General features: G+C 70.4%; 106 protein-coding genes, 1 tRNA gene and 5 pseudogenes (1 of these 112 only partly in view). 62 read left to right on the top strand and 50 right to left on the bottom strand.

What is annotated here, in order from left to right:
- Nucleotides 1–87, top strand: the 3' end of a protein-coding gene (locus KUA19_RS17550) for a WXG100 family type VII secretion target (protein WP_217397083.1). It extends 210 nt beyond the left edge of the window; only the last 87 of its 297 coding nucleotides appear in the window; its start codon lies off the left edge, out of view; the stop codon is at nt 85–87.
- A gap of 94 nt (nt 88–181) precedes the next feature.
- Here the strand turns inward: KUA19_RS17550 and mycP are convergent, their stop codons facing one another.
- Nucleotides 182–1423: a type VII secretion-associated serine protease mycosin gene (gene mycP / locus KUA19_RS17545; protein WP_217397082.1), complete on the bottom strand. Its 1242-nt coding sequence runs from the start codon at nt 1421–1423 to the stop codon at nt 182–184.
- A gap of 162 nt (nt 1424–1585) precedes the next feature.
- Between mycP and KUA19_RS17540 the strand changes: the two genes are divergently transcribed.
- Nucleotides 1586–3388 (top strand): SseB family protein, encoded by a 1803-nt coding sequence (locus tag KUA19_RS17540; RefSeq protein ID WP_254549604.1) that lies wholly within the window; start codon nt 1586–1588, stop codon nt 3386–3388.
- Entirely contained in the window at nt 3385–3750 is a 366-nt protein-coding gene (locus KUA19_RS17535) for a UCP033725 family protein (protein ID WP_217397080.1), read from the top strand. The genes KUA19_RS17540 and KUA19_RS17535 overlap by 4 nt, the downstream gene beginning before the upstream one ends.
- A gap of 7 nt (nt 3751–3757) precedes the next feature.
- On the opposite strand, the gene KUA19_RS17530 is transcribed toward KUA19_RS17535, so the two are convergent.
- Nucleotides 3758–4696 (bottom strand): alpha/beta fold hydrolase, encoded by a 939-nt coding sequence (locus KUA19_RS17530; RefSeq protein WP_217397079.1) that lies wholly within the window; start codon nt 4694–4696, stop codon nt 3758–3760.
- Nucleotides 4697–4705: 9 nt separating this feature from the next.
- Complete coding sequence (gene nhaA, locus KUA19_RS17525; RefSeq protein ID WP_254549602.1) at nt 4706–5953, bottom strand: Na+/H+ antiporter NhaA; 1248 nt, start codon at nt 5951–5953, stop codon at nt 4706–4708.
- A gap of 110 nt (nt 5954–6063) precedes the next feature.
- On the opposite strand from nhaA, the gene KUA19_RS17520 reads away from it, so the two are divergent.
- The 4 genes from KUA19_RS17520 to KUA19_RS17505 all read left to right on the top strand — a co-directional run bounded on the left by KUA19_RS17520 (nt 6064) and on the right by KUA19_RS17505 (nt 11557).
- Nucleotides 6064–7170: a C45 family autoproteolytic acyltransferase/hydrolase gene (locus KUA19_RS17520; RefSeq protein WP_217397078.1), complete on the top strand. Its 1107-nt coding sequence runs from the start codon at nt 6064–6066 to the stop codon at nt 7168–7170.
- A 144-nt stretch (nt 7171–7314) separates the two neighbouring features.
- Nucleotides 7315–9612 carry an immune inhibitor A domain-containing protein gene (locus tag KUA19_RS17515; protein ID WP_217397077.1) on the top strand — a complete coding sequence of 766 codons (2298 nt, stop codon included), beginning with the start codon at nt 7315–7317 and terminating at the stop codon, nt 9610–9612.
- 365 nt (nt 9613–9977) lie between these two features.
- Complete coding sequence (locus tag KUA19_RS17510; RefSeq protein ID WP_217397076.1) at nt 9978–11030, top strand: helix-turn-helix transcriptional regulator; 1053 nt, start codon at nt 9978–9980, stop codon at nt 11028–11030.
- A gap of 8 nt (nt 11031–11038) precedes the next feature.
- Nucleotides 11039–11557 carry a hypothetical protein gene (locus KUA19_RS17505; protein ID WP_217397075.1) on the top strand — a complete coding sequence of 173 codons (519 nt, stop codon included), beginning with the start codon at nt 11039–11041 and terminating at the stop codon, nt 11555–11557.
- Nucleotides 11558–11639: 82 nt separating this feature from the next.
- Here the strand turns inward: KUA19_RS17505 and acs are convergent, their stop codons facing one another.
- Nucleotides 11640–13592 carry an acetate--CoA ligase gene (gene acs, locus KUA19_RS17500; RefSeq protein WP_217397074.1) on the bottom strand — a complete coding sequence of 651 codons (1953 nt, stop codon included), beginning with the start codon at nt 13590–13592 and terminating at the stop codon, nt 11640–11642.
- A gap of 155 nt (nt 13593–13747) precedes the next feature.
- Between acs and KUA19_RS17495 the strand changes: the two genes are divergently transcribed.
- Entirely contained in the window at nt 13748–14476 is a 729-nt protein-coding gene (locus tag KUA19_RS17495) for a Fic family protein (RefSeq protein ID WP_217397073.1), read from the top strand.
- 618 nt (nt 14477–15094) lie between these two features.
- On the opposite strand, the gene KUA19_RS17490 is transcribed toward KUA19_RS17495, so the two are convergent.
- Nucleotides 15095–15907, bottom strand: a complete 813-nt coding sequence (locus tag KUA19_RS17490) for an HAD family hydrolase (RefSeq protein ID WP_217397072.1) — start codon at nt 15905–15907, stop codon at nt 15095–15097.
- 489 nt (nt 15908–16396) lie between these two features.
- Here KUA19_RS17490 and ssd point away from each other — a divergent pair, with 489 nt between their 5' ends.
- The 7 genes and pseudogenes from ssd to KUA19_RS17455 all read left to right on the top strand — a co-directional run bounded on the left by ssd (nt 16397) and on the right by KUA19_RS17455 (nt 21949).
- The gene (ssd, locus tag KUA19_RS17485) at nt 16397–17443 is read left to right on the top strand and encodes a septum site-determining protein Ssd (protein ID WP_217397350.1); all 1047 of its coding nucleotides are present in this window, start codon (nt 16397–16399) and stop codon (nt 17441–17443) included.
- Between the two features lie 41 nt (nt 17444–17484).
- Nucleotides 17485–18489, top strand: a pseudogene (locus KUA19_RS17480) (TadA family conjugal transfer-associated ATPase); the annotation flags it as partial.
- Between the two features lie 671 nt (nt 18490–19160).
- On the top strand, nt 19161–19793 hold the full coding sequence (locus tag KUA19_RS17475; protein WP_372451809.1) for a type II secretion system F family protein: 633 nt from the start codon (nt 19161–19163) through the stop codon (nt 19791–19793).
- Between the two features lie 221 nt (nt 19794–20014).
- Entirely contained in the window at nt 20015–20143 is a 129-nt protein-coding gene (locus KUA19_RS17470; RefSeq protein WP_217397346.1) for a DUF4244 domain-containing protein, read from the top strand.
- Complete coding sequence (locus KUA19_RS45010; RefSeq protein ID WP_217397071.1) at nt 20140–20430, top strand: TadE/TadG family type IV pilus assembly protein; 291 nt, start codon at nt 20140–20142, stop codon at nt 20428–20430. Before KUA19_RS17470 ends, KUA19_RS45010 begins: the two co-directional genes overlap by 4 nt.
- Nucleotides 20427–21011, top strand: coding sequence for an Rv3654c family TadE-like protein (locus tag KUA19_RS17460; RefSeq protein WP_308167485.1), 585 nt, complete (start codon nt 20427–20429; stop codon nt 21009–21011). The genes KUA19_RS45010 and KUA19_RS17460 overlap by 4 nt, the downstream gene beginning before the upstream one ends.
- Nucleotides 21008–21949 (top strand): type IV toxin-antitoxin system AbiEi family antitoxin domain-containing protein, encoded by a 942-nt coding sequence (locus tag KUA19_RS17455; protein ID WP_217397070.1) that lies wholly within the window; start codon nt 21008–21010, stop codon nt 21947–21949. The genes KUA19_RS17460 and KUA19_RS17455 overlap by 4 nt, the downstream gene beginning before the upstream one ends.
- 952 nt (nt 21950–22901) lie before the next feature.
- Here the strand turns inward: KUA19_RS17455 and KUA19_RS17450 are convergent.
- The gene (locus KUA19_RS17450; RefSeq protein WP_372451808.1) at nt 22902–25490 is read right to left on the bottom strand and encodes a DEAD/DEAH box helicase; all 2589 of its coding nucleotides are present in this window, start codon (nt 25488–25490) and stop codon (nt 22902–22904) included.
- A gap of 34 nt (nt 25491–25524) precedes the next feature.
- Here KUA19_RS17450 and KUA19_RS17445 point away from each other — a divergent pair, with 34 nt between their 5' ends.
- The 5 genes from KUA19_RS17445 to KUA19_RS17425 all read left to right on the top strand — a co-directional run bounded on the left by KUA19_RS17445 (nt 25525) and on the right by KUA19_RS17425 (nt 30210).
- Nucleotides 25525–25860: an STAS domain-containing protein gene (locus KUA19_RS17445; RefSeq protein WP_217397068.1), complete on the top strand. Its 336-nt coding sequence runs from the start codon at nt 25525–25527 to the stop codon at nt 25858–25860.
- 8 nt (nt 25861–25868) lie between these two features.
- A complete protein-coding gene (locus tag KUA19_RS17440) occupies nt 25869–26279 on the top strand; it encodes an ATP-binding protein (protein WP_217397067.1) in 411 nt (136 codons plus the stop codon).
- A gap of 216 nt (nt 26280–26495) precedes the next feature.
- Nucleotides 26496–28847, top strand: coding sequence for a sodium-translocating pyrophosphatase (locus tag KUA19_RS17435; protein WP_217397066.1), 2352 nt, complete (start codon nt 26496–26498; stop codon nt 28845–28847).
- 83 nt (nt 28848–28930) lie between these two features.
- Nucleotides 28931–29482 carry a hypothetical protein gene (locus KUA19_RS17430; RefSeq protein WP_254549597.1) on the top strand — a complete coding sequence of 184 codons (552 nt, stop codon included), beginning with the start codon at nt 28931–28933 and terminating at the stop codon, nt 29480–29482.
- Nucleotides 29473–30210 (top strand): hypothetical protein, encoded by a 738-nt coding sequence (locus KUA19_RS17425; protein WP_254549596.1) that lies wholly within the window; start codon nt 29473–29475, stop codon nt 30208–30210. Before KUA19_RS17430 ends, KUA19_RS17425 begins: the two co-directional genes overlap by 10 nt.
- On the opposite strand, the gene KUA19_RS17420 is transcribed toward KUA19_RS17425, so the two are convergent.
- Together KUA19_RS17420 and KUA19_RS17415 are read right to left on the bottom strand one after the other, a co-directional pair.
- Entirely contained in the window at nt 30168–30830 is a 663-nt protein-coding gene (locus KUA19_RS17420) for a M15 family metallopeptidase (RefSeq protein ID WP_254549595.1), read from the bottom strand. The genes KUA19_RS17425 and KUA19_RS17420 overlap by 43 nt on opposite strands.
- Before the next feature lie 176 nt (nt 30831–31006).
- Nucleotides 31007–34051, bottom strand: coding sequence for an AfsR/SARP family transcriptional regulator (locus KUA19_RS17415; protein WP_217397064.1), 3045 nt, complete (start codon nt 34049–34051; stop codon nt 31007–31009).
- A gap of 245 nt (nt 34052–34296) precedes the next feature.
- On the opposite strand from KUA19_RS17415, the gene KUA19_RS17410 reads away from it, so the two are divergent.
- On the top strand, nt 34297–38034 hold the full coding sequence (locus KUA19_RS17410; RefSeq protein ID WP_217397063.1) for a S8 family serine peptidase: 3738 nt from the start codon (nt 34297–34299) through the stop codon (nt 38032–38034).
- Nucleotides 38035–38168: 134 nt separating this feature from the next.
- Nucleotides 38169–39158 (top strand): TrmB family transcriptional regulator, encoded by a 990-nt coding sequence (locus KUA19_RS17405; protein ID WP_217397062.1) that lies wholly within the window; start codon nt 38169–38171, stop codon nt 39156–39158.
- Nucleotides 39159–39175: 17 nt separating this feature from the next.
- Here the strand turns inward: KUA19_RS17405 and KUA19_RS17400 are convergent, their stop codons facing one another.
- The gene (locus KUA19_RS17400; protein WP_217397061.1) at nt 39176–39355 is read right to left on the bottom strand and encodes a hypothetical protein; all 180 of its coding nucleotides are present in this window, start codon (nt 39353–39355) and stop codon (nt 39176–39178) included.
- 77 nt (nt 39356–39432) lie between these two features.
- Between KUA19_RS17400 and KUA19_RS17395 the strand changes: the two genes are divergently transcribed.
- The 9 genes from KUA19_RS17395 (at nt 39433) to KUA19_RS17355 (ending at nt 49212) form a co-directional block, all read left to right on the top strand.
- Nucleotides 39433–39915, top strand: a complete 483-nt coding sequence (locus KUA19_RS17395; protein WP_217397060.1) for a hypothetical protein — start codon at nt 39433–39435, stop codon at nt 39913–39915.
- Entirely contained in the window at nt 39912–40160 is a 249-nt protein-coding gene (locus tag KUA19_RS17390; RefSeq protein WP_254549594.1) for a hypothetical protein, read from the top strand. Before KUA19_RS17395 ends, KUA19_RS17390 begins: the two co-directional genes overlap by 4 nt.
- Before the next feature lie 382 nt (nt 40161–40542).
- Entirely contained in the window at nt 40543–43374 is a 2832-nt protein-coding gene (topA, locus tag KUA19_RS17385) for a type I DNA topoisomerase (protein ID WP_217397059.1), read from the top strand.
- A 101-nt stretch (nt 43375–43475) separates the two neighbouring features.
- Nucleotides 43476–44105, top strand: a complete 630-nt coding sequence (locus tag KUA19_RS17380) for a TetR/AcrR family transcriptional regulator (protein WP_217397058.1) — start codon at nt 43476–43478, stop codon at nt 44103–44105.
- A gap of 275 nt (nt 44106–44380) precedes the next feature.
- The gene (tmk, locus tag KUA19_RS17375) at nt 44381–46468 is read left to right on the top strand and encodes a dTMP kinase (protein WP_372451807.1); all 2088 of its coding nucleotides are present in this window, start codon (nt 44381–44383) and stop codon (nt 46466–46468) included.
- On the top strand, nt 46465–47682 hold the full coding sequence (locus KUA19_RS17370) for a DNA polymerase III subunit delta' (protein ID WP_217397056.1): 1218 nt from the start codon (nt 46465–46467) through the stop codon (nt 47680–47682). Before tmk ends, KUA19_RS17370 begins: the two co-directional genes overlap by 4 nt.
- A gap of 140 nt (nt 47683–47822) precedes the next feature.
- Nucleotides 47823–48152 carry a YbaB/EbfC family nucleoid-associated protein gene (locus KUA19_RS17365; protein WP_217397055.1) on the top strand — a complete coding sequence of 110 codons (330 nt, stop codon included), beginning with the start codon at nt 47823–47825 and terminating at the stop codon, nt 48150–48152.
- A complete protein-coding gene (locus KUA19_RS17360; protein WP_217397054.1) occupies nt 48152–48517 on the top strand; it encodes a hypothetical protein in 366 nt (121 codons plus the stop codon). Before KUA19_RS17365 ends, KUA19_RS17360 begins: the two co-directional genes overlap by 1 nt.
- Nucleotides 48517–49212 carry a hypothetical protein gene (locus KUA19_RS17355; protein ID WP_217397053.1) on the top strand — a complete coding sequence of 232 codons (696 nt, stop codon included), beginning with the start codon at nt 48517–48519 and terminating at the stop codon, nt 49210–49212. The genes KUA19_RS17360 and KUA19_RS17355 overlap by 1 nt, the downstream gene beginning before the upstream one ends.
- Nucleotides 49213–49497: 285 nt before the next feature.
- Here KUA19_RS17355 and KUA19_RS17350 read toward each other — a convergent pair whose 3' ends face one another.
- The gene (locus tag KUA19_RS17350) at nt 49498–51057 is read right to left on the bottom strand and encodes a hypothetical protein (protein WP_217397052.1); all 1560 of its coding nucleotides are present in this window, start codon (nt 51055–51057) and stop codon (nt 49498–49500) included.
- Nucleotides 51058–51317: 260 nt separating this feature from the next.
- Between KUA19_RS17350 and KUA19_RS17345 the strand changes: the two genes are divergently transcribed.
- Nucleotides 51318–52169, top strand: coding sequence for a PSP1 domain-containing protein (locus KUA19_RS17345; protein WP_217397051.1), 852 nt, complete (start codon nt 51318–51320; stop codon nt 52167–52169).
- Here the strand turns inward: KUA19_RS17345 and KUA19_RS17340 are convergent.
- Nucleotides 52157–53884: a metallophosphoesterase family protein gene (locus KUA19_RS17340; protein WP_308167484.1), complete on the bottom strand. Its 1728-nt coding sequence runs from the start codon at nt 53882–53884 to the stop codon at nt 52157–52159. The genes KUA19_RS17345 and KUA19_RS17340 overlap by 13 nt on opposite strands.
- Before the next feature lie 424 nt (nt 53885–54308).
- Here KUA19_RS17340 and KUA19_RS17335 point away from each other — a divergent pair, with 424 nt between their 5' ends.
- Together KUA19_RS17335 and KUA19_RS17330 are read left to right on the top strand one after the other, a co-directional pair.
- The gene (locus KUA19_RS17335) at nt 54309–54602 is read left to right on the top strand and encodes a DUF2218 domain-containing protein (RefSeq protein ID WP_217397050.1); all 294 of its coding nucleotides are present in this window, start codon (nt 54309–54311) and stop codon (nt 54600–54602) included.
- A gap of 63 nt (nt 54603–54665) precedes the next feature.
- Nucleotides 54666–54738: transfer RNA gene (locus tag KUA19_RS17330), tRNA-Thr, on the top strand.
- 46 nt (nt 54739–54784) lie between these two features.
- On the opposite strand, the gene KUA19_RS17325 is transcribed toward KUA19_RS17330, so the two are convergent.
- From KUA19_RS17325 to KUA19_RS17250, 16 genes are all read right to left on the bottom strand, one after another.
- Nucleotides 54785–56059, bottom strand: coding sequence for a tyrosine-type recombinase/integrase (locus KUA19_RS17325; protein WP_254549593.1), 1275 nt, complete (start codon nt 56057–56059; stop codon nt 54785–54787).
- A gap of 55 nt (nt 56060–56114) precedes the next feature.
- Entirely contained in the window at nt 56115–56321 is a 207-nt protein-coding gene (locus KUA19_RS17320; protein WP_217397048.1) for a helix-turn-helix domain-containing protein, read from the bottom strand.
- A 159-nt stretch (nt 56322–56480) separates the two neighbouring features.
- Entirely contained in the window at nt 56481–57704 is a 1224-nt protein-coding gene (locus tag KUA19_RS17315; RefSeq protein WP_217397047.1) for a DUF3631 domain-containing protein, read from the bottom strand.
- The gene (locus tag KUA19_RS17310; RefSeq protein ID WP_254549592.1) at nt 57701–58591 is read right to left on the bottom strand and encodes a bifunctional DNA primase/polymerase; all 891 of its coding nucleotides are present in this window, start codon (nt 58589–58591) and stop codon (nt 57701–57703) included. Before KUA19_RS17310 ends, KUA19_RS17315 begins: the two co-directional genes overlap by 4 nt.
- 125 nt (nt 58592–58716) lie before the next feature.
- Nucleotides 58717–58956, bottom strand: a complete 240-nt coding sequence (locus tag KUA19_RS17305) for a hypothetical protein (protein WP_217397045.1) — start codon at nt 58954–58956, stop codon at nt 58717–58719.
- Nucleotides 58957–58978: 22 nt separating this feature from the next.
- Entirely contained in the window at nt 58979–60490 is a 1512-nt protein-coding gene (locus KUA19_RS17300) for a DNA cytosine methyltransferase (RefSeq protein WP_217397044.1), read from the bottom strand.
- A gap of 21 nt (nt 60491–60511) precedes the next feature.
- The gene (locus tag KUA19_RS17295) at nt 60512–60763 is read right to left on the bottom strand and encodes a hypothetical protein (protein WP_217397043.1); all 252 of its coding nucleotides are present in this window, start codon (nt 60761–60763) and stop codon (nt 60512–60514) included.
- 151 nt (nt 60764–60914) lie between these two features.
- Nucleotides 60915–63104, bottom strand: coding sequence for a cell division protein FtsK (locus KUA19_RS17290; protein WP_217397042.1), 2190 nt, complete (start codon nt 63102–63104; stop codon nt 60915–60917).
- Nucleotides 63105–63181: 77 nt separating this feature from the next.
- Nucleotides 63182–63463: a hypothetical protein gene (locus KUA19_RS17285; RefSeq protein ID WP_217397041.1), complete on the bottom strand. Its 282-nt coding sequence runs from the start codon at nt 63461–63463 to the stop codon at nt 63182–63184.
- 83 nt (nt 63464–63546) lie between these two features.
- Nucleotides 63547–63990: a single-stranded DNA-binding protein gene (gene ssb / locus KUA19_RS17280; protein WP_217397040.1), complete on the bottom strand. Its 444-nt coding sequence runs from the start codon at nt 63988–63990 to the stop codon at nt 63547–63549.
- Between the two features lie 112 nt (nt 63991–64102).
- Nucleotides 64103–64399 (bottom strand): hypothetical protein, encoded by a 297-nt coding sequence (locus KUA19_RS17275; RefSeq protein WP_217397039.1) that lies wholly within the window; start codon nt 64397–64399, stop codon nt 64103–64105.
- Entirely contained in the window at nt 64396–65493 is a 1098-nt protein-coding gene (locus KUA19_RS17270; RefSeq protein WP_217397038.1) for a DUF2637 domain-containing protein, read from the bottom strand. The genes KUA19_RS17275 and KUA19_RS17270 overlap by 4 nt, the downstream gene beginning before the upstream one ends.
- A 15-nt stretch (nt 65494–65508) precedes the next feature.
- Nucleotides 65509–65673, bottom strand: coding sequence for a hypothetical protein (locus KUA19_RS17265; protein WP_217397037.1), 165 nt, complete (start codon nt 65671–65673; stop codon nt 65509–65511).
- Complete coding sequence (locus KUA19_RS17260) at nt 65670–65861, bottom strand: hypothetical protein (protein WP_217397036.1); 192 nt, start codon at nt 65859–65861, stop codon at nt 65670–65672. Before KUA19_RS17260 ends, KUA19_RS17265 begins: the two co-directional genes overlap by 4 nt.
- Nucleotides 65858–66145: a hypothetical protein gene (locus KUA19_RS17255; protein ID WP_217397035.1), complete on the bottom strand. Its 288-nt coding sequence runs from the start codon at nt 66143–66145 to the stop codon at nt 65858–65860. Before KUA19_RS17255 ends, KUA19_RS17260 begins: the two co-directional genes overlap by 4 nt.
- Entirely contained in the window at nt 66142–66588 is a 447-nt protein-coding gene (locus tag KUA19_RS17250; protein ID WP_217397034.1) for a hypothetical protein, read from the bottom strand. Before KUA19_RS17250 ends, KUA19_RS17255 begins: the two co-directional genes overlap by 4 nt.
- A 471-nt stretch (nt 66589–67059) precedes the next feature.
- Here KUA19_RS17250 and KUA19_RS17245 point away from each other — a divergent pair, with 471 nt between their 5' ends.
- From KUA19_RS17245 to KUA19_RS17225, 5 genes and pseudogenes are all read left to right on the top strand, one after another.
- Entirely contained in the window at nt 67060–67926 is an 867-nt protein-coding gene (locus KUA19_RS17245) for a winged helix-turn-helix domain-containing protein (RefSeq protein ID WP_217397033.1), read from the top strand.
- On the top strand, nt 67923–68627 hold the full coding sequence (locus KUA19_RS17240; protein ID WP_217397032.1) for an HAD family hydrolase: 705 nt from the start codon (nt 67923–67925) through the stop codon (nt 68625–68627). The genes KUA19_RS17245 and KUA19_RS17240 overlap by 4 nt, the downstream gene beginning before the upstream one ends.
- Nucleotides 68628–68650: 23 nt before the next feature.
- Nucleotides 68651–69145 carry a hypothetical protein gene (locus KUA19_RS17235; RefSeq protein ID WP_217397031.1) on the top strand — a complete coding sequence of 165 codons (495 nt, stop codon included), beginning with the start codon at nt 68651–68653 and terminating at the stop codon, nt 69143–69145.
- Nucleotides 69146–69160: 15 nt separating this feature from the next.
- Nucleotides 69161–69502 carry a transposase gene (locus tag KUA19_RS17230; protein ID WP_217397030.1) on the top strand — a complete coding sequence of 114 codons (342 nt, stop codon included), beginning with the start codon at nt 69161–69163 and terminating at the stop codon, nt 69500–69502.
- Nucleotides 69499–69972, top strand: a pseudogene (locus tag KUA19_RS17225) (IS3 family transposase); the annotation flags it as partial. The gene KUA19_RS17230 and the pseudogene KUA19_RS17225, both read left to right, overlap by 4 nt.
- An 84-nt stretch (nt 69973–70056) precedes the next feature.
- On the opposite strand, the gene KUA19_RS17220 reads toward KUA19_RS17225, so the two are convergent.
- Complete coding sequence (locus KUA19_RS17220; RefSeq protein WP_217397028.1) at nt 70057–70890, bottom strand: Rv1352/Rv1906c domain-containing protein; 834 nt, start codon at nt 70888–70890, stop codon at nt 70057–70059.
- Nucleotides 70891–71249: 359 nt separating this feature from the next.
- On the opposite strand from KUA19_RS17220, the gene KUA19_RS17215 reads away from it, so the two are divergent.
- The 3 genes from KUA19_RS17215 (at nt 71250) to KUA19_RS17205 (ending at nt 74167) form a co-directional block, all read left to right on the top strand.
- Entirely contained in the window at nt 71250–71741 is a 492-nt protein-coding gene (locus tag KUA19_RS17215; protein WP_217397027.1) for a hypothetical protein, read from the top strand.
- Between the two features lie 133 nt (nt 71742–71874).
- Entirely contained in the window at nt 71875–72996 is a 1122-nt protein-coding gene (locus tag KUA19_RS17210) for an IS630 family transposase (protein WP_217397026.1), read from the top strand.
- Nucleotides 72997–73330: 334 nt separating this feature from the next.
- Nucleotides 73331–74167: a DUF8453 domain-containing protein gene (locus tag KUA19_RS17205; protein ID WP_217397025.1), complete on the top strand. Its 837-nt coding sequence runs from the start codon at nt 73331–73333 to the stop codon at nt 74165–74167.
- A 131-nt stretch (nt 74168–74298) separates the two neighbouring features.
- Here the strand turns inward: KUA19_RS17205 and KUA19_RS17200 are convergent, their stop codons facing one another.
- The 4 genes and pseudogenes from KUA19_RS17200 to KUA19_RS17185 form a co-directional block, all read right to left on the bottom strand.
- Nucleotides 74299–74508 carry a hypothetical protein gene (locus KUA19_RS17200; protein ID WP_217397024.1) on the bottom strand — a complete coding sequence of 70 codons (210 nt, stop codon included), beginning with the start codon at nt 74506–74508 and terminating at the stop codon, nt 74299–74301.
- 98 nt (nt 74509–74606) lie between these two features.
- On the bottom strand, nt 74607–74819 hold the full coding sequence (locus KUA19_RS17195; protein WP_217397023.1) for a hypothetical protein: 213 nt from the start codon (nt 74817–74819) through the stop codon (nt 74607–74609).
- Between the two features lie 105 nt (nt 74820–74924).
- Nucleotides 74925–75293 (bottom strand): annotated as a pseudogene (locus KUA19_RS42875) (S1 RNA-binding domain-containing protein); the annotation flags it as partial.
- Nucleotides 75294–75586: 293 nt separating this feature from the next.
- On the bottom strand, nt 75587–76090 hold the full coding sequence (locus KUA19_RS17185; RefSeq protein ID WP_217397021.1) for a hypothetical protein: 504 nt from the start codon (nt 76088–76090) through the stop codon (nt 75587–75589).
- 268 nt (nt 76091–76358) lie between these two features.
- Between KUA19_RS17185 and KUA19_RS17180 the strand changes: the two are divergent.
- A pseudogene (locus tag KUA19_RS17180) lies at nt 76359–77208 on the top strand (IS5 family transposase).
- Nucleotides 77209–77482: 274 nt separating this feature from the next.
- Here the strand turns inward: KUA19_RS17180 and KUA19_RS17175 are convergent.
- The gene (locus KUA19_RS17175; protein WP_217397020.1) at nt 77483–78571 is read right to left on the bottom strand and encodes a hypothetical protein; all 1089 of its coding nucleotides are present in this window, start codon (nt 78569–78571) and stop codon (nt 77483–77485) included.
- A 155-nt stretch (nt 78572–78726) separates the two neighbouring features.
- Between KUA19_RS17175 and KUA19_RS17170 the strand changes: the two genes are divergently transcribed.
- Together KUA19_RS17170 and KUA19_RS17165 are read left to right on the top strand one after the other, a co-directional pair.
- On the top strand, nt 78727–80067 hold the full coding sequence (locus tag KUA19_RS17170; protein ID WP_217397019.1) for a pentapeptide repeat-containing protein: 1341 nt from the start codon (nt 78727–78729) through the stop codon (nt 80065–80067).
- 71 nt (nt 80068–80138) lie between these two features.
- Nucleotides 80139–80720, top strand: coding sequence for a transposase (locus KUA19_RS17165; protein WP_302499232.1), 582 nt, complete (start codon nt 80139–80141; stop codon nt 80718–80720).
- Nucleotides 80721–80750: 30 nt separating this feature from the next.
- On the opposite strand, the gene KUA19_RS17160 is transcribed toward KUA19_RS17165, so the two are convergent.
- The 3 genes from KUA19_RS17160 to KUA19_RS17150 form a co-directional block, all read right to left on the bottom strand.
- Nucleotides 80751–83246 carry a DEAD/DEAH box helicase family protein gene (locus KUA19_RS17160; RefSeq protein ID WP_217397017.1) on the bottom strand — a complete coding sequence of 832 codons (2496 nt, stop codon included), beginning with the start codon at nt 83244–83246 and terminating at the stop codon, nt 80751–80753.
- A gap of 682 nt (nt 83247–83928) precedes the next feature.
- Nucleotides 83929–85272: an MFS transporter gene (locus KUA19_RS17155; RefSeq protein ID WP_217397016.1), complete on the bottom strand. Its 1344-nt coding sequence runs from the start codon at nt 85270–85272 to the stop codon at nt 83929–83931.
- A 324-nt stretch (nt 85273–85596) separates the two neighbouring features.
- Nucleotides 85597–85785 (bottom strand): hypothetical protein, encoded by a 189-nt coding sequence (locus KUA19_RS17150; protein ID WP_217397015.1) that lies wholly within the window; start codon nt 85783–85785, stop codon nt 85597–85599.
- A gap of 707 nt (nt 85786–86492) precedes the next feature.
- On the opposite strand from KUA19_RS17150, the gene KUA19_RS17145 reads away from it, so the two are divergent.
- The 3 genes from KUA19_RS17145 to KUA19_RS17135 all read left to right on the top strand — a co-directional run bounded on the left by KUA19_RS17145 (nt 86493) and on the right by KUA19_RS17135 (nt 88190).
- Entirely contained in the window at nt 86493–86840 is a 348-nt protein-coding gene (locus tag KUA19_RS17145) for a hypothetical protein (RefSeq protein ID WP_217397014.1), read from the top strand.
- 88 nt (nt 86841–86928) lie between these two features.
- Nucleotides 86929–87138, top strand: coding sequence for a hypothetical protein (locus tag KUA19_RS17140; RefSeq protein WP_217397013.1), 210 nt, complete (start codon nt 86929–86931; stop codon nt 87136–87138).
- Nucleotides 87139–87341: 203 nt separating this feature from the next.
- Nucleotides 87342–88190, top strand: a complete 849-nt coding sequence (locus KUA19_RS17135; RefSeq protein WP_217397012.1) for a pentapeptide repeat-containing protein — start codon at nt 87342–87344, stop codon at nt 88188–88190.
- On the opposite strand, the gene KUA19_RS17130 is transcribed toward KUA19_RS17135, so the two are convergent.
- The 3 genes from KUA19_RS17130 to KUA19_RS17120 all read right to left on the bottom strand — a co-directional run bounded on the left by KUA19_RS17130 (nt 88154) and on the right by KUA19_RS17120 (nt 91081).
- Nucleotides 88154–89119, bottom strand: a complete 966-nt coding sequence (locus KUA19_RS17130) for a class I SAM-dependent methyltransferase (protein ID WP_217397011.1) — start codon at nt 89117–89119, stop codon at nt 88154–88156. The two genes, KUA19_RS17135 and KUA19_RS17130, sit on opposite strands and share 37 nt — an antisense overlap.
- A 102-nt stretch (nt 89120–89221) precedes the next feature.
- On the bottom strand, nt 89222–90523 hold the full coding sequence (locus KUA19_RS17125; RefSeq protein WP_308167483.1) for an MFS transporter: 1302 nt from the start codon (nt 90521–90523) through the stop codon (nt 89222–89224).
- A 60-nt stretch (nt 90524–90583) separates the two neighbouring features.
- Complete coding sequence (locus KUA19_RS17120; RefSeq protein ID WP_254549591.1) at nt 90584–91081, bottom strand: NUDIX domain-containing protein; 498 nt, start codon at nt 91079–91081, stop codon at nt 90584–90586.
- A gap of 77 nt (nt 91082–91158) precedes the next feature.
- Between KUA19_RS17120 and ku the strand changes: the two genes are divergently transcribed.
- The 4 genes from ku to KUA19_RS17100 all read left to right on the top strand — a co-directional run bounded on the left by ku (nt 91159) and on the right by KUA19_RS17100 (nt 94817).
- Nucleotides 91159–92163, top strand: a complete 1005-nt coding sequence (gene ku / locus KUA19_RS17115; RefSeq protein WP_217397010.1) for a non-homologous end joining protein Ku — start codon at nt 91159–91161, stop codon at nt 92161–92163.
- Between the two features lie 11 nt (nt 92164–92174).
- Entirely contained in the window at nt 92175–93002 is an 828-nt protein-coding gene (locus KUA19_RS17110; protein WP_217397009.1) for an ATP-dependent DNA ligase, read from the top strand.
- Nucleotides 92992–93813, top strand: coding sequence for a non-homologous end-joining DNA ligase (ligD, locus tag KUA19_RS17105; protein WP_217397008.1), 822 nt, complete (start codon nt 92992–92994; stop codon nt 93811–93813). Before KUA19_RS17110 ends, ligD begins: the two co-directional genes overlap by 11 nt.
- A gap of 236 nt (nt 93814–94049) precedes the next feature.
- Nucleotides 94050–94817: a helix-turn-helix domain-containing protein gene (locus tag KUA19_RS17100; protein WP_217397007.1), complete on the top strand. Its 768-nt coding sequence runs from the start codon at nt 94050–94052 to the stop codon at nt 94815–94817.
- Here KUA19_RS17100 and KUA19_RS17095 read toward each other — a convergent pair.
- Entirely contained in the window at nt 94760–96436 is a 1677-nt protein-coding gene (locus KUA19_RS17095; protein ID WP_217397006.1) for a DNA repair helicase XPB, read from the bottom strand. The two genes, KUA19_RS17100 and KUA19_RS17095, sit on opposite strands and share 58 nt — an antisense overlap.
- Before the next feature lie 141 nt (nt 96437–96577).
- Here KUA19_RS17095 and KUA19_RS17090 point away from each other — a divergent pair, with 141 nt between their 5' ends.
- Entirely contained in the window at nt 96578–97408 is an 831-nt protein-coding gene (locus KUA19_RS17090) for a L,D-transpeptidase family protein (protein ID WP_308167482.1), read from the top strand.
- Between the two features lie 213 nt (nt 97409–97621).
- Here the strand turns inward: KUA19_RS17090 and KUA19_RS17085 are convergent, their stop codons facing one another.
- From KUA19_RS17085 to KUA19_RS17075, 3 genes are all read right to left on the bottom strand, one after another.
- On the bottom strand, nt 97622–97864 hold the full coding sequence (locus KUA19_RS17085) for a hypothetical protein (protein WP_217397005.1): 243 nt from the start codon (nt 97862–97864) through the stop codon (nt 97622–97624).
- Between the two features lie 91 nt (nt 97865–97955).
- The gene (locus KUA19_RS17080) at nt 97956–98150 is read right to left on the bottom strand and encodes a hypothetical protein (protein ID WP_217397004.1); all 195 of its coding nucleotides are present in this window, start codon (nt 98148–98150) and stop codon (nt 97956–97958) included.
- Nucleotides 98151–98190: 40 nt separating this feature from the next.
- The gene (locus tag KUA19_RS17075; protein ID WP_217397003.1) at nt 98191–100575 is read right to left on the bottom strand and encodes a helicase-associated domain-containing protein; all 2385 of its coding nucleotides are present in this window, start codon (nt 100573–100575) and stop codon (nt 98191–98193) included.
- A 227-nt stretch (nt 100576–100802) separates the two neighbouring features.
- Here KUA19_RS17075 and KUA19_RS43965 point away from each other — a divergent pair, with 227 nt between their 5' ends.
- On the top strand, nt 100803–101189 hold the full coding sequence (locus KUA19_RS43965; RefSeq protein WP_217397002.1) for a cold-shock protein: 387 nt from the start codon (nt 100803–100805) through the stop codon (nt 101187–101189).
- Between the two features lies 1 nt (nt 101190).
- On the opposite strand, the gene KUA19_RS17065 is transcribed toward KUA19_RS43965, so the two are convergent.
- Nucleotides 101191–102006 (bottom strand): 1,4-dihydroxy-6-naphtoate synthase, encoded by an 816-nt coding sequence (locus KUA19_RS17065; RefSeq protein ID WP_217397001.1) that lies wholly within the window; start codon nt 102004–102006, stop codon nt 101191–101193.
- Nucleotides 102003–102227: a DUF2530 domain-containing protein gene (locus tag KUA19_RS17060; RefSeq protein ID WP_217397339.1), complete on the bottom strand. Its 225-nt coding sequence runs from the start codon at nt 102225–102227 to the stop codon at nt 102003–102005. Before KUA19_RS17060 ends, KUA19_RS17065 begins: the two co-directional genes overlap by 4 nt.
- Nucleotides 102228–102266: 39 nt before the next feature.
- Here KUA19_RS17060 and KUA19_RS42865 point away from each other — a divergent pair, with 39 nt between their 5' ends.
- Together KUA19_RS42865 and KUA19_RS42860 are read left to right on the top strand one after the other, a co-directional pair.
- Nucleotides 102267–103106: a hypothetical protein gene (locus KUA19_RS42865; protein ID WP_254549590.1), complete on the top strand. Its 840-nt coding sequence runs from the start codon at nt 102267–102269 to the stop codon at nt 103104–103106.
- Nucleotides 103103–103747: a futalosine hydrolase gene (locus tag KUA19_RS42860; protein ID WP_308167481.1), complete on the top strand. Its 645-nt coding sequence runs from the start codon at nt 103103–103105 to the stop codon at nt 103745–103747. Before KUA19_RS42865 ends, KUA19_RS42860 begins: the two co-directional genes overlap by 4 nt.
- Nucleotides 103748–103840: 93 nt before the next feature.
- On the opposite strand, the gene KUA19_RS17050 is transcribed toward KUA19_RS42860, so the two are convergent.
- Nucleotides 103841–104596: a DUF3027 domain-containing protein gene (locus KUA19_RS17050; RefSeq protein WP_217397000.1), complete on the bottom strand. Its 756-nt coding sequence runs from the start codon at nt 104594–104596 to the stop codon at nt 103841–103843.
- A gap of 85 nt (nt 104597–104681) precedes the next feature.
- On the opposite strand from KUA19_RS17050, the gene KUA19_RS17045 reads away from it, so the two are divergent.
- The 6 genes from KUA19_RS17045 (at nt 104682) to thpR (ending at nt 109976) form a co-directional block, all read left to right on the top strand.
- The gene (locus KUA19_RS17045; protein WP_254549588.1) at nt 104682–106124 is read left to right on the top strand and encodes an NCS2 family permease; all 1443 of its coding nucleotides are present in this window, start codon (nt 104682–104684) and stop codon (nt 106122–106124) included.
- A 103-nt stretch (nt 106125–106227) separates the two neighbouring features.
- Nucleotides 106228–106677 carry a MarR family winged helix-turn-helix transcriptional regulator gene (locus tag KUA19_RS17040; RefSeq protein ID WP_372451804.1) on the top strand — a complete coding sequence of 150 codons (450 nt, stop codon included), beginning with the start codon at nt 106228–106230 and terminating at the stop codon, nt 106675–106677.
- Between the two features lie 81 nt (nt 106678–106758).
- Nucleotides 106759–108048 (top strand): MFS transporter, encoded by a 1290-nt coding sequence (locus KUA19_RS17035; protein ID WP_217396998.1) that lies wholly within the window; start codon nt 106759–106761, stop codon nt 108046–108048.
- A gap of 13 nt (nt 108049–108061) precedes the next feature.
- On the top strand, nt 108062–108802 hold the full coding sequence (locus KUA19_RS17030; protein ID WP_217396997.1) for a maleylpyruvate isomerase family mycothiol-dependent enzyme: 741 nt from the start codon (nt 108062–108064) through the stop codon (nt 108800–108802).
- 68 nt (nt 108803–108870) lie between these two features.
- Complete coding sequence (locus KUA19_RS17025; protein ID WP_217396996.1) at nt 108871–109425, top strand: hypothetical protein; 555 nt, start codon at nt 108871–108873, stop codon at nt 109423–109425.
- Nucleotides 109425–109976: an RNA 2',3'-cyclic phosphodiesterase gene (gene thpR / locus KUA19_RS17020; protein WP_217396995.1), complete on the top strand. Its 552-nt coding sequence runs from the start codon at nt 109425–109427 to the stop codon at nt 109974–109976. The genes KUA19_RS17025 and thpR overlap by 1 nt, the downstream gene beginning before the upstream one ends.
- A 63-nt stretch (nt 109977–110039) precedes the next feature.
- Here thpR and KUA19_RS17015 read toward each other — a convergent pair whose 3' ends face one another.
- The 4 genes and pseudogenes from KUA19_RS17015 to KUA19_RS42855 all read right to left on the bottom strand — a co-directional run.
- Nucleotides 110040–111026 (bottom strand): aldo/keto reductase, encoded by a 987-nt coding sequence (locus KUA19_RS17015; protein WP_217396994.1) that lies wholly within the window; start codon nt 111024–111026, stop codon nt 110040–110042.
- Between the two features lie 123 nt (nt 111027–111149).
- Nucleotides 111150–112166 carry a septation protein SepH gene (gene sepH / locus KUA19_RS17010; protein WP_217396993.1) on the bottom strand — a complete coding sequence of 339 codons (1017 nt, stop codon included), beginning with the start codon at nt 112164–112166 and terminating at the stop codon, nt 111150–111152.
- 182 nt (nt 112167–112348) lie between these two features.
- On the bottom strand, nt 112349–113437 hold the full coding sequence (locus KUA19_RS17005; protein ID WP_308167480.1) for an acyltransferase family protein: 1089 nt from the start codon (nt 113435–113437) through the stop codon (nt 112349–112351).
- 64 nt (nt 113438–113501) lie between these two features.
- Nucleotides 113502–113709: pseudogene (locus tag KUA19_RS42855) on the bottom strand (hypothetical protein); the annotation flags it as partial.

Below are 113709 nucleotides of genomic sequence, written 5' to 3'. Positions count from 1 at the left end.
CGCGACATCAAGGGCGCCGTCGACGAGGCCGCGGTGCAGTTCAAGGACGCCGAGGACCGCAACACCCGGCTGTTCCTCAATCACTGAACCGCCCGTACAGCTCCGCACGCCCGGACCCCGGGTGCCGCATGGCACCTCTGGGATCCGGGCGTTCGCGTATTCGGAGCGGGCCTGCGCCTGGTCAGCCGGTCGGGGCGTCCGGGGCACCCGCGGGCCGCCAGCGGCGACGCATGCCGCTGGGCAGCGCCAGGGCCAGGCCCAGCACCAGCACGGCCAGTCCGATGCCGATGCCCGCCAGCCACAGCGAACGGTCGCGCAGCCGGTCGGCGTCGGCGGCGGCAGCCTCGGCGGCCGGGTCGGCCTTCGGCGGCACCAGCGCGGCCGGGGTGGCGCGGACGCCGTCGTCGAGGACGTCGGTCACGGCCCGGACCGGATCGACCACGCCGGCGCCGTACTCCTCGCTGCCCAGGCCGCCCGGTGCCGGGTCGGCGGTGGCGAGCAGGCGGCGCACCACCTGTTCGCGGTCGAGGTGCGGGAACCACTGGCGCACCAGCGCGGCGGCGCCCGCCACCATCGGGGCGGCGTAGCTGGTGCCGCTGAGGTTCGCCAACTGCCCGCCGCCGGGCCAGGCGCCGGTGACGTTCTCACCCGGGGCGACGATGTCGACGTACGGCCCGGTCTGCGACTGGGCCTGCCGCTGACCGTCGGCGCTGATCGCGCCGACGCCGAGCACGCCCGGCCAGGCGGCCGGGTAGGGCGTCTTGTTGCCGGCGGACTTGCCGTTGCCCGCCGCGGCGACCACGACCACGTCCTTGGCGAGCGCGTAGTCGACCGCCGCACGGATCTCCGGCAGGCCGTCCGGACCGGCGTCGGTATAGCTGAGCGACAGGTTCATCACCTTCGCGCCGTGGTCGACGGCCCAGCGGATCGCCTTGGCCATGTCGGGGTCGAGGGCGCGCCGGGCCTCGTCCTCCTTCTCCTTGCCGCCGACCTTCTCGCTGACCCGGATCGGGAGGATGCGGGCGGCCGGCGCGATGCCCCGGAACTCGCCGCCGGGCACGGGCTTGGCGGCGATGATGCTGGCCACTCCGGTGCCGTGGCCGACGCAGTCCTGCCGCCCGTCGGTGCCACCCTGGGGCAGCGCGTCGAATCCGGGCAGCACCCGGCCCGCGAGCTGCTGATGCTCGGCGACGCCGGAGTCGACGACCGCCACGATCACGTCGTGCCCGTCCGCGCCCGGGGGCAGCCGGCTGAGGTCCCACAGCTGCTGAGGCCAGGGCTTGGCGGTCACCCGGGGGGCGGGTGTGGGGGCGCCGCTGGGGCATGGCGCGGCCAGGGCGGGGGCTGTCGTCAATCCGACGAGCGCCGCGGTGCAGGCCAGGATGGTCGCCGTCGCGGCGGAGAGGGTGCGGCTGAGATGCAAGGTCGTGCTCCCGGCGGACCAAGGGGTGATTGGGTGACGCGAGCGTTCTCAGCCGCCGATCGTACTTGAGAGGGCCGACCTAGACTGCTGGTTGCGGCGCGCCTACTCGGCGCAAGGTAAGTTGTGTGACGTACTCTCCCGGCGGCAGGAGGTGAGCGCGTGATGGGTTGGCAACCGGCCAACGACATTGAGATCGCGCTGCTCGAGGCGTTGCACGCCGGCGATCAGGAACAGTATTTCCGTGTGCTGAGCCGCTGCGAGCTGATCCTGCCGGTGGCGGCGGAGAACCGTCCCGGCGCTGCTCCGGGCTGGGGCACCTGGGTGGCTGAGGGCCGCACGCACGTGCTGTCGTTCACCTCGGCGTCCTCGATGCGGACCTGTCTGGCCGAGCACGCGGGACCGGCGCGCCGGATCGCGTTCCAGGAGCTCGCGGCCGCCTGGCCGAACCACGAGTGGTGGCTGGCGGTCAATCCCGGCCTGCCGATCGAGGGTTATCTGCCCGCCTGGTTCGTGACCCAGATGGTGCGCGGCGACGTGCGTATCGCGGGTGCGCCCGCCGAGGCACGTGGGCGGCTGGAGCGCCTGGAGGCGCTGGAACGGGCCAAGGCCGCCCGCTCCGCCATGCCCCCGCCGCAGCGCCCGGTGCATCCGCCCGCTCCGGTCGGCGACCCGACCATCGTCGATGCGGAAGTGATCGAAGTCTCAGATCATCCGCCCGCGATCGCGGCCCGCCGTACCTACGAGCCCCCGCCGCTGCCCGCGGCGCCGCCGCCGCCCCTGCCGCCGTACGAGCCGATCCCGTCCGTGCCCGCGCCCGCTCCCGTGCCGCCGAGCGTGGACATGTGGTCCGGGCCCACGACGCAGCCCGTGGCCCCGCCGGTCGCCCCCGTGCCGCTGCCCGATCCGGCCCCCTCGGTCGACCGGGAGCCGCAGACCGACCCCGAGCCGAGCGGCGGCCGGTACGGACAGGCGCCGCGCCGCGAGGTGCCCGCCGGGTCGCCGCGGCACGTGCTGCCCACCGACGAGCCCGACTTCACCCCGTCCAACAGCGTCGAGGAGCAGCTGCTCGACGCGGCCGAGGCGGGCAACACCGACGCGTTCCTGTCGACGCTGCTGCTGGCCACGGTGCTGGTGCCGACCGCCGGGCCGGGCAGCCCGCAGCCGGGCGAGGAGGGTTTCGCCTGGCAGCCCACCGACATCGACGGCGAGCCGCACATCGTCAGCTTCACCTCCGCGCAGTGCATGCCCGCGCCCGGTGACGTGATTCCGGTCCGGTTCATCAAGCTGATCAAGACCTGGCCCGACCCGGCCTGGTCGTTCGCGGTGAACCCGGGCACGCCGATCGGTGCCTCGCTGCCCGGCGACCAGTTGCTGGAGCTGGCGCGTTGGGCGGGCGAGATGGGCCTGGGCGGCGAGGAGCGCGAGGCGGTCATGCCCGCGCCCACCGCGGGTGCGGCCCCGCCGCCGACCAAGCGCGACGAGGTCACCGAGATGCAGAAGGTGATCGCGGGCAGTCAGGTCGGCTACTACCTCGAGCGCGGCTACGACCGGGTGTCCGGGTTCGTGCACCGGGCGCGCGAGGTCGGCCATCTGCGCGGCCCGCAGGCGCTGCGCGGCGCGCTGGGCCTGACCTGGGCCGGGTCGCCGTTCAAGGCGGAGGACACCGAGATCTTCGTGCTGCGCTGGCCGGCGTACCGGCCGAGCCTGTACCGGATTCCGTACGGCGGGCAGCACGAGGCGGCGATGCGGGCGATGGAGGGCTGGGTCATCGAGCGGGCCCCGTTCCGCGGCAACGGCTTCGCCCCGGGCGACAGCACCGAGATCATCGCCGAGTTCAAGGTGGACAGCATCCGCCTGCCCCACGGTGCGCGCCTGCTGCGCGTGGACGCCGAGGGCAAGGAGGAGATGGTCGCCGTGCTGGACGCCGACGGTCCCCGCTGGCTGCGGACGGACGGAGGCGAGTGATGCGCGACGGCTTCATCGCGTCGTACCTGGGCCGGGAGTACGAGGCCAGCCCCGACGGCGACAGCGTGCGCCTCTACCGCCCCGAGGGCGCCGACGGCTTCGAGGAGGTGCGCCCCGGGCGGTATGTCCGGGTGGTGCCCGTCGTCGAGGTCGACGAGCTGGCGTACGTGCGAACCGTGTGCAACTGGCGCGGGCAGCCGTTCGTGGTGCTCGCCGAGCACGACGGCTGGCTGCGCGTGGAGTACACCGGGGGTAAGGCGCCGGTCGCGGCCGAGCTGGGCTTGGAGGAGTTCGACTACGGCGTCTACCAGGGCTGGGCCCCGCGCGCCGAGGTCGTCGACCTGCGCGAGACCCGGGCCTGAGCCAGGGTCACTTCGCCCAGCGGATGATCTCCCCGGCGACGAGGTCGGGCCGTTCCACGTGCAGGAAGTGGCCCGCGTCCTCGATCAGGTGCCATTCGTAGTCGGCCAGCACGTACCGGCCGGAGCCCTGCGCGGTGGCGGTGAGCGTGATCGGGTCCAGCGCACCCTGCAACTGCAGCGTCGGGGTGATGATCGGCTGGCGCACCGCCCGGATGAACCGGTAGCCGTGCAGGCGCAGCGTCGACCGGAACGCCCAGCGGTAGGCCTCCATCGCGCAGAAGGCGGCCTGCGGGATGCGCAGCGCCTCCCGGCAGCGCGCCTCGTACTCCTCGTACGCCGGGGTCTGTCGGAAGCTCGGGCCGGTCCACGAGCGCATCAGGTCGCCCGCGAGCTCGGCGCCGTCGCGGGTGAGCACGTGCTCGTAGCGCGGCAGCTGGAAGCGCAGCAGCGCCCGTCCGGCCCGGCGCTGGGCGGCGTCGGCGACCAGGGCCGTACGCAGTCGCAGCGGATGCGCCGCGCCCAGCACCACCAGGCGGTTGACCAGCTTCGGGTGCAGCGCCGCCGCCGACCAGGCGATCAGGCCGCCCGCCCCGGCCCCGACGACCGTGGCGCTGCGCTCACCGAGGGCGCGGATCAGGCCGACGACGTCGGCGGCGAGGGTGAAGCCGTCATACCCCCGCGGGGGTTTGTCGGTGGCGCCGTAGCCGCGCAGGTCGACCGCGACCGCGCGGAAGCCCGCGTCGGCCAGCAGCGGCAGCTGCTCGTGCCAGGCCCACCAGAACTCGGGGAAGCCGTGCAGCAGCACCACCAGCGGCCCGCTGCCCAGTTCGGCGACGTGGAAGCGGCTGCCGTTGGCGCTGACGAAGCGGTGCGTCCAGGGACCGTCGGTCAGTACGCACGCCTCGTCCACCGGAGCGTTCAAGCCTCGGTCGCTGCGCTCAGTCATAGGTGCAGGCTAGCGTGCCCGCGCGCGGACCTGTCTGCGCAGCAGGGCCGCCGCCAGCAGCGACGCGATCAAGGACCCCACCAGCACCGCTTCCTTGATCAGGATCTGCTGCTCGCCCTGGGGGAAGGCCAGCTCCGCGATGAGCAGGCTCACCGTGAAGCCGCACCCGGTGACGACCGCCACCGCGAGCAGGTCGCGCCAGGTCAGGCCCTCCGGCAGCTGAGCGAGGCGCGACTTCACCGCCACCGCCGCCCCGCCGAGCACCCCGACGGTCTTGCCGACCACGAGGCCGACCAGCACACCCAGCGCCGCCCGGTCGGTGAACAGCGCGGCCAGGGTGCTCATGCTCACGGCGATGCCCGCCGAGAAGAAGGCGAACAGCGGCACGCACACTCCCGCCGAGATCGGCTGCAGGGTGTGCTCCAACTGCTCGGCCGGTGCCTCGTGCTCGCCCGCGTCGGGCTTGACCCGGGTGAGCAGGCCGACCGCGACGCCCGCGATGGTGGCGTGCACTCCAGATGCGTGCACCAGCGCCCACGCGGCCACCGCCAGTGGCAGATACAGCCACCAGCCCCGGATGCGGAACTGCTGGAGCAGGAAGTAGACCAGCAGCACCGCGGCGGCGCCGAGCAGTGGCAGGAAGGCCACGTGGGCGGTGAACAGGATGGCGATCAGCAGGATCGCGCCCAGGTCGTCCACGATCGCCAGGGACAGCAGGAAGACGCGCAGGCCCGGCGGCAGATCGCGGGCGCAGATGGCCAGCACGGCCAGGGCGAAGGCGATGTCGGTGGCGACCGGGACGGCCCAGGCGTCGGCGCCGCCGGGTGCGCCGTACGCGATGAGGAAGCAGGTCAGCGCCGGGATCAGCATGCCGCCGATCGCCCCGGCGATGGGCAGCGCCGCTTGGCGCAGGTCGCGCAGCTCCCCCACGACCAGCTCGCGTTTCAGTTCCAGGCCCGCGACCACGAAGAACACCGTGAGCAGGCCGTCCTGTGCCCAGGCGGAAACCGACAGGTTCAGGTGCAGCGCCTCGGGCCCGAACGTGTAGTCGCTGAGTCGCTGGTACGCCCCGGCTAGCGGTGAGTTGGCGATGATCAGGGCGAGCGCGGTCGCGCCCAGCAGCACCAGGCCGCCGATCTGCTCGGTACGCAGGAACCGTACGACCTCGGCGGCGGCGGAGCGGGCCGCCTGGGCCCGGCGCCGCTTGATCCGCTTCATCCGCGGGCTCGGCGCAGGCCTGGTCCGGCTGTGTCCCATGATTCGGATCCTACGGTTCGGACCAGCGGATTTCGGGCGCCTGGCGCAACTGGCCGGGGCGCTCATATCCCCTGGCGCACCCGCGGCGGGGTGCGGCAGAGTTCCCGGACATGACCACCCCCCTGCGCGTCGTGGACGTGAGCGGCTCCCCCGAGCAGATGGGCGAGGCGTACGGCGCCGCCGCCGCCGACCTCATCCAGGCCAACGTCGCGACCTACCTCACCCGCTTCGCCCGCTCGGCCGGGCTGGACCGGCAGACCGTCCTCACCCGGGGCGCCGCCTTCCGGGACACCACCCGGGAGCTGGCTCCCCGGCTGGCCCGGATGCTCGACGCCACGGCGGGCGGCGCCGGACTCGCGCCGGAGCTGATCTACGCGGTCAACGCGCGGTCGGAGCTGCTCTACGGCGACCCGTCCTGCGGTTCGCCCGGGGGCGCGGAGCCGGGCGAGTGCACCAGCATCGGGGTGCTGGACTCGCGCACCGCCGACGGCCACACGGTGCTCGCCCAGAACTGGGACTGGCACCCCGAGCACCGCGACACCAACCTGCTGCTGGTGACCCGGGACGAGCGTGGGCACGTGGTGGCCGCGCTGACCGAGGCGGGCATGCTGGCCAAGACGGGCCTGAACAGCGCGGGCGTGGGTGTCTGCGTCAACCTGCTGGGCTGCGACCGCGACGGGCGGCCCGGTGGATTGCCGTACCACGTGCTGCTGCGCTCGGTGCTGGAAGGCGACTCGCTGTCCTGGGCGATCCGCAACGCGGTGCGGGCGCCCCGCTCGGCATCCATCAACCTCCTCATCGGACAGGCTGATCCGTCAGGTGGTGAAATCATCGACCTGGAGTTGGCCCCGGGGGAGGCCGGTTGGCTGCATCCGGTGGACGGCCTGCTGGTGCACGCAAACCACTTCGAGGCGCCGCTGCCGGTCTACGACACGATCAAGGATTGGGGCGGGTCGTCGCTGTTCCGATCGGCGCGCGCCCGACGGCTGCTGGCCGCGGCGGGCGACAGACTGCGACCGGAGGACGTCCTCGGGGTGCTGCGCGACCACCACAGCCATCCGGTGTCGCTTTGCCGCCATGTCGATCCACGGGACGCGGAGGCCGACCGATCCGAGACGATTTGGACCGTTTTTCTTGACCTAGATGCCCGATCTATGCAGCTGATTCCCGGGCCGCCCTGTATCGGTGGGCAAGGTATGACATTCACCGTCCACTAAGGACTATGAAAAATCTGGGAACGTTCCAACTGATGACAGCGACGGTCAGTTATGCAAGGCTGCTTTCACAATCGACGACGCGGCCCGGCCGATAACCCTGCCGTGCTCTGACCGCGTCGTCACCGCCAAGGGAGGGAGGACCCTTTGCGAATCCGCAAAATTGGCAGCGCAGTCGGGATCACCGCCGCTCTGGTCGCTGCCAGCCTGACGGGTGCCCCCGCGGATGGCGCGCCACAGCCGGTGGAGGTCAAGGAGCCGTCGCTGGCTCACCGCGACGACAACCTGCCCAACAAGCTGGGTGACGCGAAGAGCGAAGCGACCAAGCAAGCCATCTCCGACGTCATCTCGGGCAAGGCCAAGCCGGTCGAGAAGAACGGTTCGACCGTCGTCAAGGTCGGCAAGAAGTGGGTCGAGCTGAAGAAGAAGGCCGACAAGGTCGACCCGATCTTCGCTGTGCTCGCGCAGTTCGGCACCGGGGTCGACCCGTTGACCAGCGGCGAGGCGGGCCCCCAGCACAACCAGATCGTCGGGCCGGACCGCACCCAGAACAACTCGACGTACTGGGAGTCGGACTTCAACCAGGCGCACTTCGACCAGGTCTACAACGGGTCGGACCAGTCTGTCGCCGACTTCTACTACGACCAGTCCGGCGGCAAGTACTCGGTCAAGGCCACGGTCTCCGACTGGGTGCAGCTGCAGTACAACGAGGCGCGTTACGGCCACAACTTCGCCGTGGGCGACGTTGACGGCAATGGCGAGCAGCTGGACGACCGGTACACCGCCTGGGCGTTCATCAAGGACAGCGGCAACGCGTGGTACAACGCGCAGCTCGCGGCGGGCAAGACCCCGGCCGAGATCGCGACGTACCTCAAGCAGTTCGACGTGTACGACCGGTACGACGCCGACGGTGACGGCAACTTCAACGAGCCGGACGGGTACATCGACCACTTCCAGGCGATCCACGCCGGCGAGGGTGAAGAGGCCGGTGGCGGCCCGCAGGGCGAGGACGCCATCTGGTCGCACCGCTGGTACGCGTACTCGACCGACTTCGGTGTGTCCGGGCCGGGCACGAACAAGCTGGGCGGCACCCAGATCGGCAACTCGGGCATCTGGATCGGTGACTACACCATCCAGCCCGAGAACGGCGGTCTCGGCGTGTTCGCGCACGAGTTCGGCCACGACCTCGGTCTGCCGGACCTGTACGACACCCAGGGCGGCGACAACAGCACGGCCTTCTGGACGATCATGTCCGGTGGTTCGTGGATGAGCCACGACCCGCAGAACATCGGCACCTCGCCGACGTTCATGGGCCCGTGGGAGAAGCTGCAGCTGGGCTGGCTCGACTACACCGTGGTGGAGTCCGGCCAGAGCAAGATGGTCTCGCTCGGTTCCGCGGCGACGCCGAAGGGCCTGCCGCAGGCCATCCTGGTCAACCTGCCCCTGCACGAGCACGTCGACGTGTACAACACGCCGGCTTCGGGCTCGTACGAGTGGTGGGGCGGCTCCGCCGACGGCCTCAACACGACGCTGACCCGGACGGTCGACCTGACCGGCGCGACCACCTCGGCCTCGCTGTCCAGCAAGGCGTGGCACGAGATCGAGAAGGGGTACGACTTCCTGTACCTCGAGGTCAACGACGGCAGCGGCTGGAAGCAGGTCGGCACCCCGCTGACCGCCAACTCCGGCGGCGGCGACGACCCCGCGTGGGTCAACCTGTCGTACGACCTGAGCGGTTACGTCGGCAAGTCGGTTCAGGTGCGGTTCCGCTACATGACCGACGGCGGCGTGCACAAGAAGGGTCCGTTCCTGGACGACATCGTCATCGCCGCGGACGGTGCCACCGTCCTCAGCGACGATGTGGAGTCCGGCGACAACGGCTGGACCGCCAACGGCTTCAGCCGCATGGGCGGCACCATCTCCGGCATGTACCCGCACTACTACCTGGCGGAGTACCGGTCCTACACCGGCTACGACAAGAACCTCAAGACCGGACCGTACAACTTCGGCTTCCTCAACACCCAGCCCAACTGGGTCGAGAAGTTCCCGTACCAGGACGGTCTGCTGGTGTGGTACTCGGACGGTTACTACACCGACAACAACACCATCGATCACCCCGGTGGCGGCCTGGCCCTGCCGATCGACGCTCGGCCCGCGCCGATCCTGTTCCCGGGCGGCTACAAGCTGGGCAACCGGCGGCAGCCGTTCGACGCGACCTTCGGTCTGCAGTCGACGGACGCGGTCACGTTCCACCGTAACGGCGTTGCGGTCACGGTTCCGTCGCAGCCGGGTATCCCGACCTTCGACGACACGAACCCGCTCGCCTACTGGTCGGCGGCGAACCCGCTGAGCTCGGCCATCGTGGCCGGTCACGGTACGAAGATCTCGGTCTGGCTGGAGATCCCCGGCACGCTGCCGGTGGTCCTGGTCCAGGTCAAGAACTGAGTTAGCCGGTAAACGAAAAGGGCCTGTCCTTCGGGACAGGCCCTTTTCCATGCCATCACCGTGCCGGGGCCGATCGTGCCGGTCCGAGCACTTCCAAAACCGACTCGGGAAGGGGCTCCCCCGTGGAGCCCCTTCCGCTGTCGTCCGGCGGCGGCTCCGAAGGGCCGGGAGATCTTGCCGCCGTATGGGATGTTCATGCAGTGGCGGTCCGACCGCCAGCTTTCCGCGCACCATTGCGGGATCCCGCAACGCCTCCGCTGCTCGGCGCCGTTGCGGGATCCCGCAATCGCCGGTCTCGGTTTGATCACAACAGGAGACGGCCCGGTGCGCCGGATGATTTCCTCTTGCCGTCAAGGAGGTCGAGTATGACGACGTCGAGCATCCCCCTCGGGGCACCGATGCCGCTGCTGACGAGGTGGGGCCTCACCCCGGATGCGGACCTGGTGTTCCGCACGCTGGCCACCTGTGGGCCCGACACCGCGGGCAACCTTGCCAAGTCTCTCGGCATGGCGCGCAAACGCGTCGACGACGCGCTGGAGGACCTCTACGGCGCGGAGTCGGTCGTTCCCTCGCGGCAGGCGGGGCTGCGCGGTGAGACCGTCTGGGGCGCCAGGCCTGCGGACAGCGTGGTCCACCAGCTGCGGCGGCGCCAGCACCGGGCAGCTGTCAGCCACGGGACGCGCTGTTCCGTGCCGCGCGCGGACACGGTCGAGCTCGGGCCTGAGATGAGACATCTGACGAGCAGGGACAAGGCCCGCAAGCGGATGGCGGTGCTCCTCTCGCACGCCCATCAGGAGAGGTTGACGCTCAACCCGGAACAGGCCTTCGAGGCGACGTCCCTGCGGGCTGCCGCACAGACGGACCGGCAGCTCAGCGGACGTCTCATTCCGAGCCGAGTCGTCGGCGTGCTTCCACCTGACCCAGATCGGATGGTGCCTTTCGGCGGTGAGTCCACCAGGTCGAGTGTGGCCTACCGGGCAATGCCGGAAGTCCCCATGAAACTCATCGTCCTCGACCGCAAGGTCGCCTTCTTCCCAGTCGATCCACGCAACTACGAACGGGGCTACCTCGAAGTGGCCCAGGCGTCGCTCGTCGCTTCGCTGGTGGAAACGTTCGAACGTTGCTGGTCTGCTGCTCGGTCTCCGCAGGAGGTCACTGTGCCCGCGTTCGCGCTCACACCGCGTGAGGAAGCGCTTGTCAATCTGCTGGTGCAGGGGCTCACCGATGCCGGCGCCGCGCAGCAGTTGCAGATCAGCGAGCGGACCGTATCCAACCTGCTGCGCAGTCTCATGGACCGGCTCGGTGTGGAGAACCGCTTCCAACTCGGCGTCGCGCTCGGTTCGTTGCGCGTCGCGCAGTACCCCACGGGCTCCACCGCGCAGCCGGCGAGCCAACCCAATGAAGAACACGACAGTTGAGGGAACCGATGATCCGCCGCATTCTCGGAGTGCTCGTCACGGCAGTCGCCGTGGTGGCATTCACGTCACCCGCCCAGGCCGCGACCACCTGGAACGGGGTCCCGTCCGTTGCTTGCGCCACGGGCGCGGTCACCTCGTTCGAGCTGGTCACCGACGCGCAGGGGTACCACTGGTTCCAGCTGGCCGGATGGTCCAAGCCCTGCACGCCGCTGACCGCGACCGGACCTCAGTTCGGCATCGTGCTCTATGACCCGATCAACGGCTACGGCCGACCCACGCAGACCTACCTCACCGGGGACACGCCGACTCAGTTCAGCGGCTTGCTCGGGGCGCTGGAGTGGGAATTCGTCGGTGGATTCTGCCTGGCTTCCGGAACCTCGTTGAGTCAGCGGCTGGACTGCTTCGGCGTCACGGTGCAGGACGGCGTCCCGACCCTGACCCGGGTTCCGCTGACCGACCCTCGGGTCAGCAAGTCCTACATGAAGTCCCACGGCGTTGGGCCCGAGTGCCCCGGCTGTCTATGGTGACCTGACCGCAGGCCAGTGGTCTGCGGTGCCGAACCGCGGCACGGAGGGCGCCCCCCGGGGGGCGCCCTCCGTGTTTCGTCTGTCAGTCCTCGTTCGAGGAGCCGGAGTTCATACCGGCGGCGATGAGGTTCATGACCGCCGAGTCTTGCAGGGTCGTCACGTCGCCCAGGGACCGCTTCTCCGCCACGTCGCGCAGCAGACGTCGCATGATCTTGCCGGAGCGGGTCTTCGGCAGCTCCGTGACCAGCATGATCTGGCGCGGCTTGCAGATCGGGCCGAGGGTCTTGGAGACGTGCTCACGCAGCTCCGCCACGCCCACCTCGGCCCCGCCGCGCAGGATCACGAACGCGACGATGGCCTGGCCGGTGGTCGGGTCGGTGGCGCCGACGACCGCCGCCTCCGCCACGGCCGGGTGGGCGACCAGCGCCGACTCGACCTCGGTGGTGGAGATGTTGTGGCCGGACACCAGCATCACGTCGTCGACCCGGCCGAGCAGCCAGATGGCGCCGTCCTCGTCGCGCTTGGCGCCGTCACCGGCGAAGTAGAAGCCCTGCTCGGCGAAGCGCGACCAGTACGTCTCGATGAACCGCTTGTCGTCGCCCCAGATGGTGCGCAGCATCGACGGCCACGGACCGGTCAGCGCCAGGTAACCGCCGCCGCCGTTGCCCACGATCGAGCCGTCGTCGGCCACCACCTCGGCCTTGATGCCGGGCAGCGGACCCATCGCGGAACCGGGCTTGCAGCTGGTCACGCCAGGCAGCGGCGAGATCATGATGGCGCCGGTCTCGGTCTGCCACCACGTGTCCACGATCGGGCAGCGGTTGCCGCCGATGTGCTCGCGGTACCACATCCACGCCTCGGGGTTGATCGGCTCGCCGACCGAACCGAGCAGGCGCAGCGAGCTCAGGTCGAACTGGGCCGGGATGTCGTCGCCCCACTTGGCGAAGGTGCGAATCGCCGTCGGTGCGGTGTAGAGGATCGTGACGCGGTACTTCTCGACGATCTCCCAGAACCGGCCGCGGTGCGGGGTGTCCGGCGTGCCCTCGTACATGACCTGGGTGGCGCCGTTGGACAGCGGGCCGTACACGATGTAGCTGTGGCCGGTGACCCAGCCGATGTCGGCGGTGCACCAGTAGACGTCGGTCTCCGGCTTGAGGTCGAAGACCGCGTGATGGGTGTACGAGGCCTGGGTCAGGTACCCGCCGGTGGTGTGCAGGATGCCCTTCGGCCGGGCTGTGGTGCCCGAGGTGTACAGGATGAACAGCGGGTGCTCGGCGTCGAAGGCCTGCGCCTCATGCTCCGCCGACGCGCCGCCCACCGCGTCGTGCCACCACACGTCGCGGCTGTCGTCCCACGCCACGTCCTGCCCGGTACGCCGCACGACCAGCACCTTCTCGACGGTCGGGCACTCGGCCACGGACTCGTCGACGGTCGGCTTCAGCGCGCTCGGCGCCCCCCGGCGGTAGCCCCCGTCCGCGGTGATGACGACCTTCGCGCTGGCGTCCTGGATCCGTCCGGCCAGCGCGTCCTTGCTGAACCCACCGAACACGACGGAGTGGGTGGCGCCGACGCGGGCACAGGCCAGCATCGCCACCGCCGCTTCCGGGATCATCGGCAGGTAGATGGCGACCCGGTCGCCCGCGCTCACGCCCAGCGTGGTCAGCGCGTTCGCGGCCCGGCACACCTCAGCGTGCAGGTCGGCGTAGGTGATGGTGCGGGTGTCGCCCGGCTCGCCCTCCCAGTGGATGGCGACGCGGTCACCCAGGCCGTTGGCCAGGTGCCGGTCCAGGCAGTTGTACGCGATGTTGAGCTTGCCGCCGACGAACCACTTCGCGAACGGCGGGTTCGACCAGTCCAGCACCTGGTCCCACGGCTGGGCCCAGTCCAGTCGGCGGGCCTGGGTCTCCCAGAAGGCGAGCCGGTCGGCGTCGGCCTCCGCATACGCCTCAGCGGTGACGTTGGCCTGCGCCGCGAGTTCCGCCGGCGGATCGAACCGCCGCGACTCGTGCAGCAGGTTCTCCAGGGTCTCGCTCACTGCCGCGCCTCCTTGGGGGGTCAAATTATGCCTGTGACGTCGGTCTCGGGGCTGATGTTACGTCGCCGTGACGGCTGTTTACAGTTAGGGTCCCTAACAATTTCCGGCGAAGTGCCGAGCCGGGGTGCTGCCGGTCCGGCGGTTAGTCTCCGGGCATGACTATGGACCCCCTGGCCCCGCTGCTGGAGCTGGCTGATGTCGAATCTGCGGTGAACGGTGCCCGCGCTGCGGTGGATGGCGCGTACAAGCACCGGGCCCTGCGGCGTCAGGGCGGGGCGGTCGCGGCCGAGATCAGCCTGCGCTGCGCCGTGGCCAGCGCCGCACTTGAGGGCCACCGGTACGAGCTCAGCGACGTACGTGGCGGCACCGTGCTGGACGCGGTGCTACAGGGCGCGCTGCGGGTGGCCGAGGCCGTGCCGACCCTGCACGAGCGCTGGCACAAGTCCCCGCGCCAGGTCCTGGCCCGACTGCACCTGCTCGCGGGCACCGGCGTGCTCCCGGAGCACGACCTCGGAAAGCCCCTGCCCGAAGCCGCCGCCCGATTGGACACGCTGCTGGAGCTGGTCGCGACGGAGGCCGGTGATCCGCTGGTGCGGGCGGCGGTCGTACACGGCGAACTGCTCTCACTGAAGGCGTTCCCCGGCGTGAACGGCATCGTGGCCCGTGCCGCCGCGCGGCTCACCCTGGTCGGCAGCGGCTTCGACCCGCGCGGCCTGGTCCCGGTCGAGGTCGCCCACCTGGACCGCGAGCCCGAATACATCGGCGCCGCCAACGCCTTCGCCACCGGCACCCCCGACGGCCTCCGCTCCTGGCTCCGCCACTACACCACCGCGATCACCCAGGCCTGCGCCGAAATCCCCGCGCTAGCCGACCCGTTCCGCTGACCCACCGTCCAAACAAGCCCACGGCGACACGTCTCGCCCGGCGGCACCGTGCAGTCGCGGGGAAACCGCACGAATCTTGGGCTGGGATTCCGGCAGTTTCCCCAAAACTGCCCCAACTCCCAGCGCGACCGCAGCAGCATGCGTGCATACCCGAGTGCCTGCGCTTGAAAACCCCGACCACCAACCGCGTGCTCGCCGGCGGCGTCTGGACTGAGGAGCGTGCCCGAGCCGAAGGCTCGGCAGCGACGAGGGAAGACGCCGCCTGAAAGGCGAGCACGCCGCGCCTGCGGAGGCAGGCGCCAAAATTATGGATGGCGCCGCATGTTCGCGACGCCATCGCGCACGTCCGCCCGGGTTACCAGGCGTGCACCTCTGGCTAACTGCCCTCGGCGGACCCGAGGGTCTCGCCGGGACTTTGCCTTCACGACGGCTAGATCGCGCGTGGGTGCCCGGTGGCCGTGCTCGAAAGCTGGCTTCTGCCAGCTACTTTCGGCTGCAGAACGCTTCCGTACTCACTTTTCTACGCCCGTTTCGCCCCGATGGCCAGCCCTCGCCGGGAATGTGTGACAGATGGGGCTGTTGTGGCACTCGGGCCACTCTCCGGAGTGGTTTGCGCGCTCAGAGTGCCGCGGCTGCGGCCGCGGCGCGGGCGCGGCGGCGTCGGCCGTACCAGGCGATGCCGATCGCGACGCCCACACCGAGGCCGAGCGCGGCGGCAGCCACCGGAACGGCCGGTCGGTTGCGCAGTCGCTTGGCCAGCGGCACGGGGTGGCGGAATTCCAGCACCGGCCACCGGCGCTCGATCGCCTCGCGGCGCAGCGCCTTGTCGGGGTTCACGGCGCTGGGGTGCCCGACGGCGGCCAGCAGCGGCACGTCGGAGACCGAGTCGGAGTAGGCGTAGCACTCGGCTAGGTCGTAGCCGCGCTCGTCGGCGATACGCCGCACCGCCTCGACCTTGGCCGGGCCCGCGGCGTAGAAGTCGATCTCACCGGTGTAGCGCCCGTCGGCGACCTTCATCCGCGTGGCGATGACGTCGGAGATCCCCAGCTGTGCGCCGATCGGCGCGACCATCTCCTCGCCGGAGGCCGACACCAGGATGATGTCGCGCCCCGCCGCCTGGTGCTCCTCGATCAGGATGGCGGCTTCGGCGTAGATGTACGGATCGATCAGCTCGTGCAGGGTCTCGCCGACGATCTGGCGCACCTGATCTACCTTCCAGCCCTTGCAAAGCTCGGCCATGTAGTCGCGGGTGCGGACCATCGACTGGTCGTCAGCGCCACCGCGCTTGAACATGAACTGCGCGTACGCCGTCTTAACGACGTCACGCTTAGTGATCAGGCCGTCTCGATAGAACGGTCTGCCGAACGCCAACGCGCTCGACGTCGCGATGACGGTCTTGTCCAGGTCGAAAAACGCGGCGCTACGGCCCACGGCGAGAAAGTGTAGCCGGGATGTTTCGTTCGCGGCGTCCGGCAGGCGTCAATCGTTCGCAAGACCCTGGTAACTGAGCGGCGAATCAGTGATTGCGCAGCGTAGGATCTTGGCTTCATCTACGGCGTGTCGGGGCGTGTCGGGACAGAAGCCTCTCGACGGCGCCCCGTCGAGTGGGGCATGCTTTCGCACACAAGCCCTCAGCGGTTGCCACCCCCCCCGCAGCCGCTGGGCGGGTTCCGGCCCACATCCCCCCTTGGCCGGACCCCAGGACGGCCCCCGTCTCCCCGGACGGGGGTCGTCGTCTTCCCGGGCACCTACCTTCCCGCGGCATAGCAGATCCACGGCCGGTTCGGCGCGCCGTCCACAAGCGACCCGTCGTCCACAGGGCGGCCGTGGCGGCGGTGGAGTCGGGACAGGACTGCGGCGCACAGTGCCCGCATGAGCCGTACCCCCAACCGATCCGGCGACACCGCTCGCGCGCTGGTGGTGACCGCCGACCCCGACCTGCTCGACCACGTCCTGCGCATCGCCGCGGCCGCGGGTGTCGAGATCGAGGTCGCGCACGACCCCGGCGCGGCCCGCCTGCGGTATGGCCGCCCGCCACTGATCCTGCTCGGCGGAGACCAGGTCGACGCGTGCGTCCGCGCCCGCCTGCCACGCCGCCCCGGCGTGGTCATCGCCTGCCGCGACGGCCGCGACTCCCGTCCCTGGGACGACGCCCACCTGCTCGGTGCCGAACACGTGGTGCTGCTGCCCGCCGCCGAGCCCTGGTTGCACGAACGGTTCGCGAGCACTCGTGCCGTGGCGCGGGGCGGCCGGGTCCTGGCGGTGCTCGGTGGCCGGGGCGGCGCCGGAGCCAGTGTGCTGGCGGCCGGACTGGCCGTCACCGCCTGCCGGGAACGGCTGCGCACCCTGCTCGTCGACGCCGACCCGCTCGGCGGCGGCGCCGATCTGCTGCTCGGCTGGGAGGAGATGCGCGGGCTGCGCTGGCCGCAACTGGCCCGCGCCAGCGGCCCGGTCGATCCCGCCGCGCTGGTCGAGGCGCTGCCCAGCCGCGGCGACCTGGTGGTGCTGTCCTGCGCCCGGGACGTGCCCGACGAGGAGTCGCCGGTCATGCCCGCGCTGCCCGCCGACGCCATGGCCGCGGCCCTCGACGCCGGACGGCGCGGGCGCGACCTGGTGGTCGTGGACGTGCCGCGCCGGTTGGACGAGGCCGCGGCGGTAGTGCTGCAGGCAGCGGACCGGGCCCTGCTGGTGGTCCCAGCCGAGCTGCGAGCCGCCGCCGCGGCGGCACGGATCGTCGACCTGGTGCTGGCCCAGCGCCGTGAGCTGTCCGTGGTGGTACGCGGTCCGGGGCCGGGCCGCCTCGGCGCCACGGAGATGGCGCAGGCCCTGGGCCTGCCGCTGGCCGGGGTGCTGCGCCCGGAACCACGGCTGGCCGCCGCCCTCGAACGCGGCGAGCCGCCCGCCTCCGCGCCGCGGGGACCACTCGCGCTGCTCTGCGCCCGGCTCATTCGCGAGGTGACGGCGTGAGCGACCTGGCCACCATCCGCAGAACCAGCCCGGGTGCCGAGCGCGACCTCGTCGGCGCTGGGCCGCTCGCTCCGCTGCTGGCCGACCCCGAAGTCACCGACGTGCTGGTCAACGGAGTGCAGGTGTGGACCGACCGGGGCCAGGGTCTGGTCCGGGAGCAGCTGACCATGCCGTCGGCCGATGCCGTACGGCGACTCGCGCAGCGGCTCGCGGCGGCGGCCGGACGCCGCCTCGACGACGGGACCCCGTTCGTCGACGCGCGGCTGGCCGACGGCACCCGGCTGCACGCGGTGCTGCCGCCGGTGGCCACCGGCGGGCCGTACCTGTCGCTGCGTACGTTCCGGCAGCGCACGCTGTCGCTGGCCGAACTGGTGCCGCCACGCCTGGCCGAGCTGCTGCACGCCGTGGTGACCGCCCGACTGACCCTGCTGATCTCCGGCGGGACCGGTTCGGGCAAGACCACGCTGCTCAACGCGCTGCTGGCGCAGGTTCCCGCCCGCGAGCGGATCGTCGTCGTGGAGGACTCCGCCGAGCTGCGGCCGGTGCACCCGCACGCGATCGGGCTGCAGGCGCGTACCGCCAACGTGGAGGGGGTCGGCGGCGTCGGCCTCACCGAACTGGTCCGGCAGGCGCTGCGGATGCGACCGGATCGGCTGGTGGTCGGCGAATGCCGGGGCGCTGAGGTTGTGGACCTGCTGGCCGCGCTGAACACCGGGCACGAGGGCAGCGCGGGCACCCTGCACGCCAACGCCGCCGGGGACGTGCCCGCCCGGCTGGAGGCCCTCGGCCTGCTCGGCGGGCTGCCCCGGGCCGCACTGCACGCCCAGGTCGCGGCGGCGGTGCGAGTGCTGCTGCATCTGCGGCGTACGCCGAGCGGCCGCGTGCTCGAAGCCGTCTGCCTGCTGGCGGCCGACGGCCCGGACCGGCTGGTCACCGCCCACCCCGCCTGGACCGCCGCCGCCGGACCCGGCCCCGCCGCCGGCGGCCTGTGCCGTCTGCTGCGCGAACGCGACGTCACACCGCCGACCTGGCTGGTCGGCCGATGAGATACGTGCCGTCGCGGCGCGCCCGCAGGCTGCTCGGACTCGACCACGACCGGCCGTTCCAGCCGCCCAGGCGGACGCTGACCGCCGCCGCCGTGACAGCGGCCGCGGGCGGAGTGGCGCTGCTGCTCGGGTCGATCGCCGCCGGTGCCATCGTCGCCTGCTACACCGTGCTCGGCCTGCGGATGCGCCGCCGCGCTCGGGCCGACCGGCAGCGGGGCCGCCTGCGCGCCGACGCACTGGACCTGCTGGCGGCAGCCGCGGCCGAGCTGCGTGCCGGCGCCCCGAGCCGGACCCTGCTGCTGCCCGACGAGGAGATCGACCGCCAGGTCCACGCCGCCCGACGGCTGGCCGACGGGACCGGCGCGCCCCTGGCCGACCTGCTGGAACGGCTCGAGGCGCAGTGCCGGGCCGCCGACCGCGCCGACGCGACGGCCACCGCCCAGGCGGCGGGCACGCAGCTCACCGCGATCCTGCTCGCCGGACTGCCGGTCGGCGGGATCGGGCTCGGCTACCTCATCGGGGTCGACCCGCTGGCGATCCTGCTGCACACCCCGCTCGGCGTCGGCTGCGCGCTCGCGGCGGTGCTGCTGCAGACCGCGGGTCTGGCGTGGGCACAGCGGCTCGCAAAGGGTGCGGGCGCCCCCGCACCCGGTCGGGCCGCCCGGCGCAGGCTGCGACGCCTGCGGCTGCGGCGGCGGCAGCAGCCCGCGTCGACCCGTACCCGGTGGCTGCTGGCGCTCGCCGCCGGGGCCGGGACCTGCCTGATCATTGCGCGGCCCGCCGGGCTGGGCGTGGGGGCGCTCGCCGCCACCGGCACCTGGCTGCTGCTGGGTCGGCAGGAGCCGACCGCGGTCCGGCTCGAACGTGAGCAGGCGGTCGGTGAGCTGCCCTGGGCCGCCGACCTGGTCGCGGCGGCGCTGCGCGCGGGCGTACCGCTCGACGCGGCAGTGCTCGCCGTCGCGGCGGCGCTGCCCGGACCGCTGGCCACCCGGCTGCGCCGGATCGGTCGCAGCCTTCGGCTGGGCGCCACCCCCGTCGAGGCGTGGCAGCACCTGTCCGACCTGCCGATGGCCGCACGCCTCACCGCCGCGGTCGAGCGCAGCTCCGCCAGCGGTACGGCGCTGGCCGGAGCGCTGCACCGGTGCGCCGACGACCTGCGCGCCGACGCGGGGTTCCGGCGGCAGGCCACCGCACAGCGCAACGCCGTGCTCGTCGTGCTTCCGCTCGGGCTGTGCTTCCTGCCCGCCTTCGTGCTCGCCGGCCTGGTGCCGGTGGTCCTCGCCGTCCTCGGCGAGGTGCTTTGAGAACCGTTACCGAAAGGAGTTCGCCCATGCGGCGACGACCGTCCATCACCGAGACCCCGACCGAACCCGACCTGCTGCCGCCCGTCGCACCCGAGCTCGACGAGGCCGACCCGGCCGAGCTCGCCGACCCGACCGACTACCTCTACCAGCCGGTCGACCCGGGTCAGCCGACCCGGCGCGGCACCGCGCCGCGCCGCCGGGTCACCACGCCCGACGCGGGCATGAACACCGCCGAGTACGCCGTCGGCACGCTCGCGGCGGTCGCTTTCGCGGGCATCCTGCTCAAGGTGCTGACCAGCGAAAGCGTGCAGGCGGCGCTGGCCGGCGTGGTCCAGCGGGCGCTCGGGTGATCCGACGAGACCGGGGTAGCGCGACCGCCGAACTGGCGGTGGCGCTACCCGCCGTCGTCCTGCTGCTCGTCGCCGGGCTGGGCGCGGTCGCGGCGGTCACCACCAAACTGGGCTGCACGGCCGCGGCCCGCGACGCCGCGCTCGCGGCAGCCAGGGGCGACACCGTGCCGAGCGGAGTCGGCGTCGAGTCCACCCGCGACACGGTCACCGCGACGGTCCATCGGTCGATCAAAGTCACGGTGCTCACCTGCTCGGCCACGGCGGCCCGGGAACCGGGGGCGCCGTGAGCACGCTGACCGCGCTCGCGGTCGGGCTGGTGTTCGTGCTGGCCGGGACGTCACTCGCGGCGACCGGCGCGCGGCTCGTCGCCCGGGAGCAGGCGCATACCGCGGCTGACCTGGGCGCACTGGCCGGTGCGGCGCGCGCGGCCGAGGGCGCCGACGCGGCCTGTTCCCGGGCGGCGCAACTGGTGGCCGCCAACGGCGGCACGGTGACCAGCTGTGAGCTGGACGGGCTCGACCTGACGGTCGAGGTGCAAGTGGTGACCGCCGCGGGTGGCGCCAGCGCCACCGCTGTGGCCGGCCCGGTCCGCGTCACCGATCCGTCCTCGGTCGACCGCCCGCACCCGGCGGACCGGCCGGCGGAATCGGCGATGTCGGAAGCGGCGGAACCGGCGCCGCCGGAGACAGACACGGCGACAGGCACGGCGACAGGCACGGCGACAGGCACGGCGGCGGCCGCGGCGGGCGGCCGCGACGCGGGTGCGCGGCGGCCCGCGGACGCCGGTCCTCGGGCGATGGCGGGTGCCGCAGGCTCCGCCGCGATCGCGGACTTCCGTCACCAACCGACGAGGGAGCCGGTGCCGTGACCCGAAGCGGCGATCACCAGCGACTGGACCGGATCTCGGCGGAGCAGTCGGGACTGTTCACCCGGAGGCAGGTTCGAGACTGCGGGTTCTCCGACGAGCAGATTCGGCGACGGGTGCGGATCGGCGACTGGCAGGTGGTGCTGGGGAAAGTCCTGGTCCGAGGCGGGCGGGTGGTGACCGCCCGGCTGCTGGACCGGGCAGCCCAACTCGCGGTGCCCGGCGCGGTGCTGTGCGGCCCGTCGGCGGCACGGCGGTACGGGCTCGACCCGCTGGACGGCCGGACCTGGCTCACGGTGGCCGCAGACCGCCGAGTCCGGCTGGACGGCGTGGAGGTGCGCCGAGCCGCCCTGCGGGACGACGAGGTGACCATGGTCGACGGGCTCCTGCTGACCCGTCCCGCCGGGACCGTCGTCGACTGCGTACGCCTGCTGCCACCCGACGCGGCCGACGTGCTCCTCGACCGGGCGATCCAGCAACGGCTGATCACGTTCGACGAGTTCGTGAGCAGGGTCGGGGGCGAGGTGGGGCGTCCCGGGGTGCGAGCCCTGGTCGGCGCGGTACGGCGGCACGCCCTCGGTGCCCGGTCCACGGCCGAGCGGCTGCTGGTCGGCGAACTGCGGCGACGCCGGGTCAGGGGTTGGCGGGCCAACCTGTCGGTCTTCGATGCCGACGGCCTCATCGGGGAGGTCGACCTCGGGTTCGAGGAGGTGAAACTGGCGGTGGAAGTCGACGGCCGGGCGTGGCACAGCTCGGGCGACCGCTTCCAACACGACCGTACGCGGCAGAACCGGCTGGTTCGGGCCGGTTGGACGGTACTGCGCTTCACCTGGCACGACCTGCGGGACATGGACCGGGTGACCGAAATGATCACTGACATGGTCCACCGGCTACGGCGCGACCAGCCGGGCTCGCGGCGCGCGCCGCGAGCTTACGACTGAACCGCCCGGTTCCGGGCCGAACTCACCCCTCGGCCCGGAATCCCGACCCGGGATCTCGGCTCATGCTCCCGGTCCGGGCTCCGGGCTCGGGGTCTCGGTCCGGGCTCCGGGCTCGGGGTCTCGGTCCAGGCTCCGGGCTCGGGGTCTCGGCCCGGGCTCCCGGCCCGGGGTCTCGGCCCAGAAACCACCACCCGGGAACTCGGCCGGACCCCGGCTCGAGGTCTCGGCCGGACCCCGGCTCGAGGTCTCGGCCGGACCCCGGCTCGAGGTCTCGGCCGGACCCCGGCTCGAGGTCTCGGCCGGACCCCGGCTCGAGGTCTCGGCCGGAGCCCTGGCTCCAGGTCTCGGCCCGGAGCCCTGGCTCGGAACATCGACGCTGACCCTCGTTACGGACGCCGGACCGAGTTCTGGCCGGACCTGTGCCTCGCGGCTTGGCACCGCAACGAGAGGTCGTGGAGCTCGCACTTACGCCGACCTCGGCCTTGGCGCTGGGTTGATCGCTGTCAGCGGTCAGAACAGCAAGGTCTGGGCCATGTTTTGACCGCTGGCAGCGATCATCGGGGCACAGGCGCCCGAAGATCGCGTTCTCCGGTCAGTTTCCGGGAGTTGCCCTCGGCCGAATCCGAGATTCCGACCGCCAACGGCGATCATGCCGAGGGCGAACGCTGCAAGATCGCTGTCAGCGGTCACTCTCCGGGCGATTGGGCGACATCGATGTATTCGTCATGGCGGCGCGCGGCGGTCGCCTACAGCGTGGAGTGATCGCTTTACAGCTTGGAGCCATCGTGCACGCACGGAGCGATCGTGAACCGCACGGAGCGATCGCGACTGTTAGGAGCGATCCAGGCAGCAGCGAGCGTGACGGCGATCGAGACTGCGGGGCCCTCCTCCACCCCGTGGTCCTGCTGGGCCTGCTGATCGTGCCCGCGCTGGCCTGCTTCGCCACCGGCGGTTATCCGGCTGTTGGCGCTGGCGCTGTCTCTGGCCCTGTCTCTGGCGCTGGTGTTCCCGGAGGGTCGGCTGGTGGGAGGTTGGTGAGGATGGTGTCGAGGATTCGGACGGCGCCCGCCTTGTGCAGGGGGTTGTTGCCGTTGCCGCACTTCGGGGACTGGATGCAGCTCGGGCAGCCGCGCTCGCACGAGCAGTCGGCCACGGCGGTACGCGTGGCGCCCAGCCAGTGCGCGACCATCCCGTACGCCCGCTCGGCGAATCCGGCCCCGCCGGGGTGACCGTCGTACACGAAGATCGTTGGCGCGTCGGTGTCGGCGTGCCGGGCGGTGGACAGGCCGCCGATGTCCCATCGGTCGCAGCTGGCCACCAGCGGCAGCAGCCCGATCGCGGCGTGTTCGGCGGCGTGCAGCGCCCCGGGCAGGTCCTCGACCCCGGGGACGGCGGTCTCGGCGATGGTGGCCCAGACCGCGACGGTGCGCAGCGTACGGGTGGGCAACTCCAGCGGCCAGGTGCCCAGCACCTCTCCGCTGTCCATCCGCCGCCGCTGGAATGACACGACCTGGCTGGTCACCTCGACCTCGCCGAGGAACAGCCCGACCGGCCCGCAGTCGAGGTACGACCGCACCTCCAGCACGGTCAGCGCGATGGTGTCGCGGGCGTGCGTGGAGAACGGCGGGTTCTCCGCCTCGACGAGGGCGACCCCGTCGGCGAGGTCGAGCGCCTGCACCACGTAGGTGCGGCCCTGGTGGGTGTAGACGGCGCCGGGGTGCAGGTGGTGGTGAGCGGCGCCGGAGTCGGCGGTGCCGATGAGGCGGCCGGTCGAGGCCTCGATGACCGCGACGGGCGGGCCGCCGGTGCCGCGCAGGTCGATGTCGGGGCGCTGCGGGTGGGTCCAGTACCAGCCGGTGGGGCGGCGGCGCAGGGCCCCGGTGGCGACGAGGTCGTTCAGTAGGGCCTCGTCGGCGCCGAACAGGGGGAGGTCGGCCTCGGTCAGGGGGCGCTCGGCGGCGGCGGTGCACAGGTGCGGCGCGAGCACGTACGGGTTGGCGGGGTCGAAGACGGTCGCCTCGACCGGGGTGCCGAACAGCGCATGCGGATGGTGGATCAGGTAGGTGTCCAGCGGATCGTCGCGGGCGACGAGCACGCACAGCGCGTCGCGCCCGTTGCGTCCGGCCCGCCCGGCCCGCTGCCACATCGCGGCCCGGGTGCCGGGGTATCCGGCGAGCAGCACCGCGTCCAGCCCGGTGACGTCGATGCCGAGTTCGAGGGCGTTGGTGGTGGCCACGCCGGTGAGCCTGCCGTCGGCCAGCGACCGTTCCAGGGCGCGCCGCTCCTCGGCCAGGTAACCGGCCCGGTAGGCGGCGACCTGGCGGCCCAGCCCCGGCTGCGCCTCCTCGAGGGCGACCTTGGCCTGCGCGGCGACTACTTCGGCGCCACGGCGGGAGGGGACGAAGGCCAGCGTGCGTACCCCCTGGACGACCGCGTCGGCGAGCAGGTCGGACGTCTCGCGCAGGGCGGAGCGGCGTACCGGCGTCGCGTCGCCGTCGGCGGCGACACCGGGCAGCTCCGGTGGCTCCCAGAGCGCGAACGTGGTCGATCCGCGTGGCGCGGCGTCCTCGGTGACCGCCACGACCGGCCGCCCGATGAGCCTGCTCGCGCTGCCTACCGGATCGCCCGAGGTGGCCGAGGCGAGCAGGAAGACCGGCCCGCCGCCGTTCCGCTTCGCGGCTGAGTTCCCAGCGGCTGAGTCCCCAGCGGCGGAGTCGCCAACCGCGGGCCCTCCGACCGCAGAGTTCGGGGCGGGGTTAAGAAGGGGCCCTTCACCTACGGAAAGCGATAAGAAGGGGCCCTTCCTTTCCTCGGGGCGAGGGGTGGCGGGGGCGGGGGTGGTGGGGGTGGTGAGGCGGCGGAGGCGGCGCAGGACGTGGGCGACGTGGGCGCCGAAGACGCCGCGGTAGCTGTGGCTCTCGTCGACGATGACGTAGCGCAGGTTGCGCAGCACACCGGACCAGCGGGTGTGCTGCGGCAGGATGCTGTGGTGCAGCAGGTCGGGGTTGGTGAGGATGATGTTGGCGTGCTGCCGGATCCAGTCGCGTTCCTCGCGGGGGGTGTCGCCGTCGCAGACGGCCGCGCGCACGCCGGACAGGCCGAGCGCGGCCAGGGTCCGGAACTGGTCGGCGGCCAGCGCCTTGGTCGGGGCGAGGTAGAGCACCCGGGCGCGCGGGTCGGTGAGCACCGCCGACAGGGCCGGGAGCTGGTAGGCCAGGGACTTGCCGGAGCCGGTGCCGGTCGAGATGACGACATCGGCGCCGCGGTGCGCGAGCTCGGCGGCTTCGGCCTGGTGCTGCCAGGGTGCGCTGATCCCGGCTCGGCCCAGGGCCTCGACCAGTGGCGCGGGCACCCAGTCCGGCCAGGTCGCGCGCTGTCCGGCGCGGGCGGGCAGCCGTTCGACGTGCGTGATCTGGTCTCGGTTGAGCCAGTCCGGCAGCAGGTCCACCCCAGCACTCTGCCACCGCACCGCCCGGCGCGGCCAGCCCGACGTACGCGTAGCCGCCGGGCGTGGGCGATGGTTAGATGCACTGAGACACAGTCAGGCCGGGGTCCGGCGTCGTGAGGAGGTGCCGATGGAGCTGTCGCTGGCGACCCGTGTGGTCGCCGCGCACACGGTGCTCGAGGTCGGCGGCGAGGTTGACGTCTACACGGCGCCCAAGCTGCGCGAGCGGATCACGGAGCTGCTGGACAGCGGCGTGACCGCGGTCGTGGTCGACCTCGGCCGGGTCGAGTTCATGGACTCGACCGGTCTGGGTGTGCTGGTCGGTGGGCTGCGCCGGGCGCGTACCGCGGGGGCGACGTTCGGCGTCGTGTGCGCCCGCGAGTCGCTGCTGAAGATCTTCCGTATCACCGCGCTGGACCAGGTGCTGCCGCTGTTCCCGTCGGTCGACGCGGCCACGGCGGGCTGAGCCGGACGATGGCGACGGTACGCCTCGAATTCACCCCCGAACCCGCGCACGTGCGTACGGCGCGGTTGGTCGGCGTGGCCGTGGCCCGGCGGGCCGGGGTTCCGGACGACCAGCTCGACGAGGTGCGGCTGGCGATCGGTGAGGCGTGCGCGCGGGCGGTGGCCCGGCACCAGCGGGTGGGGATGCGCAACCCGGTGTCGGTGGCGTTCACCGACGGCGACCGGTTCGTCGTGCAGGTGTGGGACCACGCGAGCGACGACGCGCCGATCGAGGACGAGGAGCAGATCACCTTCGACGTCAGCGCGAGCCTGCTGCAGGGGATTGTGAAAGATCTGCAGGTCCGCCCGTTGGAGTCCGGACCGGGTTCCGAGGTGCAGATGGAGTGGCCCGTTCGGCGCGCCTCGCGCTTGGGGCGTTGAAACCACGCTCGGCGGGCATAGAGTCGCTGAGCGTACCGCACAAACCCCCGTGGGCGCAGCAAGAAAGATCACCGCGACACGGAAGGTCCTGGGTGTGACCCGGACCACGTGCCCGGTTTACAGTTCACGGGTTGTTTCTGCGTCGTAACCGCCGCCATGGATGCGTCGGGCCTCGATCGCGCGTTCTAGTTGATCATGATCCTCGGGAGGACAAAGATGTCCGGGACCACACCTGTCGCCAGTGGCGACGGGCTGTCCCTTACCGGCACGAACGTGTCGTACGTAGTTGTCGCGGCAGTGATCGCGTTGGTGGCGTTGGGTTTCGCCGCCGCGTTGGTCAAGTCGGTGCTGGCAACCGGTAAGGGCACCAACAAGATGCAGGAGATCGCCGCCGCCGTCCAGGAGGGCGCGTCGGCATACCTGTTCCGCCAGTTCAAGACGCTCGGCATTTTCGTCGTGCTCGCGGTCATCCTGCTCTTCCTGCTGCCGGTCCACGGCAGCGGCGACAATGACACCGCCCTGAAGATCGGCCGCTCGGCCTTCTTCGTGGTGGGCGCGCTGTTCAGCGCCTTCATCGGCGGTGCCGGTATGGCTCTGGCGACCCGGGCGAACCTGCGCGTCGCCGCCGCCGCCCGCGAGGCGGAGGGTGGCCGCGAGACGGCCATGGCGATCGCGTTCCGCACCGGTGGCGTGGTCGGCTTCCTCACCGTCGGCCTCGGCCTGTTCGGCGCCGCCCTGGTGGTGCTGCTCTACAAGACCGACGCGGCGACCGTGCTGGAGGGCTTCGGCTTCGGTGCCGCGCTGCTCGCGATGTTCATGCGGGTCGGCGGCGGCATCTTCACCAAGGCCGCCGACGTCGGCGCGGACCTGGTCGGCAAGGTCGAGCAGAACATTCCCGAGGACGACCCGCGCAACGCGGCGACCATCGCCGACAACGTCGGCGACAACGTCGGCGACTGCGCCGGTATGGCGGCCGACCTGTTCGAGTCGTACGCGGTGACCCTGGTCGCGGCCCTGATCCTGGGCAAGGCGGCGTTCGGCGTGGACGGCCTGGTCTTCCCGCTGATCGTCTCCACCATCGGCGTGCTGATCGCGATCGTCGGCGTGTTCCTGACCCGCCTGCGCAAGTCCGACAAGAACGGCCTGCAGGCGATCAACCGCGCCTTCTACATCTCGGCCGCACTGTCGGCGGTCGTGGTCGCGGGCGCCTCGCTGTGGTACCTGCCGAAGACGTTCGCCGAGCTGGGCAAGCCGGAGTTCTCCGGAAACCCGCAGATCGTCGCCATCGGCGCGGTCATCATCGGTATCGTGCTGGCCGCCGCCATCCAGGCGCTGACCGGTTACTTCACCGAGACCGACCGCCGCCCGGTGCAGGACATCGGCAAGACCTCCGAGACCGGTGCGGCCACCGTGGTGCTCGCCGGCATCAGCGTCGGCCTGGAGTCGGCGGTCTACTCGGCGCTGCTCATCGGCGGCGGCGTCTACGGCGCCTACCTGCTGGGCGGGGGCGACCTGGTGGTCTCGCTGTTCGCGATCGCGCTCGCGGGCTGCGGCCTGCTGACCACCGTCGGCGTCATCGTCGCGATGGACACCTTCGGTCCGATCTCGGACAACGCGCAGGGCATCGCCGAGATGTCCGGCGACATCGACGAGAAGGGTGCGCGCACGCTCACCGAGCTCGACGCGGTCGGCAACACCACCAAGGCGATCACCAAGGGCATCGCGATCGCGACGGCCGTGCTGGCCGCGACCGCGCTGTTCGGGTCGTACACGGACACGCTTGGTGTGTCGCTGACCGAGGCGGGTAAGACCGCCGGTGACGTCATCGACGAGATGCTGAACGTGGCCAACCCGGCCAACCTGGTCGGCCTGCTCATCGGCGTCTCGGTCGTGTTCCTGTTCTCGGGTCTGGCCATCAACGCGGTGTCGCGTTCGGCCGGTGCCGTGGTGCACGAGGTGCGCCGCCAGTTCCGCGAGCTGCCGGGCATCATGGACGGCACCCAGCGGCCCGAGTACGGCAAGGTCGTCGACATCTGCACCCGGGACGCGCAGCGCGAGCTGATCACCCCCGGTCTGCTGGCGGTCCTCGCCCCGATCGCGGTCGGCTTCGGTCTCGGCGCGGGTGCGCTGGCGTCGTACCTGGCCGGTGCCATCGGCGCGGGCACGCTGATGGCGGTGTTCCTGGCCAACTCCGGTGGCGCCTGGGACAACGCGAAGAAGATGGTCGAGGACGGCGCGCACGGCGGCAAGGGTTCGCCCGCGCACGCCGCGACCGTCATCGGTGACACCGTCGGTGACCCGTTCAAGGACACCGCCGGCCCGGCCATCAACCCGCTGATCAAGGTGATGAACCTGGTGTCGCTGCTGATCGCCCCCGCCGTGGTGGCGCTGTGGTACGGCGACAGCGCGAGCGCCGGTGCCCGCACCGCGATCGCGCTGGTCTGCGCGGGAATCATCGTGGTCGCGGTGTTCATCAACAAGCGCAAGCCGATCGCGGTGGGCGCCGGCGACGACGAGGGAAAAGCTGATGCTGCGTCCCCGTCGCAGCGCGAGAAGGTCAACGCCTGAGCGCCAGCGGGGCCTGATCTGAGAGATCAATGAAAATCGTGGGGGCTGCCGAGAGGCGGCCCCCACGGCATAGGGTGCGGAGTATGCGTTCGAAATCCGGTGCCGTGCCGGCGCTGCCGCTGGCCGTGCTGGTCGGGCTGGTGGGGCTGGTCGGGCTCGGTGGCTGCGTCGCGTCCGGACCCCCGCCCCGGGTGTGGGCGGCCTCGGTCTGCTCGGCCCTCACGCCGTGGCGCGATGAGATCTCCACCCTCACCACCCGGGCACAGCAGCAGACCCCCGCCTCGACCACGCCCGAGCAGGCCAAGGAGAACCTGGTCCGGATGCTGCAGGGGGCCCGTGACGCCAGCGAGCGCGCCCGTGGCAAGGTCGTCGCCGCCGGGGTGCCCGAGGTGGACGGCGGCCCGGCGATCGCCGACGGGGTGGCCGGTTCCCTGACCAAGGTGCGCGACGCGTACGGCAAGGCCGGCGACGCGGTCCGTGACCTGTCCACCGAGGACCCGACCGCCTTCTACGACCACGTCTCGGGCGTGATGGTCACCCTGCAGCAGGAGTACTCCGCCAGCGCGCTGGACACGAGCTCGCTGCACTCCGCCGAGCTGCAGCAGGCGTTCGCAGAGGTACCGGAGTGTCTCTGAACCGGCAGTTGGCGATGTTCTCCGCCGAGTCGGCACGGCCCTCGCCGTACGACCTGTCGGGGCTGCTCATCGGGCCCGGTCAGGTGACCCGGATGGGCGGCACGGCGCGGGTGTCGGTGGTGGTGGACGCGGCCTGGCGGGTGCACGCGCTGGCCGCCGAGTTCACCGCGCGCGGCCTGGAGACGAGCTGGGAAGAGGCGGCGATCGAGGGCCACTTCGGGGTGCGTACGTCCTACACGGGGATCCTGGCACCGCTGGGCGAGGCCTGGCTGCGTGGCTCCGGCAAGCGCCCACCGGCGGGGTTCGCCCTGGACGGTGCCCGGCTGCGGCTGTGGTTCGCGGCGGCGGGCTCGGTCGAACCCGAGGGCGACGGCGCGACGCTGCGGTTGGGCGCCAGCGACGAGCACTGCGGGGCCGTGGCGCTGCGCGCGTTCACCGCGCTGGCCAGCGCCGCCGAGCTGGCGAAGGGCCCGGCGCTGCGGATCAACGGAAGGCGGCGGGTGGCCCGGCTGCGGGAACTGATCGGCGAGCGCCCCCACGTGGCGCCGCCGGGCACCTGGCCCGGCGACGCCACGTTCGCCGCGGACTCCGACGAGACGCCGGCGCGGCGACCCACTCCGGCTCCGAAGTCGCCCCCCGCGACTGTGCTCGAAGCCCCGAGTGCCGAGGAATGGCTGCTGTTGGATCAGCGCCCGGCGGGCACCGGAACCGACTCGACCGGGCCGTAGCGGGCCGAGGCCGCGCCGGTGACGTGTGCCCAGTAGCGGTCGCCGTAGGACCAGTGCCACCACTCGGTCGGGTAGTTGACCATGCCCACCGAGGTCAGCGCGTCGCCGAGGATCCGGCGGTGCCGGGCGGCCTCGGCCGAGACGTTCGCCGAGTCGGTGTGGCAGGCCTCGCTGTCGGTGTCGTTGACCTGGGTCCCCATCCAGATCTCGGTCCCGTCGGCGGTGCACAGGGTGAGGTCGACCGCGGCACCGGCCACGTGCGGGGCGACCTCCGGCGGCGATATGTAGCGGCTCGCCCGTCGGTGGTACCAGTCATCGTCGCGGCCGGGCTGGATCGTGCGCAGCCGCTCCTTGTGCGCGTCGAAGTACTGTCGCTGCAGGCACATCGGCCGGTAGCACTCGACGATGAGCAGCCGCAGCCCCGAGGGCAGCAGGGTCTGGGCGGTGACCAGCCGGTCCACGACGCTCAGGCGGACGTGCGCGTACGCGCCGTCCGGGTCGGCCAGGCGGTCGTCGAGCCGCAGTACCCCCACGGTCCGCAGGTCGATCAACGCCTCCTGGCAGTCGGTCACCGGGGTCTCCACGACCGCGGCATCCGACAGCAGCACCATCTCCGCCATGTCACTTCCCCCTTCCCCCCGTGCGCAGGCGTATGTGTGCCGGATACGGGTGGCTGGCCCCGTGCCCAGCCACCCGTATCTCCGACGGGTGTCATCTTTCCGGCAGGCGCTCTAACTTTTCTGTAATTGACCAGGTCGGATGGCCTGCGAAGCGGTGCGGGGCGCGATTGCGACGGTCAGTGGTCGGCTGCGGACTCCACGTACTCGCGGGCGCCGTGGTCGTGGAACACCTTGCGGGCGCGCTCGAGCATCTCGGCGGCCGCGTCGGGCTCGCCCCGGGCGGTCAGCAGCGCCGCCCGGTCCCGGTCGAGCCGCGCCCGCCACACCGGCACGTCCATGGTCTGCCAGATGCCCAGCGCCGCGTCCAGGCAGGCCTCGGCCAGGTCCAGCCGGCCGCACGCCAGATGCAACTGTCCGAGTACGCGCAGCGTGGCCGCCTGCCCCCAGCGGTCGCCCATGGTGTGGCTGACCGACAGCGCCCACTCCAGCCGGGGCAGCGCCTCGTCGGGGAAGCCCTGCCGTAGCCGGGTCTTGGCCAGCGCGCGCACCGCGTACGCCTCCATCAGTTCGTCGCGCTGCTCCCGGAAGATCTCGACCGACTGTTCGCACAGCTCCCGCGCCCGGTCCCACTCGTCCCGGGCCCGGTGGTAGAGCCCCAGCGTGCGCAGCGTGTGACCTTCCCCCAGCCGACTGCCCACCCGCCGGTACGCCGCCAGCGACTCGAACAGGTCGTCCCACGCGCCGGGGTAGTCGCCGAGCTCCAGCCGGATCGACCCGGCCAGCCGCCGCGCGTACCCGATGCCGGTGTCGTCGCCCGCCTCGTGCAGCAACGCCACCGCCTGGTCCAGGAAGTGGATGCCCTCGGCCAGGCGGCCCGGTTCGCGGCAGGCGATGCCCAGCCCGGCCAGCGCCGCGGCCTGCCCAGGCTGGTCGTCCAAGTCGCGGAACAGGCTCAGCGAGGCCCGGAAGTGGCGCCGGGCGTCGGCGTAGTGGTCCTGGTCGTAGCGCAGCTGGCCCAGCTCGGTGAGGATCACCGCCTCGTCGTGCGGCTGGCCGGCCTTGCGGGCCGCGCTCAGGGCGGCCTCGACCACGCGGCTGCGCGCCTCGAACCGGTTGGTGCCCATGAACGCCGACGCGTTGCGGGCCGAGGCGAACTCGCAGACCAGGTCGTACATGCCCAGCGCGCCCGCGCGTTCGACCCCGGCGGCCAGCGCCGACTGCTCGGCCTCGAACCAGTCCCACGGGTCGGCGATGACCAGCGCGGTCACCTCGTCGTCGACCGGGAAGAAGTTCGAGGGGGCGCGGCGCCAGCGCATCTCCGCCGGGGGCGACTCGGCCGCGGCCCGGTTGATCAGCGCCAGCCAGCCGTGCAGCGCCCGCGCCACCGCGTCGGTCAGCTCCGACGTGGGTTCCTCGATCACCGCGCACTCGCGGGCGTAGAGCCGGATCAGATCGTGCAGCCGGTAGCGCATGCCGCCCATCCGGTCCACCCCGACGAACTCCACCAGGTGCTCGTCGACCAGCCGCTCCACCAGTTCCTCGGCGTCGGTCAGCGACGACTCGGCCAGCCAGGACACCACCCAGGGCGAGAAGTCGGGCACCCCGAAGTAGCCCAGGCGCCGCAGCACCGAACGCGCGTCAGCCTCCAGCGTGCGGTAGCTGACCTCGATGGTGCTGCGTACGCCGACGTCGCCGACGGACAGGTGGTTGAGCCGCCGGCTCTCGTCGGCGAGCTTGTCGGCCAGCAGCCGCAGCGGCAGCGCCCGGCGTCCCGCGAGCCGGGCACTGACGATGCGCAGCGCCAGCGGCAGCCCGTCGCAGTACTCGATGATCCGGGCCGCGGCGCCGAGGTCGGCGTCGATGCGTTCCGTCCCGGCCAGCCGTCGCAGCAGCTGCAGGGCCTCACCCGGGTCGAGCATCGGCAGCTCGGTCAGCACCGCCCCGGCCAGGCCGGGCAGCCGGTCCCGGCTGGTCACCAGGACGGCGCTGCCGGTGACTCCGGGCAGCAGCGGACGCACCTGTGCCTCGGATCCGGCATCGTCGAGCACGATCAGCATCCGGCGCTGCGCGAGCAGGCTGCGGTACAGATCGGAACGCTCGCCCGCGCCGTCGGGCAGCTGTGACTGGTCGACACCGAGCGCGCGCAGGAACCGGGCCAGCACCTCGGTCGGCTCGGCCGGAGCGTCGGACATGCCGTGTAGCTCGGCGTAGAGCTGCCCGTCCGGAAAGTCGGCGGCGAGCTGGTGGGCCACCCGCGCGGCCAGGGTCGACTTGCCGGTGCCGCCGGGACCGGCGATCACCTGTACGGCGGGCAGCACCTCCTCGCCCGGCCGCAACGCCGTGACCAGCTGATCCACATGTTCGGCCCGGCCGGTGAAGTCGGCGGGCACCGGCGGCAGCTGCGCCGGCACCGGATGCACCGCACCCGAGGCGGCCTGCTCCGGCGAGCTCGACGTGGCCGCCAGCAGTTCGGTCTCGCCGCGCAGGATGGCGTGGTGCAGCGCGGTCAGCTCCGGGCCAGGCTCGACGCCCAGCTCGTCGATGAGCACCTCGCGGGCGTCGCGGAAGCAGGCCAGCGCGTCGGCCTGGCGGCCCAGCCGGTAGTAGACCGTCATCAGCTGGCAGCGCAGCCGCTCGTTGGTCGGGTTACGGCCGACCAGCACGGTCAGCTCGCCCACCAGCTCGTTCCACTGGCCCTGCGCGATCTCGGCGGCGATGCGTTCCTCGGCGGCCGCGACCCGCATCTCGTCCAGGCGCGCGGCGTCGGTGGCCAGGCCCGTCTCGGCCAGCCCGGCCAGCGCGGAACCCGCCCACAGCGACTCGGCCCGGCGCAGCAGGTTGGCGGCGTGCGGGTGGTCGCCGTTGGCGGCGGCGGTCCGGGCCTGGGCGACCAGGTCGGCGAACAGGTCGCGGTCCAGCGAGTCCGCCGGGATGCGCACCGTGTACCCCGGCGCGGTGGTCGCGATGACGTCCTCGATGCCACGGGCCGCGAAGGCCCGGCGGAGGCTGGAGACGTACGTCTGGATCAGGGCGCGGGCGCTGTCGGGCGGGTCGACACCCCACAGGATGTCCACCAGGCGCTCGGTCGGTACGACCCGGCCGTGCTCGAGCAGTAGCGCGGCGAACAGCGCTTTGGGCTTGGTCCCGCCCAGCGGCACAGACTCCCCGGCGACTGTGGCGCCGACGGGTCCGAGCAGCCGGAACTCCACTTCGCACCTCACCGTCACACCTCAGCGGCGCCCAGTGTAGCGGCCCAGTGACCAGGGCAAAGCTTCTCCTTCCTGGTCACCAGGCCGTCGGGCCGCGCCGGTACGGATCCTCGCGCAGAACGGTCCCGGTGGCCAGGGTCGAAACTTCAGCTGTGGGTAACCACGTCGCCACCTGCGAGTTGGCGGGTTTTCGCCATGACGGAACCCCGCCAACCGCGCCTATTCACCTGAGGGTCGCGGACCGGTAGACCCTTGTCATGTTCTCCCCCTCACAGCCTTCCGGCTTCCGGCGCAGGCGCTGGCAGCTGATCTCGGCGGCCGCCGCGGTGCCGCTGCTGGCGGCGGGTTTCGCCGTCGTGCAGGCGCCCGCGCTGGCCGCGCCGAGCAAGCCCATCATCCCCGCCAAGCCCGCGGCGACCCACAAGGTCACCCTGGTCACCGGCGACGTCGTCACCGTCACCACGATGTCCGACGGCAAGCAGATCGCCGACGTTGACCGGCCGGACAACGCCGTCGGCGGCGTGAAGATCCAGGAGATCAAGGGCGACCTGTACGTCATCCCGGACGAGGCCGCCTCGCTGCTGTACGCCAACAAGCTGGACCGGCGGCTGTTCGACGTCACGGACCTGATCGAGATGGGCTACGACGACGCCAAGTCGACCCAGGTGCCGCTGATCGCCACGTACACCCCGCCCAAGGCCAAGACGAAGGCCGCCGACCCGGCGGCCCCGCGCGGCAGCAAGCTGGTCCGCAGGCTGAACGGCATCCACGGTGCCGCGCTGTCGGCCGACAAGCGGCAGACCCGCTCGTTCTGGACCACCGTCGCCCCGCAGGGCAGCACGGCACTGGGCTCGGGCGTGGCCAAGCTGTGGCTCGACGGCCAGGTCAAGGTCGACCTCAAGGAGAGCGTGCCGCTGATCGGCGCGCCCGAGGCGTGGGCGGCCGGGTACGACGGCCACGGCGTCAAGGTCGCCGTGCTCGACACCGGCATCGACACCACCCACCCCGACCTGGCCACCCAGATCGACGGCACCGCCAGCTTCGTGCCCGGCGAGTCCGTCATCGACATCCACGGCCACGGCACCCACGTCGCCTCGACGATCGTGGGCACCGGCGCCGCCTCCGGCGGCGACTACAAGGGCGTCGCGCCCGGCGCCGACCTGATCGTCGGCAAGGTGCTCGGCGGCGTCGACGGAAACGGCGCCGACTCGTGGGTCCTCGCGGGCATGGAGTGGGCCGCCCAGCAGGGCGCCGACATCGTGAGCATGAGCCTCGGCGACAGCTTCCCGTCGGACGGCACCGACCCGATGTCGATGGCGGTCGACCAGCTGTCGGCGCAGTACGGCACGCTGTTCGTCATCGCCGCCGGCAACGCGGGCCCGCAGAGCATCTCCGCGCCCGGCGCGGCCGCCTCGGCGCTCACCGTCGCCGCGACCGACAAGCAGGACGGGCTGGCCTACTTCTCCAGCACCGGCCCGCTGACCAACGGCGCCATGAAGCCGGACATCTCCGCGCCGGGCGTCGACATCACCGCCGCCCGGTCGCAGCAGCAGGTCAACCCGGCCAACGACGGCATGTACTGGACCATCAGCGGCACCTCGATGGCCACCCCGCACGTGTCGGGCGCGGCCGCGATCCTGAAGCAGCGGCACCCCGATTGGAAGGGCCAGCAGCTCAAGGATGCGCTGATGAGCAGCTCCAAGGGCCTGGCCGACTGGTACAGCCCGTACGAGGTCGGCACCGGCCGCCTCGACGTGGCCGCCGCGATCCGCAACACGGTCCGCAGCAGCGGCACGCTGTTCTTCGGCAACTACACGTGGCCGTACCAGCCGAGCGACACCGCCGTCACGAAGGACCTGACCTTCACCAACAGCGGCGCCGCCGACGTCACGCTGAACCTGGCGCTGACCAACACCCAGGGCGCGTTCACGCTGGGCGCGAACACGGTCACCGTCCCGGCCGGCGGCACCGCCGCCGTCCAGGTCACCGGCGACCCGCAGGCCGCCCCCACCGGCCGCAGCACCGGCTACGTGATCGGCACCGACGCGGCCACCGGGCAGGCGGTGACCCGCACCTCGGTCGGGCTCCTCAAGGAGGACGAGGCCTACGACCTGAACATCAAGCTGGTCGGCCGCGACGGCAAGCCCGCCGAGGGCTACGTCGGCATCAACCAGTCCGGCAGCGAGTGGCCGTGGTCGATCTACGTCGTAGGTTCGGCGACCCTGCGCATGCCTCCCGGCATCTACTCCCTGTCGAGCTTCATCGACGTGGCGGGCGCCAAGGCGGACCGGAGCGGTCTGGCCGTGCTGGTAGAACCGGAGGTCGTGCTCGGCAGCGGCCCGGCCGATGTCGTCCTCGACGCGAGCAAGGCGCGCCTGCTGGAGACCGAGGCGCCGCAGCGCGCCGAGAACCGCCAGGTCATCGTCAACTACAACGTCCACTTCAACGGCACGGACCCCTGGTTCGACGTCCGCGGCGGCTACGAGGTCCCGCCGATGTACGACGACGTCTACGTGTCGCCGACGAAGAAGATGACGCAGGGCGACTTCATCTTCACCACCCGCTGGCGCAAGGGCGAGGAACTGCTCAGCGTGAGCGCGGTGGCCGGACTGCTCCACTTCGAGACGCTGGTGCAGGCGGGCAGCACCCTGGGCACCACCTCGGACAACATGCTCGCCGTCTACGCCGGCAAGGGCGCGGCGGCCGACTACAAGAAGATCAAGGCCAAGGGCAAGCTCGTCGTCGTGGAGCGCAGCGACGAGGTCACGCCGGACGAGCGCACCGCCGCCGCGAACGCGGCCGGGGCGAAGGCTCTGATCGTGGTCAACAACGAGCCCGGCGGCCTGATGGAGTACGTCGGCGAGTCGGCGATCCCGGTGGCCACCGTGCACCGCGACGCCGGCAAGCTGCTCATCGCGATGGCCAAGCTGGGCTTCGTCAACCTGCGGGTGAAGCAGACGGAGTTCACCCCGTTCGTCTACGACCTGGCCCGCAACTACCCGGGACAGGTGCCGGACAAGCCGCTGGTGTACAAGCCGAGCCAGCGTGACCTCGCGAAGATCGACGCTCGCTACTACAACTCGGGCGAGCCGGCCGACGGCTCCGGGTTCCGCCTCGACGTGACCATCAGCCCGGCACTCGGCTTCCCCGAGCGGGAGTGGCACCCGGGCACCCGGGTCGAGTGGGTCACTCCGGATCAGGTCTGGGTCGAGGCGCACCAGCAGGACAGCAACAGCGAGCTGCCGTGGGTTCTGGTGTCGGGCGAGAACACGTACGCCAAGGGCAGCACGACTCGCCTGGACTGGTTCGCCCCGGCGACCCGCCCCGGCATGAGCGACTCCTTCGGGGTGCAGAACTCCCGCGCGCAGAACTACATGACCTGGAACGTCCTGGCCTGGGGCTCGTCCAGCGACAAGATGCGGCTCGGCGGCTACCTGCCGTGGGGTGCGACGCCGGAGCACCTGCAGGTGTTCCAGGGCGACACGCTGATCAGCGACAACGACATGAGCGGGGACATGCAGTGGCAGGAGGTCCCGGCGGAGAACCTGCCCTACCGCGCCGTCCTGGACGCGGAGCGGCCCGGTGACCAGTTCCGGCTGTCGACCCGCACCCACAGCGAGTGGACCTTCATGTCCGGCTTCGTGGACTCGGACTACTTCGAGCCCTTCTCGGTGCTGAACCTGGACTACGCGCTGGAGTCCGACCTGCACGGCGACGTGAAGGCCAACGCGACCCAGCAGATCACGCTGCACCCGGTCTCGATGGACCACGGCACCGTGCCCGGCAAGGTCACCAAGGTGACCCTGGACGTCTCCTACGACGACGGCGCCACCTGGCAGAAGGTGACCCTGACCAAGGGCGCCGACGGCTACTGGAAGGGTTCGTTCAAGACCGCGAACAAGGCCGGCGGCTTCATCTCGGTGCGCGCCAGCGCCGAGGCGGACAGCGGCTACAGCGTCAAGAACGAGATCATCCGGGCGTACGGCCTGCGATGAGTCACCACGGTGGGCCCCGGGGAGGCGACTTCCCGGGGCCCGTCCCGTCTGACAGCCCGTCAACAGGGACTATTCAAGTTTCCGCGCCATGGCGCATACTCTCCCCGCAGTCATTGCCAGTGGGGAGGGTGCCGATGCTGGGAGCGTTGGGGCTCGACCCCGCCGAGGAGCGGGTCTACCGGGCCCTGCTCGGCCGTCCCAGCGCCACCGCGATGCTGCTGGCCGACGTGCTGGAGACGCCCGAGTCGGAGGTGGACCGGGCGCTGGTGCGGCTGGTCGACTGCGGACTGGCCCTGCCCTCCGGCGGCGAGGCTTACGTCGCCGCGCCGCCCGCGATGGCGCTCGGCGCCATGATCACCGAACGGCGGGACGGGCTGCGCGTCGCGGAACAAGCCCTGGTCACGCTGGCCGAGGAGCACCGCGCGGCGGTGGCCGGGCGCAGCATCGGCGAGCTGATCGAGGTGCTGTCCGGCGTCGACGCCATCCGCCACCGGTTCCAGCAGGTGCAGCAGGCGGCCCGCAAGGAGATCCGCCACTTCGTCACCGCGCCGTACATCGCGGTGCCGCCGGGCTCGAACGCCCAGGAGGACGCCGCCGCCGAACGCGGCGTGCGGTTCCGGGTGGTGCTGGAGCGGCCGGTGCTGGCCGAGCCCGGCATCGTGGCCGAGATCGTGGACTCGCTGCAGCGCGGCCTCGAACTGCGCGTGGCGGACTCGCTGCCGATGAAGCTCATCCTGGCCGACGAGGACCTGGCCCTGGTCCCGATCGCGGTGTCGTTCCTGCCCGGCAGCGAACCCGGCGCCGTGCTGCTGCACCGCAGCGGGCTGCTGGCCGCGCTGGAGGCGCTGTTCGAGATCGTCTGGCAACGGGCCTTCCCGCTGGAGCTCACGACGTTCGCGTCGGGCGAGCTGTCGTACACGGAACTCGCGACCGACGGCCCGACCGAGCTGGACCGGCGGATCCTGGCCCTGCTGCTGTCGGGCCTGACCGACCAGGCCGTGGCCACCCAGCTCGACCTGTCCCTGCGCACGCTCCAGCGCCGCCTGCGCCACCTGATGGATCTGGCCGCAGTCGAAACCCGCATGCAACTCGGCTGGCACGCCGCCCGCCACGGCTGGGCCTGATCCCGCCGCGTGGGGTGTCACCGCCGAGCTCGGCCCATCACCCGTTGATCGTCGATGTCTGGGCCGATGCCAAGCTGCTCGATGCGTGGGCGCAGCAAGGTGACGGATTCCGACGCGGTGTTGACCAGGTCCTTCGCCGAGGCGGCTTCTGGTTTTCCGAGGGTCGGCTCTGATGTTTGGTCGTCGATGTTGACCACTGTACGCATCCAGTGGCCGCACAGTGCTGTACGCATCCAGTGGCCGCACAGTGCGCCCGATGGATATCCACGGTAGTGTGGATGTCGTGGTGGTCGCATACGAAGATCTGCCGTTCAGTGAGTTTCTGCATCGGCCCGGAGCCGCCGCGAAGCGGCTGAACGTCGTGCGGGCGCTCCGCCTGCGGCGCCGCGACGACGTCGACCTCGCGCTGATGCGCGTCGACCAGATGGAACGGGATGGGGTCGTCGTCGACTTCACCGCGCGCCTTTTGGCCAGCCTGGTCCGCTCCCAGCCGCTGGACGTGGTGCGTCTCGCCCTTGGCGAGGCGCTGCCGTGGACGACGTTCCTGCCCGAGGTGGATCTGGATCAGTTGTTGGCCGAACTGGTATCGGTGACCCAGGGCGCCGCGTCGCTGGGGAACCTGTCACCGGTGGCGGTGCTGCTGGAGCAGTGGCGCCACACGGCCGAGGTCTATGCCGATCCCGTGCTGCTGGAGATCATTCAGCGAGAACCGGACGGCGACCTCGGGCAGGTGCCTGCTCCGGCCGGTGAACTTTGAGCCCCAAGCGTGGGGACCGCGCCACGCCGCCGCCGATCGACGGCGAATACGACCTGAGGTTCGCCAACTCCGCCGCCGCCGATGGGTGGGAGCATCTGTCCCGCCAGGCGTCCGCGAACTTGCGGCGCGCGTACGACACCATCCGGGCGAATCCGCGCGGTCATGCGGCGCCGGAGCGCCACCACCGGTTGAAAGGCTCGCTGGCCACCGGCGTATGGAAGGGCCAGGAGCATGAGCGCTGGTAGTACGAAGTCACCGGCGGCGGGCGAATCTGGTACCTGATCGACGACGAGCGCCGTACCGCGTGGATTACCTACGCGGGGACGGGGCACCCTCAGGAGACCGACTGAGGCGCCTCACCGTTCTTCCGATCTTGGTGGAGTGCGACGGGTGGAATCCCTCTTGTCCGGTTTATGGCGCGGAGTATCGTGTCTCCGGTCACAAGAATGTGCCCGTACGTCGATGGGGCGTGTAACCCTCGGCGCACACTGAGCGTTACCTTGGACATCCGCGGCACGGTTGTCCCCTTCCCGGGGGCGGCAGTCCGCCGCTCGCCCGCTGCGTAACCTCAGACCGAGCCGCCCTTGTAGCGGCTACAGCCACCCGGACCACCGCGGAGAGAGAAACGTGCCGACAGCTTCCAGGAACCGACTGGTGATCGTCGAGTCCCCGGCGAAGGCGAAGACGATCTCGGGCTATCTCGGCCCCGGATACGTCGTCGAGGCAAGCCTCGGGCACATCCGCGACCTCCCGGCGGGGTCCAAGCAGATGCCCGAGAAGTACAAGAAGGAGCCGTGGGCCTACCTCGGCGTCGACGTCGACAACGGCTTCGCCCCGGTATATATCGTCAACCCGGACCGGGCCAAGCACGTGAGCAAGCTCAAGGAGCTGCTCAAGAGCGCCGACGAGGTCTTCCTCGCCACAGATGAGGACCGCGAGGGCGAGGCCATCGCCTGGCACCTGGTGGAGACGCTCAAGCCCAAGGTGCCGGTCAAGCGGATGGTCTTCCACGAGATCACCAAGCCGGCCATCCAGGCGGCCGTGGCCAACCCGCGTGAGATCGACCGCGACCTGGTCGACGCGCAGGAGACCCGCCGCATCCTGGACCGCCTCTACGGCTACGACGTGTCGGCGGTGCTGTGGAAGAAAGTCCAGCGCGGCCTTTCCGCAGGTCGCGTGCAGTCGGTGGCGACCCGGATCGTGGTCGAGCGGGAGAAGCAGCGGATGGCGTTCCGCGCCGCCGACTACTGGGACATCACCGCGACGCTCGCGGTCGACAAGCCTGGCGACGGGCCGCGCACCTTCACGGCGACCCTGATCGCGCTCGACGGCGACCGCATCGCTTCCGGCAAGGACTTCGAGCCGACCACCGGCAGGCTCAAGCCGGGTGCGGGCGTGGTGCAGCTCGACGGCGACGGCGCCCGGGGGCTGGCGGCGCGGCTGGACGGGCGGCCGTTCACGGTCACCCGGGTCGAGGAGAAGCCGTACCGGCGCAAGCCGTACCCCCCGTTCATCACCTCGACGCTGCAGCAGGAGGCGGCGCGCAAGCTGCGCTTCTCCTCGGCGGCGACGATGCGCACCGCGCAGAAGCTGTACGAGAACGGCTACATCACCTATATGCGTACCGACTCGGTGAACCTCTCCGAGTCGGCCCTGGCCGCCGCCCGGACGCAGATCGCCGAGCTCTACGGCTCGGGCGCCGTCCCGCCGCAGCCGCGCCGCTACTCCGGCAAGGTCAAGAACGCGCAGGAGGCGCACGAGGCGATCCGTCCCGCCGGTGACAACTTCCGCACCCCGGGCTCGGTCCGCAACGAGCTGTCGACCGAGGAGTACAAGCTCTACGAGCTGATCTGGCAGCGCACCATCGCCTCGCAGATGTCCGACGCGGTCGGCATGAGCGTCAGCGTGCGGATCCGGGCGACGACCGCCGCGAACGAGGACGCCGACTTCGGCGCCAGCGGCCGGACCATCACCGACCCCGGCTTCCTGCGCGCCTACGTGGAGTCCTCCGACGACGACTCCGCCGAGGCCGACGACGCCGAGCGCAAGCTGCCGGTGCTGGTCAAGGACCAGAAGCTCACGGAAGAGGGGCTGGAAGCGGTCGGGCACACCACCCAGCCGCCCGCCCGCTACACCGAGGCCTCGCTGGTCAAGGCGCTGGAGGAGCTGGGCATCGGCCGCCCGTCGACGTACGCGTCGATCATGCAGACGATCCAGGACCGGGGCTACGTCACCAAGCGCGGCCAGGCGCTGATCCCGACCTTCGTCGCGTTCGCGGTGATCGGGCTGCTGGAGCAGCACTACCCGCGGCTGGTCGACTACGGCTTCACCGCCGCGATGGAGGACCAGCTCGACCAGATCGCCGGCGGCGACGCCACCGCGCTGGAGTTCCTGACCTCCTTCTACTTCGGCTCGCCGAGCGCGGCCGAGGGTTCGGTGGCGCAGGCCGGAGGTCTGAAGAAGCTGGTCACCGAGCACCTGGGCGAGATCGACGCGCGCAGCATCAACTCGATCAAGCTGTTCACCGACGAGCAGGGCCGCAACGTGGTGGTCCGGGTCGGCAAGTACGGCCCGTACCTGCAGCGCGGAGCGAACGGCAACGGCCACGCCCCCGGCACGGACATCGACCCCGACGCGGAGACCGCGAGCGAGGGCGACCGCGTGTCGGTCCCGGACGGGATCGCCCCCGACGAGCTCACCCCGGAGAAGGTCGAGGAGCTGTTCCTCGGCGGCGGCGGCGAGCGCAGGCTGGGCGACCACCCGGAGACGGGCGAGCCGGTGGTGCTCAAGTCCGGCCGGTACGGCCCGTACGTCTCCAGCGGCGAAATCAACTCCTCGCTGCTCAAGACGCATACCCCGGACACGCTGACCCTGGCCGAGGCGCTGCGGCTGCTGTCGCTGCCCCGTCTGGTCGGCAAGGACGCGGACGGCACCGAGATCTTCGCCAAGAACGGCCGGTACGGCCCGTACATCGAGCGGGCCGGTGACTCGCGCTCGCTGGAGAACGAGGAGCAGCTGTTCACGGTCACCCTCGACCAGGCGCTCACGCTGCTGGCCGCCCCGAAGCAGCGGGGACGCCGGGCGGCGCAGCCGCCGCTGCGGGAGATGGGTGTCGACCCGCTCACGGACAAGCCCCTGGTCATCAAGGACGGCCGGTTCGGACCGTACGTCACCGACGGCGAGAGCAACGCCTCGCTACGGCGCGGGCAGACCCCGGAGAGCCTGACCATCGAGCAGGCCAGCGAAATGCTGTCGGAGAAGCGGGCGAAGGGGCCCGCGCCGAAGAAGACGGCGGCCAAGAAGGCACCGGCGAAGAAGGCAGCCGCCACGACCAGCAAGACTGTCGCGGCGAAGAAGACGACGGCCAAGAAGGCGACCGCCGCGAAGGCCGTCAAGAAGGCCGCCGAGCCCGCCAAGAGTGTGCCGAAGAAGGCTGCCGCGAAGAAGACAGCAAGCTGACCGCTTACCGACCCTGCCCAGGGTCGTTGACCCTGGGTAGGGTGTCGATGCGAGCGTCGCGTCCGGGTCCCGGAACGCACGCCGCGGTGAGGAGCGGATAAGTGTCCACACCAGCAGTCAGTACCGGCCCGCTGCGTCGCGTGCCGGTGCAGGGCCGCAGTGTCGCGCGGGTGCAGCGCATGCTCGACGCGTGCGCGGAGTTGATCGACGAGGTCGGATACGACGGCCTCAGCACGACGCTGCTCGCGGAGCGGGCCGGGGTCGCGATCGGCTCGGTGTACCAGTTCTTCCCGGACAAGCGCGCCATCGTGCAGGCGCTGACGCTACGCAACGTCGAGGCGTACATGGAGCGCCTGGCCGAGCGGATCCCCGCGGGTGAGCTGGCCCACTGGTGGGACGGCGTCGACGGGGCCATCGAGGAGTACATCGAGCTGCACCGCAGCGTGCCCGGCTTCCGTACGCTGCACTTCGGCGACGTGGTGGACGTGCACCTGATCGACCCGGAGCGTGACAACAACGCGGTCATCGCCGACCACCTCGCCGATCTGCTGGTCCGGTTCCACAACGCGCCGGACGGCCCGGAGCTTCGCTTCGCGCTCACCGTCTCGGTCGAGGCCGCCGACGCGCTGATCAAGTTGGCGTTCCGGCGCCACCCGGACGGCGACGCTCAGGTGCTGGCCGAATCCAAGCGCCTGGTTCGCGGGTACCTGCAGACATTTGCACTGGCCTGACGGTTTCCGGCCGTACCACTCCCGCGTTTTTGCGGCAAGTCTTCAGGGTTGGATCCGGGTCGGCCCCCGTTGGGGCAGGGCTAGAGTGAAGCCGCAGGAACGCCCGGCTGACGATCATGCTCTGGGCAGCGACGCGGGAGGGTACGGCCATCAGCACGCCAGCGCAGGCACCCGAGGGTGAGCCGTTCCCGGCTGCCGTCGCCCAGGCCGATTTGAACGGCGGCGCGGAACTGCGCGCCATCCTGCGGATCCGACCGTTCCGGCGGCTGTGGCTGGTGCTCAGCGTCGCCTCGCTGGGTGACTGGCTGGGCCTGCTGGCCACCGCCACCTTCGCCTCGGCGCAGGTCAGCGGGGACGCGGCCAAGGGTTTCGCGTTCGGCGGCGTGATCGCGATCCGGCTGCTGCCCGCGCTGCTGCTCGGGCCGCTGGCCGGAGTGATGGCAGACCGGTTCGACCGCCGCTACACCATGGTCATCTGTGACCTGCTGCGGTTCGTGCTGTTCGCCACGATCCCGACGGTCGCGCTGTACTCCACCGACGCGAAGATCACAGTCGGCTGGGCGGCGGTGGCGACCTTCATCATCGAGGCGATCACGCTGATCTGGATCCCGGCCAAGGAGGCCGCGGTCCCCAACCTGATCCCGCGCGCCCGGCTCGAGGCCGCCAACCAGCTCACCCTCATCTCGACGTACGGCATCACGCCGGTGCTGGCCGCCGCCGTGCTGGCCGCGCTGAACCAGTTCTACGCCTGGCTGGAGCAGAGCGGCACCCACGTCGCGTCCTGGGCCGACCCGTCCAGCCTCGCGCTGTACTTCAACGCGTTCTCGCGGCTGGCCACCGCCCTGGTGGTGCTGTTCGGCATCCGCGAGATCTCCGGCCACAACGGCCAGCGCCAGCGCAGCGAGAGCATGCTGCGCCAGTTCGTCGACGGTTGGCGCTTCATCGGCAAGACGCCGATGGTGCGCGGCCTGGTCTTCGGCATCCTCGGCGCGTTCGCCGCCGGTGGTGTGGTCATCGGCACGGCGCAGTTCTTCGCCAAGTCGCTGGGCGGTGGCGACTCCACCTTCGCCATCCTGTTCGCGGTGATCTTCATCGGCCTCGGGCTTGGCATCGCCCTGGGGCCGCGCCTGATCGGCGCGCTGTCGCGCAAGCGCTGGTTCTGCCTGAGCATCATGCTCGCGGGCGCGTCCGTGGCGCTGCTGTCGCTGGCCCCGCACCTGTCGCTGGCGGTCATCGGCGCGCTGCTGGTCGGCTCCGGCGCGGGCATGGCCTTCCTGTCCGGCACCACCCTGCTCGGCGGTGAGGTCGGCGACGAGGTGCGCGGCCGGGTCTTCGCCACCGTGCAGATCGGCACCCGGGTGGTGCTGATGCTGGCGATCTCGCTGTCGGGCGTACTGGTCGGCGTCGGCGGCTCGCACGACGTCGGCGGTACCGGCGTGCCCATCTCCTCCACCCGTGTCCTGCTCGGGGTGGCGGGCGTGCTCGGCGTGCTGGCCGGGTTCTGGGCCCTGCGCCAGATGGACGACAAGCCGGGCGTGCCGCTGTTCGCCGACCTGTTCAGCTCGGTGCGCGGCCGCCCGCTCAGCGCCGCCGAGCCCAGCCCCCGCCAGGGCCTGTTCGTGGTGTTCGAGGGCGGCGAGGGCGCCGGCAAGTCCACCCAGATCACACTGCTCGCCCAGCGGCTGCGGGCCGAGGGCCGGGACGTGGTGGTCACCCGCGAGCCCGGCGCCACCGAGATCGGCGCCCGCATCCGCAAGATGGTGCTGGAGACCAACACCGCCCCGACCGACCCGGCGGCCGCCGCCCCGCTCGCCCCGCGCGCCGAGGCGCTGCTGTATGCCGCCGACCGGGCCCACCACGTGACCACGGTGGTCCGCCCGGCGCTGGCGCGCGGCGCCGTCGTCATCTCCGACCGGTACGTCGACAGCTCGCTGGCCTACCAGGGCGCGGGCCGCACCCTGCCGGTCGACGAGATCTCCTGGCTGTCCACCTGGGCCACCGGCGGACTGCGGCCCGAACTGGTCGTGCTGCTCGACGTCGACCCCAAGGTCGGGCTGGCCCGGGTCGACCGCCGTGGCAGCGCGGACCGGCTGGAGAGCGAGTCGCTGGCCTTCCATGAGCGCGTCCGATACGGCTTCCTCGACCTGGCCGCCAAGGACCCCGATCGCTACCTGGTGCTCGACGCCACCCGCGCCGAGGACGACCTCGCCGACTCGGTCGCGTCCCGGCTGGCGAAGCTGCTGCCGCCCGCGCCCCGCGACACCGACCCGACCGCCCCGGACGAGCAGGGACGCCACCCCGGGGTGACCGAGCCCCGGACCCCGGGCGAGTCCTCCGCCGAGTTACGGACCAGCCGGGCATGAACGACGTCTTCGCCCAGCTCGTCGGCCAGCCCGAGGCCGTACGCACGCTGCGTGCCGCATCCCGGGCCGCCGCCGCGGTGCTGCGTGGCGAAGCCGTCGGCGCGGGTGCGATGACCCACGCCTGGCTGTTCACCGGCCCACCCGGCTCGGGCCGCTCGGTCGCCGCCCGCGCCTTCGCCGCAGCCCTCCAGTGCACCACCCCCACCGAGTTTCCTGACGGCGAAGCCGGACCTGGCTGCGGTGTGTGCAACGGCTGTCATACCGCGCTCGGCGGGACCCACCCCGACGTGCGGCTGGTCGTGCCGGACGGGCTGAGCATCCCGGTGGCGCAGATGCGCGACCTGGTGCTGCGCTCGGCCACCACTCCGGCCAACGGCCGCTGGCAGGTGCTGCTCATCGAGGACGCCGACCGGCTCACCGAGGCGGCGGGCAACGCGCTGCTCAAGGCCGTCGAGGAACCGCCGGACCGGACGATCTTCCTGCTCTGTGCCCCGTCGGACCATCCGGACGACATCTCCGTCACCATCCGCTCGCGCTGCCGGGTCGTGCCGCTGCGCCAGCCTGGCGCCGAAGCGGTCAGCGCGCTGCTGGTCGAGCGCGACGGCATCGACCCGGCCACCGCGGCCTGGGTCGCCGTCGCGGCGCAGGGACACGTCGGCCGGGCCCGTCGACTGGCCGGGGACCGGGAGGCACGGGAGCGCCGGGCGGCCGTGCTCGCTGTGCCACGCCAGCTCACCGGGGTCGGGGCCTGCTTCGACGCGGCCGCAGCGCTGATCGAGGCGGCCGAGGCGGAGGCGGCGGCCGCGGTCGCCGAGGCCGACGCGGCCGAGCGGGCGGCGCTGGAGACCGCGCTGGGCGCCGGTGGCACCGGCAAGGGCGCGGCCGGGGCCGCACGCGGCATCGCCGGTCAGCTCAAGGACCTGGAGAAGCGGCAGAAGTCCCGGGCCACCCGGGCCCAGCGCGACGCCCTCGACCGGGCGCTGCTGGACCTGGCCGGGTTCTACCGGGACGTGCTCAACGCCCGCTGGGGCAGCGCGGTGGCGCCGGTGCACGCCGACACGGCCCCGCTGGCCGAGGCGGCCGCGCAGCGGTGGACGGCGGAGAGCACGCTGCGGCGGTTGGAGGCCGTGCTCGCGTGCCGTACCGCGATCGACGCGAACGTCAAGCCGCGCATCGCGGTGGAGGCGATGATGCTGGAGCTGTGGCAGGGCTGATGCCCGTTCTGATCCACAGTGGATTATCCACAGGGGCTGCCGCGCAGATGGTCAAGCCGGTACGGTGAGCGCATTGTCGCCGCGTCGACGGGCACTGCCGTGACCGCTGGCGGGCACCGCAGTCCACTGAGGAGCGACGCATGCCCCGGGAGATCGACGACGCCTGGATCGAGGAGGCGATCGCGTCATACCGGCGCATCGAGGAGCGGCAGGAGGCGCTGACCCGGGCCCTGGCCGGGATCGAGGTGGCGGTCCGTTCCCCCGACGACCTGGTCGAGGTTGTCGCCGATGCCGACGGCGCGGTGCGCCGGGTGGTGGTCACCGGATCCATCGAGGGCCGCACCGCCGTCGAACTGACCCGCGCCATCCAGCAGGCGATCACCGCCGCGACCGATGCGGCGGGCTGGGCCAGACGCAAGGTGTACGAGGAGACGTTCGGCGGCTACGCCGACCTGGGAGGTGCCCGGTGATGGACCGTCTCGCCGCGCGGATGGACTCCGCCGCGCAGGAGCTGGCGCAGGTGCGCGCCGAACTCGGCCGGGCCCGCCCCGGCACGGCCTGGCTCGACGCGATGTGGCCACAGACCGCGTTCGACGTCGACCATCCCGCCCCCGGCAACCGGCCTGCCGCCCCGGGCCGCCCCGACTCGATCGAGCTGCCGGGCCGCCTCGGCCGCCTGGCCGGCACCGCCCAGGCGCAGCTCGACACCGCCTGGTCGGCCCGCCAGGACGGCGCCCACCGCAGCGAACGTGAACTCGTCGAGCTCGCCGCCGCTGTCCGTGCCGCCGCCGCGGGCTACCGTGCCGCCGACGAAACGACCGGGCCGGTGGCGTGATGGACGCGCTGGCTCGTCTGCACTCCCACACGGCCGGGCTGCTCGGCCAGGTCGACGACCTGCTCGCCCGCTGCGGCGCCCCCGCCGACCACCCCATCTGGCCGCTGCTACGGCGCACCGGCGCCCTGCCCGGCGATCTCGTCGGCGGCCTCGCCGCCTGGAGCCCCGGCCCGTGGCTGGAGCAGGCCGAGGTGCTGCGCCGCGCCGCCCGGGACGCCGACGACCTGGTCGCCGACCTGCCGGTGGAGCGGGCCGGGACATACGGCTGGAGCGGCCCGGCCGCGGACGCCTTCGCGGTGCGCGCCGGTGCCGTACGCGGGCAGGTGCGCGACTGGAGTGAGCAGGTCCGAGCCGACGCGGAGCGCCTGGGCGAGCTCGCCCACTGGCTGCAGGACGCCCGGCAGCGGGCCGCGCGAGTGCTGGCCCGGGTCGCGAGCAGCGCCCAGGCGGTGGCCCTGGTCACCGGAGTCGCGCCGGGGGCGCCGTCGGTGCGGGCCGAGGTGGACGGCGGCGACCGGGTGCTGCGGGTGCGGGCCGCCGCTGCGGCGGAGATCGGGGCGACGCTGCTGGTCGAGTTCGACCGGCTGCTCGGGGAGGGCGAGGAGCTGGTCGCGCGGGCGCCGGTGGTACGCGAGAGCGCCGAGCTGACCGTGGACCTCGGTCCGTCGGCCGCGACTCTGCGCGTGGATCTCTGACCGTCCGCTTGCGGGTCGACCGCTGAACGGAGCTCGGCGCGCCAGCCCTCGTCGATGTCGACGCGAGGGGCTGGCGCTGGGCGCGGACGACTGGGCGCAGAAGGCTGGCGCTGGGCGCGGAAGGGTGGGCGCGGATGCCTGAGCGCGGATGCCTGAGCGCGGAAGGCTGAGTGCGGAAGGCTGAGCGCGGAAGGCTGAGCGAGCGTTGATCGCCGTCTCGGGTCAGAGACCGCGCGGTGAGCGTGGTTCGTGACCCGAGACGGCGATCATGTCGCCGGGTGCCCGTCAGCCGAGCAGGTCGGTGGGGCCTTCGGTGGCGCGGCGGCGGGCCAGCAGGAGCAGGAACCGTCCCGCGACGAAGAGCAGCACACCCGCGCCGGCGATCAGGGCGATGTTCGTGCCCGTACGCGGAAGGCGGCAGCCGGGGGTGTCGCAGTCACCGGTGTCCGCGACCGGCGACTGATCCGGGTTGCTGCCACCGCCGCCACCTGGCCGCGCCGACGGGGAGCTGTTGCCGCCGGGAGCACCGGCCGTGGCGCTGGGCTGCGGATTGCCGCCGCCGGTACGCTTCGGCGCCGCCGCGGCCGCGTGCAGCAGGCCGACGCCGAGGTCGAGCACGGCAGCGCGCCGGCCGCGGTCGTTCCCGAGTGCCAGCACCTCGATCCGCAGGCTCGCGGCCTGCGCGGTCACGCCGCGGTCGGAGATGCGCTGCTCGACCTTGCCGATCGAGATCTTCACGACGGCCAGCTGGCACACGCCGTCGAGGCCGCCGAGCCGGGCGCCGCCGAGCAGGTCGCCCAGCTGCGGCAGGCCGCCGAGTTCGGGCAGCTCGGGCAGCAGGGAGCCGCCACCGGCCGCGCCGGTGAGCCGGTTGGCGACCGGGGTGAGGTTGCCGACCGGGAGCCCGTTCAGCAGCCCGCCCAGCGTGTTGCCCTCCACCAGGGGCAGGCCCTCGGCCTGGGCGCGCTGGCGCAGGGCGGGCAGGTTCAGGGCGCCGAGCAGGCCACCGGTGGCCGGGAACGGCACCGCGACCTCGAATGTCCGGTGCAGGCTGTCCAGCCTGCGAGTGCCGACGCCGGGTGCGGTGATCTCCAGCAGCGGCGCCTGGTAGTCGACGGCCGAGGTGGCAGCGTCGCCGGTGGCCAGCACCTTCAGGCGCGGCGGCTTGAGCACGTCGACCTTGACCGTGCCGCCGATCAGTTCGAGACCGGTCAGGTCGATCTCGGCGCCCGCGGCGGACGCGGCCCGGCCGTGCTGGATCAGGGTGCCGGTCATGGCCTTGCTGGCGGCGTTGCTTTCGGCGCGGACCAGTGCGCCCCGACTGCCGGGCAGCACCGAAGCGTCGACCAGGGCGGACGAGGAGTCGCCCGCGGGGCCGTGCGCGGTGCCGCAGCCCATGGCGTCGTCCCACCTCGCGCTGGCGACCAGTTCGCCGGTGCCCGCCTTGACCAGGCCGAAGTCGACCGTGGTCGCCGTGTTGCGGACCGGATCCTGGTGCGCCGGGGGCGCCTGCTGGTAGACCCGACCGTCCAGCGGCCCGGTGGGCAGCTTGAGCCCGAGCAGCCGCGCGTCGGCGTACCGGGCCGCGCCGCTGCTGCGGACGGCGCTGGTGGCCGACATGTTCGCGCTGGCGGAGCCGATGGTCAGGTTCGCGACGGCGGGCAGCGGCAGACCCAGCGGACGCAGGTCGAGCGCGCCGACCTTCAGCAGGTCGGCGCCTGCCCCGGCGGCGTACCCGCCGGGGTGGTCGCAGCCGTTCGCGGCCCGCGACGGCGTGGAGACGAGCGCGAGTGAGCTGAGCGAGACGAGCGCGACGGTGCCGGCAGCGGCGAGATGGCGACGCATGCTTCCTCCGGGGGCGAACCGGGCACGTCCCGGACGGCCGCACAGCGGCGTCGGCGGAACGGGCCTGATTCATAGGCGGGGGCGCGCGGGGGTGCGCGCCCTACGCCGTGGCCCAACGAAGGCTCACCGGCCGGGTTACGGCGGTCTGCGTACACGTATCCAGAAGAGCTAACGACGAATCAACCGAAAAGGTACGCAGACTATGACTTCCGTCCGAGCGCGCTCACCGCTTTCGCCGATTCGCGAAGTAAGGTGTGCCGATGGGCATGCTCTGCGCGGTCACGTTCAACCGGTACGGGCGTCTTTACTATCTCGATCCCGGTGACTTCCGTCCTCGCGTCGGCGACAAGGTGCTCGTCGCCACCGACGAAGGCCCCGAGGTGGCCGACTGTGTCTGGGCCACCGAATGGGTCGACGAGGACACCTCCGGCTTTCCGAAGGTCATCGGCATCGCCGGTGACGAGGACGCCCGCCGTGACGAGCTGATCCGCCAGCGCAAGGCCGAGGCCCGGGTCGCCGCCAACCGGCTCATCCGCGAACACGAGCTGCCGATGAAGGTCATCGCCGTCGACCACGTGCCGGGCGGGGCGCCCGCCGACGAGGTCGGGGCCGGTCCGCGTACCACCGTGTACTTCACGGCGCCGCACCGCGTCGACTTCCGGGCGCTGGTCCGCGACCTTGGCGCGACCCTGCGCTGCCGGGTCGAGCTGCGCCAGCTGTCGGCCCGCGACTCGGCCAAGGTGCAGGGCGGCATCGGCTCCTGCGGGCGCGACCTGTGCTGCTCGACCTTCCTGACCGAGTTCGAGCCGGTCAGCATCCGGATGGCCAAGGAGCAGGACCTGCCGCTCAACCCGATGCGGATCTCGGGGGCGTGCGGGCGCCTGATGTGCTGCCTGAAGTATGAACATCCGCTGTATGTCGACTACCACTCCACCGCGCCGGCCATCGGTGAGCAGGTCAGCACCCCTGATGGCGACGGCCGGGTGGTCGGGCACTCGGTGCCGCGCGATGCGGTGGTGGTCCGGCTGAACGCCGACGGCTCCCGCAACGTCTGCCCGAAGGCGTCGGTGTGCGGGAGCCGCAAGTCGTACGAGGACCGCTACGCGGTCTGAGCGATCGTGCTCGCGTCGATCGTGTCCGACGGGATCTCGGCCGGCGGCGCGGCGTGCCGTGCCGCCGGAGCCAGCGTGATGATGTCGTCGATCAGGCGCGGCCGCAGCGGCCTGCTCGGGCGGAACCACGACCCGGTCGGCTGGGCGATCCACCGGCGACCCACCCGGTCGATCCCGATCGGGTAGATCGTCAGCGCGCCGTCCGGGGTGAAGTGCATCCGCAGGAAGCACTTGAAGTCCTCGATGCCCTGACCGGCGAACAGCTCGTTCACGTTGACCCGGAACCGGGCCGCGACCAGCAGATACAGCGAGACCAGCAGCGCCGCCACGACACCGGCCGGGATCAGGTAGGTCGCGACCGCCATGGTGCTGATCTGCCACGGCTTCCAGTCGTCGAACGGCAGCGTCCGCCACAGCAGCATGCCGCCCACGCCCAGCGCGATGTGCGCTATGCCGTGCAAGCCGCCCAGCACCACCGCCGATGTTCGCGTCTGACCCTCGGTGAGGCCCACGGCGAAGAACACCGTCGCGGCCATCACGATCGCCGTCATCAGGAAGATCGGCACCGTGATGATCCGCCCCGCGGCGTTGTTCAGCGCCAGCATGAGCATGGTGTGCAGGATGCCGAGCATGGTGGCGAAGCCCGGGTTGCGCCACGGCAGCCGGGCGAAGACCCCGGTGCCGAGCCAGCGCGAACGCATCTTCGTCGGGTACGTCTGCTTCAGCTCGTACGGCTGGCCGGTGCTCTGGCGGCGCACCTGCGAGTGCTTCGGCGGCACCGTGATCTGCTCGGGCAGGTTGTCGGTGGCCGCGGTGTAGGCGCCGCCGCCGCCGCATGTGATGAGCTGACGGCCGTCGTCGCTCTGGGCGTACCGGGCGTAGTGGTGCAGGTCGCCGCTGAGCATCATCGCCACGTCCGCGCCGCTGGGGTCGATGACCGCGCGCAGGAAGTAGTCGATCGTGTCGTAGTACAGCGGGTGCTGCTCCGACTGGACCCAGGCGGGCTGCGGCGTGAGCAGGATGATCCGGTCGCCGGGCTCGAACGTCGCCGCGACACCCCGGAAGTACTCCAACTGCGGGTCGTCCATGTATGCCGCACCCTGCACATCCAGGGCCAGCAGCCACCAGCGGTTCGGCAGCTTCAGCGCGAAGTAGCTGCGCGTCTGCCGGGTGCGCCAGCCGCCGATGCGAGCGCCCTCACGGCGGGCGAACAGGCGCAGGAAGGCGGTCAGGCCGTCGTACCAGTCGTGGTTGCCGGGCAGGGCGTAGACCGCCGGCGGCGGCGTGCTGGGCGCCTGCGGCAGCGCGGCACGGTACGGGCCCTCGAAGCGGTCCTCGTACGCCTTGCCGCTCGCCGTCGGGTACACCTGGTCCCCGCCCAGCACCAGAATCTCGGCGCGCGGCAGCTTGTTCCCGTTGACGTCCAGATCGTCCTGAGCCACCAGATAGGCCATCGAGTACGTGGCATTGAACCCGTCACCGAGGTCGGCGACATAGTCCAGCCACAGGTCCTCGCACTCGGCGTGCTCGTCGTGGACCTTCGTGGGGAACGCGTTCTGCAGCTCGCGCTTGTCCAGATAGGCGCCGAACTGGGCGGCGAACGCCACGCGCGCGCCCGTGGCGGCCAGCTGCAACGGGCTCAGCCAGGCCACCGGCCGCTGTGGAGTGAAGCCGAGCTGTGCCGGTTCGAGCTTGCTCGGACGGGGTTTTGCCACGCCCACCGGCGTGGGATCAGAGGGGCTGCGCGGAGGGTTGACGGTCACAGCAGCGGAGCCTAGTCCGAGGTGGATCGCTAGTCAGCAGCCCGAACGGGCAATACGAGTCAGTTACGGCTTTCGGACAGAACCCCCGGTTTCAGCGGGGCCTGACCTGCCTCGGGGCGGCCCGTCCCGCCTACGGGCGGCGTCGTGCGGGCGGGCGCTCGGCGGTGGCGTCCGTGCAGTTTCCGGGAAGCTGCACGAATCATGGCCGCCTTTCACGCAGTTTCCCTGAAACTGCTGGACCGCTCGCTGCTGGACCGCTCGCTGCTGGACCGCTCGCTGCTGGATCGCTCGCTGCTGGATCGCTCGCCAGGGGTGGGCAGGTGGGGTCGCGGAAGGGGGTGGTCGGGCGGGGGTTGGTAAGGGTAGCCTAAGCGGCATGATGATCACTGAAGGAAAAGCCCCCACCGACCGTGCCGCTCGCTACCTCAAGCAGGTGCTGTCGCACTTCAGCCACAAGATCACCGTTGAGCAGGCCGAGGACCACGGCAGCGCGACGTTCGGCGCGGGCAAGGCTTACCTGACGGCGACGGCCGACGCGCTCGTCGTCCGGGTGGAGGCCGCCGACGCCGAGCAGGCCGCGACGGTGCAGCGTGTCATCGTCAGCCACGCCGAGCGGTTCGGGGAGAAGGACCAGCTCAAGTTCGGTGAGTTCGCGCCAGTGGCGGCTTGAGTGTGACCCGCCGCCTACCCGGTGGGCGCAGCCGCCCTCGATCGCGTATAGTGATGCGACGTTGCCGCCTTAGCTCAGTCGGTAGAGCGTGTTACTCGTAATAACAAGGTCGACGGTTCGATTCCGTCAGGCGGCTCGGTAGAAAACCGCCCTCCACGCACGTGGAGGGCGGTTTTTTGTGGCTAGATGGCGCCTGAGCTAGGCGTATCTGATCTTGCGGTCTCAGTTTCGGTCTCAGTTGACCCGCTGGTCGGCCCCTCTGGGCTGTCCGGCGGCCCCGACCACAGCAGCCCACCGACCTGGTCGGCGATCCCCCGCAGAACCTCTGCGGGCACGTGCTGGTAGCGCGCGGCGATGCTGGCCTGAGACCAGCCCATCACATCCATTACAGCTCGCGTCGGCACGTTCAGCACCAGTAGCATCGTCGCGGCGGTGTGCCGAGCGTCATGCAGGCGGGCCGGGCGGACCTTCGCCGCCTTAAGCAGTTCCTTCCACTCCTTGTAGTCCGCACGGGGGTCGGTCGGCTTGCCGGTCGCCTGGGCGAACATCCAGCCGCCTTCCTGCCACAGGTCGCAGGCGATCTCCCTCTCCTTGGCTTGTGCCGCCTGGTGCTCCAGCAGCGCGGCCAGCAGCGGGCCAGGTAGCCCGACAGTCCGCCGCCCCTTGCGGGACTTGGTGTCGGTGACGACCAGGCCGCCGCCGTGCCGGCGCGGGCAGTCGGCGCCGCGTCTCTCGCCGCACTTGCCTGCGCATCCGTGCCGCCAGACCTGCCGCTGGATCGCTCGCCGAACGGTGAGCGTGCCTGCCGTGGCGTCGAGGTCGCACCACTGAAGGCCGAGCGCTTCGCCCTGGCGCAGCCCCAGCGCCAGCGCCAGGGCGAAGCGGACGCCGTTGCGCCGGGTCGCCGCCTCAGCCATGACCCGCCGTGCCTCCTCGGTGGTTAACGGTTCGATCTCGTCTTCGACCAGTCGGGGCGCCTTGGCCATGAGGACGGGGTTATTGATGATCTGACCGCGCCGAACCGCCTCATTGAGCGCCACCCGGAAGATCCGGTGCACCTGGTAGATAGTGCTCGGCTTCAGCTTCGCGGCCCGCAGCTTGGCGTACATCTTCTCGATGTGCTCCGGCTGTAGCCGGTCGGTGCGGTGCGCGCCGAGACTGGGGATCAGGTGGCGGTGCACGGCGCTCTCGTAGCTGGCCAGGGTACTCGGGCGGATGTTGGGTGCTGCGATGTTCTCCAGCCAGTGCAGTAGCCACTGCTCGACGGTCCCCGCCCGGCCGGGCCGCTTCGTCCGGCCCGCGTCGCGGTCCCTCTCCAGGGCGCGAACCTTCTGGATGACCTCGGCTTCGGTCTTCGCGCCGACGTGGCGGCGGTCGGGCTTGCCGTTGTCGAGGGTGCCCATGGTGACCCGGCCGTGCCAGCGACCGTCGTTGCCCTGGTAGATCGTTGCGGCCATGTTCGGGGCGCGAGTGCCCTCGGCGCGCTTCTTGCGAGGCATCGTGTTCCCCTAGTCAGTTGTTGTTGGCGTCGGCGAGCTGGTCGGCGTACACGCGGAGGTCGGCTGGGCGGAAGCGGCGCAGACGGCCGATCTGCACCGATCGGACCTTGCCGGTTCGCACCAGGTCGTAGAGCAGGGTGCGGCCGATCCCGAGGACGGCGGCGGCCTCGTCAGCGGTCAGCAGCAACTTGGATTGCGTTGAGGTGGCGGCGACGGACATGACTTCGCTTCTCCTTAGTGACAACGGCTCTGAGAGCCCCGCTGAGCCAAGATCTGGGGGATCGTTGTGGACTAAAGGTTTTGCAGATGTTCATCACGTTCGTGGTGGTATGTGATCCGGGGATGCGCCCGCGTCGGCAAGTCGCGGGCGCAACGGTCGTCACTTGTTGTGGACCAGGCGTAGCGGGCGGGGGGTACCCGTCCCACCGGTCCCACCCGTCCCAAGGCTGCTCATCCCCGGGACGGGATCTTGACTGGGACGGGTTGAACCGTCCCACTCGCCGCTGTCGTCACTGTCGGTGGTGACGGGGCAGTAGCGGGACCAGGCGTCGGCGAAGTCGGCGCGGCGGTAGCCCTTCTGCTGGCCGACCGCGCCCCCGAACCGGATGTTGCTGCTGCGGATGTCGTACTCACGCAGCAGCGACGCCAGCCGGATCGGGGTCAGCCCGGTCTTGTCCCAGCTCGCCCAGGGCGCCTCGTCGTCGGCCCGCAGGCGGGCCAGCAGCATCCCGGTCGGCAGGGCGTCGTCGGTGGCGAACGCGGTGCGGATGTCGACCAGCAGCCGCGTTGAATCGGACGTGACCGCCACCCGGTCGGCTTCCCCGCTCAGCGCCACGGCGGCAGCACGGGCGCGGTCGGGCCAGTCGCCGCCGGCGAAGTCGGCGATGACGATGAGCGGTTCCCAGGTGTCGGCGGCGCGGTCCTCCAGCGGCATTGCTGGCTGGGCGGCTTCCAGGGTGGGGATGTTGGGCGTGAGCCAGGCGCGCAGCTCGGCGCCGAGCTGCACCATGACGGGCCGGTCGCGCTTGATGCGCCAGGGGTCGACGCGCTCGCCGGGGGCGCGGCGGCGCATCTTGACGATGACGGCTCGGTCCTCGATGGTGTCGGGCGCGAACCCGATCCCGGCGAGGGCGGCCATGCAGAACGTCTCGATGCTCTCCACGCGCTGGGCGTTGGCGTCGTATCGGATCGTCGGGCGCCCGCGCTGGTGACCGGCGTTGAGCAGCCCGCGCAGGTCCTCGTCGCCGGACGCCTTCGGCCCGAAGATGGTGTCGAACTCGTCGATCAGCAGCGTCAGGGCGTCACCGGCGCCGACCGATCGGTAGACGGCGGCGGTGCTGGCGTTGACGGTCATCAGCGGGTTGAAGCTGGCGCCCTCCACCAGGTCGAGAAGCCTGCTCTTGCCGCAGCGGCGCTGCGGGGCGCGGATGACCAGGCGGGGCGCGTACGCCCATGCCTCCTGGGCGTGGGTGGCGGCGATCCACAGCGTGACCGCGTCGACCGCTTCGGGGCTGGGTAGCACGCAGTACCGCACGATCGCGGCGTGCACGCGGTTGAGCAGGTCGGCGCCGTCAACGGCGGGGCGTTTGGATCGTGCGGTCACAGGGTCACTCCTTCTGCGGCGAAGCCTTCGGCGATGGCGTTGGGGGTGGTCTTGGCCCAGGGCCAGCCTGCGGCGTCGCAGGCGGCTACGAGCTGGTCGTAGGCGTCGATGCTGGTCATCTGGCCTGCGGCGACCATGCGGGCGGCACCGCGGGCGCAGCCGAACAGGGTGACGCGGCGCTTGCCCTGTGGGGCCTGGCTGATCCGGGCGGCGAGCGTGGCCATGAGTCGGTCTGGGTAGGAGGCGGCCCCCCCGCTGCGCGGGGGCACGGGGTGGCCGGCGGGGCGGACGGGCGCGGGCCGCCGGTCGTCGGCGACACAGGCGGACACCAGCGCGGGGGCCGCCTCCTTCATTGGCGTGCCCTGGTCGGCCCACAGGTACGGGCGGCCGGTGTCGGGATGGCGTGAAGGCGGTGCGACGACGTAGCCGCCGTCTGCCTTCACGTCGATGCCGGGGCCGAGCCGGATGCCCTTGTCGCAGGGGATCGCGATGCCGCCGGGGTGGCGGTAGTACAGGTGCAGTCCGCCCGCGCCGGTGCGCACGTACCGGGTGGGCGGGGTGAACCCGCGTGCGATCAGGGCATGCAGCGACGCCGTGCCGCCGTTGCGGGGGTCCACGTCGATGACGACCAGGCCGGAGGCCAGGCCGGTGCGGATGGCCAGCAGGCCGCGCGGCACGGCCCGCAGCATCGCGGCGATGCGCTGCGGGTCGGTGGTGGCGGCGTAGAAGCCGTGGCAGGTCAGGCACGGGCACCCCTGCGGGTCGTGAGTGGCCCGCTCGCGCCTGGCGGTCTCGCAGCCCGCGCAGAGCGCCACGGGCCGTTTGGACCGGCCCAGTAGAAAGACGGGCCAGCCGTTGGCGGCGTAGCGCAGCGCAGCCGCCAACAAGGGGTGAGCCGCCGCAGGCGGCCTTTCAGGGGTTCGGGTTGTAGCGGTCACCGGGTTGTCTCCTCCAATGGACCGGCCCGCCTCGGCAGGTGCCGAGGGCGGGCCGGAGTCGGCGGTGCGGGTGGTCAGGCGACCAGGTCGAATGCTTCGAAGATCTCGACGCGCTCGATGTCGGTGCGGGCGATGCTCATGGCCTGGCCGTAGGCGGCGGCCTGCGCGGGTGTCATGGCCATCAGGTCGTCGTCGGACAGCCAGGACAGTTCCTTGGCGTAGCGGGTCGCCACGGTGGGGCCGAACTCGGCGGTGGCGCTGCGGCCGGTGGTCCAGGGGGTGCCGGTGACGGCCTGGTACAGGTGCTTGATCACGGCGTGCTCCTTTGCTGGCTGGTCAGGCGGGGGTGCGGCTGTCAAGTGCGGCCATGACGCGGGTGCCGAGCCACTGGGCGACGTTGGCGGACACGGCGTTTCCGGCCTGCATGGTCTGCTCGGAGACGTTTCCGCGTACCTGGTAGGTGTCGGGGAACCGCTGGGCGCGCAGCTGCTCGCGGGGCTTGAGCATGCGGAAGTAGCAGTCCTCCACCGCGACGGCCGGGCGGACCAGGGCGCCGCTGTCGTGGGTGGCCATGGTGTGCAGCGGGGAGTCGGTGCAGGTGGGCTGGTTCCCCTTGCGGTACGGGATGACCAGGGCGTGATGCCCGCCCCCGGCGGCCATGGTCTGGAACGGGCGGGCGACGCTGTGGGCGGTCCCGTGGTTGCGCAGCACCGCCACGAACGGCTCGGCGGTGACCAGGGCTTCGGACTCGCGGGCGGTGCGGGTCCGCATCGGCCCGCCGACCTGGTAGGGCTCGGTGTTCCAGGACCCGCCCGCAGGAACCAGCATCGGCGGGGTGGTGAACCCTTCGCCGATCTTCAGGGTGCGGGTGGGCAGCGGCCCGCCATCGAGGGGGACGGCGCGGCTGTGGCTGTCGCCGTGGTTGACGGTGATGAGGGTCTGCCGGTCGGCGAACCTGTCCAGGCCGTGCCGGATGCGGTCCATGGTCGCCGGTGCGAGGGGTTTGGCCTTGTCGCCGATGCGCTCGCCGATGTCGGTCCAGTCGATGGCCGCGCGGGCGGGCATGACGTACGGCTCGACCCGCGCCTGTCCGCAGGCGGTGTTGGGGCACACGTACACGTACTGGTCGCGGTAGGCGCCCAGCCTGCCGAACTGGCGGACCTTGGGCGTGTTCTTCCAGACCTGGACGGCGTGCACGTCGGCGCCGCAGGGCTCGCACCACGCCAGGGGCCGGGGCGCCACGTCGGGGGCCGGGATGCCGGTGCGGGTGAACACCAGGTACAGCCGGTCGCGCCACTGCGGCGCGTGCGGGTTGCCGTCCCCGCCGACGTGCGCCGACGACACTGACACGGTCTGCTGCTGGTACCCCAGCAGCCGCATGCCGGAGCACCACCACTCGAACAGCTCCCACTTCCACGCGACCTCGGGCACGTTCTCGACCAGCACGGCGGCGTAGCGGTGGACCTCGGTGGCGCGGATGACGTCATGGAACGTCGCCCTGGTGCGCTCGAAACCGGCCTGGGCGACGTGCCCGCCCTGCTCGAACAGGTCGAGCTGCCCGCGCGGGCGCCGCTTGGCCTGCTTGGGCCGCTTGGGCGACGAGCCGCCGGCCGGGCTCGCCTCGGTGCAGATCGGCGACGCCCACAGCACATCGGTGGTGGGCAGGGCGCGCATGTCGTAGTTGTTCACGTCGGCGCACAGGTGCTCGGCGTGGGGGAAGTTCGCGGCGTGGGTGTCGATCGCGGTAGGCCAGTGGTTGGCGGCCAGCTTGAGATCGAACCCGGCGCCGGTCAGCCCGATCGAGCTGCCGCCAGCGCCGCAGAAGATGTCGGTGAAGGTCAGAGACATGACGGTGGTCTCCTTGTCTGTTCAGCGGGTGCCGTTGCGGCGCATGCGGGTGAGGTGGTTGTGGAGCTTGCGGCCGGTGCGCAGCCGCCGTCCGGTGCCCTTGCAGCGGGTGCAGTCGCGAAACGCGCGGCCGAACGGGGCGCGGCGCTTGCCGGTGCCGTCGCAGGTGCGGCAGGGTCCGAACGGCCAGAGCACACACGTGAGCAGGTAACCGAGCGTGACGACGGTGAGGAGTGGGCAGAGGATCACTAGCGGGGCGGTGAACGAGTCCACCGGGTGCCTCCAGGGCGGTTTCGGGGTGCGCGGGGCCAGGGCCGCTAGAGAGTTAGCGTCCTGGCAGGGGTTCGGTTCGGGGGCTAGCGGAGGGGATAGGTCTATCGGGTCGCCCGGATAGGTCTATCCCCTCCGGGGCCGCCCGCCGGGGTTATCCGGCGCGCCTACGGCGGTCACGTTCGGTGATGGCGGCGGTGATGTCGGCGCGGTGGACGCCCTTGCGGTTGCCCTTGTCGCCGGTGTCGGGGTCGGTGCCCCAGACCTGCCGCCCGCCCGCGATGCCGTACGGCTTGAGCGCGGCGGCGACCTGTTCGGCCTCCCAGCCGCCGTACACGTCGGGGCGCAGCTCGGCCAGCCGGGCGGCCAGAACCGCGCTCCACAGCTTCGGCTCACCCCCGAACACCGTCAGCAGGTCGTCCAGCAGCGTGTCGGCCGCGCGGGCGACGGCTTCGGGCTGGTGGCCTGCGGCGTGGCCGGTGATGGTCCCGGCCTGCTCCCGCAGGACGCGGGCGCGGGCCACGACGGTGTCTGCGGCGTGCTTGTCGGCGAAGTAGGTCCGCACGGTGACGGCCTCCTCCACGGCGCCGGAGTCGTCGGCGCCGAGCAGGATGCCCACGCCCTTGTGGGAGCGCTGGAACCGGGAGGAGTCGTATCCGGCGGGGTAGGAGCCCGCGCCGAGTACCGCTTCGGAGGACTGCCAGGTCATGGTCTTGAGCGCGAACCGGGTGCCGATGTTGTCGCGCAGGTCGGTCGGCACGGCCTTGCCGTCGGGCTTCTGGGTGGCCAGGATCAGCATGATCCCGACCGCCGGGCCGACCTTGCACAGCTCAGCGCACAAGGCGACGATCTCCTTGCCGTGCTCGGGGTGCTGGGAGTAGCGCTGGAACTCGTCGCAGACCAGCAGGATCGGCCACAGCTTCAACGACCGCTTGTCGGCGATCTGCCTGGTGACCTTGCCCTCGGGGCAGATGTCGGCGGGCAGGGTGCCGATGGTGTCGTAGCGGTCGTTCATCGTGGCGACCAGTCCGCGCAGGTCGTCCACGAACGCCGTCACCACGTCGTCGCGCACGCCCCAGCCGACCCGGTGGGCGATCGGTTCGAACACCGACCAGTCCACCGGCCCCTTGCCGTTGTACAGGTGCAGTTCCACGGACGGGTCCAGGGCTGCGGCCAGCACGGGCAGGCGGGCGGCGAACGTCTTGCCCATGCGCGGGATCGCGCCGACCAGCAGCGAGGTGAACATGAGCTGCAGCAGCACCTCACGGCCGCGCTGGTCCTGCCCGAACGGGAACGTGGCGAACACGTCCACGCTGCCCCGGTCGGTCAGCGGCCATGCTCCGCTGCTGGTGGCGTAGGGGTCCTCGTCGGCGACCCACAGCACCAGGCGGCGCGCCGACCCGGATGAGCCGCGTACCCGGTCCATCCACACCTGCACCTCGTCCAGGTCCAGCCCGGCGGCGATCTGGTCGCGGCGCTTGATGGCCTGGTTGGCGGTGGTCGAGTACGGCAGGTCGACCACCGCCCGCCAGCCCGCACCGTCGCGGGCGATGGGCTGCGGGAACGACACCATGTCGTCGGCCTTGCACAGCCCGGCGGCCAAAAACGCCCGCTCCACCACATCGGCGGTCAGGCGCCGCACGCGCGGCTTGACGACCGCGGTGTCCAGCAGCGGCACGTCCTTGGGCCTGCCCAGCGCACCGAACAGCAGCACCGCAGCCGCGAGGGCCAGCCAGCGCTGCCAGGAACCGGCCAGCACCAGCAGCACCGTCGCCGCAGGCACCCCGAGGGCGAGGAGCACCGTCAGGACGGTGGAGCGCCACCGCACCCGCGCGTCACGGCGGTCGGCCAGCTTGATGTACAGCTCAGCGTTCGGGCTGGTCGTCACGGCCTGACGCACCGGACGCCCCTCGGCGTCCGACACCCACCGCCACACCGCGCCCAGCACCCGCGCCACCCCGAACGGCGCACGCCAGGCCAGCCGGAGCCCGTACTTCGGTGAGCGGGACAGGTGGTAGAGGCTGACGTGGGTGTAGTGCCCGAACGCCCACCGGGCCGCCGCGCGCAGCTGCGCGCGTGAGCGCAGCCACGGCGGCACGATCTCCCGCCGGTCCGCGCTGGTGGCCGGGGCCGCGAACGCGCTGGCCGGGTTGACGGCGGGCAGGTCGTCGGTGTCGAACTGGTCGCGTTCGTCGTCGATCAGCTCGGCCTCGTAGGCGTCCCAGTCGATGGGGCTGGTCGCGCCGCGTCGGGCGCGGGCGGTGTCCAGGTCGAACACCTCGGCGTCGGTGTACTCGTCGCCGTTCGGGTCGTCGTCGGGATGGTTGCCAGGTCGGATCGTCATGATGAACGCAGCTCCTTGGTGAGAATGGGTGGCGGGACACGGCTGCCCTGGCAGGGCGGGCCGTGTCCCGCACGGCCTCACTTGCCGGTGTCGTCCGTGCCGGCCGGGTCGAAGAACTCCTCCACCCGCGCCACGTCGGCCATGTAGAGCCGGTGCAGGATCGCGGCGGCCAGAATGCCCGGCGCCGCGACGGCGGCCAGGCCCGCCAGCAGCCACCAGGGCGCACCGCCCAGCCAGCAGCCCAGCTCAGCCCCGGTCGTCACGACGGCGATGAACATCGCCACGTGCCAGCGCCGGGCCGAGCGGTCCGCCCGGATCATCAGCACCTGGCCGGGGGTCGGGTCGTCGATGTGCAGCACTGTTCCTCCCTCTGCCGCCCGAGTGGCGGCCACCGCGACGGGCCGGGCCGCAGCCCGGCCCGCGCGGAAGCGGCCACGACCGGTCAGAACGGCGGCTCAGGGTCGGCCCCGCTGGTCTCCCACGGGCTGTCACCGCTCGCGGCGGCCTGCCCGCCCCCGGTGCGCACGAGCTTCTTGACCTCGGCGCGGACGTAGCGCAGCGACGCCCCGATGTCCTCCACGTCCAGCTGGAACCCGCTGCGCTTCTCGCCCTCCGGGGTGGTCCACTGGTTGAGCCGCAGCCGCCCGGTCACCACGACACGGGCGCCCTTACGCAGCGACTCGGCCACGTTCTCGGCCATGTCGCGCCAGATCATGCAGTTCATGAACAGCGGGTCTCCGTCGCGCCACTCGCTCTTGGCGCTGTCGAACACGCGCGGAGTGCTGGCCACGGAGAACTTGCACAGCGCGACACCGGCCGGGGTGTAGCGCAGGTCAGGGTCAGCGGTCAGGTTGCCGACCAGGGTCAGGGTGGTCTCGTTCGCCATGGTGGCGGACTCCTTCGGTCCAGGTGGCGGGCGCGGGTTGCGCCCTGGTCGCCGGTCTGGCGGCCACCGCTCCCGGCCAGGGGTGATGAGCCCTGGCCAGGACGGTTGGCGGTCAGCGTCGGGGGAACGCCGGGATCGGGAGCGTGCCGACACCGGCACCGGGTGCGTTCGGTTCGGTGCGGTCGACGGGCAGCAGCGGTATGAGGCGCTGTCGGCTGATCTGCTCGGCCCGGTATGCCAGCCACTGGACGTAGTCCAGCGCCCGTTCAAGGGCCATCTGCCGGTCGGCGTACTCGTCGTCCAGGCGTCCGTCAATCCACGCGGCCAGCGCCGACAACTGGTAGGACAGGTTGTCGTCGGCGCGCATGTCCGGGTAGGTGTCGTCCGGGTGCTGGTACTCGGCCATCACGCCGCCACCTCCACAGCAGCGCCGGGCATGTAGCGGCGGACGGTGCGCTCAGACAGGCGCAGCTTCGCGGCGATCTGTGCGGGCTTCCAGTCCGGGTGAGCTGCCGCCACCTTGGCCACGTCCTTGGCGGCGTTGGCGCGGCCACCGGGCAGCGGCGGCGCCGACACCGGACGCGGGTCCGGCTCGCTGATGCCGTCGCCGTTGGCGGCAGTCGTGCGGACCTTGACGGGCTTGGCTGGCGGCGTGTTGGCGGCAATGGTCTTGGCGTTCATGCCGGTCGCCTTGGCTGCCGCCCGGTCGGTCCAGTACGCCGTAGCCGCCTGCCACGCCGCCTCGACGGTGGCGTGCCCGTCACGGATGGCCAGCCGCCGCGCCATCCACGTGATCGCGGGAAAGTTGGTCCAGCGGGCCAGCCCGAAACGCGGCAGCGGCGCCGGGCGCAGGCCGGTGTCGCGCAGGTGCTTGCGGTGCCGGTACAGCGACAGCAGCTCCCACAGCGCGATGCCCGTCAAGCTCATGAGCCCGTAGGCGACAGCGGCGCCGGTCGGTGCCATGCCGGGGCCTGCGGCATGGGCGTAGTTCATCGCGGCAGCGATCAGCGCGAACAACCACGTAGCCGCCCGGAACACCGTGCCGGAGTCGCCGTCGTGCCGGGCGAGGAAATCCAGCCGGGCGACATAGGCGGTGGTCAGCTCGAACGCGGCGGCGAACACCAGCGCCGCCCACACGGGCCAGCCCAGCACGCCCATCGCGAACTGCACCTGACCGACCCACGCCACGGCCATCGGCGCCAGGATCGGGCCGATCCACAGCGCCCCCTCACCCACCTTGCGGGCGGTGGCGACGCGCACCTGCCAGGCAGCGGCCTGGCGGGTCTTGCCCGCAGCCTTGCGGGCCGCCTTGGCCGCGTCCTGCTCGGCACGGGCCTGCTCCGCAGCGACCCGGTCCTGCCGCGCCGACTCGCGCTTGGCGGCCTCGACCTCCAGGGCGAGTTGCGCCGCGCGGGCCTGGCGCTCGACCTCGGCGTCGGCGTCCAGGCGGCGCTGCTCGGCGGCCTCGGTGCGGGCCGCCGTGACGGTACTGATCAGACTCATCGGGGGCTCCTCAGGTCAGCGGCGACGGGCGCGGGCGTCGGCGGCCAGCACCTCGTAGCGGTCTTCGGGGGTCATGTCTGCCAGCACCTCGCGGGCGCGGCCGGTGTTGACCAGGTGGCGCAGCAGCGCGGAGGTGGCCGCGTCGGCGACCTGGTCCGCGGTCGGGGTCTTGTCGCTCATCGCGCGCCCCCGGTCAGCGGGTAGCGGCGGCTGACGGTCGCGGTGACCCGCACGTCATAGGCGCCGGACGGGATCGGGTCAGACACGTCCGATAGAGCAGTGACCTGCTCCAGCACCCGCAGCAGGCCAGCCACGTCGTGGCGGGCGCCGGTCAGCACCACGGCGACCGGCCCGGACTGCGGCGTCACCGCTCCCACTCCTGCCGGTCCAGTTCATGCGGCTTGCACAGATGTGTCTTGGTCGTGAACGTCTCGCGGACGCTGGTCGCCCGGCGCCGCAATGGCACCGGGACGCCCGCGGCTATCGCCGCGCTCTGCGCCGACCAGCAGTCATCGCAGTCACGCTGGCCGCCGAACGACCGGTAGCGAACCTCGCCCAGCGCCAACTCCGGCAGCGCCCGGCGCACGACAGGCGCGGGCTGCGGCGCCTGGACGACCGGGGCACCAGTGAACAGGTCAAGCTGACTGGTCATCGCCCGGCCTCCCGACGTGCCGCAGCTGCGCGGGAGCACACGAACCGGTAGCGGCGGTTGCGGCGCTGCCGGATGCTGGCCAGCCGCTGGCGAACCTCGGCACGCTCGCCGGTCGTCAGCTCGACATGGGCGTACGCGGCCTCGTCGTCGGCGCTGGTCTCCAGCGCCAGACGCACAGCCCGGTCGACCGCGACCTCATCGATGTACTCGGGGTCTACCTCGATGTCCCAGGGCAACCCGTTCTCGATCGCGAACACCAGGTCAGCGACCACGACATCGGCCCAGCAGCCGCCGCATGCAACGCCAGCGACCAGCGCGGGCAGCAGGTGAGGCAGGTGGGAGTTCTGGCACTTGCGGGCGGCCACAGCCGCCAGGGGGTGATCGGCGGTCAGCAGACCAGCCGGTTCGTCGGCAGCAGCCGACACGATAGCCTGGACAGGCATCGCTAGTCCCTTCTGAGCAGGAGAGATGAGATGCAAGCCCTGGCGGGGGTGGAGCCCCGCCAGGGCATTTCTCGTTCAGCCGTCATGTGGCGGCTTCCGCGCGGGCTGGGACTGGCAGCACCCAGCCCGACGGAAATCGCCATTTACGTGCGGCAATGCCAGCGCCCGAGACCCGTCCTACTCGTCTCCCGCCGCTCCCAGGACCTACTGGGCGCTACCACCAGGTGGCTTCATGCAGGGCTCTCGGGACGACCCCCGAGCGCTGTCTTCCTGTCGCTGTGAAGTTCTCAAGGAGCAAGCGGACATCGGCAGGACTGGACACCGGAGTGCCTCGGCCCGCCAAGCCTTCGAAAGTTGGCCGGTTTGGCTAGCCAACTTGGCGATGTCATGAAAGTAGGACAGCTTGGCTAGCCAAGTCAAGTGCCAATCCGAAACTTCTCTAGCTTGGCTAGTCAGGTGTAGGCTTCGCGCATGAGTAGCCAGCTAGAAGCGCTGGGGCAGTTAGACCCCGACGATGAGCGCCCGCCGTTTCAGCAGGTGGCGAACGTGCTACGCGCTGCGATCCGCACGGGTGTATTCGGACCTGGTGAACGCCTCCCGACTCAGTCGGACCTGGCTGACCGGTTCGGCGTGGCCCGTGAGACGGTCAAAAGCGCCCTACGAGTGCTCAGGGATGAACGCCTGATCGTGAGCAGACAGGGAAGTGGCGCCTTCGTGCGCGCTCAGACCGAGCGCCCGGTGGGCCTTCGGCCGCACGTCGAGGACTTGTTTGGCCGGGATCGGGTGACGCTCGACTTCGCAGGCTTCGGCGCCGAGACGCTGCACGGGGTCTTGGCGGAGCCGCTGGACAAGATTCGGGCTGGTCAGCTAACCCCAAAGTCGCTGGTAATTCGCATCTTGCTGCCGGATATGCAGCAACCAGCGGCGTTGCCAAGCCTCGCTGGCGGTGGTGATGACGACCCCCGTGTTCGGGAGCGCATGCATCGGATCGTCCGGCGCCACACGGAGGCGATCACCGACACGGTGTCGGAGCTGGCCGATCTCGGGCTGCTCCAGGGGGCGCGCGCCGAGGTGCGGGTGCACCGTGCCGGGCCGCTGTTCAAGCTCTACATCCTGAACCGAGAGGAGGCGTTCTTCGGGTTCTACCCCGTGGCCGAGCACACGGTTTCGATCAAGGGAGAGCCCGTGGCGATCTTTGACGCTATGGGAAAGGACGCCACCCTGCTGCACTTCGTGCCGACCGATGACCCGACGGCGACTGACCCTCGGTTCATCGAGCAGGCACAACTGTGGTTCGACTCGGTATGGGACACCATCGCGTACGAGGTGCACGAGTGAGTGACCTCGAAGACGTACGGCCTCTCTTGGCTAACGCCGACACTGTGCTTCTCGACTTCGACGGCCCGGTGTGCTCCGTCTTTTCTGGCATCACGGACTTCGATGTTGCGAGCCAGTTGCGCCAGGTGCTGCGTGACCATGGTGTCGCCATGCCGGTAGCAATCGAGCGGCACAACGACCCGTTGGAGGTCCTGCGCTTCGCGGCAGCCTCAGAGCGACAGGTGCTCGTGGAGGTGGAGGAGCGCTTTGTGAACGCCGAGGTCGCTGCTGTCAAGGTTGCCGAACCTGCGCCGTACGCGCACGACTTCATACGCGCCGTCTGGCGTGCGGGGAAGGCGCTTGCGGTCGTGAGTAACAACTCGGAGCCAGCAATCAGGGCATACCTGAAAATCCATGGCGTCGACGAGTATGTCGGCAGGGTAGTTGGCCGAGCATACGCAGACCCAGCGCGGATGAAGCCTCACCCACACTCCGTGTTGCGAGCCCTCTCTGAGCTGGACACTGTGCCGCACGCGGCAGTGCTTGTCGGTGACTCCGTGACCGACGTGCAGGTGTCCGTCGCAGTTGGCGTTCCATGTATCGGCTTTGCGAACAAGCCTGGCAAAGAGCAGCGCCTTGCTGACGCTGGCGCCGCTGCGGTGGCTACCGGAGCGGATGGCATGGGTCTTCTTGTCGCAGCATTGGGCACTGAAACGGCTTGATCGATTGATCTACGCTCGCCTGCATGGAGATCAACAAAACTTCAAAGCCGCGCGTCGGGGCCGCCACTGGCGGCCTCTTCGTGTCTCTGCTGGCAGCCTGCCTCGGCGGCCTGTTCGGCGGCGTCGCCGGCCTTTTCCACATGTTCGGCGAGACCCAGCTCGACAATGTGGCCACGTTCGCGGCCTGCTCGGCAGCGGTCGTCGGCACTCACGCCGTCGCCTGCTGGTGGTCGTTGGTGGCGCAACCGGACCGCGTGCGCCTGGTCGTCGTGCACACGCCGTGGCTGCTGACGTACCTTGCGTTCGCCGTACGGTGGCCGGACCCCTGGTGGCCGCTGGGCTATCTCGGCTGGGCATGGGCGGCTCTTGCAGCTGCGGGCGTGGTGACGGCGCGGTGGCTCGGCGGCTCTCGCGGGAGGGGCCGCCGTTCCCTGGTCTACCTACTCGTCATGCTGGCGCTGGTCGGCACCAACGGGGCGGCTCTGGGCTGGCACGTGTGGACTAGGACCAGAGGCTGAGCTTCCACCCTGGGGGTGGACACCCTGAAACTGGATGTTGATCCAGGGAAGGGAGTGTCCCCGTTGGGGCGTCCATCGAAGTACACCGACGAGTTCCGGCGTGATGCGGTCGGGCTGGTCCAATCGTCGGGCCGTCCGATCAACGAGGTGGCCCGCGACCTGGGCGTTAGTCACGAGACGCTGCGCGGGTGGGTGCGAAAGGCCGAGGCCCCCGCGCGGCCGGCCTCTCCAGGTGAGCTGTCCGCCGATGAGCGCGACGAGCTGCGCCGGCTGCGTAGACGGGTCGCCGACCTGGAGACTGAGAAGGAGATCCTGCGCAAGGCAGCCGCCTATTTTGCGAAAGAGATGGGTCGATGACCTGCCGCTACCGGTTCATCTCTGAGCACCGCGCCTACGGTGTGAAGCGGCTGTGCCGGGTCCTGGGCGTGGGCCGCTCCGGGTTCTACGCGTGGGAAGCCGCCACGCCTGCGCGGGCCCTGCGGAAGGCCGCCGAGGACGACCTGGCCCGCGAGATCAGCACGATCCATGCCGAGAACCGGGGCGCGTACGGGTCCAAGCGGATCACCGCCGAACTGCGCAGACGTGGCCGACCGGTCAACCGCAAGAAGGTCGAGCGGATCATGCGACAACGGCGCATCGTCGGGATCACCCGCCGCCGTCGCAGGAGCCTGACGCGGCAGGACCCGACCGGTGCGCCCGCAGCGGACCTGCTCGGGCGTGACTTCACCGCCGTCGCGCCTGGGCAGCGGTTCGTCGGCGACATCACCTACCTGCCTACCGAACAGGGCTGGCTCTACCTGGCGACCGTCATCGACCTGTACTCCCGTTAGGTGCGCCGCCGGATGTGAACGCCAGCTTTAGTTGGCCACCTGCCACAGCTACTTGGCAAGTTCTCCCGAGGCTGGACCGCGTTACGCAGGGCTCCACTCGCCGCAGCCATCTGAATGAAAGGCATAGTCCGACGACCTGATCGTGACTTGAACTCGTCGGGCGGCCAGAATGAAATTGTTTGCGATGATTTTCCCGTTGCGATCCTGGCGCTCCCAATAGCAACTAGTCACGTCGCCAGTAATCGCATACGTACCAGGTTTGATCTCTTTGCCAACCAGGTAGGTTCCCGATCCGAAGACCCGCCCCTGCTGTTCCAGGCCGGCTCTGATTCTTCCCCGAGCGATGGACTTCTTCCATGCGGCCGCGTGGGGATGCGTCGGGCACAGTACGAGCGCTCCGCTGATCTCAGGAATTTGACTTGATGACGCCGCAAAGTCCCTGCCCGCGTAGACATCCTCTTTCTGGACCTCGGCACAGATTTCATACAGGTACTTGAGGTCCTCAACCTCATATTTCGCAGTCTCAAGCGCGGTGACTTCGATAGGCGTCGGCGGCGTACCTCCGCGTATTACGTCACACGACTCAGGCGTTTCTGCCCACGCCTCAGTGAAGATCGGTCGTCGATTCACATCGACGCTGATAACGTAATGGCCTTTAGCTCCAAAGTCGGGATCAAGGTAACAGTCCGCTGTCACTACCGGATTCGGTGTATTGGTCGGATCGTCTGGATAGAGATCCGCGGAATCCAGAAACCCATCGCCGTCCCGGTCGGTCAAAGGCGCTGGTGGCGAGCTGCTGGCTGTCGGGGGTGCCGCCACGGCGCCAGATGGCGCCTTCGCATTGCACGCTGAGACGCATAGGCCAGCGACAACAGCTGTGAGTACGGCGATCGGCATGCGGTTGCGAACGGTCACAGCGTGTGACATTAGAGGTAGAGAACTGGCCAAGCCAATCCACTGTTCGTCTGTTGCCGATTACGCAGCTCCATCACTTGGCTTGGCCAACTAGTGCTCTGGCCACAAACGTTCACGGTGTTGGGTGTCGCTAGCCCCGACATCGTGACTGGGGATGGTGCCAGTCCTGCGTTGCCAGACCGCGTGCGTGGTCGCGATCTTTCAGCAGCAGGTTCGTGCGGTGCGCGGCAACTCAAGCTGCGGCGATGAGACGAGGACCGCCCCAGATGGTGCTGTCCTCGCCGCGACCCAGGGCTGTGCCTCTTCGGGCAGGCAGAGTTGACTCGACGCCCAGGCTCGGTCGGGTCAGACTCGATGCCATGGAGATCATTGCGTTGTCCGACGGCGACCTGGGCTGGGTGTTTCCTGGCCTGCATGATGCCGGTGAAGTGTCGGACCTGCTGCGGCAAGCCGACGCCCAGATTCGATTGCTCGCCGACCATCTGGGCGTTCGGCCGAGTTGGACTGGCAGCGGGATCGAGTTCCACCGTCTGCCGCAGGGCCAGACGGATTTGTTCGGCTGCGCTGAGAAGGACGACGTTTCGTTCACAGTGGGTCTCGGAAGTTTTAATCGGGGCGGCTCGTCCGGTGTGGGACCACCCTGGGACATCGACAGTTCGATCGAGGTGCGGTGCGACGGTCGTGTCGACTGTGGGATGCATTCAATCGAGGAGGCTTCTGAACGTCAGGTCGATTCGCCGTTGGAGGCGGCACGGGCGCTGCTTGAGGCGGTGATCTGGTTGCGGAACCGGGCGGTGGCCGAGCCGCTCGAGTCCTGGCGGCAGCGCGATGTCCTCAGCGGTCACCATTGAGATGGGGATTGGTGAGCGGTGGCGGGCATCAGTCACTGGCCTCGCCTGCGCGCTCTGACCGGGGAGGTTTTTCGGACTGACGGATGTCGCGATTGGATGTAGCACGACATCCGATCCGACCGCTGGAGGCAAGGTGGCCGAGCCTGTCCGTGTGCGCAGGTTGACCGACCAGGAAGGGCAGAAGCTGCAGCAGATCGTGCGCCGGGGCAGCACCAGCTCGGTGCGCTACCGGCGCGCGATGATGCTGCTGGCCTCCGCTGGCGGCAACCGCGTCCCGGTGATCGCCCAACTGGTCCAGGGCGACGAGGACACCGTCCGTGACGTGATCCACCGCTTCAACGAGATCGGCCTTGCCTGCCTGGACCCTAAGTGGGCGGGAGGCCGTCCCCGCCTGCTCAGTGCTGACGACGAGGACTTCGTCGTCACGACGGCCACCACCCGACCGGCCAAGCTCGGCCAGCCCTTCACCCGCTGGTCGCTGCGCAAACTCGCCGCCTACCTGCGCCGCGTCCACGGCAGGGTCATCCGCGTCGGCCGCGAGGCCCTGCGCCGCCTGCTGGCCCGCCGCGGTGTGACGTTCCAGCGGACCAAGACGTGGAAGGAGTCCCCGGACCCCGACCGCGACGCCAAGCTTGACCGGATCGAGGAGGTCCTGGACCGCTTCCCGCAACGGGTCTTCGCGTTCGACGAGTTCGGGCCCCTCGGGATCCGCCCCACCGCCGGAGCCGGCTGGGCAGAGCAGGGACGCCCCCAGCGGCTGCCGGCGACCTACCGCCGCACCCACGGCGTCCGCTACTTCCACGGCTGCTACTCGGTCGGCGAGGACAGGCTGTGGGGCGTCAACCGCCGCAGGAAGGGCACCGCCAACACCCTGGCCGCGCTGAAGTCGATCCGCGCCGCCCGCCCCGACGGCGCCCCGATCTACGTGATCATGGACAACCTGTCCGCGCACAAGGGCGACACGATCCGCCACTGGGCCAGGAAGCACCGCGTCGAGCTGTGCTTCACCCCGACCTACGCGTCCTGGGCCAACCCGATCGAGGCCCACTTCGGCCCGCTGCGGCAGTTCACCGTCGCGAACTCCCAGCACCGCAATCACACCGCTCAGACCCGGGCACTGCACGCCTACTTGCGCTGGCGCAACGCCAACGCCCGCCACCCCGACGTGCTGGCAGCCCAACGCCGCGAACGAGCCCGCGTCCGCAGCGAGAAAGGCATCCGCTGGGGCGGACGCCCACTCACCGCAGCGGCCTGACCAACCCGGCGAACGTATGCGGCCAGAGCACTAGGTGTGGAAGAAGTGACCAATTGGCTGTATCAGTTCGACAAGGTGTCCTGGGTCGGGCTCGTCGTGGTGACCAGCTAAGCGTGGGAATCACGCCGGAGATGATCTTCGGGACGGTTTAACCCGTCCCAACCAAAAACCCGTCCCGGGGTTGAGCTGTGATGGGACGGGAGGGGGCGGGTTACCCCCTCCCCACGGGACATTACAGGTCCGTGAGAGGTGTTGACCTGCAGAAAGATTGGCCAAAGGTGGTTCCGTTTCCGGCACCGAACGTGATCTGGAACTACCTTCATACACTGGCCGCATGAGCGGAGCTTCTGACTTCCTTCACTGGTTCAACGCCGAGCGCATTTCGGTGGTGATCTCCCTGGCGGCTCTGGCAGGGGTGTTCTATGCGGCGCTGTCGGCCCGGTCGGCGAAGGCTCAGGCGGCGTCTTCGGACAGGGCCGCTACTGCTGCACAGGAGCAGGCAGAAACGGCGCGGCAGCAGGCTCAGATTGCGCGGGATCAGGTTGACCTCGGGCGGAAGCAGATTGATCTGCTGCTTCGGCAGATCGACCAGGCGGAGCAGGCCGAGGCGGCCAACCGACAAGCGCGGCGCGAAGCGCTCGAGCCAATGGTGGTGGTGGACATTGCGCCAGGTGCGAACGATCCGGGTGTCTTTGTGCTGACCATTGCCAACATCGGCCCGTCGGTCGCCAGGAATGTGCGGATTGTGGCGCCTGACGAGATGCTTCGCTCGGATGGCACCAAGATGCATGAGTGGGCGATCTTCACTGAGGGAATCAAGACGATGCCACCTGGCCACAAGATGCAGTTCTTCTTCGACGTCGGATTTCAGCCGTTCAAGGGAAACTCCCCACTCAAGTGCACGTTCACCGTCGACTGCGAAGGCCCGTTCGGGCCGGCACCACAGGCGACCTATCTCGTTGACCTCACCCCATATGAGGGCGCCTGGGCCGCGCCGACCACGCTCAACTCCGTGGTTAAGCAGCTAGAGCAGGTTGCCGAGGGAATCAGCGCGCTCGGAGCGACCATCCAGCGATCTCAGCAAGAACGGCGGAGTGGCAGTCTGGAGAAGTCTTTGATCGAGACGACCAAAGTTGGCGATGATTGGGAGACATGGAAAGCGGTGGACTGAACCAGACCGAAGCGATCGGTGGGACGGCTTAACCCGTCCCACCAAAAAACCCGTCCCAGGGTTGAGCTGCGATGGGACAGGTGGGACGGGTGGGACGGGTTTACCCCCTCCCCGGCGGCATTTTCGGCTCGCTAGAGGTCCTGAGCTGCGCGAAGTGCCGCCGAAACGTTGTCCAGCGTCCCAGCATCGACGCTGTCGATGTGTTCGCTCAGACGGGACCGCATGACGGGCTCGATGGTGAGCGCCGTTGCCCACCCGTGCGGCGGCACGGCGACCGCGAGCAAGCCCCCAGGGTCGGTATCAACGATGTGCACGGCGAGCACCACGGGCAGCTCTTCCACGCGATTGATGCCGTCGCTACTAACGATCAGCCGTAGCGTCGACTGACCGGGGCGCGGTACGGCGGGGGTGTATCGCCAGACCTCGCCACGGACCGGGGTCACGCGGCGTACCGCTCAGCCTCGGCCGTGTCGGCGTAGCCGGGACGGTTTGTGAACCAGGCGGCGTGCAGCTTGGCGGACTCGGCAACGGCGGCGGCCTGGACGACGCGCTCCAGGAGAGCCGAGACATTGCCGCCCGTCTCGGCTTCTGCTCGACGGGCGAGGTAGTTGAGCGTGCTCTCTTCGAGTGAGAGCGTCACACGGGACTTCATACGTTCTATCATACAACTGATGTGAAACTTAGGCACTAGCCCCCGCCAAGATCAAACTCACCGTGCGTGGTCCAAATCACGCCACCCTGGAACATTCATGCATGGTCATGTGGACCCGCGTTGATCAGTTTCGTCTGCATCGCGGCCGGTGCCAGCGGCTGAACGCGGTCCACGGTCCGCGCGCCGACGGCTGGCGGGTCGGTCAGGGGCTTCCGGGCGACCGGGTGCTGAACGCTCGTCGTCAGAGAGCACCTTGTCCAGATAGATTTTGCCGCGAGAGTCGACGTCGGCGATTTCGACCTCGATCTCGTCACCGAGATTGAGGAAGTCCTCAACCCGCAGGACGCGCTTGCCCCCGCCCACCTTAGAGATGTGCAGGATACCTATCCGCCCAGGCAGCAGCTCGATCAAGGCGCCGGACTCGGTAATCCATACCACGGTGCCCACATACCTATCGCCCCTCTTAGGCAGGGAACGAGCCGCTTCGGCTTTGGTCAAGTCCCAAAGGTAAGGCCAACCACTATGAACTGCACGCGCGGTGTCCACCGCATCAGTGCCAGGAATGTAAAAGTTCACGTTGGTTCCAGCCGAGTCCGTAACCGAGATGGATAGCTCATCTTTGTGCTGTTCAAGAGGCGCATCCAGATGCGCGACCCGGTGTCGTTTTTCCAGCCAGTTTTGGAAAGTTTTCGATACGACGGAGGCGAGGACCACCGCTGCACCGATCGCACTTGTCGCTACCATCACTGTCGATGCGAGGAATTCGGTCATCTCGCTGCCATCCCAACGCAGACTCCGCTAGCCAGCAATGACGGAAGGAAGAAGCACGTTGACAAGGCCACAACCAAAGAAGGTCGCGCATTGCTGACTTGCATATACGCCATAGTGTTGCCCGCAAAACCTGCGAGACAAAAGAAGACGGCAAAAATTGATTTAACGCCGGGATTTCCTTTAAAGGCAGAGGCGACCCAGTCGCCCATAGCACCCGCTGCCAGAACGGCGGCCACCACGAACAACTCTCCCGTGCCTAAAACGCGGTTGATATGGAATCCGCTTTCTGAAAAGAGTTCCTTAATGACCAGCGCAAACAGTGGCAACAGACCAAAGAATACGCCGAATGCCGCCCACACGCTAAGTCGAAGTACGACTCGTTGGCGCTCGGTTTGAACCTCGACGTTCTCTTCGGTGGTATCGGTATAGGTGTCAGTACCGGCATCGGTATCGGCATCGGTAGCAACTGCTTTCGGCTTCGCCGCCCTACTTGGCCTCATAGACACCCTCCTGGACCCAATACCCGACACCATGATCCTTTATGTACAAGGTTACGGTCCGATGCGGCCTGGTCTGGAGAATATCGCCTCAAACCGGCTACTTTCGTGGAATCGCTTCCCTTGGTTGGTCCGCGTAGCGGCTGCAGTGGATTGTTAGAGCGACCGGCAGTGGGTAGCGATTCGGACAGACGACTGGTCGGGGGTAGCAAACAGGCACGGGACCGATCGATCATGGAGTTCTCTACGCTCAGTGATCGACAGGAGTCCCGTGCCTGCCCTGCCATCATCGCTGTTGAACCCCGTCTGGGTCGAATTCGCCGCGCTGCTGCCGCAGCGGCCGGAGTTCGACCCCACCCACCCGTTGGGCTGCCACCGCCGCCGCGTCCCCGACCGCGTCGTGTTCGAGCACGTCATCGACGCACTGGTCCACGGGTCGGGCTACGAACGCATCGCGACCATCCGATGTTCGGACCGCACGATCCGCCGGGGCTCAAGATTTGGGCGGCGGCCGGGATCGGTCAGAAGCTCCACGCCCTGGCCCTGGCCGCCTACGACCATATGATCGGCCTGTCGTTGCAGGACCCTGCCGTGGACGGGCGATCACCAAGGCGCCCTGCGGCGGCGAACGGGCCGGACGCTCACCGGTCGATCGTGGCAAAGGCGGCTTGAAGCGCTCCACGCAGGTCGAAGGCGACGGCATACCCCTGGGCGTGGTGTCCGCACCGGCCAACCGGCACGACAGCCCACTGCTGGAACCCACGATCACAGCCGCGGCCGTCCAGGTCGGTCCGATGCCCGCCGGCGCGGCCATGCACCTGGACCGCGCCTACGACAACAAACCGACCCGCGAACTACTCGACGAGCGGGAACTGCATGGCGAGATCGCCCGCAAGGGCGTGCCCGCACCGATCCAGGTCGGTAAACGCTGGGTGGTGGAACGCACGAACTCGTGGATGGACGGCTACGGCCAGATCCGCCGCTGCACCGACCGCGACGCGAAGATCGTGGACTTCTACCTGTACCTGGCAGCCGCCTTCGCCACCGTACGTCAACTCATCCGCCGCACCCGAACCCTCTACCGCTGGGACACCCGCCCCACCACCCGACGCCTGAAGTAGCACCTACTGCCGGTCGCTCTTAGGTCTTGAAGACCGCTATGGCACCCAGGCCGCCATGATCATGCCTCACGGCGCAGCTTAGCGAGGTGCGGTCTACGACGGGATCCGCCCTATTCACCGCCTCGGCCACCGGCGGCCAACGGCGGAATGCCAACCCAGCAGGAAACGGCCGACAACGGCGCGCCGTCTGATGACGCAGGTCAAGGCCATGATCGAAGCACGACGGGAACCCGTACGGAACGCCGGCGTTTGAGATGAGACTTGCTGTGTTCGTTCATGGTCGGGTCCAGACTGCCATCATGTGACGGCGGGCGGCATCGGGTGCGCCGATGGTGCCGAAGGAGCCGTCCTCTTGCAGGTAAATGCAGTCGATGCCGTAGCGGTGGAGCAGCTGAACGCTGTGGCCTTGGGGCTGGCCGGGAAAGAGCGCCCCCAGCTTGGCTACGGGCGCAGGACTGTGCAAGACGTAGTCGAGCAGCTGAGCTAGTGCCTGACGGACATGGTGGTGGCTATTGCGACTCTTCGCTTCCACGATCTCGGCGCCCTCAGGTCCAGCCTCATAGAAGTCGGCCACGCCGTAGGGGATACGCAGTGTCGTCCGAGAGCTGCTCGGCAGGCTAGCCCGATAGAGCTCCAGCAGTAGCGCCTCGGCGCGATTTACCAGGGCCGTGCCTGCCTGGCGGTTGTAGCTTGTGCTCTTGGTCTTGACGGCCTCCGCGGCCACCACCCGACCCAAACGCTCGGTGAGCCGTTCCACGAGTCTTTGTTCGTCTGCGGCCTCGGCTTGCGCCGCCGTCACGGTGCGGATGTTTAACCCCTCAAGGACCATCTCCCCCGCGTCGGGCTTCAGGAAGCGCAAACCCATGAAATTGTCACCCTCGTTAAACCCAGGCAGCTTCCAGACTTCCTGGTACCCCACACCGATCAGCTGCTGGAATGACAGAAGGCTGTAGATGTTGTTGTAACTGCCGTTGATCGGATGCCGACTCCACATGCTGTCGCCGAAGACCGCGTTCTGGAGACTTACGCCCACCTCGCCGACAGCTCGGATGAGCTTCCCTCCGGTGAAGAGGACGACGTCACCAGTCGCCAACGAGCGCATCCGTTTGTCATGGTTTCGGGTGGCACCCCAGAAGCGCGCGGTGCCACCGGGATGCATCTCCATCAACGCATCCAAATGTTCCCGGCTCAGGGCATCGACGTAAGGGGACACCGTGAACGGCACTTCCTTGTCGAGCGTGTCCCTCCAATGTTTCTTCGCCGCATCCTTACCGAAAGACGGCTGGATTATTACTTGAGGCATGGAAGCCACCTCTTCTCGACGGTGATCGGCATACGATAATGCGGACCAGGTGCCGGACACAGACCTCCTGGGTTCAGAGCCGCTGCGCCATTGCTTGTCGGGGCGCCGCCACGACCGGTCGTCCTCAACCTCCTGATGCCTCGGGCGACGTGGCTCATCATGGCCCATCCCACTGACAAGAACACCGTCGTGGCCGATCCGGCAGGGTGTTCAGCTTGGCTACAAAGGATGACGTGTTTCCTCGATGGTTGAAGAGCCGTGACACGGACAGGGCCGCAGACTTGGTCCGGTTTCCGATCGCCCTCGCCGCAGTGATCATGTCTGCGTTCATCGTGCTCAGTGGTGCCGGATTGCTCCTTTGGCTCGGGCTGGGATCACCACCGATCGGTGCGGCCGCCCCGCCCGCCTCCATGGGCTCCGGAAGTCCTGGGCCAGTGTCAACGGCTCAGCTGACTACGCAGGACCAACTGAACCTGGTGCAGATCGCTCTTATCATCACCGGCGGGCTCGGCGGTGTTGTCGCCCTGGTCGTTGCCTACCGCAAGCAGCGAATCGCGGAGGACGCGCACCGCTGGGCAGACGAAGCCAACCGGCGAGCGGTCGAAGCCAGCAAGCGGGATGACACAAGGTTGTTCAACGAGCGGTTCACCACCGCTAGCGCTCAGTTAGGTCACGAATCAGCCGCAGTCCGCCTGGCTGGCGTCTATGCAATCGCTGGCCTCGCCGATGACTGGGAAGCGGGACGGCAGACCTGCATTGACGTCTTGTGTGCCTACTTGCGCATGCCCTACCAACCCGACGCAGAGGCGACCGTCGGCCCAACTTGGAAAGAGGGTGAACGCGAGGTCCGGTGGTCCATCATCAGCATCATCAGTGACCGTCTACGGGACTACCCAGAAGACATCGATCGACAGAACCGAACCTGGCAGGGCCATAACCTCGACTTCACCGGGGCAGTCTTCGACGGGGGCGACTTCTCTCGGGCGAACTTCACAGGCTTGACCAAGTTCAATCATGCGACGTTCATGGACGGCATAGTCGGTTTCACATCTGCGACGTTCTCCACCGGCACAGTCATGTTCGATGGCTCCACGTTCTCGGGCGGCATGGTTACGTTCGAGGGGGCGAAGTTCAGCGGTGGCAGGGTGGTCTTCACATTAGCCACGTTCTCTGGAGGGATTGTCAGGCTCGACAGGGCAAAGTTCTCCGATGGCGTCGTGGGGTTCACGGCGGCGAAGTTTTCCGGTGCCGACGTCACATTTAGTAAGGCACGGTTTCACGGCAGCAAGGTCGGGTTCCTGATGGCGAAGTTTTCCGGTGGCCGGGTGGGGTTCGACCGAGCATCGTTCTCCGGCGGAACGGTTCAGTTTTCCGAGGTGACGTTCGACGGAGGCACGCTCGATCTATCGAACGTCGGCGAGTACGGGACTCCAGCGATCTTCGACAAATGGTCGACTCCACCGCAGGGTTTGATCCTCCCGCCTGCCGCAAACGCTAAGGCCGCCGGTAACCGGCAAAAGCAGAAAGATGCTGCGGCGGACCGAGTGACGAACTGAGTGACTACCTCTCCGCACGGCGGCGGACAACTACGTACACCCACAGACTATTAAGGCAGGTAAGACCGCGCATGACAGGAGATCAAGAACCTCTGAAGCTGCTTGACACGGAAGTGCTCCATGCCGGCTGGGCCGAACAAGGCCGCCCGCAGCGGCTGCCGGCCACCTACCGCCGCACCCACGGTGTGCGGTTCTTCCACGGCTGCTACTCGGTCGGCGACGACAGGCTGTGGGGCGTCAACCGCCGGAGCAAGGGCACCGCGAACATTCTGGCCGCGCTGAGGTCGATCCGCGCCGCGCGGTCCGACGGCGCGCCGATCTACGTGATCCTGGACAACCTGTCCGCGCACAAGGGCGAGAGCATCCGCCACTGGGCGAGGAAGAAACGGGTCGAGCTGTGCTTCACCCCGACCTACGCCTCCTGGGCGAACCCGATCAAGGCCCACTTCGGCCCGCTGCGCCAGTTCACAATCGCGAGCTCCGACCACAGCAACCACACCGCCCAGACCCGGGCATTGCACGCCTACCTGCGCTGGCGCAACGCCAACGCCCGCCATCCCGACGTCCTGGCAGCCCAACGCCGTGAACGCGCCCGCGTCCGCGGGGAGGAGGGCGTCCGCTGGGGCGGACGCCCACTCACCGCAGCGGCCTGACCAACCCGGCAAACGTATGCGGCCAAGACACTAGCTGGCCCTCGTGATTGCACTCCACCGCGGTGCGAAGGCGGGACCGTTAAGCCCGTGAGCGTTGAGTTGCGCAGTCAGGCGGGCCGGGTCGTGAAGGGCGCCATCAGCGGCAATTGCGGATGCGAATGTGCGAACGGCATCGCGTAGAGCGGCGAGCTTATCGAAGGTGATCACCCTTGTGCCTTGCCGCGCCGTCGCCGTGGAGTGCAGGACGTTCGTCTTGTGGACCATCACTGGTATGGGCGAACACGTCGGATCGTACTTGTGGATGAACCAGTCGATCGCATGCGAGAGCTGCGCCGCGTCAGACTTGGCAATGAAGTTTGTCTCGACGCCGCTCTTGCATTCGATCACCAGGAAGTTGAGTCCGCCTAGAAGCCAAAGGACATCGGGGCCTTCTCCAAGGTCGCGTTCTGGACGCTGAGCCAGGAAGCCAAGGTGCAGGCCTAGGTCAAACATGGCCTGTTCGAAGCGGTTCACGGACGTGGCATCGGTGTGTGGGACCAAGTCGTCGAGGATGGCGGCGAATCCGACCTGCATCGCTACGGCGTTGGCGTAGCGGCGGCTCAACTCGTCAGCGAGGTGCTGCCCTTGCTCAGTACTGGTGCGTAGACGGATGTATTCAATGCCATCGCGCGGTTTGAGCAGGGCCCTGTTGTCCGCTTGCGCGGAGACCTGGCGTGACTGAGCCGTCGCGGGGTCCGCGAGGTGCAGGTAAGCGGCTGACTGCTGCTTGAGCCAACCGCGCTGCTTGAGGTCGGTAGTCGTGTCGGCCACGGCCTGGAGAATCTGAGCTGCCTCCCGCGGGCGACCGAGTTCGGCTGCTTGGAACGCCTTGCGCTGGGCGATGGCCTGCGGCGTAATGCGGTCGCCAGAGGGGTAGGCGATGCCATCCAGAACGTCACGGCTAGCGATGATCCAGTCTCGGTCCCGGTTGAGGCACTGGTCGGCGACGGCGGCCATGCTTGAGAACGGCTTGCCGTGAAGCATTTCGGCTACGCCATCCGAGAGTTCAAGTTGGGCTCTCGTTGCGGGGCTAAACTTGGCGAGGCCTGATGCAGTGCGGATGCGCTGTGTCAGCCTTGAGCCGAGCAGGACCACGACGCAGTAGTCATCGTTGGCGCGCACGCCACGGCCCATGCCCTGTTCGATGCGCTGTATCTGCCGTGTCACCATAGCGTCGCTGTCGTCGAGAGTGCGGTATTCCAGGCGGTCGAGAGCACCGTATGCCTCGGGCAAGCCATCGAGCACAAGAATCCGGCAGGCGTCATAAGGCAGATCGATACCGTCATACTTGTTGATGATCAAGGCCAGGCCCACGTGGCCGTTGCGAAGGCTCTTGACGCCTTCCTGGATCGTGTCTTTGTCGTAGATCGCGTCGGCGACGTCATTCCACTGCTCGGCGACCCGCCAGGACGGCACGATAACGACGACGTTGTGACGGCTGGATTGTTCCTTGAGGTAAGTGCGGATGGCGCTCTCGTTTGTTCCCGGAAAAGTCTCGAGCGGAGTGAAGATCATCCTGTCGCCGAGGTCGTCGGCGGTTTTCGGCGTGATCGGTCTGTTTAGGCTGTCGGGCCCAGCGCCGAAGTGTGTCACGAGCACGCCATCGTCTGCCAATGTGGCGGTCAAGTAGATTCGGCGACCAGCGTTAGCAAAGCTTGGGATCTGGTGGATAGGCGGGCAAGGCGGCTGAATCTCGATTGCGGCAGCGGAGATGGCGGCGTTGCAAATGTGGAGGCAATCGGCGAGCAGAGGCCATGAGAATCGGAACTTCTCATCTGTGCGGTGCGGGTGGAGGATCTCAAGGACACGGTCCCGGCGGTCGGCCCAGGCCCAGTATGGAACGGGCAGCGCGACGCTGGGGTCGGCTGCCAGCAGGTCGCGTAGCCCAGGTGCTGACTGGCGTCGCAGGTCGTCTTTGAATAGGTCCAGTAGTTGGTCGTAGGTGGGATGCGCTCGCGGGATTGTCAATGTGAACTGGCTGTCCACCGTCGCCAGACATGCATGGGCGTCGTCGACCAGGATTGCCCCGACTTCGATAATGGGCCGCGTGCTGCCGGCAATACCGAACACTGACATGCCGTTGATGAGTCGATAGACGTTGGTGACCAGTATGGCCTTGCCAGACCGGAAGCGTCCTGAGCCGGGATCATCTGTGGTCTCAATCCCCAGAGCCTGTGCCTCGGCGCGTACCTGGTCGGCTAGAAAATTGTCAGGCGTCAGGTAGACGGCCGGGCCTGCCATTTCGTTAAGGCAGCTCTTGAGCATGAGAAGACCGACCACGGTCTTGCCGCCACCGGTGTTCATCTTGATGACAATGTCTTGGTCGGTCCGGCGCGCGTGCCACTGCTCCCAGACTTCGGTCTGGACATCGCGCGGGTATGTGTACTTCGGGTCCTTGTCCGGCAGCGCCGTGAAGATCCGGCGTGGTTCGGTTGCTGTGTTGGAGGCAGAGCCACGAGCGAGTCTCGTGAAGTCCAGACCGGTCATGATCATCTCCGTGGCGGCTCGGGCAGGGGTGCCTAGGCTGGGATATTAGAGGCCCGAGCGTGATTCACGCTTCGTGGCAGCCTTGGCCCGCACAAATCATGCTCAAGGTTATGACAGGCCCGCTAACTGGCGTGGTGATTGACCCATCTTCCACGCGACTTCGGACCTTCGTCGATGGCGCTGGCCCCGGCACCAGCGAGGGTCGCATCGAGAACGCCGCGCGATCATGTGAGTGGCCCGTACATCGATGCATGACCGCGAACCGAAACCGGGCCACACAGTGGTCTCATTTCCGGTCTCATTCGCCAGCGTATGAGGTCGTTCGCCACGTAACGTGGAGCGCGCGTGGCACTGGCTTTGCACCGCGGGGTTTGTCGGCGGACGAGCGTCCAGGGGGCTCGTAATAACAAGGTCGACGGTTCGATTCCGTCAGGCGGCTCGGTGACGAAAGCCCCAGGTCAGAACTCTGACCTGGGGCTTTCTGCTGTGCTATGGCCCCGCCCTATCGGCGGTCCCGCACTCTCGGCAGGCCCGCACTCTGGGCGGGCCCCCTCGCTCTATGCGGCCCAAGATCGCTGTCTCAGGTCAGAAGGTCCGGTTCGAGCGCACATTCTGACCTGAGACGGTGATCAACCACGGCGTGACGGCGGGCTGCCGTGGTCAAGAGCCGGGCTGGACCGGGTCAGGCGCCGAGGTCGAGTTCGGCGCGCCGGCCCGGTGGATCGGCTGCGGGACGACGGCGCAGGTCGGCCAGGGCGAAGATCGCGGCAGCCGGGAGCAGGAGCAGACCGCTGGCCGAGATTCCGGCGGGCAGCGAGCCGCGCCCCAGTGCTCCGACCGGCGGCCCGCCCGCGATCTGCCCCAGCGCGTCCACCTGGGCCTGCATCGAGATCACCGTGGCCCGGGTGGCCGACTCGGTCTCCGCGACCAGCAGCGCCGTCAGCAGCGGCCCCACCGCCGTACGCAGCAGCCCCGCCACCAGGTACGCGGCGACCGCCGCCCAAAAGCTCCCGGCCAGCGCGAACGCCACGACCGCCAGCGCGGCCCCGGCCTCCAGCCAGGCGAGCAGTCGCCCGATCGGCCGGGCCCGGGTGAGGTCCACCCGTCGCCGGATCACCTCGGTCACCGCGACCGAGCCGAGCATCGCCGCCACCGTGCCCAGCCCGAGCCATACCAGCGGCGACAACGCGGTGGGAAAGCGCAGGTCGGCCAGGAAGTGCGGCTGCGACAGCCGGTCGAACCCCTCGCTGCTCATGGCGAGGAACAGTGTCGCGCCGACCAGACTCAGCAGTGCCGGACTGCGTCGAATGACCTTGAACCCGGCCCGGACCTGCCCGCCCATCGACCTGACCGCGGCACCCATCGCCGAGGCGGCCTCGGTCGACCCGACATGACCGGCTGCTTCGTCGTCCCTGGTCCTCGTATCGATGGGAGAAGTGCCGTCCGTGGGGTGGGGCGAAAGGGCGGCGCGGGCAGGGGTGAAGTGCTGTTCGGGCATGGTCAGGGCGAGTAGGACGCCCAGGGCCAGGGTCACCCCGGCGCCGACGACGATGGGCAGCGCCAGGTCGAGTGAGGCCAGGGCGACGGCCGCGCCGATGCCAAGCACCCCGCCGAGCTGGGCGAGCTGGCCGCCCCGGGCGAACGCGGGCCCGGCCCGGTCGGCGCCGAGTTCGTCACCGGCCCAGGCTTCGAGGGCGCCGTCGACGCAGACCGCGCCGATGGCCCAGACGACGTTGGCGGCGAGGATCGCGGCGTACGTGGGGACCAGGCCCCACAGCAGCAGTCCCGCGCCCATGAGCAGGTAACCGATGATCACTGAAAGCCGCCTGCTGTACAGGTCGGCGATGACGCCCGTGGGCACCTGGGCGGCGAAGCAGACCGCCTCCATCAGGGTGCCGACGAGGATGAGCTGCAACGGGTCGAGTCCGATCACCTGCACCTGGTAGACCAGGTTCAGGGTCCACGCGGTGTGGCCCGCGAACGAGCCGACGGCGCTGAGCAGCAGAAAGATGCGGTACGCGGACATGCGTCTCCGAAGGTGGTCGGGATGGGGAATCCCGGTGCCGGAGACGGCGAACAGGCGGAGAGGTCAGCAGACCCGAGCGGTCGCCACGGCACCGGTGGACGCGGTGGTGCGGGCGAACCTCATCGGGGGCTCCTCTCGGTGGTCCGGCCTCTGACCGTAGCGGCGTGGGTCGGCTCGGTAAAGCGGTATCAGGCCGAGGATCGTGCCGGACTCGTGCGTTCCCGGCCGCGGCGTCGGTTCGGCCGCGACCGTCGGCTGCCCGCCACCGGGCAGGCGATGTGTCGGTGGGTCAGCCCTTCGTTCGGTCGGTCAAGCGAGACAGCGTCAGAGGAAACGGATCTTCTGCTGCTGCCCGTCCGGTCCGATGACGGTCAGGGTGTCGTCGACGCTCAGGTCGAGAAAGGCCTTGTAGACCTGGACCGCCCGGTTCAGCGCGTCGGTGCGGGAGTCGCCGGTCCGTTGGGTGATCTCTTCGAGGGCGGCGATGGCGCGTGGCACCAGGTTCGCGGTCACGCGGGTGAGTCCACCGGCAGGGGCAGACTGGTCGCCCGACGCCTTGCCATCTCGGGTCTCGGGATGTGGAGTGTCGGAATTCTGCATGGCGGTGCCTTCCTGTATCGGAGAGGACACCCTCTGTAGCAGACTCATCGGGTCCATCTCCTTGCCGTCGCGGGTTCGGGGGTGGCCGGAGCGGCGTCCTTCGCGGGGCGCCGCTTTTCGTGCTGGCTCACTGATCGTGCTCGGGCACTGTCTAAGTGTACATGATCGACAACTTCTGTGTGACTGTCTGCTGCCTCATGGGGACACGTTGTGCACCGTAGCCGTCAGCGTGTCGCACATTATGTGCGACATTCACGTATCAGACTAGCCGCAAACAGCCCGTGCGGTCTACCGCTCTTGATCGGCAACCAGCCCACTGACGCTGCCGTCTCATCGGGACGGCTGGTGGCGTTGTCCGACTGGCCTGCGCGTTCGAACGTGCGTGCATCGACGCGCTATCGTTCGGGCGATGGGGTGAGGGGCACACATCCCCGTCACGTGGCACAAACGAGATGTGCGTGAAGCACAAATAAAACGCTCATCTTGTTGACGTAAAATGTGCTCATCTGTTGTAGGCTACTCAGCGTGACATCGACCTAATGCCTCCAAGATCGATACATCACGACGAGTAGCGGCGGCTCGGCCGCATGGGTGCGAAAACTAGGAAGGATCTGCTGGGCATGGCAGATGCAGAGCACGGCCAGCCACAACAGGACGGCGGGGAGCTGGACCTGGGGCACGAGACCCCATCCCCGCGTGCCGAGGTCCATGAAGTACGGGACGAACTGCAGCTCGCAGTACCCGGCGGGCGCTTCGACCTCAAGCTCAAGGGAGGGCTGCTTCCCGCGATCGAGTTCGCGCTCATCTGCGGCGTGGCCTACTGGTTCGCCGCCACGACCGTGTCGCTCTGTCGCGAGAACCAGGCCCCCGGCTGGGTCGTCACGGTGGCGGCGCCCGCCGTCCTGATCGGCGTCATCGGCGCCGGGCTGGCCTGGCTGAAGTACCGCCTGAACAACCGCGCCAAGTGAGAGTGGACCGGGTCGGCCTCCCCCGACCCGGTACCTCGGCCGGCCCCGGCCGAAACCATCAGCCCGCCGACAGCGGAGGAGACAGTCAATGCTCCACAAGGTTTTCATCGAGACCATGCCCGTGCAGCGCTGGATCCTGCGCGTCGTGCGCGGGGCATACTGCGGGGACTATCCGGTCGAAGGCTGGGAGGAGCTCCAGCGGACGCTGGACCTGCTGCGTACCGACCCGGACGCGGCCTTCAGCCTCGACTGGCTCCCGAGCCGCGACCGAGGCGCCGAGTCGGCGGCGGTGCGGTGATGCCCGCGCCCCGCGGCGGCGCGCTGGTCGACCTGCTGCGACGGCCCGCGTTGGTCGTCGGTCTCAGGCTGCTCGGTGACCACCTCGCCGACCTCCGCCGGGCCTGGTCCCGCCGCGGGGAACGGACACTCTCCGCGACCGGGGCGGCACTGGCTCCTCGCTCATTTGACTACTCTCGGCAACACTTCCATGACCGTCATGCGATGGCGGCGGAGCTGTTGCACGGCACCGACTACGTCCGGGCCATGGTGGGGTTGCACGAGATGGCCCGGCTCGCCGACGAGTGGCCCGACGGGCGGCAGGCGTGCGTGGACGAGATCTGCGCGCACCTGCGCCGACCCGCGCGGTCCTGGTCGGCCGCCGACCGGGTGCTGCGCAGGCAGGCTGTGGCCCTGCTCGCCGCCCGGCTGCGGCCGCAGGCCAAGATCTCCTGGCAGGGTTGCGACCTCGACCTGCAGGGAGCGGTCCTCGACGGGTGCAGCTTCGTGGGCGCCCGCTTCTCGGCTGGGCGCGTCGACTTCGGCGGCGCCGAGTTCAGCGGCGACCCGGTGTACTTCACCGACGTCGAGTTCGCCGGGGCCGTGGTCAGCTTCGTCGGCGCCCGCTTCGCGAGCCGGGTGGAGTTCACCGGGGCGGTCTTCGGCGGCGGCGTGGTCGACTTCGGCGGCGCGAAGTTCGCCGACGGCACGACCGACCTGTCGTTCACCATCTTCCGACGCGGCATCGTCGAGTTCACGGGGGCGGTCTTCGGCGGTGCTCGGGTCGACTTCTTCGGCGCCCGGTTCTGCGGTGCGCAGGTGGTCTTCCAGCAGGCCCGCTTCGCCGCGGGTGCGGTCCGGTTCACCGGGGTGCGGCTGTCCGGCGGTCGGCTGTCCTTTCGGGGCATGTCGTTGACCGCCTGCGCGGTGGACTTCGCCAACGCCAGTCATACCGGCGGCGTCGTGGTCTTCTCGCCCGGACCGATCTCCGACGCGCTGCCGTCCGCCGGTCGGTCGTGGCGCCGACGGAGCCGGGCTCAGGCGGGGACGACGAAGTCCCAGAACGCGCCCTGACGTGGATAGACGATCTGGCAACGGCCGCAGGAGGCCGTGTCGGCGGTCCAGTCGAGGCGACTGACGCACTGGGGACAGACCACGCGGCGGGCCAGGTCGGCCACGTGCGGGGCGAGCTCGTCGCCGTGCTGGCGGAGTTTGTCGTACGCCGGGGCGGCCGGATCGTTGCGGCGGCCGAGCACGAACTGGCTGGGGCCCCACCAGCCCCGACCCGCCTTCTGTGCGACGACCTCCATGCCGTGCACCAGCGGCCGGGCCAGCCTGGTGGCCTTGGCCGGGGCGACCTTCTCCCACTGGCGGAAGTTGTTGACGCTGGCGCCGAGCGCGGTGCGCCAGCCCATCCCGCTGAGCCGGGCCCGAACGGCGCGCAGCTGGAAGTTCCAGTACGGCTCCTCGACGCCCATCGCGACCGGCTCCGGCCCGCGTACGTGGCGCAGGTTGCCGCCCTTGAGGCCGCGAGCCAGCCCCAGCACGTGGTGCTTGATCGGCACGTCGATCAGCCACTGACCGCCGATGGTGCGGCTCATCTCGGTCAGACCGCGGTCGAGGTCGGACAGGTGGTGCAGCACCCGGACGACCATGGCGGCGTCGAAGGCGAAGTCGCGGAACGGGATGCGGTACAGGTCGCAGCGGATCAGGTGCAGGCGGCCGGTGGCCACCTCGGCGGCGTAACGGTCGCCGGCGTTGCGCAGGTTGGTCGCCGAGTAGTCCATGATCACCGAGTGCTCGGCGTGCGGCAGGTAGTGCCCGGCGTTACGGCCGAAGGCGCCGCCGAAGTCGGCGAACCAGCGCGGACGGCCGAGTTTGGGCACCAGGCGCCGCAGCACGCGATCCTCGGCCCAGAACTCGTAGTCCCGGCCGGACCAGTAGCTCCGGTAGTCGTAGCCGTTGGCGTCGTAGTCGATGACCTCGACAGGTTTCGTCTGCATACGACCGCTCCGCTCCGTTTAGCCGGTATGACCCGTCCTTAGGTTAAGCGACCTATAGCGACATATTCGGGCGAACGCGCGGTCGGGCAGGTCAGCCGCGCGTCACGCGGGGACGGCGGCCACCTCGGGTTCACCCGCACGGACGAGTTCGGCGCGCGCCTGCTCCTCGGCGTGCTTGCGGGCGAGACCGTCGCGACCGTCGTACTTCCAGAAGCTCGGCAGCAGCCCGGCCAGCACGCCCGTGCCCGCCACACAGAGCACGCCGCCCCAGATCACGGCGCCGCTGTAGCCCCAGTGGCGGGCACTCAGCCCCGCCCGGGTCTGGCCCAGCATCGGCCCGGTCAGGTAGGACAGCATCTCGATCCCGGCCAGGCGGCCGCGCAGGAAGTCCGGAATTGTCTGATTCCAGATAGTCGCCCGGAAGAGGCCGGAGATCATGTCGGCGCCACCCGCGACGGCCAGGCCGATCAGGGCCAGCCACAGCTGGTCGGAGACGCCGAACAGCACGATGCCCAGACCCCAGGCGCCCGCGGCCAGCAGCACCGCCCGCCCGTGCCGGTGCACCCGGGTCGTCCAGGACGAGGTCAGCGTGACCAGCATCGAGCCGATCGCCAGCGCGGCGTAGAACAGGCCGAGCACCGACGGGCCACCGAAGCGGTCGGCCACCCACGGGTAGAGCGCGACCGGGAAGGCGAAGAACATCGCGTTGATGTCCACCAGGTACGTACCGATCAGCTCGGGGCGGCTCTTGGCGTACTTGATGCCGTCGGCGACCGAGCGCAGCGACGGGCGGTCGGCCGCCTCCGGCGGGGCCACCGCGCGCACCATCGAGAAGCAGAGCAACGACACCACGAAGGTGGCCAGGTCGAAGCCGAACACCCAGGCCACGCTCAGGTTGGCCAGCATCACCCCGGCCAGGGTCGGGGCGGCGATCTGCGCCACCTGGTAGCGCAGCGAGTTCAGCGCCGCCACCGCCGACATCTGCTCCGGCGCGGCCAGGCGCGGCATCATCGAGTCCATCGCGGGGCGATGGATGCCGTCGACGGCCGCGGTCAGGCCCGCGACGAGGAACATCACCCAGATCTTGGGGCCGATCAACGCGTTGAGCAGCAGGACGCCGGTCAGCGCCGCCAGCGCCATCTCGGCCCAGAAGACCAGCTTGCGGCGGTCCACATAGTCGGCCAGGGCGCCGCCGACGAAGGCCATGAACACCAGCGGAGCCAGCTCGACCACGCCCAGCAGTCCCACGATCAGCGGGTCACCGGTCATCTGCTTGAGCTGGATCGGCACCGAGACATACGTGATCATCGAGCCGAAGCTGCTCACCCCGGCCGCCGTGTACACCAGCCGGTAGTCGCGTCCGCGCAGCGGCGACAGGTCCAGGGAGAGGCGCTTCTTCGTCACGAGGCCCGATGGTCTCTCGTGACCAGGCAGAACGGCAAGCGGATTAGATCGTGGCGACCCTCAGTCGACGAAGATCTCGCCGGTCTGCTCGAACCGGGCGAGGTGCTCCAGGGTCCAGGTCACCGCGCCGGAGGTGGGCTCGGGCAGCGCGTCGGGGGCGAACCAGCCGCAGTCGGACGCCTCGTACGGGTCGGGGTCGAGTTCGCCGGTGATGTCGGTCAGCAGGTAGGACCCGGAGATGTGCTGGTAGGTGTCGCCGAACACGTTCGTGAAGGTGTACTGCGGGCCGGACAGGAACGCGAACAGGACGGCGTTGCCCGCCTTCAGGCCGGTCTCCTCGAACGTCTCCCGGATCGCGCAGTCGCGCATCGACTCGCCCAGCTCCATCGCGCCCGCCGGGAACGCCCAGTAGCCGTTGTCGGTGCGCTTGATCAGCAGCACCCTGCCCTGCCCGTCGCGGATCACCCCGCGCGCGGCCAGGAAGAACAGGGTCGCGCTGCCCATGGCCGCCCGCACCCTGCCGTGGTACGAGTTGTACCAATCCTCGTCGGAGCCCATGAACGTCAACAGTAGAGCCCGCCCGGTTCTGGCGGTACCGGCCACCCGTGGGGTCATACCGTGGCAATGTTGCCCTTATGAGGGCGATCTGGAAGGGCGCCGTCTCGTTCGGCCTGGTGTCGATCTCGGTGAAGCTCTACTCCGCAACGGAGGAGAAGGACATCCGGTTCCACCAGGTGCACCGGGCCGACGGCGGGCGGATCAAGTACCAGCGCGTCTGCTCGCTCGACGGCGAGCAGGTCAGCTACGACCAGATCGCCAAGGGGTTCGACGTCGGCGGCGGCGAGATCGTGGTGCTCACCGACGACGACTTCAAGAACCTGCCGCTGACCACGTCGCGGGCCATCGAGGTGCTGGAGTTCGTGCCCAACGAGCAGATCGACCCGATCCTCTACGACAAGGCCTACTTCCTGGAGCCTGACGGCGCCGCCGGGGTCAAGCCGTACCTGCTGCTGCGTGAGGCGCTGGCGCACGTGGACCGGGTCGCGGTGGTCAAGGTGGCGCTGCGCCAGCGCGAGACCCTGGCCACGGTACGGGTGCACGAGGGCGTGCTGGTCCTCAACACCATGCTGTGGCCGGACGAGGTGCGCGAGGCGGCGTTCGACTTCCTCGACGACGACCTCAAGCTGCGCCCGCAGGAGATCAAGATGGCCGCGTCGCTGGTCGACTCGATGTCGGGTGACTTCCATCCGGAGGAGTTCACCGACCAGTACCGCGAGGCGCTGCAGCAGGTGATCGACGTCAAGATCGGCAAGCAGGACACGGTGGTGCAGCCGACCACCGAGGAGCCGATCGCACCCACGATCGACCTGATGGCCGCCCTGCGCGAGTCGGTGGAACGGGCCCGCGCGGCCCGCGGCGGGGCCAAGCCCGAGGAGAAGGCCGCCGAGATCAAGGGCACCCACGCCACGGTCACGCCGATCAAGAAGGCCAAGAAGTCCGTGCCCGCCAAGGAGGCCACCTCGGCAGGGTCTGTGCGCGGCGCCGCTTCGACGGCGAAGAAGTCGACCGAGCCCGCCAAGGCCGCGGCCAAGAAGACCACCGCCAAGAAGACCCCGGCGAAGAAGGCCAAGGCCGCTTGATCATCGCGCCGATGCTGGCCACCGCGGGCCCGTTGCCCACCGGCCCCGACTGGGCGTACGAGGTGAAGTGGGACGGCTTTCGCGCCGTCTACGCCGACGGCCACTTCTACGGCCGCTCCGGCCGCCGCCTGACCGGCCCGAGACTGCCCGCGCTCACCGAGGTGGTCGACGGCGAACTGGTCGCCTTCGACGCCCACGGCATGCCCAGCTTCCAGGCCATGCAGCAGGGCCGCCCCGCCGCGTACGTGGCCTTCGACGTCATCCGCCCCGACCTGCCCTGGAGCAGCCGCCGCGAGCTGCTGGCCGAGCTGGACCTGTCGGTGTCACCGAGCTTCGACGACGGCGAGGCGACCGTGGCCGCCGCCCGCGAGCTGGGGCTGGAGGGCGTGGTGGCCAAGCGGCGGTCCTCGCGCTACCAGCCGGGCGTCCGGTCGCCGGACTGGATCAAGTGGAAGTTCGTGCACACCGCCGACTTCGTCATCGGCGGCTGGCGGCCCGGTGCCCGTCCGCTGGGTGCCCTGCTCGTCGGCACGCCGCTGCCCGACGGGCGGCTACGCTACCGCGGCCGGGTCGGCGGTGGCCTGACCGTACGCGACGAGCGGGCGCTGCTGCCCGTGCTGCGGGAGCTGGCCCGGCCCGAGTCGCCGTTCGAGCCGCCGGCCGAGTCCGGCACCTGGGTGGAGCCGCTGCTGGTGGTGGAGGTGCGCTACACCGAGATCACGCCCGACGGCCGCCTGCGCTTCCCCTGCTTCCTGCGGATGCGCCCGGACAAGCTGCCCACCGACTGCACCGACCCTGTCTCCGCGGGCCCCGCCGAGGACGGCACCGATGCGTACTGAGGTCGACGGCCGCCAGCTCACCCTCAGCAACCTGGACAAGGCGCTCTACCCCGACGGCACCACCAAGGCCGAGGTGATCGACTACTACCTGCGCATCGCCCCGGTGCTGCTGCCGCATCTGGCCGACCGCTCGTTGACCCGCATCCGCTTCCCCGACGGCGCCGACCGGCCGGGCTTCTTCGAGAAGAACGCCCCCGCCAACCATCCGTCCTGGGTGCCCCTCGCCCCCGACGGCCTGATCGTCTGCCAGGAACCCGCCACCCTGGTCTGGCTGGCCAACCTCGCCGCCCTGGAACTGCACACGCACCAGTGGCGTGTCGGCGCCCCCGGCCCCGACCGGGTCGTGTTCGACCTCGATCCCGGCCCGCCCGCCGGACTCGACGAGTGCCGCGCGGTCGCGTTGGCCCTGCGCGACCGCCTCGCCGTCGACGGCCGCGAGGCCTATCCGAAGACCTCCGGTCGCAAGGGCATGCAGGTCACGGCCGCGTTCGAGGGCGGCTTCGACGACGTCATGAACTACGCCCGGGGTATCGCGGCGGAGTTCGCCGCCGCGGCGAAGGACATGGTCACCGACCAGATGGCCAAGGAACTGCGTCCCGGCAAGGTCTTCATCGACTGGAGCCAGAACAACCAGGCCAAGACCACTGTCTGCGTCTACTCCCTGCGCGCCGGGCCCGTGCCCACCGTCTCCACCCCGCTGACCTGGGACGAAGTCGCCGCGGGCGACTTCACCGCCGAGGACTTCACCCCCACCGAAGTCCTCGCCCGCACCGCCCGCCTCGGCGACCTGCACCACGGCTTGCTGCCCTGACCGGTCTCGCCTCGCGCTGTTCGCCGACGTCGCCGACACGTGTCCGTCTGATGGCCGTGAGTATTCGGTGGCGCAACACGGACTTCACGGGCCGCGTTACACGTCATGCGGTGTGGCCACACCGCATGACGTGTAACGCGCTACGCGGACTCCTCGCGCCGGACGGTTGTCCACAGGCTCCGGTTGGTTGTCCACAGGGACTCGAACTGCCGCCGGACCAGCGGCAACATGTAGTGGTGAGCGCGGAGCGGGTCACCTTGGCAGGGCGGCTGGGCCACCTGTTTCGGGTGGAGCGGGAACGGCGCGGGCTCAGCCAGCAGGAGGTCGCCCGTCGAGCCGAGGTGTCGCAGCAGCACGTCTCCAGGCTGGAGGGCGGGCGCGGTCCCGTCAGCTCGGCATACGCGGATCGCGTGTTCGCGGCGCTCGGCCTGCAAATACGGGTGGATGCCGAGGCCGTGGGCAGCCATCTGGATGACGCGATCGGCGGTGCGGCGGCGAATCTGCGGGAGCTGCAGGCGCGGCATGTGCAGGATCTGCACCAGCTGACGGCGTTGGCGCCGAAGGGGCTGCGGTTCGTGCTGGATGGGCCGTGTGCGGCGGTGTTGCAGGGGGCGCCGGTGGCGGCTCGGCACATCGACGTGCTGATGGCGGAGGCCGATGTCGAGATGCTGGCGGCCTGGGTGCTGCGCAGGTCGATGCGCCGTTGGGACGAGCGGACGCGGGAGTTCAGCGGGTACTACGCGGATCCGCGTGATCCCGGGCCGCTGCGGTGGGGTGACGGGATGGTCGAGCTGCGGGCGCGGCTGGTGCCGGAGCTGCCGCGAGCGGTGCTGGTCGAGTTCGACGGCGAGCTGCTGCCGGTGCGGCCGCTGCCCGCCGTCGAATCCGATCATCCCGAGGTGGCCCGGGTGCTGGGCCGCTTGCGTGAGCGGCCCGATCTCGGCGGTCAGGCACCGCCCGGAGGCTCGGGGGAGAGCACGTCGGCGGCGTCGACGATGGTGTAGGCGTAGCCCTGCTCGGCGAGGAAGCGCTGGCGGTGGGCGGCATAGTCGGTGTCGACGGTGTCGCGGGAGACCACCGAGTAGAAGTGCGCCTGACGGCCGTCGGCCTTGGGTCGCAGCACCCGCCCCAGCCGCTGCGCCTCCTCCTGGCGCGAGCCGAACGTGCCCGACACCTGGATCGCCACCGCCGCCTCGGGCAGGTCGATGGAGAAGTTGCCCACCTTGGACAGGATCAGCGTACGCAGGGAGCCGTCGCGGAACGCGTCGAACAGGCGCTCACGCTCCTTGGTGGTGGTGGCCCCGTGCACGATCGGGGTCTCGGTGCCGCGGTCGGTGAGGAACTGCGCGATCTCGTGCAGCTGGTCCAGGTACCCGCCGATGACGAGCACCTGCTCGCCCGCGTGCCGCTCGATCAGCGCCTCGATCACCGGCAGCTTGCTGTGCACGGTCGCGGCGACCCGGTACTTCTCCTCCGGCTCGGCGGTGGCGTACCGCATGCGCTCGGCGTCGGTGAGCGAGACCCGGACCTCGGTGCAGTCGGCGGGGGCGATCCAGCCCTGCGACTCGATGTCCTTCCACGGGGCGTCGTAGCGCTTCGGCCCGATCAGGCTGAACACGTCGCCCTCCTTGCCGTCCTCGCGCACCAGCGTGGCGGTCAGCCCCAGGCGGCGGCGGGCCTGCAGATCGGCGGTGAAGCGGAACATCGGCGCGGGCAGCAGGTGCACCTCGTCGTACACGATCAGGCCCCAGTCGCGGGCCTCGAACACCGACAGGTGCGGGAAGGCGCCCCCGCGTCGCGTCGTGAGCACCTGGTATGTCGCGATGGTGACCGGCCGGATCTCCTTGCGCTCGCCGGAGTACTCGCCGATCTCGTCCTCGGTCAGCGTGGTGCGGGCCAGCAGCTCGCGCCGCCACTGCCGCCCGGCGACGGTGTTGGTGACCAGGATCAGCGTCGTCGCGCTGACCTGAGCCATCGCGGCCGCGCCGACCAGCGTCTTGCCCGCGCCGCAGGGCAGCACCACCACACCCGACCCACCGGCCTGGAAATGCTCCACCGCCTCCCGCTGGTACGACCGCAGGTGCCAGCCGTCCTCGCGCAGCGCGATCGCGTGCGCCTCGCCGTTGACGTACCCGGCCAGGTCCTCGGCGGGCCAGCCCAGCTTGAGCAGCACCTGCTTGAGGTGGCCGCGCTCGGACGGGTGCACCGCGATGGTGTCGGCGTCGAGCTGGTTGCCGAGCATCCCGGCGACCTTCTTCGACTTGGCCACCTCGACCAGCACCGCCCGGTCCAGGCCCCGCAGCACCAGCCCGTGCGCGGGGTCGTTGAGCAGCTGCAACCGGCCGTACCGGTCCATGGTGTCGGCGACGTCCACCAGCAGCGAATGCGGCACCGGGTAACGGGAGAAGCGAAGCAGCGCGTCGACGACGCTCTCGGCGTCGTGCCCGGCCGCGCGGGCATTCCACAGCCCGAGCGGCGTCAGTCGGTAGGTGTGCATGTGCTCCGGCGAGCGTTCCAGCTCCGCGAAGGGGGCGATGGCCATCCGGCACGCGGTGGCGTCCGGGTGGTCCACCTCGAGAAGTAGCGTCTTGTCCGACTGGACGATCAGCGGTCCGTTCGTCATGCTCACCTCGTCTGCGTCGGCGGGACACGGCTCGCGCCGTATCCGATGCAGGTCAACAGTCCAGTCTCCCACGGAGGGCAACCTGCGCCCAGGTGGAGACCGTCTTAGATCCGAGCAGAGCCGACTCTGCGTGGATCGGCCGTGAGCCTCGGGGAGGGCCTGGTGCGTCGAATAGTCGTGAGCGTGCTCGCGATCGCCTGCTTGGTGGGCACCGCCGCATGCGAACCGAAGTCCGCCGCGCCGGACCCGGTGGCGCAGGCGCAGGCGTCCGACCTGCCGCTGCCCGCCGACTCGGCGCAGCCGTCCGCCGAACCGTCGCCCAGCCAGGTGCCGCCACCGCCGTCACCGTCGCCCAAGCCCACCACCAGCCCGAAACCGGCCACGTGCCAGCAGGGCGAGCACCAGCAGGCGGTGGAGCAGGCGCTGGCCAAGCTCGGCGGGTACGGCAAGGTGACCGTGGACGGCAAGCAGTCCCAGGCGGACTGCGACGCCATCAAGAAGTTCCAGAAGCGGTTCGACCTGCGTCCGGTGGACGGCAAGGCCGGTCCGATGACCCGCAACGTCGCCGAGCGCCTGGTCGCCAGCAAGGCGAGCGCCTGCGGCGCGGGCAGCGGCCTGACCGCCTGCGTCGACCTCACCCACCAGACGGTGTGGCTGATGAGCGGCGGAAAGATCGTGTACGGCCCGACCGTGACCCGGACCGGCATGAACGGCTACGCGACCGACACCGGCTCGTTCGCCATCCACGACCGGCAGTTGAAGAACTGGTCGGAGGAGTGGGACGTGTGGCTGCCGTACTGGCAGCGCGTGGTTGGTGGTAGTGGTTTTCACCAGACCACGACCTGGATCCACAACGGTGCGATCGGATCGCACGGCTGCATCAACCTTTTGCCTGTTGACGCGGTCAAGTTCTGGAACACGCTCAAGAACGGAACCGCGGTAAAGATTTTCGGGCGTCGGCCGGGTACCTGATGTCGATTCGGACGGTCGGGTGGAGCTGATCGGTCGTTCGGTTGAATCCGATGCCGACCCGCAACCCCGGACCACCCGGAACGCGTAATCCGAGTGCCGTGCGCGTTCGGGGCGCCTGACGGGGGCGAGCGCAACGTCAGTGGGCCGTGGCCGCGGGGGTGGCTACGGCCCACTCCCTTTTCCCAGCGGCCCGGCTCGCCGTGGCTCGCGACGTCAGCGGCGGGCGCGCCAGGTCGCCCCGGCTATCGACACCACCAGCAGCAGCGCGATGGCGGTGCCGATGGACTCCCCGGCCGCGTCGACGACGTTGCGTCGCAGACCCAGCCAGGCCCAGAAGAACCAGGCCAACAATGCGGCGGACACTCCGCCGACCACGATCACGGCACGGTTCGACACGGCCCGGCTCGATGGGGGCGGCTCGATCTGCTCCCGTACCGCGTCCTGCTCTGTCGTCATCGCGCCCCCTGTCCCTACCCCCCCAGCGTGCCATCCGAAGGACGTTTCGTCCCGGCTTGCCAGGCATTAGGGGGATAGGCGGGTGGCGGCCTCAGCGGATCCGGTGGCGGCGCACCGTGCCGACCACCGAGATCAGCACCAGCAGTCCCAGCGCCGCGCCGGCCGCCTCGCCCGCCGCGTCGCCCGGAGAGGTGCCCATCAGCCCCCAGGACAGCGCGAACCAGCCGCCCGATCCGATCAGGAGCACGGCGAGCAGCAGCAGGCGGGCACGCGCGTCGGGGCTCACGCCCGCGATGGTGCCAAAACCGGGCCATCGCCGGAACGGGTCAATCGGCCGGAGCCGCCGCCGTGATCCGGTGCAGCGCGAACGTGTGCAGCGTCTGGGTCCGGTCGTCCTCGGCGCGCAGATAACCCGCCCCCAGCGAGACCGGCCGGACCAGCCGGGACGCGTTGGCGCCGTGCGCGTCGACGTACCCCACCCAGACCTTGGCCTTGTCCCGCACCGCCTGCTGCAGCACCGCCAGTGCCTGCGAGTGCGCCTGCACCGCGGTCAGGCTAGACATCGGGTACCCCGCGGCGGCCCGCACCTCGGCCGGGGCCCGGCGCGCGGCCCGTGCCCGCGCCTCACCCCGGCGGATCTCCTCGACGATGCCGAGCAGCCGCGGCTCGGTCAGCCCCGGCGCCTCCAGCGGATCCGGCTGCGGCTCCAGCGCCGCGCGCGGCGCCGCCCGGCGGCTCTTCGGCCGGGTCAGCACGGCCGCGCCGGTGGCGTCCTCGGGGACCGGCGCGTATCCGGCGTCGCGCAGCGCCGTCAGCAGCCGCCCCGAACTGAACGGACTGATCAGCACGGTCGGCGCCAGCCGGCGCAATTGCAGCGCCGACAGTCGCCGGTCGGCCAGCACCGCCGACACCAGCCCCTCGTCGTCGCTGCGCAGGTATGCCTGGGCCGCGCCGGTGCGCAGCCCGCCGTGGGTACGCGAAACGTCGTCGATCAGGTAGGTCAGCGCCTGCGGCACCGCCGTCCGCGAGCGCCGCTGGAACAGCGCGTGCAGGTCCGTCCCGGCGTACCCGGCGTCGAGTGCCCGGCGCAGGCTCGCCGCGGTCACCCGGTACACGCTGGCGCCGCCGCCGGACTCGTGCTCGGCGACCAGGTCCAGTTCGGCCGCGAGCGCCGACTCCGGCGGCCCGGGGACGACCACGGTCAGGTCGGCCTGCACCAGCACGTGATCGACCGGGGGCGGCAGCAGCGCGGCCAGCGCGACCACCAGCGGAGTCTGCTCCGGCGGCAGCTCGGCCTCGGGACGCAGCCCGAGCGGGTCGCCGTCGGCGTCGCCGTGCCCCACATCCAGCAGCAGCCTGCCGTACCCGGTCAGCGCACCGGAGCCGGTCACGCCCAGCTCGGCCGCCTCGGACAGGGCCTCGCGATGCAGTTCGGCCCGGCCGCGCAGCCGCCGCGGCGCCTGCCAGCGCAGCCGTTCCAGCAGCTCGTCGGGGCTGGGTGCGGCACCGGGCGGCAACTGGGCGAGCTCCGCCAGCACGGCCCGGCGCGCGGCGGGCATCCCGGCCCGTTCCAGCTGCGGCGACAGCGCCGTCAGCGGCCGGTCCTTCTCGTCGCGGCCGCCGGCCAGGCCGGGCTGGCGCGGCATGGCCAGCCAGGCCCCGGCCAGCACCGCCCAGCGCTGCGCCAGTGGGGTGCCGCGCCACAGGTCGTAGCCCGCGGCGGGTAGGAACACGGTCTCGCTGCCCAGCTCCAGCTCGCCCAGCAGCCCGGCCGCCATCGCGGTCTCCAGCAGCAGCGCCGCCAGCGGTTCGGCGATCCCGGCGGACTTGGCCAGCCGTCGCAGCGGCAGCACGCCCAGCCCGCCGCCGCGCAGCACCGGCGCGGGTTCGTCGTGCAGCGCCTCCAACAGGTCCTCGGTATGGCGCACCGCGCTCATCGCCTGCCCGGCCCCGGCCCGGTCCGCGTTCAACACCGGCCGGGGCGGTCCGGTGACCTCGGGCGGTTCGGGGTGCAGTTGACCCAGCGGCCCGGCGTCGCGGCGCAGCAGCAGGCCAAGCTCGCGGGGCAGCTCGACCGCGTCGTCGCCGGTCGCGACGAGCAGGTGGTGCTCCAGTAGCCAGGCGACGGGCTCGCTGCGGTTGGTGCTGGTGCCCACGGGCGGCCCCTCGGCCAGCCGGTCCAGCACGGCGCGGGCGTTCGGGGGCGCGCTGAGCAGGGTGCGGCGCAGCTTCGCCGGGTCGGCGACCAGTGCCGTCACCGCGCCGCCGGACTCGGTGGTGGTGTCGAGTTCGGCCGCGGGCCGCCCGAGCCCGGCCAGGTACGGCGAGCACACCTCGTCGACGGTGGGGATCAGCCGCAGCGCGTCGTCGGGTCCGTACACGAGAGCCCTGGCCTGGAGCCTGCCGACCGCCTCGGCGACCCGGGCCGGTTCGGGGCCGCCCGTGGGGGCGCACGCCATGGCCACGACCGAGGCCAGCGAGGTGGTGTGCCCGTCGGGGTCCCGGGTCAGCCGCAGCGCGTCCAGGATCTCCAGGGTGAACCGGTCGAGGGTGTCGAGGGTGCGGGCCACCGAGACCCGGGTCTGTGCCCGGGCAGCCAGCACCGTCACGTCGGTGGGGACCGGCGTGATCAGGTCGGGGCGCAGGCGCAGCAGCGCGCCGAGGGCGTCGTCGGACAGCGTGCGCAGGTGGTCGGCGTACTCGGTGGTCATCGTGTCTCCACGCTATCCGGTCGGGGCTGCGCGTGCGGACCGCCGGGGAGAGGTTCCCCTCGCGGGCGTTGACATCGACTAGCCTGACTGTGTCGGTCGAGCCGGGGATTCCAGTTGGGTGCCTGAAGCGCGATCGCTAGCCTTGTCAGCGGGCCACCGTCGGCGTGGTCGGTGTCGGACGTGTCGGGCGGAGCCGCCCGCGGTGCAGAGAAGCAGGTGTTGCAGCAGTGCCTACGGGTCGGGTGAAGTGGTATGACACGGAGAAGGGCTTCGGTTTCCTGACCCGTGACGAGGGCGGGGACGTCTTCGTGCACAAGGCCGCGCTGCCCGGCGGGGTGGCCGACCTGAAGCCGGGCCAGAAAGTCGAGTTCGGCGTCGCCGCCGGTCGCAAGGGGGACCAGGCGCTGCAGGTGAAGCTGATCGACGCCCCGCCGTCGCTGGTGGAGCTGCGCCGGCGCCCCGCCGACGAGCTGAACAACATGATCGAAGACATGATCAAGGTGTTGGAGGGCAAGATCCTGCCCGATCTCAAGCGCGGCCGCTTCCCCGAGAAGAAGAGCGCCCAGAAGATCGCCGAGGCGTTGCACGCGATCGCCCGCGAGCTGGAGGTCTGACCTACAGCGTCACCGCGGGAACGAGGCCGGCCGCCGCCGCCCGGGTCAACAGGGCTCGGGCGGCGGCGTGGCCGGCCTCGCCCAGTTCCTCGGTGAACTCGTTGACGTACAGCTTGATGTGCTGGTCGACGACGTCGGGCTCCATCTCCTGCGCGTGCGCGAGCACGTAGTCGCGGCTGGCCGCCGGGTCGGCCCAGGCCGCCCGCACCGACGCGCGCACCCACTCCGTCGCCGCGCCGGGGTCGACCGCACCGCGTTTGGCCAGGATCGCCCCGAGCGGGATCGGCAGCCCGGTGTCGGACTCCCACCACTCGCCGAGGTCGACCAGGCTGGTCAGGCCGTATCGCGGGTAGGTGAACCGGGCCTCGTGGATGACCAGTCCGGCGTCGAACCGCCCCTGCGCCACCCCGGGCATGATCTCGTGGAACGGCACCACCTCGATGCGCCCCGGCACCTGGCCGCTCTGCTGGGCCCACAGTCGGAACAGCAGGTACGCCGTGGTCCGGTCGCCGGGCACGGCCACCGTCGCCCCGCTGACGTCCGTCCGTCCCGCCGTCAGCAGCAGCGGGCCGCAGCCACGGCCGAGCGCGCCGCCGCAGGGCAGCAGCTCGTAGGAGTCCAGCAGCCACGGCAGCGCCGCGTAGCTCACCTTGACCAGGTCGAACCGCCCGTCCAGGGCGGCGGTGTTGGTGACGTCGACATCGGCGTAGGTCACGTCCAGCGCCGGTGCGCCGGGGACCAGCCCGTGCGCCAGCGCGTGGAACACGAACGTGTCGTTGGGGCAGGGCGAGAAGGCGATGCTGAGCGGCGCGCTCACGAGCGGCGCTCCCGGCGGTGCCGGTCGTGCACGATCATCGTGGCCAGGCCGGGCAGCCCCCAGAGCACCCCCGCCGCGCAGATCCACAGCCAGTGCTCGTGCCCGTTGGCGACGAGCCAGTCCCGGAAGATCAGGAAGACGAGGCCGACCAGCGCGAACGCGCCGATGCCGGCCAGGGCGAAGGGGACGGTCGGCGGGTCCAGCGGTTTGGGTGGTTCCATGGGCACCCCAACAGGGTACGCGCTGGCAGGATATGCACCATGCCCCTGCTGCAAGCACTGCGCCACCTCGCGGACCTGCTGGTCCGGATGATCCGCATGCTCGTCGCCACGGTCAACCGGTCCGTGGTCGGCATCCGGTGGCTCACCCGCACCGCCCTGCGCGTGCGGGCCGTGGGCTCCGGTGGCGATCCGCGCGCCGCCCGCCTGTTCGACCTGCACGCCGTCGCGGTCGCGGCCGACCTGTCCCTGCTGGCCGGGCTGGTCTGGGCGGCCGGGTCGCCGGGCGCCCTCGGCTGGTCCGCCGCGCTGACCGGCAGCCTGGTGCTGGCCGTGCTCGGCGCGGTCCTGGTCAGCCGCGCCCCCGGCCTGGCCCGAGCCGCGATCGGGCTGACCCTGGTCGGCCGCGCCGTCGCCACCCTGCTGGCCGCCCAGTGGGCGGGCGACCTGTGGTTGCTGCTGCTGGTCCTGTTCGCGCTGGTCCTGCCGCAGTGGGCGATGCACCTCACCGCGCTGTGGCGGCTGCTGCCCCGCACCGTGCACCCGCTCGGCGGCCTCTACCGCGCCACCCAGTACGGCCTGATCGCGGGCCTGGCCACCGGAGCCACCGGACTGGTCATCGGGCTCGCGGTGCCCGCCTGGCCGATGTGGGTGGCGGCCCTGCTGCTCAGCGTCGGCGCGCTGCTCGCACTGCGGCTGCCCGCCGACCCTGCCGCCAGGGCGACCGGCCCGGTGCTCAGCGGCGAGGTCGTGTCGGGGCCGCCGAGCGGATCCGACGCCGTGGCGCGGGTGCCGCAACAGGAGGCGCGCACCATCCCCGAGGGCTTCCACGTGTACCGTCCGTCGTCGCTGGACCCGACCGACGAGGGGACGAAGAAGTGACGCTGCTGGTCGTGACCGCGGTGGCGGCCGAGGCGGAGGCGCTGCTGCGCGGGATGCCCGCCGACCATCCGGTGACCGTGACACCGGTCGGGGTCGGCCCGGCGGCGGCCGCCGCGGGCACGGCCCGGCTGCTGGCCCTGGCCGGTTCGCGCTACCGCGCGGTCGTCTCCGCCGGTATCGCGGGCGGCATCGGCGTCGAGCCCGGCGGTATGGTCCTCGGCGCCCGCAGCATCGCCGCCGACCTGGGTGCCCAGGCACCGGAGGCGGACACCGGCTTCATCAGCCTCGACGATCTCGGCTTCGGCACCGCCACCCTGGAGGCGGACAAGGACCTCCTGGCCGCGCTGCGCCGAGTGCTGCCCGACGCCGTCGTCGGCGACGTGCTCACGCTGTCCACGGTCACCGGCACCGCCGAGACCGCACGTGACCTGGTCGCCCGCCATCCGCTGGCGCTGGCCGAGGCGATGGAGGGCTACGGGGTGGCGTGCGCCGCCGAGCAGGCCGGGGTGCCGTTCGCGGAGCTGCGTACCATCTCCAACCCGGTCGGCCCGCGCGACCGCGCCTCCTGGCGCATCGGCGACGCCCTGTCCGCCCTCACCGCCGCCGCCCCGCACCTGGCCGCCCTGGCGGGCAGCTGGTGACCGCCTAGATCATTCGAGTTGCCGGGCAGGCGGGCGTATCTTGACCGGTCTTTCCCCCGATTGCCGGGCAACTCGAGCGATCCTGGGGTCGGGCTATACCTCTTCGACGCCGCCGTCGTCGTAGATGGTGGGCGGGGCGGGGATGACGGTCTCGTCGATGAGGACCTCGGAGTGGCCGCCGCAGCCGTGGTCGAGCGAGACGATCCGACCGTCGTCGGGGGCGTACACGTTGGCGCAGGCGCCGAAGACGCGCCCCAGCGAACCGGCCAGCGGCGCGTAGAACGCGCACGACACGCAGCGGGCGGTGCGCGGGGCCGCCACGGAGATGGGCGCGTCGGGGCCGTTCTCGCCGTCGTACCAGCGCTGGGCCGCTTCTTCGCGACCCAGCGGGGACAGGACGCGGGGGCGGCCCAGGCCCAGCTCCCAGGCGACCTCGTCCACGGCCGGGTCGCCGTTGAGCAGGTAGCCGGGGGTCAGCCGCTCGTCGTCCTCCGGAGTGGGCAGCAGATCGCCCACGCCCAGGTCACCGGGGTGCAGCCGCTCGTGCCAGGGCACCCAGCCGGGGGCCAGCAGCGCGTCGCCGCCGGGCAGCAGGACCGTCTCGCAGATGGTCACATGCTTGCTGCGCGGGGCGCGGGTGACGGTGACCGCCCACTGCCAGCCCCGGTATCCGGGCAGGTCGCAGGCGAAGTAGTGGGTCACCACACGGTCGCCTTCGGCGACCGCGTGCAGATGCTCGCCGACATGACCGGCGTCATCGGTGATCGCGGCACGAGCCGTGTCGACGGCCTCGGCGCATACCTGGTCGACTTTCGGGGCACGGGTGGCGGTCCTGGTCACATTCCCCATTCTTCCTCATCGCTGATTCGAGGTTTAGTGGACCCGGGGCCGGAACCGATACACAACCGGTCGTCGATCTGGGACGATGCGGCCCATGAGCACAGCAGGCACTGGCGCGGTCGGTGGGCTCGACCGCTTCTTCGAAATCTCCGCCCGCGGGTCGACGATGTCCCGCGAGGTACGTGGTGGTCTGGCCACCTTCTTCACGATGGCCTACATCGTGGTTCTCAACCCGCTGATCCTCGGCGGCGGGGTCGACAGCACCGGGGCGAAGCTGCCCATGGCGGCGCTGGCGGCCGGTACGGCGCTGATGGCGGGTCTGCTGACCATCCTGATGGGCGTGTGGGGCCGGTTCCCGCTCGCGCTGGCGGCCGGTCTCGGCGTGAACGCCCTCGTCGCGTACGAGATCGCACCGAAGATGACCTGGGCCGACGCGATGGGCCTCGTCGTCATCGAGGGTGTGATCATCGGCATCCTGGTGCTGACCGGCCTGCGTACGGCGGTCTTCCACAGCGTGCCGATGCAGCTGAAGACCGCCATCGGTGTCGGTATCGGCCTGTTCCTGGCGATCATCGGATTCGTCGACGCCGGGTTCGTCCGCGCGACCGGCACCGGCTCGCCGCCGATCGGCATGGGCATCAACGGCGTGATCGTCACCTGGCCGGGGCTGGTGTTCGTGGTGGGCCTGCTGGTCACCGCGGTGCTGGTGGCGCGCAAGGTGAAGGGCGCGATCCTGATCGGCATCGTCGGCTCGACCATCCTGGCGATCATCGTGGAGGCGGTCGCCAAGGTCGGCCCGTCGTTCGTCGACGGCAAGCCCAACCCGGCGGGTTGGAGCCTGAACGTGCCGGTGGTGCCGTCCAAGTGGGTCGGTGTGCCGGACCTGTCGCTGCTGGGCCACTTCAACGTGCTCGGCGGCTGGAAGACGGCCGGCCCGATCGTCGCGGCGATGTTCGTGTTCACCCTGCTGCTGACCGACTTCTTCGACACCATGGGGACGATGGTCGCGGTGGCGCAGGAGGGCGGCATGCTCCAGGAGGACGGGACGGTGCCCCGGACCCGGGAGATCCTGCTGGTCGACTCGATCGCGGCGGCGGCGGGCGGCGTGGCGAGCACGTCGAGCAACACCTCGTACATCGAGAGCGCGGCTGGGGTCGCCGAGGGGGCGCGGACGGGCTTCGCGAACCTGGTCACGGGCGGCCTGTTCCTGCTGGCGATGTTCCTGGCGCCGCTGGTGACGGTGGTGCCGTTCGAGGCGGCGTCGACGGCGCTGGTCATCGTGGGCTTCCTGATGATGACCTCGGTCCGCAACATCGACTGGACGGACTACGAGATCGGCATTCCGGCCTTCCTGACCATCGTGATCATGCCGTTCACGTACTCGATCTCGAACGGCATCGGCGCCGGCGTGATCACGTACGTGCTGATCAAGCTCGCGAAGGGCAAGGCCCGGGACGTGCACCCGATCCTTTGGGCGGTGGCCGTGCTGTTCGTGGTCTACTTCCTGCGCGGCGTGCTGGAGAAGATGATCTTCTAGGTGGCGCGTTTCGAGGCCGTACGGAGCGCTGTGACGGCGGTGACAGCGCTCCTTCCTGGGAAAACCATTTCGTTAGCCAGGCTTATTAGCTAGGCTATGGATCGTGACGGAGCAGGTGGTGATGGTGGCGCAAGCCTCTCCCGAGGAGCTGACGGAGCGGCTCCGCGATGCCATCACCCGGCTCAACCGGCGACTGCGCCAGGAGCGGCCGCTCGGCGATCTCACCGTTACCCAGCTTTCCGCGCTCACCAGCCTGCGGATCGGCGGCGCACTCACCCCCCGTGAGCTGTCCGAGGCCGAGCGGGTGCAGCCGCCCACGATGACCAAGATCGTGGCGAAGCTGGAGGACCGCGGTCTGATCAGCCGAGCCCCACACCCCACCGACGGGCGGCAGGTTCTGCTGTCGCTGAGCCCGGAGGGGATCGCGGTGCTCGACCGCTACCAGCGCGTACGGGACGAGTGGCTGGCCCACCGGCTGGCCGGGCTCGCCCCGGACGAACGCACCACCGTGGAGCGTGCCGCCCAACTGCTGGAGCGGCTGGCCCGGGAGTGAGCGCGGGTCCCCGCCCGCACCGCGCCGAGCAGCCTGATCCGTCCCAACCGGATGGCTGCTATCCAAGGAGGCGCAACCTGCGTGCGGGCGAGAATGAGCACCACCTTCCGTTCCCTGAGGGTCCGTAACTACCGGCTGTTCGCCGGCGGCCAGCTGATCAAGCTGATCGGTGTCTGGATGATGTACGTCGCCCAGGACTGGCTGGTCCTGGAGCTGACCGACAACTCGCCGACCGCCCTCGGGTTGGTCACCGCGCTGCAGTTCGTCCCGGTCATGCTGCTCACGCTGTACGCGGGCACGCTGGCCGACCGCTTCGACAAGCGGACCCTGCTCATGATCTCCAATGGGGCGTGGGCGGTGCTCGCCGTCATGCAGGCCGTGCTCATCGCCACCGGCGCCATCCGGTACTGGCACATCCTGATCTTCGCGGGCCTGCTCGGCATCGCCCAGGCCATCGAGACCCCCGTCCGCCAGGCCTTCGTCTCCGAACTGGTCGGCAAGGACCTGCTGCCCAACGCCCTGTCGCTGTCGGCGGCGACGTTCCAGACCGCCCGCATCACCGGCCCGGCCCTGGCCGGTGTCGCCATCGCCGCGCTGGGCACCGGCCCGGTGTTCCTGATCAGCACGGTGATGGCGATCGCACCGGTGTTCATGCAGTGGCAGATGCGCCCCGCCGAGCTGATCCGGCCCGAGCTGCCCCCGCGCGACGAGAAGGCGCGCGTCACCGACGGGCTCAAGTACGTACGCAACCGCCACGACCTGGTGCTGCCGATGGCGATGATGTTCGTGATCGCCATGTTCGGCTACAACTTCCAGCTCACCCTCGCGCTGCTGGCCAAGACCGTCTTCGCCACCGGCGCGGCGACGTTCGGCCTGTTCAACACCGCGCTGGCCGTCGGCTCGCTGGCCGGCGCGCTCGCGGGCACCGCCCGCAAGGGCCGCCCCTCGGTGTATGTGCTGCTCGCGGCGGCCGTCGCGTTCGGGGTGCTGGCCGTGGCGGTGGGCTTCGCGCCATACCGGTGGCTGGTGCTCGCGCTGCTGGTGCCGACCGGCTTCAGCACCGTGTTCCTGGCCCAGGCCGCCAACCAGCGGGTGCAGCTGGGCGTCGACGGTGCGTTCCGGGGCCGGGTGATGGCCCTCTACGTGCTCATCTTCCTGGGTACGGCGCCCGTCGGCTCCATGGTCATCAGCTGGGTCGTGGAGCGCTTCGGCGCCGCCGCGGGCATCTGGCTCGGCGGGGCGGTCTCCCTGCTGGCCGCCGTGGTCTGCCTGGTCTGGCAGCTCAGGCACGCCGGGGACCGGCTGTCCATCCAGGTCCGGCCCAGCCCCCGGGTGTGCGTCGTGCACGCCGACAATGTCGTGACCGTGTGATCGAATCCCACCCATGGACTACCTGAACGCGCTACGGACCGATTTCGACCGGCTGGCGGAGGTCAGCGTGACCGGCCCCGCCGACGCCAGGGTTCCGACCTGCCCGGACTGGACCCTGACCGACCTCGACCACCACGTCGCGGGGGTCTACCTGCACAAGGTGGCCGGCATGCGCGACGGCGCCCAGCCGCCGGACTGGTCGGTGGACCTGTCCGGCGAGGACCGGGTGGCGGCACTGCGCCGCGCGTACGCCGAGCTGACCGCGCAGTTCGACGCCCGTGCCCCCGAATCGCCCGCCGCCACCTGGTATGCCCCGGACCAGACCGTCGGGTTCTGGCTGCGGCGCATGGCGCAGGAGACGGTCATCCACCGCATCGACGCCGAGCTGGCCGCGGGCGTGCCGTCGCGTCCCGTTCCGGACGAACTGGCCCTGGACGGCATCGACGAGCTGCTGCGCATGTTCCTCCAGTACGGCAGCACGGCCTGGCACGAGTACTTCGCGCAGGCGCTCGCGGCGGTGGACGGCGGCTCGGTCGCGATCGAGTCCGGCGACCGCCGTTGGCTGGTCACCCCCACCCCGGCCGAGGTGCTGATCACCGAGGGGGACGGCCCGGCCGCCGCGACCGTGCGCGGTGCGCCCGATCCGGTGCTGCGCTGGGCGTGGCGACGTGGCGACGACGCGGAGTTGGCCGTCACCGGCGAGACCGAGCGGGTGGCTCGGCTGCGTGACCTGCTGGGAATGGCGACGGGCTGATCGCTCTTGGGACGTGCGTACGGTTTTCGGTGGCGGGTGGGGAAGGGTTGGGCATAGTGTCATTGAACGTGGCTACCGACAGCGCACTGCCGATCACCCTGGGGGTGATGGCGCTCGCCGGCATGCCCGCCGCGATCGCCGCTGTGATCTGCGCCGACGACATGGTGATCCAGGCGCGGCACCGCGCGGAGAAGGTCCGTGAGGCCTGGCACGAGCAGCGCACCCTGGACCGGCTGGAGCGGGCCTTCGCCCCGGCGCCGCCGGCTGGCCCGCCGTGGACCAACGCGGCCCGCGTCGCCACCGTCGCGCTGGGGGCCGCCCGCGAGACCATGGTCCAGTTCGCCGCGCAGCGGCTCAGCGCCGTCGGCCTGGCCCCGGCCTGGCTGCCCGAACCCGCCCCGGTCGCGATCGGGACCGCGCCGGTGCCGTTCGAGCAGATCGTGGCCGCCCTGCGGGAACTGCCCCGCGCCGACGTCGCCTACGACCAGGCGCTGCGTGACGCGTGCCTGTGCCTCGGCATCGACGAGCACCTGGCCGACGTGGCCGGGCTCGACCTGCAGATCGAGCGGGTACGGGTCGAGGGCGCGCTGATCGCCGCAGGAGTAGTGCTCACGGAGTCCTGATGCGCCTGTTCGTGGCTGTCTTTCCGCCGCCGCCGGCCCTGGCCCACCTTTCGGACCTGGTCGACCGGCTCTCGGTGAGCCGGGCCCACGCGCGGGTCAGCCCACCCGAACGCTGGCACCTGACCCTCGCCTTCCTCGGCGAGGTCCCCGACGACGCCGCCGAATCCGCGACCGCCGCGCTCAACGCGGTGACCGGCACCTGCGGGGAACTGTCCGTGCGCGGCGGCGGCAAGTTCGGCCATGGCCGCTCCACGGTGCTGTGGGCAGGGCTGGCCGGCGACGTGGACGGCCTGGTCCGGCTCGGCCGCGAGGTGCGTCGGGAACTGCGCGCCCGCCGCCTGCACCCCGACGACAAGCGCTTCCAGCCGCACCTGACCCTGGCTCGCCCCGGCGACCGCCTACCCGCCCCGGCCCTGCACGCCGACCTCGCCGCCCTGAGCGACTACCACGGCCCGAGCTGGGCGGTGCGTGAACTGGTGCTGGTCCGCAGCGAACTGGGGCCGAAGCCGTCGTACCACCCGCTCAGCGCATCGGCGCTACGCACCGAGTAAGGAAGGGGGCCCCTCTTATCGGATTCCGATGTAGAAGGGCCCCTTCTTGACGACGAGGGTGGGTTACCAGGCCCAGGCTTCGGGGCCGGGGCCGCCCTTGCCGACGGGCGGGAACAGTTCGTCGAGACGGGTCAGGGTGTCGTCGTCCAGCTTGAGGGTGAGCGCGTTGAGGGAGTTGTCGAGCTGCTCGATCGTGCGCGGACCGATGATCGGGGCGGTCACGCCCGGCCGCGACAGCAGCCAGGCCAGCGCCACGTCGGCCGGGTCGGCGCCGATCGACTCGCACAGCTTCTCGTACGCCTCGATGGTGCTCCGGTGCTCGGCCAGCCCCTCGGCGGAGCGGCCCTCGGCGACCCGGCCGCCGGAGCCGTCCTTGAGTTTGCGGATCGCGCCGCTGAGCAGCCCGCCGTGCAGCGGCGACCACGGGATGATCCCCAGGCCGTAGTGCTGGGCCGCCGGGACGACCTCCAGCTCCACGTGCCGCGTCATGAGGTTGTAGATGGACTGCTCGGCGACGAGGCCGAGGAAGTTGCGGTGCGTGGCCGCCTGCTGCGCGGCCGCGATGTGCCAGCCCGCGAAGTTGGACGAGCCGACGTAGAGGACCTTGCCCGCGGCGACGAGGGTCTCCATCGCCTGCCAGATCTCCTCCCACGGCGTCTTCCGGTCGACGTGGTGCATCTGGTAGAGGTCGATCCAGTCGGTCTGCAGGCGACGCAGCGAGGCGTCGGCGGCCCGGATGATGTGCCGGGCGGACAGGCCCTGGTCGTTGGGCCACTCGCCCATCTTGCCGTACACCTTGGTGGCCAGCACGACCTTGTCGCGGCGGCCCCCGCCCTGCGCGAACCAGCGGCCGATGATGTTCTCGGTGATGCCTTCGCCGATCTTCCAGCCGTACACGTCGGCGGTGTCGAAGAAGTTGAGCTCGTGCTCCAGGGCCCGGTCCATGATGGCGAAGCTGTCCGCCTCGGTGGTCTTCGGACCGAAGTTCATGGTGCCCAGGCAGAGCCTGCTGACGGTCAGGCCGGTGCGACCCAGTGTGGTGAACTCCATGAGTCCCCACCCTATCCCCGGCGCGGGGTGGGGTGGCAGCCATGATCGCGAGCTGCGGTCAGCGGGCGCCGCTACCGCCGGCCCGCTGACCGAAAACGACAGTCACACCCCACCCGCGGGGGGTCAGTTCTCCCGGGCGGCAGGGGCGCCGCCGAAGAGGACGTCGTCCCAGCTCGGGAGGCGCTTGCGCGGCTTGTCGCCGGTGGCGGTGCCGGTCGCGTCGGTGGGAGCCTGGCGCCGGGGGCGCAGCACGGCCAGCGACGGGACGGCCGGCACCTCCTTGGGCGCGTCCGGGTCCTCGTCGAAGGCGCTGCCCGCACCGCCGATGGTGGCGGCGGCGGGGCGCTGGCGCGGGGTCTCCGAGGGCACGTCGAGGCCCCGGCCCGGGCCGGAGCCCAGCGGCCGGTCCATCGCGGCGACCAGCGCGTCGCGACCGGCCCGGATCGGGTCCCGGCTGGGACGCCGCGTCGCGTCGGTGGCGGCGGGCAGCCCGTGCCCACTGCGGCTCGGCGGCGGCGTCTGGCCCGCGTTCGGGTCCTGGCCCAGGATCTGGGTAGGACGCTCGGCACACAGGTACTGCGCCATGTCGTCGTGCGGGGAGACCTGCTGCCGGTTGCGGTCGAGCTCCCAGATGGCCTGCGCGGTGGCCTTGCCCGAGGGCCAGGTCGCCACGACGCGCCAGGTGCCGTCCTCGCGCCGGTACGCGTCCCAGGAGATCTTCTCGGTGTCGATGCCGTGCTGGGCCAGCCGACCGTCGACGACGTCGGCCAGGGTCGCGCCCTTGTCCGAGCTCTTCAGTCGGGTGCGGCGCGCGTGCTGGGCCAGCATGGCCCGCTCCTGCAGCACCGGTCCGGCGTAGCGCAGCACCCGGTCGACCGGGACGCCCGCGACCCGGGCCACGTCGTCGGCGGACTCGCCCGCGCGGATGCGCGACTGGATGTCGCGCGGCGACAGCACCGGGTTGGCATCGAACGGCACCGCCGCGATGGTCATCGTGTGCGGCCCGCCCGCGCCCCGGTCGGGGTGCGTGGCCGTCGTGACGCGATCGTCGATGGGCAGCGCGAGTAGACGGCCCACCTCGTCCGCGAGGACGAGCGCCTGGCCGTCTTCGGAGAGGGCGACGAACCGTACGGGTCGCATCGCTATCCTCCGTCCCCTGTGCCTGTCGATACCGGGGCTACCGGGGGGAGCTCCCGGCCGCGGTATGACGTTCTCACCCGACACCGTACGCGGTGAGGGCGCGCCTGCGCACCCGCCACGCCGAGTGTGGCGACACGCTCACGTTCAAGAGTCGGAATGTGTCCACCCCGGACCGGTGCTGATCAGGCGTTGCGCGCGGCGGTCAGCGAGGCGTCGAGCCCGCGCTTGAGTCGGCGGCCCAGCGGCCGTTCGACGTACCGGTTGATGAGCCAGGCGGTGCCCAGCATCAGCGCGATCACCGCGCCCAGCAACAGCCAGGCGGGCACGTGCTCGTGCAGACCGCGGATGAGGGTCTGCCCGATGGCCTGGTGGATGAGGTAGAGCGGGTAGGTCAGCGCACCCGCGGTGAGCAGCCACCGTCCGCGCACCCGCTCGAACGCGCCCAGCGCCACCGCGATCATGATGCCCCAGAACACGGTGACCACGGCGGCGACAGGCCACCAGTTGAGGTGCAGCACCACCACGCCGTCGTACTTCTCCAGGCGGTACAGCGCGATCAGCCAGTTCACCCCGACCAGGCCCCACAGCAGCAGGGTGGCACCGAAGCGATGGATCAGGAACAGCGCGGTGCCCGCCACGAAGTAGGGGGCGAAGTTGGGCACGATCAGGTTGTCCAGCCAGCCCTCGTGCCAGGAGGTGGAGAAGGCGGCCACGATCGTCCACACGGCGCAGAAGTAGACGACGCGGCGGTAGGTGACGCCGAGCCATACGACGATCGCGAAGAGCAGGTAGAACCGCAGCTCGGCGCCGAGCGACCAGTACGACCAATCCTGGTCGATGACGCCCAACCCGCTCTGCATCATGGTCAGGTTGGCCAGCGCCTGCGGCACCGAGACCGATTCGCGCAGCACCGGCCACAGCATCAGGACCGCTGTGGTGAGGATCACCCCGAACCAGTACGCCGGGAACAGGCGCACGATCCGCGATTCCGCGAACTTCCCGAGGCTGCGGCCCCAGCTGCTCATGCAGATGACGAATCCGGAGATGAGGAAGAACAGGTTCACCCCGAGCCAGCCGTACTTGGCCAGCGAGGCGAGCAGGCCGAAGTGTTCCTCCGGCCGGACGCCCCACGGGCCGCGCACGAGGTGGTGCGCCACCACCATCAGCGCCGCGACCAGTCGCAACCCGTCGAGCACGAGCAGTCGTGACGGGGCCGGGGTGGTCGCCGGCGGGTCGGCGGGGGTATCGGTCGCGGCCGCCTGCTCAGGCACGGCTTCGACACCGATGTCCTGTCTCGTCGCAGCCCTTATCGCCACCAGTGCCCCCGCTCCGGTCTCATCGGTCGGTGCTACCCACATCCGCGGTGGGGCACACCCAGTCCGGGCAGCCTAGCTGAAAGACATCCCAGGAGCTTGAATGCGACCAGGCGGTCGCCTCGTCGTAGGCTGCGCCGGTTTTGAGGCATCCGTGCAGGATGCCGACGAGCCGGTTCGCCAGCTGGCGCAGCGCGGCGTTGTAGCTGGCGCCGCGGGCGCGTTGCCGG

It is taken from the genome of Catellatospora tritici (assembly GCF_019083965.1).
Classification (GTDB): Bacteria; Actinomycetota; Actinomycetes; order Mycobacteriales; family Micromonosporaceae; genus Catellatospora; species Catellatospora tritici.
The sequence above is the reverse complement of the archived record's forward strand: the minus strand, read 5'-3'. Positions and strand labels throughout refer to the sequence as shown.

Excerpts from the sequence above, each read along its gene's own strand:
- KUA19_RS17435 (WP_217397066.1), top strand. The coding sequence starts at position 26,496 with ATGTCCGGGACCACACCTGTCGCCAGTGGCGACGGGCTGTCCCTTACC.
- KUA19_RS17160 (WP_217397017.1), bottom strand. The coding sequence starts at position 83,246 with ATGACCGGTCTGGACTTCACGAGACTCGCTCGTGGCTCTGCCTCCAAC.
- KUA19_RS17360 (WP_217397054.1), top strand. The coding sequence starts at position 48,152 with ATGGACCGTCTCGCCGCGCGGATGGACTCCGCCGCGCAGGAGCTGGCG.
- KUA19_RS17165 (WP_302499232.1), top strand. The coding sequence starts at position 80,139 with ATGACAGGAGATCAAGAACCTCTGAAGCTGCTTGACACGGAAGTGCTC.
- KUA19_RS17045 (WP_254549588.1), top strand. The coding sequence starts at position 104,682 with ATGAGCACAGCAGGCACTGGCGCGGTCGGTGGGCTCGACCGCTTCTTC.
- KUA19_RS17350 (WP_217397052.1), bottom strand. The coding sequence starts at position 51,057 with ATGCGTCGCCATCTCGCCGCTGCCGGCACCGTCGCGCTCGTCTCGCTC.
- KUA19_RS17195 (WP_217397023.1), bottom strand. The coding sequence starts at position 74,819 with ATGAAGTCCCGTGTGACGCTCTCACTCGAAGAGAGCACGCTCAACTAC.
- KUA19_RS17130 (WP_217397011.1), bottom strand. The coding sequence starts at position 89,119 with ATGCAGACGAAACCTGTCGAGGTCATCGACTACGACGCCAACGGCTAC.
- ssb (WP_217397040.1), bottom strand. The coding sequence starts at position 63,990 with ATGGCGAACGAGACCACCCTGACCCTGGTCGGCAACCTGACCGCTGAC.
- KUA19_RS17345 (WP_217397051.1), top strand. The coding sequence starts at position 51,318 with ATGGGCATGCTCTGCGCGGTCACGTTCAACCGGTACGGGCGTCTTTAC.
- KUA19_RS17245 (WP_217397033.1), top strand. The coding sequence starts at position 67,060 with ATGAGTAGCCAGCTAGAAGCGCTGGGGCAGTTAGACCCCGACGATGAG.
- KUA19_RS17270 (WP_217397038.1), bottom strand. The coding sequence starts at position 65,493 with ATGAGTCTGATCAGTACCGTCACGGCGGCCCGCACCGAGGCCGCCGAG.
- KUA19_RS17530 (WP_217397079.1), bottom strand. The coding sequence starts at position 4,696 with ATGACTGAGCGCAGCGACCGAGGCTTGAACGCTCCGGTGGACGAGGCG.
- KUA19_RS17110 (WP_217397009.1), top strand. The coding sequence starts at position 92,175 with ATGCTGGCCACCGCGGGCCCGTTGCCCACCGGCCCCGACTGGGCGTAC.
- KUA19_RS17155 (WP_217397016.1), bottom strand. The coding sequence starts at position 85,272 with ATGTCCGCGTACCGCATCTTTCTGCTGCTCAGCGCCGTCGGCTCGTTC.
- KUA19_RS17215 (WP_217397027.1), top strand. The coding sequence starts at position 71,250 with ATGGAGATCATTGCGTTGTCCGACGGCGACCTGGGCTGGGTGTTTCCT.
- KUA19_RS17185 (WP_217397021.1), bottom strand. The coding sequence starts at position 76,090 with ATGAGGCCAAGTAGGGCGGCGAAGCCGAAAGCAGTTGCTACCGATGCC.
- KUA19_RS17085 (WP_217397005.1), bottom strand. The coding sequence starts at position 97,864 with ATGACGACAGAGCAGGACGCGGTACGGGAGCAGATCGAGCCGCCCCCA.
- KUA19_RS17335 (WP_217397050.1), top strand. The coding sequence starts at position 54,309 with ATGATGATCACTGAAGGAAAAGCCCCCACCGACCGTGCCGCTCGCTAC.
- KUA19_RS17410 (WP_217397063.1), top strand. The coding sequence starts at position 34,297 with ATGTTCTCCCCCTCACAGCCTTCCGGCTTCCGGCGCAGGCGCTGGCAG.
- KUA19_RS17250 (WP_217397034.1), bottom strand. The coding sequence starts at position 66,588 with ATGCCTGTCCAGGCTATCGTGTCGGCTGCTGCCGACGAACCGGCTGGT.
- KUA19_RS17050 (WP_217397000.1), bottom strand. The coding sequence starts at position 104,596 with ATGGGGAATGTGACCAGGACCGCCACCCGTGCCCCGAAAGTCGACCAG.
- ku (WP_217397010.1), top strand. The coding sequence starts at position 91,159 with ATGAGGGCGATCTGGAAGGGCGCCGTCTCGTTCGGCCTGGTGTCGATC.
- KUA19_RS17365 (WP_217397055.1), top strand. The coding sequence starts at position 47,823 with ATGCCCCGGGAGATCGACGACGCCTGGATCGAGGAGGCGATCGCGTCA.
- KUA19_RS17265 (WP_217397037.1), bottom strand. The coding sequence starts at position 65,673 with ATGAGCGACAAGACCCCGACCGCGGACCAGGTCGCCGACGCGGCCACC.
- KUA19_RS17505 (WP_217397075.1), top strand. The coding sequence starts at position 11,039 with ATGATCCGCCGCATTCTCGGAGTGCTCGTCACGGCAGTCGCCGTGGTG.
- KUA19_RS17320 (WP_217397048.1), bottom strand. The coding sequence starts at position 56,321 with ATGTCCGTCGCCGCCACCTCAACGCAATCCAAGTTGCTGCTGACCGCT.
- KUA19_RS17120 (WP_254549591.1), bottom strand. The coding sequence starts at position 91,081 with ATGGGCTCCGACGAGGATTGGTACAACTCGTACCACGGCAGGGTGCGG.
- KUA19_RS17540 (WP_254549604.1), top strand. The coding sequence starts at position 1,586 with ATGGGTTGGCAACCGGCCAACGACATTGAGATCGCGCTGCTCGAGGCG.
- KUA19_RS17470 (WP_217397346.1), top strand. The coding sequence starts at position 20,015 with ATGAACACCGCCGAGTACGCCGTCGGCACGCTCGCGGCGGTCGCTTTC.
- KUA19_RS17255 (WP_217397035.1), bottom strand. The coding sequence starts at position 66,145 with ATGACCAGTCAGCTTGACCTGTTCACTGGTGCCCCGGTCGTCCAGGCG.
- KUA19_RS17015 (WP_217396994.1), bottom strand. The coding sequence starts at position 111,026 with ATGGAGTTCACCACACTGGGTCGCACCGGCCTGACCGTCAGCAGGCTC.
- KUA19_RS17140 (WP_217397013.1), top strand. The coding sequence starts at position 86,929 with ATGCTCCACAAGGTTTTCATCGAGACCATGCCCGTGCAGCGCTGGATC.
- KUA19_RS17135 (WP_217397012.1), top strand. The coding sequence starts at position 87,342 with ATGGCGGCGGAGCTGTTGCACGGCACCGACTACGTCCGGGCCATGGTG.
- KUA19_RS17495 (WP_217397073.1), top strand. The coding sequence starts at position 13,748 with ATGACTATGGACCCCCTGGCCCCGCTGCTGGAGCTGGCTGATGTCGAA.
- KUA19_RS17430 (WP_254549597.1), top strand. The coding sequence starts at position 28,931 with ATGCGTTCGAAATCCGGTGCCGTGCCGGCGCTGCCGCTGGCCGTGCTG.
- KUA19_RS17075 (WP_217397003.1), bottom strand. The coding sequence starts at position 100,575 with ATGACCACCGAGTACGCCGACCACCTGCGCACGCTGTCCGACGACGCC.
- thpR (WP_217396995.1), top strand. The coding sequence starts at position 109,425 with ATGCGCCTGTTCGTGGCTGTCTTTCCGCCGCCGCCGGCCCTGGCCCAC.
- KUA19_RS17355 (WP_217397053.1), top strand. The coding sequence starts at position 48,517 with ATGGACGCGCTGGCTCGTCTGCACTCCCACACGGCCGGGCTGCTCGGC.
- KUA19_RS42865 (WP_254549590.1), top strand. The coding sequence starts at position 102,267 with ATGCCCCTGCTGCAAGCACTGCGCCACCTCGCGGACCTGCTGGTCCGG.
- KUA19_RS17095 (WP_217397006.1), bottom strand. The coding sequence starts at position 96,436 with ATGACGAACGGACCGCTGATCGTCCAGTCGGACAAGACGCTACTTCTC.
- KUA19_RS17290 (WP_217397042.1), bottom strand. The coding sequence starts at position 63,104 with ATGACGATCCGACCTGGCAACCATCCCGACGACGACCCGAACGGCGAC.
- KUA19_RS17440 (WP_217397067.1), top strand. The coding sequence starts at position 25,869 with ATGGCGACGGTACGCCTCGAATTCACCCCCGAACCCGCGCACGTGCGT.
- KUA19_RS17145 (WP_217397014.1), top strand. The coding sequence starts at position 86,493 with ATGGCAGATGCAGAGCACGGCCAGCCACAACAGGACGGCGGGGAGCTG.
- KUA19_RS17510 (WP_217397076.1), top strand. The coding sequence starts at position 9,978 with ATGACGACGTCGAGCATCCCCCTCGGGGCACCGATGCCGCTGCTGACG.
- KUA19_RS17325 (WP_254549593.1), bottom strand. The coding sequence starts at position 56,059 with ATGGCCGCAACGATCTACCAGGGCAACGACGGTCGCTGGCACGGCCGG.
- KUA19_RS17445 (WP_217397068.1), top strand. The coding sequence starts at position 25,525 with ATGGAGCTGTCGCTGGCGACCCGTGTGGTCGCCGCGCACACGGTGCTC.
- sepH (WP_217396993.1), bottom strand. The coding sequence starts at position 112,166 with ATGCGACCCGTACGGTTCGTCGCCCTCTCCGAAGACGGCCAGGCGCTC.
- KUA19_RS17520 (WP_217397078.1), top strand. The coding sequence starts at position 6,064 with ATGACCACCCCCCTGCGCGTCGTGGACGTGAGCGGCTCCCCCGAGCAG.
- KUA19_RS17405 (WP_217397062.1), top strand. The coding sequence starts at position 38,169 with ATGCTGGGAGCGTTGGGGCTCGACCCCGCCGAGGAGCGGGTCTACCGG.
- KUA19_RS17235 (WP_217397031.1), top strand. The coding sequence starts at position 68,651 with ATGGAGATCAACAAAACTTCAAAGCCGCGCGTCGGGGCCGCCACTGGC.
- KUA19_RS17420 (WP_254549595.1), bottom strand. The coding sequence starts at position 30,830 with ATGGCGGAGATGGTGCTGCTGTCGGATGCCGCGGTCGTGGAGACCCCG.
- KUA19_RS17030 (WP_217396997.1), top strand. The coding sequence starts at position 108,062 with ATGGACTACCTGAACGCGCTACGGACCGATTTCGACCGGCTGGCGGAG.
- KUA19_RS17205 (WP_217397025.1), top strand. The coding sequence starts at position 73,331 with ATGAGCGGAGCTTCTGACTTCCTTCACTGGTTCAACGCCGAGCGCATT.
- KUA19_RS17370 (WP_217397056.1), top strand. The coding sequence starts at position 46,465 with ATGAACGACGTCTTCGCCCAGCTCGTCGGCCAGCCCGAGGCCGTACGC.
- nhaA (WP_254549602.1), bottom strand. The coding sequence starts at position 5,953 with ATGGGACACAGCCGGACCAGGCCTGCGCCGAGCCCGCGGATGAAGCGG.
- ligD (WP_217397008.1), top strand. The coding sequence starts at position 92,992 with ATGCGTACTGAGGTCGACGGCCGCCAGCTCACCCTCAGCAACCTGGAC.
- KUA19_RS17060 (WP_217397339.1), bottom strand. The coding sequence starts at position 102,227 with ATGGAACCACCCAAACCGCTGGACCCGCCGACCGTCCCCTTCGCCCTG.
- KUA19_RS17300 (WP_217397044.1), bottom strand. The coding sequence starts at position 60,490 with ATGTCTCTGACCTTCACCGACATCTTCTGCGGCGCTGGCGGCAGCTCG.